The following is an 87,984-nucleotide window of genomic DNA, read 5'->3' as shown; positions in this document are numbered from 1 at the left end:
CCCCGCCCCGCCCCGCCCCCGCCGGGCCGGAGGGGCCCCACCCCCCCCGCCGGGGGCGGGGGGCGGCGCCGCGGCTGCGCTCGCACCCGGCCATCGTCACCGTGCACGACGTCGTCCTGGACGGCGGCCGGCCGTGGATCGTCATGGAGCTGGTGCGCGGCCGTTCCCTCGACCGGGCGGTACGCGAGCACGGCCCGCTCCCGCCCCAGCAGGTCGCCAGGATCGGCGCGCGCGTCCTGGAGGCGCTCGCGGCCGCGCACGCCTCGGGAATCCTGCACCGCGACGTCAAGCCCGCCAATGTCATGCTCACCGACGACGGACGGGTGCTGCTGACCGACTTCGGCATCGCGAGCGTCGCCGGTGACGCCGTGCTCACCCAGACCGGGCTGCTGACCGGCTCGCCCGGCTACATCGCCCCCGAGCGCCTGCGCGGCGAGGCCGACGGCCCGCTCGCCGACCTGTGGTCGCTCGGCGCCACCCTCTTCGCCGCGGTGGAGGGCACGGCGCCGTTCGCCCGCCAGAACCCGGCCGCCTCCATGGCCGCCGTGCTCATGCAGGAACCACCGCCCGCGCGCCGAGCGGGTCCGCTGGCCCCGGTGCTGGCCGTGCTCCTGGAGAAGGACCCGGCCCGCCGATGCTCGCCCGCCCAGGCCGCCGAGTGGCTGAACGCCGCCGCCCAGGGCGCGCCCACGACCGGCGCGGGACGCCGCCGGGCCAAGCCCGCGCGCCGCCGCAAACCCGTCATCCTGGGCGCCGCGCTGGCGGTGGCGCTGGCGGGCACGGCCACGACGGTGATCCTGACGCGGAACCTGCCCGGCCTCACCACCACGACCGCCGGTCCGGCCAGGACCGCCGGCTCGGCCACGACCGGCAGCCCGCCCGCGACCTCGGCTCCGTCCCCGAAACTGTTCACCCGCGACGTCGATTCCTGCGAGCTGCTGAACACCGCCGAGATCCGGGAGCTGCTCGGGCAGGGCGCCAAGCGCCGGTTCGTGAACGCGATCTCCTGTGCCTGGGAGCGTCCGGACGGCACGTACCTGGGCGTCACGGTGGTCCGGTACAAGAAGCTCGCCTTAGCCCGCGACCATCAGACGCAGACGGTCGAATCCATGAAGGACACGCCGAAACACACGCCGGGGACCAAACTCCACAGCCGGCCGAAGGTCGGCGAGGGGTCCTTCATGTTCACTCAGTACTCGACCACCGGCGCGTCCGGGCCCTACCGCTCGCAGTTCGCCTTCCGGCTGGCGAACGTCGTGGTCCTGGTCGTGCACCACAGCACGCGCAGGACCGGGCAGGCGACGACCGTGCGCGCGGCCAAGATCCTCGCGACGAACCTGCGCGAGGGACGCTGATCCGCGGCTCGCCCGCCCCGGGTCACCGCACGGCGCCGGACCTGGTCAGAAGATCCTGGTACCACGCGGCGTCCGGGTGGTCCGTCGCCGGATAGCTGGCCAGCGGCGTGGTCGCGTTGCCCGCCGCGTTGAAGCCCCACCCGCGCACCAGCCGCCCGGCCTGCCGGGAGGAGATCATGAACGAGGAGGCGCTCGCGGGCGCCGCGTAGAACAGCGCGTCCTGCTGGAGTTCGGCGCTGTTGCCCTGCTGGAACTCGATGAAGGCGGTCTGCTGGTAGCGGATGCGCGCGCCGGTGTGCCGGTCGGTGTCCACGCGCAGGGTCTGGGCGGGAGTCGGGCCGTCGGCGCCGGTCCACACGCGCACGCGGGCGGAGCCGCTGACCGAGGTGCTCTTGTCGTAGCGGGGGTCGGAGGTCCTGGCGTTGGCGCTCCAGGCGACCGATCGGGCCGCGGCATCGAAGGCGCCGTTCCACGTCCAGTTCTGGCTGTTCGCCTGGCTGCGGTGGATCTCGCGCAACCGGGTGCCCGCCGGGTCGGTGAACCTGACCGTCGGCAGGACGCCGTTGTCGTAGCGGTTCGAGGCCGACCAGGTGATCTCGCCGTCGGCGGCGAGGCGGCCCACGCGGTACCAGAGCGTGGTCGCGTTCTGCGACTGGTGGACCTCGACCAGGTCGCCGTTGTCGTTCAGGGTGACGGCCGGGGTCACACCGGTGTCGTACTTGCCGTGGCGCAGCCAGGTGACGCGGCCGTCGGCGCCGTACACGCCGGACCAGTACCAGAGGTCGCCGGAGCCCGAGTCGTGCACCTCGACGACCTGCCCGCGGCCGTTGATCGCGACGGCCGGGTTGTGGCCGACGTCCCGCTTGTATTGTGCCCGGGTCCCGCCGTCGCCGGAGATCACCGGGATGACCCGGCCGCGCAGCGCGTCGACCGTGGGCGGCTGCGCGGGGTAGTCCTTGGCCTGCAGCAGCCGCGCGCCGAAGACGGAGGTGAGCTCGTCGTTGAGCGCGGCCAGGTTGCCGGCGGCGTAGGAGCCGTTGTCCGTCAGGTTGTCCTTGACGTCCAGGGCGACGACGATCGGCGCGGCGTCCGGGTGCCGCGCGGACCAGTTGTTGATCACGGCGAGCCAGTCGCGCAGGTTGTTGGAGCCGGGGTTGCCCGCCTGGTGGTCGACCTCGTCGCCGGGGGAGTCGTGGCCGACGGCGTAGTCGCGGGAGGTGGCGTAGCCGTTGTCGTGGATGTCGAGTTCGATGAAGCGTATGCCGCGGTCGAGCTGGTGGGGGATCGACTTCCTGGCGCCGCCGATGTCGCCCGAGTAGCTGTTGTGCGTGGCGCGGAAGATCGCCGAGGGTAACGGCTGGTCGGTCTCGGCTTGGGCGGGCCCGCCGTACAGGATGGGCGCGACGAGGGCGAATAAGGCCAGGACGGTGCGTGGTCGGGGCATCCGAAGATCCTCACGTCGGGAATCTCTCCCGACAATACGATCACCGGCTCCGGCCAGCCACCCCCGACTACTTTAGATGACTGACTCAGTCAGCTATTGTGCGAGGTATGGACGACAGAGCGGTGAACCTCGTCGGCGCTCTGGTCGTCGGGCTCGCCGACGAACTGGACGAGGCCACGCGGCGCGTCACCGCCCAGGGCGCCACCGGGGCCTCGGCCCTGGCCACGATCCTGGCCGTGCCGGGCGCGCACGTCGACGAGCTGAGCCGGGTGCTCGGCATCACCGGCTCGGGGACGGTCCGCCTGGTCGACCGGCTGGCCGCCGAAGGCCTGATCGAACGGCGTCCGGGGCGTGACCGGCGCAGCGTGTCGCTGTGGCTGACCGAACGCGGCACCGAGATGGCCACGGAGATCGTGGCCGGGCGGCGGGCCGTACTGCGAAGGGCGCTCGGCACGCTCACCGGCGAGCAGGCCCGGCAGCTGACCGGCATCGTCGAACAGGTGCTGACCACCCTGGCCGTCGGCCGCGAGCGCGCGGACCGCATCTGCCGCCTCTGCGACTACGCCGCCTGCCCGCAAGACGACTGCCCCGTCGAACGGTCACTGTCCTGAACCGCCTGCGCCGCGCTGTGGCTGGTCCACGGGGCCTGACCTTCACCACGGCCATCGAGTCCGCCTGCGTCCTGGAGGCGCGCGTCCGCGGCAGGACCGTGCCGACCGTGGACGTGCTCACGGGTGACGACCTGCCCGTTCGCCTACGCCACGGCGCTCGTGGAACCGTGGATGAGCGGCCGGGAGCCGCTGCCCGCCGACGTGGCCGCGCTCCACAACCACGCGATCAGGCACCTTCCCGCCGGCACGGCAGGTGTGCTCCTCCACATGGTCGTGGGCCGAGGGGGACAAACGAGCCGGGGCCCGCATCCATCGGATGCGAGCCCCGGCCTTCACGCGTACAGACTAGGCGGGAACGATGTTCTCCGCCTGCGGGCCCTTCTGGCCCTGGGTGATGTCGAACGACACCTTCTGGCCCTCACGCAGCTCGCGGAAGCCGCCCTGAGAGACGATCTGCGAGTAGTGCGCGAAGACGTCCGGACCGCCCTCGTGCTCGATGAAGCCGAAGCCCTTGTCCGCGTTGAACCACTTGACAGTTCCGACGGCCATGTCTGTCTCCCTTTGATAGGTGTGCAGAACCGGCATCCGTACCTACGGATTCCGAGTTGCCGCGATGTGCCCATCCGGAGATGACCGGCAACAAAAAACGCACCTGACCAATCACGATCGCCAGGTGCGCCAAAAGTTTGTATGGGGTACCACAACTGCAACTGCCAACGACTGTATCAGGCCCTTGGACTGCCTGCGGTAAAAAGCGGTTAACGGGGGCCCCTGGCCGGGAGTCAGGCTTCGAGTTCGTCCACGGCCTCCCGCAGGCTGTCCCGCAGCTCGGCCCGGTCCGTGAGGCCGTGCCGTTCGATGGCCCGCGAGACCGGCGGGCCGGCGGCCGCGACGATCAGGCGGATGTCCCGGCGCGCCGCGTGCTTCATGGCGGCGATGATCGCCCCCATGCCGTGGACGTCGCAGGCCGGAACCTGTGCGAGGTCGAGGATGGCGGTGGGCGTCTCCCGCTCGTCGACGGCCGCGATCGCCTCCCTCAGCCGCATCGCCGAGCCGCTGCTCAGCGGCCCGGACAGGTGGATGACGACGCCGCGCGTGAAGGCCGTCACGGAGACGCCGAGCTCGTTCGTCATGGGAACACCCCTTACCAGCCGACCTGGTCGCCGAGCCGCAACCGCAGCCACAGCACCAGGCGTTCGTCCGGGTCGGCGAGATCGAAGCCGAAGATCTCCTCGGCGCGGGAAAGCCGGTAGCGGATCGTGTTCGGGTGCACCGACAACCGCTGGGAGGCGGCGGCGAAATCGCCGTCGGCGTCCAGGTAGGCGAGCAGGGTGTCGGCGTAGGTGGTGCCGTGCTCGAGATCGTGGGCGCGGACCGCCGGACCGAGGCTGCGGGGCAGCGCGTCGTGCGCGGCCAGGATCTGGGCCAGCGCCGACAGCGTCGCGCCCGCCCACACCTCGTCGATCGTGGCGACCTGGCACGGCTGAGGCTCGCCCGGCCGGTCGGTCAGAGCGCGCAGGACGAGATCGGCGTCGGCGCGTGAGCTCGCGATCGAGCGCAGCCCCGGCACGAGCGAGCCGAGCCCGGCCTGGATCGGCACCCGCAACGCGCCATGGGCCCGCCGGGCGATGTCGGCGACGAGTTCGTGGTGCGCCTTCGGCGACGGCCCGCTCGGCAGCAGCGCGTAGACGGTGCCGTCGATCAGGGCGCAGCCGTGCCTGCCGTAGTGGGCCTCGCAGTGCAGGCTGACCAGGTCGGCGAGCCGGGTGGCCGCGTGCGCCGCGAGAACGTCGTCGGGCTTGCTCGACACGACGGCGAACGCGGCCACCGCGACCGGCAGGTTCGGGTCCAGGCCGAGCTGTGGCGCGACCGCGGTGACGCTGCTCGGGTCGGCCAGCAGCCGCCGCAGCAGGTCCGCGCGCCTGCGCCGCACGGCGTCGTCGGCGGTACGCGCCGCGAGCAGGTGCAGCGAGACGATGTCGGCCACATCGGAGAGCGCTTGTTCGGCGGCGGCGTCCAGACAGCCCTCCGCGTCGACGACCCAGATCGAGCCCAGTTCCTCGCTGCCCGCGCGGACCACGACACCGAGACGGGGAAGCCCGCCGCGAAACGCCGGGAACCGGCAGGTACGCCCCGCCTTGACCAGCGCGCGGTACACCTCGTCGTAGTCCGGGCCGTCCGGCACCTGCAGGCCGAGGATGCCCTGGCGGCGGCCCTCGTCGATGGCCTGTCCCGGCAGGGTCGAGTACGCGAGGATGCGCCGGTGCGGATCCTCGATCACGGTGGCGCCGCCGACCATCCCCGCGATCGCGTTGGCCAGGGCGAACAGATCGCCGACCGCCGGCGCTCCCGCGGCCTGCTCGAACCGGACGGTGGAGGCGAGGGCGGTGGAGATCATGGCGTCCAGGTGATGCCAGGCGACCGCCTCGTCGGCGGCGAGCAGGACGATTCCCGACCGCCGCGCGGCCTCGGCCAGTCCGGCGGTCGGTTCGCCGAAGCTCTTCACCACCAGGCAGGCGTAGCCGACGCCGGCCGCCGCGTCCACGAGTTCCTTCGCCCGCGTTCCGGCGGTGCCCACGCCGACGGCCAGCAGGATCGCGTCCCTGACGGACGGCAGCGGGGCGCGCGGCTCGAAGATGAGGACGCCGGAGACCGGTACCGGCCCTTCCGGCAGCACGGTCAGCGGGCGCAGCAGCGACGGGCCCAGCGCGTCCAGGACTTGGGCGAGATCGGGTACTCCGGTGTCGAGCATCCTCACCTCTTTGGCCGGCCGTACAAAGCATGCACGGAATGTCTGGACGGGCACCGAATGCGGACGGTCAGGTCAGCGGCGACGCTGTCAGCATGCACGTGCCGTGGGTATCCGCCTACGCAGGAATATCGTCAAAGGAGACAATATGCGAGGTGTTCTCGTGGCCTTCGTGGTCACGGCCGCTCTGGTGGTCACGCCGTCCGCCGCGTCGGCCGGGACGCCACGGTGCGACACCCGGCCCATCCGGACGGCGCTGAAGGCGCTGGAGAAGGTCGGGGCGGGGATCGCGGTGACGGTGAAGAGCCCGCGCTGCGGCGTCTGGACCGGCGGCGTCGGCCTCGCCGACCGCAGGACGGGCCGCAAGGTCACCGGCGACGAGCACAGCCGTATCGGCAGCGACACCAAGACCTGGACGGCGACGGTCGTGCTACAGCTCGTGGGCGAGGGCAGGCTCAAGCTGGACGACACCGTCGACCGATATCTGCCCGGCCTCATCGACACCAAGGACTACGACGGCCGCGAGATCACGATCCGCCAGCTCCTGCAGCACACCAGCGGCCTGCCCGACTACCTGGCCGCGCCGTTCTGGGAGGACGAGGAAGCGCACCGCTGGGACCACATCGAGCCGCTGCAGACGGTGGAGCAGGCGCTGCCCCTGCCCCCGCCCGAGAGGACCCCGTCGGGCTTCGCCTACTCCAACACCAACTACAACCTGGCCGGGCTGATCGTCACGAAGATCACCGGCCGGGGCGTCGGCGATGAGATCAACCGGCGCATCATCAAGCCGCTCCGGCTGCGCGGAACCTCCTGGCCCGGCGACCGGACCACCCTCCCCAAGCCCGACCTGCGGGGCTACATCAAGGAGGGCGGGAGGCTGGTGGACAAGACGGAATGGAACACCTCGGAGGCCGACGCGTCGGGCGCGCTGATCTCGACCGGCGCCGACACGACCGCCTTCTGGACCGCGCTGATGACCGGCAGGCTGCTGGCCCCGGCCCAGCTCGCCGAGATGAAGAAGACCATCAAGGATGACTTCGGCCAGGACTACGGCCTGGGCGTCGAGGGTTACCGGTTCGCCCCCGGCCTGGTCACGTGGGGACACAGCGGCAGCATGGCCAGCGGGCACAAGTTCAGGAACGCCGTCACGGACGACGGGCGGCGGGCCGTCACCCTGCTGATCGGCTCGGACTCGTTCAACTCGGACAAGGTCGAATCCATCATCGGCACCCTCATCCGCGACCTCCGCTGACCCGGGAACGGCGACGCCCCGCCCGCGTCGCCGCACGCCGGCGGCCGAGAACCGTCGCCAGACGCCGGTGGCGCGGACCGCCATGTCGGTGACCCCGGACTGGGCCCGGCCGTCACCTCTCGGCGCGGAGGCCGCACGAGCTGTTCGAGGGGCGGCCGGAGACCGGGAGCGCCGGCGCGCGCTTCAGGCGCGTTCAGGTTCGCTTCAGCTTGTACTGGCGACAGTGAAGTCCCATGACCAACTCCCGAGTGCCGCTCATGATTGCTGCGGCCCTGCTGGCGGCCCTTGCCGGATGCTCCACCTCCGGTGAGACCGGGGCGGCCGCCTCACCCTCCGCGGATCCCGCCAACAAGCAACGCGAGCACCAGGCCCAGCTGGCCTCCTGTATGAAGGGCAAGGGGTTCACCTATCACCCCGTCGTGTCCATGCCGAAGCTCCCGGACGCCATCAAGCAGGAAATGTCCGGCGACTACCAAGGCATGCGGAAATATCGTGAAAAGTACGGGTTCGGCTTCGCCGCCTCCTTCGTCTACCCCAACGACGGCGTCGGCCGGATGGCGTGGCGGACGCAGGAGACCGACGGAAGCGGCGACGACCCCAACGGCAAGGTCGTCGCCGGGCTGCCGGAGGCCCAGCGGAAGGCGTACTTCGACGCGATGGGCGCCTGCACGCTGGTGATGATCAACAAGGTCACCGGCAAGAACATGAAGTCGATGGAGGAGGTCTCCAAGGCCCAGGGCGAGATGCTGAAGCAGATCATCGCCCGCGAGATCGACGGCGATCCCAAGCTGGTGGAGCTGGCAGGCGCGTTCGGCGACTGCCTGAAGGGCAAGGGCTACCGGGTCTCCTCGCAACGTCCCTCGGACATCGCGCGCAGCACCGAGGACCCGTTCATGCAGGAGTTCGGCAAGCTCGGCCAGGGAGGCAAGCCGCCCACCGCCGACCAGGCGCGGCCCCTTCTGCAGCGCGAGATCAAGGCCTCCCTGGAGGACCTGGAGTGCGGCAAGGACTTCTACGCCGCCTACCGGCCCAAGGCGAACGACGTCTACGAGAAGGCCCAGTTCCTGCCCGGTGTGGGCATGATGATGGCGACGGTTGCGAGCTAGCGTGCGCAGATCGAGAGTGCTCGCCCTGGTCGTGGCGGGGGTGCTGGTGATCGCCGCGGCCGGCTGGGTCGTCGGCTCCCGGCTGCGGTCGCCGGCCGAGGAGGCCGCCTCGCGCCGCCCGCCCAAACCCTCCCTGGTCACCGCGGCGGTCGAGCGCCGTAAGCTCACGAGCACGGTGACGGTCAGCGGCACGCTGACGTACGGCTCGCCGCTGCCGATCACCCTGGCCGGGATGGTCGGCGGCAACAGCGGCGGCGCCGGGGCCGGTCCGGGCGGCGGGGCGAACGGCGCCGCCCAGCGCGTCACCACGGCGCCCAAACCCGGCCCGATCCGCGCGGGCCAGACGCTGATGCAGGTCAACGGCCGGCCGGTGTTCGCGCTGCAGGGCAAGAAGCCGATGTACCGTCCGCTCGTGCCCGGCACCGAGGGCGACGACGTCAAACAGCTCCAGCGCGCGCTGCGGGTCCGGGCCAGCGGCGTCTTCGACGCGGCCACGGTGGCGGCGGTGAAACGCTGGTACGCCAAACGCGGCTACAAGGCCCAGGAACCCGACCTGGAGGCGCGCAAGAGCCTGCAGCAGCTCCGCCAAGCCGTCCAGACCGCGCAGGAGACCCTGGCCGCCGACCGCAAGGCGCTGGAGGAGGGCCTGGACGTACGGCCGCTGCGGCTGCGCCACGACAACGCCCGCCGGGACCTGAAGTCGGCGCAGAAGGCGCTGGCCGAGGCGCCGGAGGTCACACCGGAGCAGGAGACCCAGCTGGCCACGCTGCGCCGTGCCGTACGCGCTGCCGAGGAGCAGGTGCTCGCGGCCGAGCAGGCGCTCGCGGAGGCCAGGAAGCCGGCGCCCACGCCGACCGCGACACCGGCGCCCACGCCCAGCGCGGTGGACACGAGCCTGCTGGAGATGAAGCTGGACAACGCCCGGCAGGACCTCGACGAGGCCCACCGGGCGGTGGCCGCCTACGAGGAACAGGTACGCGCCGACCGGGACAAGCGGCTGGAGGAACTGCGCAAGGCGGTGCGCACGGCGAAGGAGGCCGAGGCCACCGCCGACCAGGCGCTGAAGCGGGCCAGGAAGGTCTCGCCGCTGCGGGCGAAGGTCACCCACAGCGTCGCGAACCTGGCCGACGCCCAGACCCTGCTGGCCGAGTTCCGCAAGACCTACGGGGTCAGCGTCCCGGCCGGTGAGATCGTCTTCCTGCCGAAGCTGCCCGCCCGCATCGACAAGGCCGAGGTCAAGCCGGGCGACACCATCGAGGGCAAGGTCGCGACCGTGACCAGCTCGGCCTTCGCGGTCACCGGGTCGGTCGAGGCCAAGGAGGCCAAGCTGCTGCGCCCCGGCCAGGAGGCCTCGATGGAGACCATGGACGGAACGCAGCTGCCCGCCACGCTGAGCGCGGTGGGGGAGGACGCCAAGGCGGGAGCGGACAAGCCGAAGGGCGAGGAGGCGGAGACCGGTTCGGTGCCCGTCCTGCTCTCGCCCGGCTCGGCCAAGAAGCTCAAGTCGCTGGTCGGCTCGCCCATGACCGTGCGGATCTCGGTCGGCTCGACCGAGGGCGAGGTGCTGGCCGTCCCCGTGGCCGCCGTCATCACCTCCGCCGACGGCCGGCCCCGGGTCAGGGTCGCCGTGGACGGCGACCGTGCCCGCGAGGTCGAGGTGCGGACGGGCCTGACCGCCGACGGCGTGGTGAAGGTGACGCCGGTGCGCGCGGGCGAGCTGAAGGAGGGCGATCGGGTCGTGGTGAGCGATGCTTGAGCCCGTCATCGAGCTGGCCGGCGTCTGCCGGGACTTCCCGTCCGACCCGCCGGTACGCGCGCTGGCCGACGTGGACCTGCGCGTCGAGCAGGGGGACTACATGGCCATCGTCGGGCCGTCCGGGTCCGGCAAGTCCACCCTGCTCAACATCCTCGGCCTGCTCGACCGGCCGAGCGCCGGCACGTACCGGCTGGACGGGGTCGAGACCACGGCGCTGCGCGACGGCGGGCGGACCCGGCTGCGGGGCACCCGCATCGGCTTCGTCTTCCAGTCCTTCCACCTGCTGTCCCACCGGACGGTCGTGGAGAACGTGATGCTCGCCGAGGTGTACGGCCCGCACCCCCGCTCCGGCCGCCGGGCCCGCGCGGAACAGGCGCTGGAGCAGGTGGGCATGAGCCATCGCATCCGCTTCCTGCCCGATCGCCTGTCGGGCGGCGAGCGCCAGCGCGTGGCCATCGCCCGCGCCCTGATGGCCAAGCCCGCCCTGCTGCTGTGCGACGAGCCGACCGGCAACCTCGACAGCCGCAACACCGAGGCCATCCTCGACCTGTTCGACGGCCTGCGCGCCGACGGCCTGACGATCCTGGTGATCACGCACGAGGACGGGGTGAGCGCACGCGCCAAACGCCGGGTCCGTATCGCGGACGGGGTGCTCAGTGAAGCTCCGTGACCTGTGGGCCGAGTCGATGGCGGGGATGCTCGCCCGCCCGGTGCGATCGGCCCTGACCACCCTCGGCACCGTCCTGGGCATCGGCACGCTGGTGGTCACGCTGGGCATCGCCGCCACCGCGGGCAACCAGATCGTCGGCCGGTTCGACGAACTGCTGGCCACCAGCGTCACGGTCGAGGTGCCCCGCGGCGGCCACAACCCCATCGTGACCTGGGACGCGGCCAAGGAGCTTCGCCTCCTGCGCGGTGTGACCTCGGCGACGGCGCTGGCGCAGAGCGACAAGAGCTCCAACCTCGTCGTGACCGCCAACAACCTGCTCGACCCCACCCGGGTGTCCGGGCAGACGCTCGCGGTGGTCGCGGCCACCCCCGACCTGCCGCAGACCACCCTCGGCCGGATGCTGGCCGGGCGCTACTACGACGCCGGCCACGTCACCCGCCGCGACCGGGTCGTAGTGCTGGGGGAGCAGGCCGCCGCCATGCTCGGCATCACCAGCCTGGAGCACGCGCCGGCCGTGTTCATCAAGGACCGCTCCTACACCGTCATCGGCATCATCGGCGGCCTGCGGCGCGAGCAGATCCTGGCCAGCGCGGTCCTCGTCCCGCCCACGCTGGGCCCCGACATCGGGCTCAAGGACGTCACCCGCGTCCTGGTCGCCACCCAGCTGGGCGCCGCCGAGCTCATCGCCCGCCAGGCGCCGCTCGCGCTGAGCCCCAACCGCAGCGCCGAGTTGCAGGTGATCGCGCCGCCGAGTCCCAAACGGGCGCGCGACGGCGCCCAGGACGACGTCAACGGCCTCTTCCTCATCCTCGGCCTGGTCTCCCTGGTCGTCGGCGCGGTCGGCATCGCCAACGTCACGCTGGTCACCGTCATGGAACGGGTCGCCGAGATCGGCCTGCGCCGCGCACTGGGAGCGGCCCGCCGCCACATCGCCGCCCAGTTCCTGATGGAGTCCAGCCTGATCGGCCTGACCGGCGGGGTGATCGGGGCAAGCGTGGGCATGGTGACCGTCGTCGCGGTGGCCGCCGTGCGCCAGTGGACCCCGGTCCTCGACGTACGGCTGGCGCTGGCCGCACCCGTGGCCGGCGCGCTGGTGGGACTGCTGGCGGGCCTGTATCCGGCGCTGCGCGCGGCCCGCATGGAACCGGCGGAGGCGCTGCGGTGAAAAGCCTTTGAGCCGCAGGGAGCGCGCTGGCTAGCCTGCCGTCCGTGATCTCACTCGCTCGACGCCGCCTGACCCCTGCCGAGACCGGCCCGGCGCTTCACGCCCTGTCGGCGTGGACGCCGCCCGACGCCCCGGCCGGCGGCCTCCATCCCGGAGACGTGGGCTGGTACCTGCGGCTGGACGACGCGGCCGTCTTCCTCTGGACGGACGGGGCGGCGCCGGTGGCGGCCGGATTCCTCGACGGCCCCGTGCTGCGGGTGAGCGCCGCGCCCGGGGCCGATCTCGGCGCGCTCGCGGCCGACGCCGGGGACCTGCTCGAACCCGGCAACGACTGGTCCGACGGGCTGCCCGTGCCCGGGTGGGAACGCGAGCAGGCCGGCTGGGTCGTCATGTCGTGGACCCCGCGGCCGGTGCGCATCCGCGCCCGGCCGGTCGCGGACGCCGACGCGGCCGACCGGGTGCTGGTGCAGCGCTCCGCGTTCACGGGATCCACGTTCACCATCGAGAAGTGGCACGCGATGAAACGCTCGCCGGCGGGCGGGCTGGCCGTGGAGACGCTGGTGCGCACGCCCGCGGGGGAGCCCGCGGCCGCCGCGACCGGATGGTTCGCGGGCGTGGGCAGGTGCGGGCTGCTCGAACCGGTCGGCACCGCTCCCGGCCATCGCGGGCACGGCTACGGGCGCGACGCCGTGCTGGGCACGTGCGCGGCCCTCGTCCAGCGGGGCGCGAGCGCGGTCGCCGTGCTGACGCCGTCCTCGAACCACGCTGCGGTGGCGCTCTACCGATCGGCCGGATTCACGGTCCTGCGCGAGAACCACGACTGGGTCCGCCCCGGCCGGGACTCCGCCCACGCTTCGGTCTGATTCTTCGCGAAAACGGGTACGTTTCTAGCCATCCCCCTCGCCGGTGACAGCGTCGTGACCAGGGAGGCGAGACGATGGCTTCGTTCGGAGGCGGCTCGGGAGTGTTCCGGCGCAAGCCGGTGGAGCAGATCGCCAGCGAGCACGAAGGGGAACTGACGCGGGTGCTCGGCCTGTGGCAGCTCACCGCGATCGGCATCGGCGGCATCATCGGCGCGGGGATCTTCGCCCTCGCCGGCGCGGTCGCCAACCAGACCGCCGGGCCCGCCGTGCTCATCTCCTTCCTCATCGCCGGTGTGGCCAGCGCGGCCGCGGCGTTCTCCTACGCGGAGTTCGCCGGGCTCATCCCGAAAGCGGGCTCCGCCTACACCTACGGTTACGCCGTCCTGGGTGAGCTGGCCGGGTGGCTGATCGGCTGGGACCTGCTGCTGGAGTACACCGCGATCGTCGCGGTCGTGGGGATCGGCATCTCGGGCTACTTCGGGTTCCTCGTCGGCAACCTCGGCCTCGATCTGCCCGCCTGGATGCTGGGCGCGCCGGGGACCGGGCCCGGCCGGGTCGTCGACCTGTTCGCGGTGGTGTTGTGCCTGCTCATCGCGTTCCTGCTGAACCTCGGGATCAGGGCCGCGGCGCGGTTCGAGACCTTCGTCGTCGTGGTGAAGGTCGCCGTCGTGCTGATGGTGATCGTGGTCGGCTTCTTCTTCATCAACCCGGCCAACTACACCCCCTTCTTCCCGTTCGGCGTGACCGGCGCGATCACCGGCGCGGCGACCGTCTTCTTCGCCGTCTTCGGCTACGACGCGATGAGCACGGCCGCCGAGGAGTCCAAGGACGCCCAGCGCCACATGCCCAAGGCGATCATCTACTCGCTGGCCATCTCGATGGTGCTGTACGTCCTGGCCACGCTGGTCCTGACCGGCATGCAGAACTACCGGGACATCGACCCCGAGAGCGGGTTCTCCTCGGCCTTCGCCGCGGTCGGGCTGTCCAAGCTCGCCGGCGTCATCGCGGCCGGAGCGATCATCGGCATCCTCACCGTCATGTTCACCTTCATGCTCGGCGTCACCCGCGTGTGGTTCGCGATGAGCCGGGACGGGTTGCTGCCGCGCTGGTTCGCCAAGGTTCACCCGGTGCGGCGGGTGCCGAGCCGGATCACCTGGATCGTCGGCGTGGTCTCCGCCCTCATCGCCGGGTTCCTGCCGATTCGCGAGGCGGCCGAGCTGACCAACATCGGCATCCTGCTGGCCTTCGTCGTGGTGTGCGTGGCCGTCATCGTCCTGCGGTACCGGCAGCCGGACCTGCCGCGTACCTTCCGGACACCGGGCATGCCGGTGGTTCCGGCCATCGGCGTCATCTTCTCAGTGTGGCTGATCACCTTCCTGAGCCCGGCGACCTGGCTGCGCTTCGCGATCTGGTTCGCGATCGGCCTGATCATCTACGCCGCCTACAGTTACCGCCACTCCGCGCTGAACCGCCCGCGGGAGTGACGGCGCCCCGGGTTCAGATGCCTTCGACGAGGATCACCTCGCCTTTCAGGTGGTCCGTGCGGAGGTGGAGGATCTCCTGGTAGGCGGCCGAGTCGTAGAAGTCGCGGGCGTGCTTCATCGACGGGAACTCCACCAGGATCACGTCGCCCGGCCATTCGCCCTCCCGGACGTCGACCTCGCCGCCGCGCACGATGAACCGGCCGGAGAAGGGGTCCAGGGTGGCCTGGACCCGGTCCTTGTACTCCAGGACGTCGGAATGGATCTCTTCGGGCTTGCGCAGGTGGGCGAGCAGGTAAGCGGTCATGATTCCTCCAGGGTCAGATGGCGGTCGGGAACTCAGGCTCCGGCCGGAACCTTGTCGAGAAAGCCGAGCACCCGGGCGATCCGGCCGTCCTCGCCGATGACGGCGACGTCGAAACCGATGGCCAGCGGCTCGCCGCCCTCCGGGCCCAGGTGCCAGGTGAACCGGGCGATGTCGTGGTGGGCGTCCACGGGCCCGCCGAGGCTGAACACCAGCCCGCCGAACTGGCCCCGCACGGCGGCGATCGTCGCGTCGAGACCGTCGCGGCCCCGGACCGACACCAGCGGGTCGGTGTACACGGCGTCGTCGGCGAAGACCTCCGCCAGTTCCGCCCGGCGGGCCTCGGCGTCGGTCCGGTTCCAGGCGGCGAGGTAGCGCTTGACCAGCTCGTTGATGTCGCTCATGTGCCTTCTCCTCAGATCGTCCGTTCGTCTTGCCCCCAACGTTAGATAAACGCCGGGCACGGCGAATCTGTCGCACTTAGGTACTTTGCTCGCGCAGTTCGCTCAGCCGTTCCCCGGCGAACGAGCGGATCTCCTCGTCCCCGGCCCCGGCCGCGTGCTCCAGGAGGCCCATGTCGTCGGGGCCGGACAGGCTGGTGGCGGCCGCGGCGGCGAACAGCCTGGTCACCGGGTCGCCGTCCGCCAGCCGGGTGATGATGCCGGAGGCGTCGGGCTCCTCGTCCTCCTGCAGGACCAGCCACTCGGTCAGGTCCCTGAGCCGGCCGGGAGGCAGGCACGACGCCCCCGCCTCGAGTTGCTCGACGGAGGCCTCGGTCAGGAACTCGAGGACCTTCCAGCGGATGGCGCTCTCCGGATCCCGGCTCAGGGCGAGGACCTGGGCGATGACGGGTCCGTGGCGTTCGCCGGCGTTCTCCAGGACGACCGCGATCGCGTAGTAGCCGACGATGCGGTTCCGGTGGGAGAGCAGGGCCGGGATCTCGTCCATCATCGGGGCGGCGAGCTCGGCCAGCTCCGCCAGCAACCAGGCGCCCGTCCCGGCGACCGCCTCGTCCTCGCCGTGCAGAAGCCTGCCGAGGTTCTCGACCGGGTAACCCGCGCGCAGCTCGCCGAGCAGGTCGCCGGCCGCCGGGCCCACGATGTCGTCGTCGGCCGGATGCGTGCGGATCAGCTCGATCAGAGCGTCGCCTGTGCGCGCTTCCATCGCTCCCTTTCGCGCCGCCCCGGGCGGCGGCCTCCCGCCCGTGCGCGGCCGGGGTCCGCGATGGATTCGCCCGTACGGCATGCGGCCCGTCGCGGCGTGGTGGTCGAGTCGTGATCTGCCTCTGAGGCGATCTCCCCTCCTGTCATGCCCAAGCACGATATCGCTACTTATCGCGATATTGAGGGTCCGTGTAGGAGATCTATCGCGCCGCGCGGAGGTACAGCGCGAGCGGCACGACGGCGGCCGAGGAGACGGCGATGGCCGACAGGGCGGCGGGCAGCCCGACGTGCTCGGCCATGAAGCCGATCAACGGCGGCCCGCCGAGCATCCCCGCGTGGCCGATGCTGGAGGCCAGGCTCACACCCGCCGGTCCGCCGAGCGCCCCCGCCTGGGCGATGGCCAGCGGGAAGACGTTGGCCAGCCCGCACCCCACCACCACGAACCCGGCGAACGCCACCGCCACCGAACCCGTCCACGACGCGGCCAGGCCGCCGCACACCGCCAGCACGGCGCCGGTCACGAGCACGGTGCTCTGCCCGAACCGCGCCACCAGGCGGCTGCCCGCCAGCCGGGTGATCGCGATCGCCACCGAGTAGGCCGAGAAGCCGTACGCGGCCAGGTCGGCCTCAGCGTGCAGGTCGTCGCGCAGGTGCAACACGCTCCAGTCGGCCACCGCGCCCTCGCCGAACGCCGCGCACACGGCCAGCACGCCGCACAGCGCCACGGCCAGGCGGAACGTCCGCGGCCCGCCCTTGGCGGGGGCGCTCGCGGTGGCGGGGACCGTCCCGCGCAGGAGCGGCCTGGCCAGGACGGCCGTGCTGAGGAGGGTGAGGGCGGACACCAGCAGGAAGTGCTGCGTGGTGGTCAGCGAGCCGAGGAGAAGGCCGCCGAGCAGCGCCCCCGCGAGGCCGCCGGCGCTCCACAGTCCGTGCAGCACCGACATGACCGGCCGTTGGGTGGCCCGCTCGACCTCGACGGCCGCGCTGTTCAGGCCGATGTTGAGGGTGCCGTAGCACAGCCCGGTCACGGCGAGCGTCAGGCACAGCGCCACCATCGTGTCCGCGAGCGAGATCACCGGCAGGGCCAGGCTGAGCAGGGAGATGGCGGCGAGGATGACGCGGCGCGTGCCGTAGCGCAGGCAGAGCCGTCCGCTCACGGTCATGGCGAGGCCGGTGCCGATCGCCATGCACATGAGCGCCACGCCGAGACCGCCGGTGGAGACGCCGAGGTGGTCCTTGACCGAGGGGATGCGAACCACCCAGGTGGCGAAAACCACGCCATCCAGGAGGAAGAACAGCGAGAGGGGCATAGCTGGCAAACTAACAGGACGGTATCCAGAAAGAAAAGGTGTGCGGCCGCATCGTCTCCGCATAGCGGATGTATCAACCCGCTCAGGCACCTTTGCCTTACAGCGACCACGACGAAGGAGCACACGATGACCAGCACCGCCACCACCGCGTACGAGGGGTTCACGGCCGAGGAGCGCGCCGCGATGAAGGACCACGCCAAGGAGCTGAAGAGGACGGCCCGCCGCAGCGAGGCCGACAAGGCCGCGGAGGCGGTGCGGGACGTGCTCGCCAAGATCGCCGAGATGAACGACGCGGACCGCGTCCTGGCCGAGCGCGTCCACGCCATCGTCACCGCCAGTGCCCCGGCCCTCGCCCCGAAGCTCTGGTACGGCATGCCCGCCTACGCGCTCGACGGCAAGCTCGTCTGCCACTTCCAGCCCGCGGAGAAGTTCAAGGGACGCTACGCCACGCTCGGCTTCAGCGACCCGGCCAAGCTGGACGACGGCGCGATGTGGCCGGTCTCCCACGCCCTGATCGAGGTCACTCCCGAGGTGGAGGCCCGCATCAGCGCGCTGGTGAAGCGGGCCGTGAGCTGACTCATCCCTTGAGCCCGGTGCGCGCCAGTCCCTCGGCGAACTGGCGCCGGGCCGGCACGAGCAAGATCGGCACCGCGGTCGTCGAGGCTGCGGTGAGCTGGATGTGGCAGCGGGTTCAGGTCTGGGTGGCGGGCGGGCGGCGCTTGCGCGGGGCGGCCGAGCGGGGCGGCAGTGAGCGCATGTGGTCCCGGACTCCCACCATGATGTCGCCGAGCCGGCTGAGGTCCTCGTCGGCCAGAGGGTCGAACAGCATGCCGCGGACGACCTGGATGTGCCCCGGCATCACGCGTCCCAGAAGCGCGAGCCCGTCCTCGGTGATGGTGACCAGGGTGGTGCGCTCGTCGTCGGGGGAGGGGCCGCGGGTGATGAGGCCGGTCTTCTCCAGCAGCCCGGCCTGGTAGGTGAGGCCGCTGCGGCTGTAGACGACGCCGTCGGCCAGTTCGGTCATGGTGAGCCGCCCCTGCGCGTTCGCGAGCCGGGCCAGGAGCTGGAACTGCACGTAGCTGAGCCCGCCCACGGCCTGGAGTTGCTGCTCGACGTGGTGCTGAAGCAGGCTGACGGCCTCCATCAGCGCGAAGTAGGCCCCCAGCTGCCGGGGGTCGAGCCCCGGAACGCCGTCGTCGGTCATCCGCACATCCTATATGTTTCGAACTCAAAGCATTGTGACCAGGATCACCTCCGCATCGGGTATTGCTTCGAACTCAAAGCAAGCTACTGTCATCACACGCTTCAACTTCGAAGCAATTCTCTGAGGAGAGATCATGAAGGCAGTGCGCTACCACTCCTACGGCGACACCGGCGTCCTGGTCCACGAGGACGCCGACCTGCCCGCCGCGGGACCCGGCCAGGTGGTGGTGAAGGTGGCCGCCACCTCGTTCAACCCGGTGGACGTCGCGATCCGCGCCGGCTACGTGCGGGAGGTGTTCCCGCTGACCCTCCCGCACATCCCGAACTTCGACCTGTCCGGCGTCATCACCGCGGCCGGTGAGGGGGCGGAGGGCTGGAGCGAAGGCGACGCGGTGATCGGCTTCCTCCCGATGACCGCCCCCGGAGCGGCGGCCGAGTACACTGTCGCCCCCGCCGGCATCCTGGCGGCCGCCCCGCGGACCGTGGACCTCGCCGACGCCGCCGCCCTGCCCGCCGTGGGCCTCACGGCCTGGCAGGCACTGTACGAGCACGCCGCCCTGCGGGCAGGCCAGCACATCCTGATCAACGGCGCCGGCGGCGCGGTGGGCGGATACGCCACCCAACTGGCCAAGGAGACCGGCGCCGTGGTGACCGCCACCGCGAGCCCGCGCAGCGCCGGCCGTATCCGCTCCTACGCTGCCGACCACCTCGTGGACCACACCGAGACCCCCGTCACGCGGGCGCTGGAGGGCCGCCGGTTCGACGTGGTGCTGAACCTGGTCCGGACGACCCCGGAGGAGACCGCCGAGCTGACGAACCTGGTCGCCGACGGCGGCGCCTTCGTCAGCACCACCACCGCCGCCGAGGACGCCGGCCGCGGCGTGCGCGTCGCACAGGTCTTCGCCCGCGGCGACGCCGCCCAGCTCGCCGAGCTGGTCGCCCGCGTGGACGCGGGAACCCTGAAGATCGACGTGGCCGCCCGCCGGCCGCTGGGCGATCTGGCCGACGTCCACGAGGAGGCCGTCGCCGGTCGCCTGCCCGGCAAGACGATCCTCATCCCCTGATCACCGGCCTCAGGGGGTCGCTTCCGGGGGGTCGGCGCGGTAGCGGAACCCGGGGGAGACGGGCGGGTCGCCGCGGTACAGGAACTGGCAGACGTCCAGCCAGAGCTCCCGTTCGGCCGCGAGGCCGGACGGAGGCTCCAGGCCCAGCTCGCGCAGGACCAGCCGCCGGTGCAGGTCGAAGGCGGACTTGAGCTGGTCGGAGAAGGCCAGCGCCGCCTCTCTGGCCCCGGCGTGGACCACCATGGCCAGGACGAGCACCGCCGCCACCAGCACGAGCCCGGCGGCGACGCGCAGCACCGGGACGAGGGCCGGGGGAGCGGCCAGGAAGAAGAGCACCGCCGGCAACGACAGCAGCGCCGCCGCCAGGGCCGCCACGACGAGGGGGTGGCGCAGCCGTACCAGAGCGGCGATGACGACGAGCGCCGCGGCCAGGCAGCTCCACGCGAGCGCGCCCGGCCCCAGCGGCGCGCCGGCCGCGGCGAGGACCGCGACCGGGACACCCACGACGACCAGGTACGCGGCCAGCGTGAGCATGAGGTCCAGCGACGCCTTCGCGTCCTTGAGCGCGGCGGCGAAGGGGTCGGGCAACAGCGGCTGCAGCCGGGACCAGATCACGACCGGATCCAGGCCGTACCGCAGCCGGGGATGTTGCTCGGCGGCCAGCAGGATGTTGCCGATCGCGGTCGGCACGACGTCGACCGGGTCGTCGGGATAGAGCACGAACAGCCGCTGCTGGACGGCGGCCCGGCGGGAACGCACATCCTGCAGGAACCGCCCGGCCAGCCGCGTCGCCGTGGCCACCAGCCGGGCGAAGCGCGGGTCGTCCAGCTCCGGAGCGCCGGTCGAGGCCAGGGCGGCGAGCCGGGCGCTCAGTCCGGGCAGGATCGCCGAGGCCCGCTCGGACGGCAGCGCGTCCGCGTCCGCCCAGGCCCGCTCGACCGCCTCCAGCTCGGCGGCCGGATCGCCGCCGAAGGGCACGCCGGGCTCGCCGGGCCTGGGCAGCGACTCGACCGCCTGCAGGAGCGCGGCTTCGTGGAGCTCCAGGCGCTCGTCGGCCCTGAGATCGCGGGCCCGCGCGTCGCGGTGGCGGGCCGTACGCCGGCGGGCCAGCGCCGTGAGGGGCGCCGACTCGCCCCAGCGCCCCTGGAAGACCTGGTCGGCCACCGGCCGCAGGTTCACCAGCGCGAACGACCACAACGCGACCACGACCAGGAACCCCACGATGAGCAGCGCCTGGACCAGTCCGGGCAGCGCCGCCCACAGCCGCACGGCCACCCGGGGGTCCATCGCGGACCACACCACGGCCACGACCAGGACGCCCGCCGCCACCAGCGTCGGCAGAAAGGACGACAGCAGGGCTCTGCGGTCGAAGTAGCCGGTGATCTCTTTCAGGACGGTGGCGAACACCGGGCCGTCAGCCTCCTTCGAGCTCCATCGGGCCGTGGGACCACACGCGCGAACACGCCGGGGGACCGTTCGTGGCCGAGCGGGGCAACCTGCGCGAGGGCGGCTCGCACTTGCGGCAGACGTAGCGCCGCGAGGGCAGGCCGGGCGCGTTGCCGAGCCGCTGCGACCCCTCTTCGAGCAGCTCCAGCGGGAGCGCCGCGGCCACGTCCGCGCGGGCCACGATCCCGTACGGCCGGCCGTCCCGCTCCACGAGCACCCCCGGCACCTCGGTGAGCAGCCCGAGCAGGTCGGCCAGGTCGAGCAGGACCGTCTCCTCGACCCGGTCGCCGTCCAGCTCCACGACGACCAGCGGCGGATAGGGCCCGCCGCCGTCCACGACCGCGACCACCCGCTCGTCGTGCGTGAGCGCCGCGAGACCGGGGCCGCGAGGCGGCGCGGGCCCGATGGGGGCCTGGTCCGGGAAGGTCCTGACGCGCACAGCGATCATCCGGTTCGCCAATCTCCCACGAGCGTGAAGGCTGCCCAATGGTAGGGGTCGGCGAACGGCCTGCGCCCGTAGTCGACGGGCTCCGGCGCCTCCGCCTTCAGCCGCAACCGGCGCAGCTGACGTCGTACCAGCTCGGCGGGCACGTCATCGCCGCCGGCCAGCAGTTCCTCGTACAGGGCGATGGCCGCTGCGAGGTCGCCGGCGCGTACCCGCAGCCGGGCCACGTCGAGCCGGGCGTCGGCGCCGGACTCGATCCGCCGGATCGCCTGCGCGCAGGTCATGTCCCTGACCGCGAGCTGGGCGGCGGCGAGCGCCTGCGCGGGTCCTTCGCCGTGGCCGCGCCAGCGTGCGTAGAACTCGCGCATGAGGAGCCCGGTGGACAGGTCGTCGACCGGCCACAGGCTCACCAGCAGCGAGGCCGCCCCGGCGTACATGAACGCCCGGACCAGCCCCATCAGCTCGTCGCCCGGCCGGTTCTCGCCCAGCCCGCTCTCGCAGGCGCTGAGCACGACCAGGCTGGCGTTGAGCCGCAGGTCGTAGACGTCCTCGACGGTGAGGCGGGCGCCGCTCAGCAGGATTCCCGACTGCTCGGGGTGCTCGGCGTCGAAGGCGGCGTGGCAGGCCAGGTGGATCACGTCGTAGGCGTCGGCGCCGTCGGCGAGCAGGTCCCCGGCCGCGTCCCGGCCGAGGTGGGCGCGGGCGCCGAGCAGCCCGGCGACGGCCACGGCCTCGGCCCTGGCATGGCGCAGGTCGCCGCGGGAGTCGCCCAGCACCAAGGCCGAGAACGGCCGCCGCCGCGCTCCCCGGCGGGCCCGGCACAGCGCCAGCACCGAGGCGCTGGGCAGGTAGCAGACGGGGTTGCGGGCGATCAGCGGCGCGCCGTTCACGAGCGTCGCGTGCAGCGGCAGGTGGTGCAGGGGACCGGAGGGCACCAGGCAGATCAGCTCGCCCGGTTCGGTGGCCCGCTGCAGATGCCCGGCGAGGGGGCCGGGCTCCTCGTCCGGCCAGGACGACCAGGCCGTGCCGTACCGGCCGGCCAGAAGCAGGCCGATGCCGGTGGGGCCGGTGGCGGCGAACTCGGCGAGGAGCACGGCCGGCTCGCCCGGACCCGTCGTCAGCAGATCGCGTACCTCCGCTGCGGAGCTGATCTGCCCCGCGACCGATTCGCGGGCCCCGAGCGTGGCCCGCAGCAGGCGTTGCTCCAGCCGCCGCAGGGCCGGGCCCTCGCGGGAGATCTCCGTGGCGAGCCGCTCGCCGAACCCTTCGTCGCGCTCGCCCAGGTCGACGCCGAGCGCCCGCAACGGGCCGAGGTCCGCGCCGGGGTCGGCGGCCACCTCCAGCAGCAGGCGGCGGCGCTCGCGGGCGGCGGCGACGGAGGCGGCCAGCCCGGCGGTCTCGGGTCCGCGCAGGGGCGGGCCGAGCGTGAGCCCGTCCACGAAGGCCCTGGCACGGCCGCGTTCGACCAGTTCCAGGGCGGTGTCCAGGCGGGCGGCCGCGACCGCCGCCCACAGCGCCTCGGTCAGGACGGAAAGGTTGCCCGCCTGCCAGCTGATGCGGTCGTCCTCGGCCCGGAAACCGCCTCTGACCCGGTCGTTGAGGTCGAGCGCGACGAGCAGGCCGGACAGCGCGGCCGCCGGCCTGCCCATCGAGCTGAGGATCTTGCCGCGGCCGTAGTGCCAGCCAGCCCTGGCCGACGACGGGGCGGCCGGGTCGGGCCGGTGCTCGTCCAGGGTGCGCAGCGCGGCGCGCGGGTTGCCGCCCACGCGCTGGGCGTCGGCCAGGTTCCCCGCGATGATCACCTGTTCGTGCGCGTCGAGGTCGTCGCGGTCGAGGGTACGCCGCAGGATGCGGGCCGCCTCGGCGTGTTCGCCGCTCAGCCGGTGGATCGTGGCGAGCACGTTCGCCGCCTGGAGATCGTCGCCTACCTCGCCCAGGACTTCCAGCGCCTCGTCGAAGCGCCCGCTGTCGCGCAGGACCCGGGCCTTCAGCAGCCGCCTCGACCTGACCAGGTAGTCCGGGCCGCTGTCGGACGAGGGCCGGCTCAGCCGCTCCAGCGCGGCCGGCAAGTCGCCGAGCCGTACCGCGATGTCGGCGTGGACGAGGTCGATGTAGCCCTGCAGGAAGCCGAGCGCGGTCACCATCACCTCCTGGTGGTCGAGGTCGAACACCATGGCCGAGTGGCCGCGCTGCTCGGCGTCGGCCTGCCGGGCGGCCAGGTCGGCGTGGCCCCAGCTCGGCAGGAACTCCGCGTTCGGGATCACCCCGAGGAAGGCGATGACCGCCTCGGCCGCGGCCAGGTGGTCCATCGCGCGCTGCACGTCGGAAAGGCGCAGCAGGACGTCGGCGTGGAGCAGGTCGATCTGGGCGGCGAGCTGCGGCAGCCCGGCGGCGACCGCGTACTCGCGGGCCGTGGCCAGCGCGAATGCGCTGTCGTCGTGCGCCTGGCTCGGATTGAGCGCGAAGGTGAAGGCGACGAGCATCTCCACGACCGTCTCCAGCCCGGGAATCGCCTCCAGGATCCGGTCGCACGGCTCCGCCTTCTTGCCCAGCAGGATCATCAGGGCTTCGCGCAGATCGGGGATCGCCAGCGCGTACTGCAGCAGCCAGCGCAGCGCGTTCATCGGCCTGGCCTCGCCGGGCGGCGCCGCGCCCGCCGCGTCGATCAGGCACTCCAGGGCGTCCATGACGTTGGCGCCGTTCCACCCGGGTTCGCCTTCGGCGTGCGTGACGTGGGCCATGCCGCGCAGCAGCAGCCCGTACCAGTCGCCCGGCGCCTCCTCCAGCAGCACGTCCAGGTGCGCCAGCGCCGCCATCGGCCGCCAGCGCGTGATGAGGACGTCGGCGAGGATCCGCCGGACGCCGGGATGGCGCGGATGCCGGGCTGCTAGCAGTTCGAGCAGCCCGCCCATCGCCTCGAACGACTCCATGTCGTACGGCCGCAGCCGCATCTCCTCCAGGACGACCAGCGCCCGCTCGACCTCGTCCAGCACGATCAGGCAGCGAGCCCTGGCCAGCCGCGACGGCGCGTCGTCGGGCAGCAGTTCCATGATGGCAGCGGGACTCTCCACCGCCTCGGCCAGCTCCTCCAGCATGCCCTGGAGCCGGGCGAAGCCGCGCAGCCGAGGGTCGGCGAGCGCCTCGGCCACGCAGAGCGCGGCGTCGCCGTCCCGCTCGCCGTCCGTCAGCAGCGACAGCCGGAAGGCCACCACCTGCTCGGCCAGCGCCTCGGTGGGCAGGGTGTCCAGATAGGGCAGGTTCGCCGTGGGATCGGCGGCCAGCACCTCGGCCTCGGCGCTGGTCTGCGCGACGCAGACGGTCAGGTCGACCAGGGCCTCGTCCATCAGCCCGGCCTCGACCAGGAACTCGGCCCTGACGAGCCGGTGGCGGGGCTGGCCCGGCTCGCCGTACACGGCCGAGCCCATCGCCTCGATCGCCTCGGGCAGCCGGTCCAGCCTCGCCAGCACCCTCGCCCGGCCCTCGTGGGAGCCGTACCGGGCCGGGTCGGCGGCGATGAGCCGGTCGAAGTAGGCCAGGGACTCCTCCAGCCGGCCCTGCCGGGCGGTGCCGTACGCGGCGGCGAACAGCGCGGAGCGTTCGTTCTCGTCGAGGGTGAGCGCGAACTGGGTGAGGACGGTGGCATGGGTCTGATCCCCGTGGTGGTGGGCCGCCCGCGCGGCCTTCCCGAGCGAGGAGGCCGCCTCGGCCACGCCCTCGTCGGCCACCCCGGGCTCGCCCCACTCCCATTCCCCCCATAACCGGACCAGCTCCAGCCCCGCGCCGGCGGCGGCCTCGAAGTCGTCCATGACCGCCTCCAGGACCACGAGCTTGCCCAGCGCGAGCAGTTCGCCGCGCGGCAGGTCCGCCGCCCGGCAACTGGCGCGCAGCCGGGTGAACAACCGGCGCAGGGCGTCCATGTCGCCGAGCGCGCCGTGGACGCCTTCGAGCAGTTCGGCGAAGAGGGCGAAGGCCGTCAGCCGCCCGTCGGTCCACTCCCCGCCGCCGTCCACCCGGTCGAGTCCGCGCTGGAGCAGCTCCGCGGCCTCGGGCAGCCGGCCTTCGCCGGCGAGCGCCTCCGCCTGGCCGGCCCACTCCTGCGCCCAGTCGTACGAGATGGCCATACGCGCTCCTCGTCAACCGCGCCCCCGGCGCGAACCCAGCCGAGCATATGCCCGCCCACTCGCGCCTGCCTACGCCCTTCTACCCGGGGTAAAACGGTGCTCGCCCTAGACTTCCCCCATGATGGTGGGACGTTCCGCCGAACGCTCCCGGCTGGTCCGTCTCGTCGCCGACGCGAAGGCCGGACGGAGCCGGTCGCTGGTCGTGCGCGGCGAGGCGGGCATCGGCAAGACCGCCCTGCTGGAGTACGCGGCGGGCGTCGCCGGCGGCATGCGGATCCTGCGAGTGGTCGGGATCGAGTCCGAGGCCGAGATCCCGTTCGCGGCGCTCCAACTGATGCTGGCCCGCGACGTCGGGCGCTTCGACGCGCTGCCCGCGCCGCACGCGCAGGCGCTGCGGGCGGCGTTCGGGACGGGCCCGGCCTCCGGCGACCGGCTCATGGTCGGCGCCGCCACGCTGACACTGCTGTCGGAGCTGGCCGGTGAAAGGCCGCTGCTGTGCCTGTTCGACGACGTGCAGTGGTTCGATCGCTCCTCCGTGGACGCGCTGCTGTTCGCGGTCCGGCGGCTCCACACCGACCCGGTGGGGGCGGTCTTCGCGGTGCGCGACGGCGAGCGGCCCTTCCCCGCCTCCGGCATCGACGACATCAGGCTGCCGCGGCTCGGCGCGCGTGACTCCGCCGAGCTGCTGGCCACGGTCGGCCCGCTCCCGCAGCCGGTCGCCGACCGGGTACTCGTGGAGTCGGGCGGCAACCCGCTGGCGATCGTGGAGCTGGCCAGGTCCGGCACCGGCACCCTCCCGTCACCCGTCGCGCCCCTGGCCGCGGTCGGCCGGCTGGAGGAGCACTACCGCCTGCAGGTGCGCGCACTGCCCTCGCGCACGCGGCTGGCCCTGCTGCTCGTGGCCGCCGACCACGGGTGCGAGCTGTGGTCGTTCCTGGCCGCGGCGGGGCGGCTCGGGTTGCACGCCGACGACCTGGAGCCCGCCGAGCACGTGGGGCTCGTGCGGGTGACCTCCGACGCGGTGGAGTTCCGGCATCCGCTGATCCGGGCGGCGGCGTACCAGGAGGCGCCGTTCGCGCGCCGGCTCGCGGCGCACCGGGCGCTCGCCGACGTCCTGTCCGACCCGCGCGACGCCGACCGGCGCGCCTGGCACGCCGCGACCGCCGCGGGCGGGACCGACGACGGGGTGGCCGACGAGCTGGAACGGGCCGCGGAGCGCGCTCTCGCCCGCGGCGCGCCGGCGGCCGCGTCCCGGGCGCTGGAACGGGCGGTGAAACTGAGCGGCGACGCCGCCGTCCAGGCCCGCCGCCTGGTCGCGGCGGCCCGCGCGGCCTACGACGCCGGTCTGCTGGACCACGCGGCCACCTTGGCGGCGGGGGTCACCGCGATGACCGGCCCCGCCACCACCGGCCCCGCCACCACCGACTCCGCCACCACCGACCCCGCACCGGCAGGCGCCGAAGCGGACGGACATACCGCCGACGGCGGCCCGCCAGCCGAAAGGGCCGTCGAAGACGGGGCGATGGCTGCGAGTGTGGTCGAGGGTGACGCCACGACCGGGAGCGTCGTCGAGGGTGAGGCGACGGACGCGAGTGTGGCGTGGGTTCAGGCTGAGGCGGCGTGGATCCGGGCGCAGGTCGCCTACGAGCGGGACTCGCCCGCGCGGGCCTGCGCTCTCGCTCTCGACGCCGCCACCCCCGTCCTCACCGCCGATCCGGCCCGCGCGATCTCCGTGCTCACCGAGGCGGTGTGGTGCGCCCGCGACGCCGCCGACGAAGGGCTGCTCGCCCGATGCGGCGAGCGACTGGGGCGGGTACGCGGAGGCCCGCCCGAGGTCGCGGGCGCGCTGGCCGGTTTCGTCGGCCTGCTGAGCGGCCGGACCGAGGAGGCGGTGCCGCCGATGCGCGACCTGCTCCTCGCGGCCCGCGACGGCGCCATGGACGCCACCCTCGAAGGGCTCACCGCCGGCTTCCTGGGCGTCCTGATCGGCGCCGACGACCTCGCCCTGAAGGTGCTCGACCGGCAGGTCGCCACCATGCGTGCCCAAGGCGCCCTGGGCTGGCTGCCGTACGTCCAGGAGCCGCTCGCGCTCGCCCAGCTCGTCACCGGCGGGTTCCGCGACGCGGAGGCGAACGTCGCCGAAGCCATCTCCCTGGCCGAAGAACTGGGCCAGGACCTCCAGGTGATCGTGCTCACCGCGATCTCGTCCTGGCTCGCCGCCGTCCGCGGCGAGGTGACCACCGCCAGGCAGGGGGCCGGACTGGTGCTCAAGCACGCCGGCCGCCACGGCATGGCCGCGGCCCAGGCCCGATGGGGGCTGGCGCTGATCGACCTCATGGCCGGCGACCCCCACGCCGCCCTCGACCGGCTCGACGAGGTCTGCGCGGGCCCGCCCGGCAGGGACGTGACCGTCCGCGCCATCGCCGACCACGTCGAGGCCGGGGTACGCGCCGGCGACCAGGACCGGGCACGCCGCCACCTGGCGCGGCTCGAGAGCTGGGCGGAGCACACCGCGAGCCCGGCGGCCGAGGCGCTCCTGCTGCGCTGCGCCGCCCTCCTCGACGAGAGCCGCGAGGCGCGGCAGCGCTTCGAGGCCTCGCTGGCCGTCGACGGCTGCGGCCCCTACGACCGTGCCCGCACCCAGCTGGCCTACGGCGAATGGCTGCGCCGCCACCGCCGCCCCACCTCGGCCCGGACCCTGCTGTCACAGGCGCTGGCGACGTTCGACCAGATCGGCGCCCACGGCTGGCACGCCCGCGTGCGGACCGAGCTCGTCGCCCTCGGCGGCCCCGTCCCGCCCCCCGACACCGCGGCCGCCGAACAGCTCACCGCGCAGGAACTGCAGGTCGTCCGGCGTGCCGCCCTCGGCCTCAGCAACCGTGAGATCGCCGCCCAGCTGTTCCTCAGCCCGCGCACCGTGGGCCACCACCTGTACAAGGCCTACCCGAAGCTCGGCGTCAGCAGGCGAGCCGAACTGGGCCGGCTCGACCTGTAGGCAGGCCGCCGGTTCAGCGCCAGTAGTTCGACCGATGCGGCCGGCCGGCCCCGGCGCCTAGCGTGCCTGGGTAACCGTCGAAAGGCCGGCCATGGGAAAGCTCATCGTGCACAACATGATCACCGTCAACGGCGTGTTCGACTCGCCCGCCCCCGACACCTGGCTGGAGGCGGACAACGACAGCGGCGACGCCTCGCTCGAACAACTCCTGCTGGCCGACGCGCTGGTGCTCGGCCGCAAGACCTACGAGGGCCTGGCCGCCGTCTGGCCCCACCTCGGCGGCGATCCCGCACTCGGCCGCTACGCCAAGCGCATCAACGGCATGCCCAAGTACGTCGCCTCCCGGACCAGGCCGGGCCCTTTGGAGTGGAACGCCACCCTGATCAAGGGCGAGCTCGACGAGGTCGTGCCCGAGCTGAAGGACACCCACGGCGGCAACCTGGTCGTCTCCGGCTGCGGCGAGCTCGCGCACACGCTGGCCAGGCGCGGGTTCGTCGACGAGTTCTGGTTCTGGGTCAACCCCTGCCTCTGGTCGGCGGGCCCGCGCGTCTTCGACGGCGTCGGGCCGATCCGGCTTCGGCTGGTGGCCGCGACGCCGTACCGGTCGGGCGTGTTGTGGCTGCGCTACCGTCCGGCGGGCCCGCTCACATGATCGCCAGCTGGCCGCCGTCGATGACGAGCTCGGTGCCGTGGACGAAGGCGGCGTCGTCGGAGGCCAGGAAGGCGTACGCGGCGGCGACCTCCTCGGCCAGCCCCGCCCGGCCGAGCGGGATGTGGTCGCGGGCGTAGGCGGAGACGAAGTCATCGGCCAGACCGGAGGAGATGGCGGAGTTCAGCGGCGTCTGGATGTAGCCGGGGCACAGCGCGTTGACCCGGATGCCGTGTTTGCCGAGCTCCACCGCCATCGTCCTGGTCAGCAGGAGCACGCCGCCCTTGGAGGCGTTGTAGTGGGCGTAGTCGGCCTCGCCGCCCAGGCCGTTGGTGGAGGACATGTTGAGGATCACCCCGCCGGTGCCGCGCTCCACCAGGTGCTGGGCGACCGCCTGGGCGACCAGGAACATGCCGCGCAGGTTCACCGAGATGATCCGGTCCCAGTGCCCCGGGGTGATCTCCAGGAACGGCTCGCGCCAGGCCGTACCGGCGTTGTTGACCAGGACGTCGATCCCGCCCAGCGCCGCGATCGCGCCGTCGACCAGGCGGGCCACGTCGGCCTCCGCGCTGACGTCGCCGGCCAGCCCGCTCACCTCGCCGAGCGCCGCGAGCCCGGTCACCGCCGCGTCCACCTCGGCCTCGTCGAGGCCGCCGAGCACGACCCTGGCGCCCTCTTCGAGAAACCTGCGGGCGGTGGCGGCGCCGATGCCGCTGCTACCCCCGCTGATCAGCACCCGCTTGCCGGCCAGGCCGCGCATGCTGCCTCCTTTCAGCGCACGGCCCCGCGGGCGGCGACGCGCAGTTCGGTGATGACTTCCCCGTCCTCGACGCCGTAGGCGATGTCGAAGAGGTTGACGACAGAGCAAGCATGGCTGGGAATCAGCCCCATCCGCGAGCCGACGGGCAGCTCACCGTGGTGGCCGGGCTCCAGACGGGCCACGCCGTGCTCCTCGTTCAAGAACTCCATCCGCAGGTACGGCAGGCCCACGGCGCGGATCCAGCCCGGCGTGCCGTACCCGTCGGAGGTGAGGCACTTGGTGCCCGCGTCGCACACGACTCGTTCCGGCACCGGCCGGCCGATCACCGTGGTCAGGATTCTGGCCGCGGTGTTCTCCTCGGAGGCGACGCCGAGGCGCATCATGGCGGTGTCGTTGAAGATGTAGGTGCCCGGCCGGATCTCGGTCACGCCGGCGACCCCGGCCACGTGGCGGGCGGTGGGGGTCGAGCCGACGCTGATCTCGCGCAGCGCGATGCCGTCGCGGGCGCACATCTCGGCGGTCGCCACCAGGTCCTCGCCTTCGCGGCGGGCGGTCTCGGCGAGCTCGGCCGGGGTGCGGCAGTGGTAGGCGTGCCCGGCGAGGGTGAGCAGGCCGGCGACCTCCACGCCGGGGACCGCGGCGATCTCGGCGACCAGGTCGGCGGTGGGCCGGCCCGGCGGCCGGCCCAGGCGGTGCTGGCCGGTGTCGACCTCGACCAGCACCTCCACCGGCGGCCCGCCGAGGCGGCCGAGCTCGGCGGCGACCTCGGGGGAGTCGAGGCTGACGCGCACCCTGGCCCGCTCGCGCAGAGCGGCGAGGCGGCGCAGCTTGGGCCGGCCCCAGATCGGAAACGCGAGCAGGATGTCGTCGATGCCGGCCTGCGCCATCACCTCGGCCTCGCCGAGCTTCGCGCAGGTGATGCCGCTCGCCCCGGCCTCGAGCTGCATCCTGGCCAGCTCGGGCATCTTGTGGGTCTTGACGTGCGGCCGGAGCCGGACGCCGTTGGCGGAGGCCACCTTCGCCATCTCGCTCACGTTGGCCCTGACCACGTCGAGGTCGATGACCAGGGCAGGGGTGTCGATTTCTGGATACATCTATGGATCACGCCCCCTCGGGTCTATGCCAGCGAACGTAACACAGCCATTCCGTCTGACGCATCAGTCTTCCGCTATACGGAATGCTGGACAGTTCCAGGTAACTCTTGACAGGTGCCCCCGCCACTGCTGTCCTTTTCGCGTAGTCGGAATGGCATTCTGCATCACGGAACGGGAGCTCGCATGAGAGTCGGCACGGTCCGGGTCGGACGGACCCGCATGGCCGCGGAGGAACGCGACGGACGCTGGTACGCCCTCGACGTGCCCCCGGGCACCCCGCTGGAGGCCGTGCTGGCCGGCGGGCTCGGCACGGTGCGCACCGCCGGGCCGCTCGACGCCGCGGTGCCCGTCCGGCCCCTGCGGCCAGGCAAGATCGTGGCGATCGGGCTCAACTACCTCGACCACATCCGCGAGGCCGGGATGGACGAGCCGCGGCGGCCGCTGATGTTCGCCAAGTTCCCCTCCAGCGTGATCGGGCCGGGCGAGCCCATCGTCATCGACACCGGGCTGACCGAGCGCGTGGACTGGGAGGTCGAGCTGGCCGCGGTCATCGGCACGCCGCTCAGGAACGTGACCGGGGACGAGGCGCTCGCGGGCGTGGCCGGCTACACCGTGGCCAACGACGTCTCCGCCCGTGACCTGCAGTTCGCCGACGGCCAGTGGACCCGCGGCAAGAGCCTGGACACCTTCTGCCCGCTCGGCCCGGTCATCGTGACGCCCGACGAGCTCGGCGACCCGCAGGACCTGAAGTTGTGGACCCGCGTCAACGGCGAGACCGTCCAGGACTCCAGCACCGCCGAGATGCTCTTCGGCGTGGCCGAGCTGCTCGCCTTCTGCTCGCGCGCCTTCACCCTCGAACCCGGCGACGTGGTGCTGACCGGCACCCCGTGGGGCTGCGGCGAGTTCATGACCCCGCGGCGCTCCCTGCGCCCCGGCGACACCGTCGAGACCGGCGTCGAGGGCATCGGCGTCCTGGTCAACCCCGTCACGGACGGCACGCGATGAGGGCCCTGGTGTTCACCGGACCCGGCGCCATGGAGGTCCGCGACGTGCCGGAACCCGAGGTCGGCGCCGGTGAGGAGCTGGTGCACGTGGTGACCTCCGGCATCTGCGGCAGCGAGCTGCACGGGGTCAGGACCCCCGGGTTCCGGGTGCCGCCGCTGGTGATGGGGCACGAGTTCGCCGGCCGTACCGGCGACGGCAGGTTTGTCGTCGTGAACCCGATCCTGTCGTGCGGCGCCTGCGACCTGTGCGCGCTCGGGCTGCGCAACGTGTGCAGGAAGCGGCAGATCGTCGGGGTGCACCGGCCCGGCGGTTTCGCCGAGCGGGTCGCGGTGCCCTCGGGCACGCTGACCGAGCTGCCGGAAGGGCTCGGCTGGACGGCGGCCGCGATCGTGGAGCCCGCGGCCAACGCGGTGCACGCCTGGTCGCTGGCCGGCGCGCCCGCCGGCGCCCGCGTGGGCGTCATCGGGGCCGGCGCCATCGGCCTGGCCTGCCTGCTGGTCGCCATCTCCGGCGGCGCGGCGCGGGTCGAGGTCGCCGACCGGTCCCCGCACCGCCGCGAGATCGCCGGCCGGCTCGGCGCCGGCGCGGCCGTGACGGAGCTGGCCGGAGAGTACGACGTGATCTTCGACGCGGTGGGCGCCGCCGCCACCCACGAGCAGTCGCTGGCCCGGCTGCGCCCCGGCGGCACCGCCGTCTGGCTCGGCCTGGCCGACCCGACCGCCGGGTTCGACGCCGCCGCGCTGGTCCGCGGGGAGAAGCAGGTGGCCGGCTCCTTCGCCTACCGCGACGCCGACTTCGCCGCCGCCGTCGGCCTGGTCGCCGGCTGGGACCTCAGCTGGGTGGCCACCTACCCGATCGGCGAGGGCGCGGAGATCTTCACCACGCTGATGAACGGGCGCACCACCCCCGTCAAAGCCCTGCTGACCTTCTGAATCGAGGCGTCCATGTCCGTGCGCACCCCGCTGTCCGACTACCGCCCGATCTCGCAGCTCAAGGTCCCCGTCCACCTCGTGGAGAGGGCCCGGCTGCCGGTCGTGGACGCCCACACCCACCTCGGCCGCTGGCTCAGCGAGGACGGCGACTGGATGGTCAAGGACGTGCCCGCGCTGCTGGCCGAGATGGACACGCTCAACGTGCGCGCCATGGTCAACCTCGACGGCCGCTGGGGCGCGGAGCTGGCCGCCAACCTCGAACGCTACGACGCCGCCCACCCCGGCAGGTTCGCCACCTTCTGCCACGTCGACTGGTCGCGGACCGCCGAACCCCGCTTCGGCGAGCGCCTGGCCGCGCAGCTGCGCGCCTCGGTCGCCGAGGGCGCCGCGGGGCTGAAGGTCTGGAAGGACGTCGGCCTGCGTGTGCGCGACCACCGCGGCGAGCTGGTCATGCTCGACGACGTACGGCTCGGCCCGCTGTGGGCCGCGGCGGGGGAGCTGGGCATCCCGATCGCCCTGCACACCGCCGACCCGGTGGCGTTCTTCGAGCCGGTCGACGAGCGCAACGAACGGCTCGAACAGCTCGCCGCCCACCCCGGCTGGGTGTTCTCCGGCCCGGAGTTCCCGCCGTTCGAGCGGCTGATCGAGGCCATGGAGACCATGATCGGCACGCATCCGGCCACCACTGTGATCGGCGTGCATGCCGGCTGCTGGCCGGAGAACCTGGCCTGGGTCGGCGCGATGCTCGACGAGCACCCCAACTTCCACATCGACATCGCCGCGCGCCTCGCCGAGCTGGGCAGGGCGCCGCGGGCCGCGCGCGAGCTGATCATGCGCCATCCGGGCCGCGTGCTGTTCGGCACCGACGACCTCCCGCCGGACCCGGAGACCTACCGGATCCACTTCCGCTTCCTGGAGACCGCCGACGAGGCGTTCGCCCACTCCACCGAGGACCCTCCGCTGATGGGCCGGTGGACCATCAGCGGGCTGGACCTGCCTAACGATGTGCTGGCCAAGGTCTATGCGGAGAATGTCCGCGCGCTCGTGCCGAGGCTGGCGTGAACGGGCGGCCCCGCCCCCGGCGGGACCGCCCCTGGCCCTCACCTACACGGCTTGTACGGCTTGTCGTAGAGCGAGTAGTCCGTCGCCTTCTTGATGGAGTTGAACTTCAGCGCGGCGGCCTTGGAGCAGAAGCCGCCCGGCGAGGTCTTGTACTCCACCTGGAAGACCGGCTTGCCCGCCTTGACGAACGCGGACAGGACCTCGCACTCCTTCCACTGGAAGCACTCCTCGTTGACCGCGTAGTCGAAGTGGGAGACCAGCTCGTCCACCTGGCTGAGGTCGTTCTTCAGCGCGACGGACAGGCCCTTCCTGTGGGCCATGGCGGCCAGCGCCTTGTTGTAGGTCAGCTGGGTCTGCGCGCTGATGTTCCAGCCGGTGACCTTCTGGCCCTCCTCGTGCGCGTGGACGACGTCGAACTCGACCCCGTCGAACCCGGCCCTGACGCACTTGTCGACGCGGGCCTCCATCATCTTCAGCAGGAAGTCCCGCTGACCCTTGTCGTTGTTGATGTTGGCCCAGCGCTCGTTCGGGAACTCGTCGCTGAACGGCTTGCCCAGCAGCGACCTGCCGTGGCTGTCGTGCCACGCGACGAAGGCCGGGTAGTCGGGACGGAAGTCCTCGATCGAGCCGGCGTCGATGTAGCAGATGGCCTTGGCGCCCTTGGCGTGGATGGCGTCGACGCCCGCGGTGTTGAGCGTGGTGTTGTTGCCCGCGACCTCGGCGTCGACGTACAGGTCGATGTCGAAGACGCTCGGCCGTACGCAGGCGCCGCCGGACTGCGGCACCTCGCAGATGCCGACGTTGATGCCGCCGGTGGCGGCATGGGCCTTGCTGCCCTGGAGCTGGTACTGCCAGCGGCTCTGCACCGGCGGCCGCCAGATCGCCGCGCCGCCCGTCTCGCCGCCCGTGGCGTCGGCCGTCGCACCGGCGGTGAAGGCCAGTGCCGGCACGAACGCCAGCGCCGCGGCCAGGGCCAGGCGGGATATGCGATGGATCAACAAACCTACCCTCCGTTCCGTATTGCGGAATCATGTTCCGCAGATAAGGAAACCGAGGAAGATCGGAGGTTGTCAACCTTCTCTCGATGTCGAGAATTCCGTGCTGACGATCATTCCACAGTATGGAATTCTGGTCTGTATTACGGATAGCTGGTTATACTGCCGCACGTAGCGGAGACCCACGCCCGCTTCGTGCTCTGTGGAGGGAAAGTGGCCCATGGCACGCATCGTGTTCGTCGGCGCGGGCAGCGTCGAATTCACCAAGAACGTTCTCTCTGACATTCTGACATTTCCGGAACTGGGGGATTCCACCACCCTCGTCCTGCACGACATCGACGCGGAACGCCTGGCCACCGCGGAGGCCATGGCCGCCTGGATGGTCGCCAAGCTGGGCCTGGGCGCCAAGGTCGAGGCCCACCTCGACCGGCGCCGGGCCGTCGAGGGCGCCGACTACGTGATCAACGAGATCGCGGTCGGCGGGTACGCCGCCACGCGTACCGACTTCGAGATCCCGCGCCGCTACGGCCTGCGCCAGACGATCGCCGACACCCTCGGCATCGGCGGCATCTTCCGCGCGCTGCGCACGATCCCGGTCATGGTCGGGCTGGGCCACGACCTGGCCGAACTGGCGCCGGACGCGCTCCTGCTCAACTACACCAACCCGATGGCGATGATCCCGCGCGCGGTCTACCAGGGTACGCCGTTCACGAACGTGGTGGGTCTGTGCCACTCGGTGCGCGACACCCAGGCCCGCCTGGCCTCGCTGGTCGGCGTGCCGGAGGAGGAGGTCTCCTTCGTCACGGCCGGGGCCAACCACCAGGCGTTCGTCCTGAGGTTCGAGCACCGGGGGCGCGACCTCTACCCGGAGCTCGACGAGGTCATCGCCGCCGACCCCGAACTGCGCAGGACCGTCCGGGTGGAGATGTACCGCCGCTTCGGTCACTTCCCGACCGAGTCCAGTGAACACGGCTCGGAGTACCTGCCGTGGTTCCTCCATCATGACGACCAGGTCGCGCACTTCCGCATCCCCGTGGAGATCTACCTGCGCTGGTCGGAGGAGAACCTCGGCACCTATGAGGAGACCAGGCGGCGGCTGGCCGCGGGGGAGGGCGTGGAGATCGAGCCCGCCATGGAGCTCGCCTCCGAGGTCATCCACTCCATCGAGACCGGTACGCCACGGGTGATCCACGGCAACGTGCGCAACGACGGCCTGATCGCCAACCTGCCCGCCGGCGCCTGCGTCGAGGTGCCGTGCCTGGTGGACCGGGCCGGGGTGCGCCCGACGAAGATCGGGGCGCTGCCGCCGCAGCTCGCCGCCCTGAACACGACGTTCCTCAACGTGGGCGAGCTGACCGTGCTGGCCGCGCTCGAAGGGCGCCGCGAGCACGTCTACCACGCGGCCATGCTCGACCCCAACGCCGCGGCCACCCTCACGCTGCAGCAGATCCACGACCTCGTGGACGAGATGATCGCCGCCCACGGCGACCTGATGCCGGAGGGCGTGCGATGAGGCGGGCCCTGGCCGCCGCCGCGGTCCTCGCGCTGGCCGTGACCGGCTGCGGGGCGGGCGGGAAGGAACCGGCGGCGAACGGCCCCGTGGAGATCACCATCTGGCACGGCCAGGAGGACGCCTCCGCCAAGTCGATCGAGAAGCTGGTCGCCGAGTTCAACCGGAGCCACCCGGACATCAAGGTCGACACCGAGTCCGGCGGAGCCACCGCGGACGGCATGCTGCCCAAGATCACCGCCGCGCTCACCTCCGACGCCTACCCCGACATCGCCTACCTCTACGGCTCCTGGGCGCCCAACATCGCCAGAAACCCCAAGACGGCCGACCTCACCGAGTTCGTCAAGGACCCGGCCGTCAAGTGGCAGGACTTCTGGGCCAGCGAACGCGAGGCCGTCACCGTCAACGGCAAGGTCATCGGCTTCCCCGCGGTCGTCGACAACATGGTGGTCCTCTACAACAAGAAGGTCCTGGCCGAGGCGGGGCTCAAGCCGCCGGGACCGGACTGGACCTGGGACGACTTCCGCACGATGGCCAAGCAGTCGACCGACGCCAAGGCCGGCGTCTTCGGCGCCACCTGGCCGATCAGCGGCGGCGAGGAGGCGGTCTGGGGCCTGTGGCCGATGCTCTGGCAGGCGGGTGGCGACATCCTCACGCCCGACCACAAGAAGGCCGCCTTCAACTCCGCCCAGGGCCAGCAGGCGCTCGACCGGCTGCGCGCCATGGCCGTCGACGACAAGTCGCTCTACCTCGACTCCAGCCCGGCCGAGAAGGGGCAGAAGCTGTTCGAGTCCGGACGGCTGGCCATGTTCATGTCCGGGCCGTGGGTGCTGCCCGACCTGCAGGCGGCCAAGGTCGACTACGGCGTCTCGCCGCTGCCCGGTACGAACGGCAACCACGAGACCATCTCCGGGCCGGACAACTGGGTGGTCTTCCAGCACGACGAGCGCCGGGTCAAGGCGGCGGCGACCTTCCTGGCCTGGCTGACCGCGGCCGAGCGGCAGCTCGTGTGGATGAGCGACACCGGGTCGCTGCCGATCCGCGAGTCGATCACCAAGCTGCCCGGTTACCAGGACTATCTCAAGAAATATCCGGGCATCGACGTGATCTCCGCCAACCTGGCCAACGCCAAACGGGTCCGGCCGCCGACCACACGGTACCCGCGGGTCTCGGCGTTCGTCGCCGAGGGCATCGCCCAGGCCCTGCTCGGCAAGAGCGACGCCAAGACGGCCCTGGACGAGGCGGCCAGGAAGGCCGACGCGGCGCTGGCCGTACCGGGATCATGAGCGCGACCGCGCTCGGCGCCACCGCCAGCCAGCACCGGCGCCAGAAGGACCGCAGGAGGCTCGGCGACAACATCGCCGGCTGGTCCTTCGCCGGGCCGGCGACCCTGGTCATCCTGGGGTTCTCGCTGATCCCCATGGCCTGGGCGCTGGCGCTGTCGTTCACCGACTCCGACCTGATGTCGCCGGGCCGCAACGTCGGGCTGGACAACTACCGGGCGCTGCTGGCCGACCCGGTGTTCTTCCAGGCGCTGCGCAACACCGGGCTGCTCCTTGTGCTGTACATCCCGTCCTCGCTCATCGCCGGGCTGCTCGTGGCGGTGCTGCTGAACAGGAAGGTACGCGGCATCGGGTTCTACCGGACCTGCTTCCTCGTGCCCTACGTCGTGTCGGCCACCGCGACGGGCCTGCTCATGGGCTTCGTCTTCGACCGCGACTTCGGCCTGGTGAACGGGCTGCTGGCCAAGCTCGGGCTGCCGTTGCAAGGCCTGCTCAGCAGCCCCTCGCAGGCGATGCTCGTGCTGACGGCGATCTTCTTCTGGACCCGCTTCGGGTTCGCCGTGGTGATCTACCTGGCGGCCATCCAGGAGATCAGCAAGGAGGTGCTGGACGCCGCCGCGATCGACGGCGCCGGCGCCTGGGCCAGGTTCCGTCACATCATCGTGCCGTCGGTGCGGCCGATGACGATCTTCCTGACGGTGTGGGGCGTGATCGACGCGCTGCAGTTCTTCGACCTGGTCATGACCACGACGAAGGGCGGCCCCGCCAACGCGACCGTGACCATCGTCTACTACGTGTGGCAGCTCGCCTTCAGCTTCTCCACCGCCGGGTACGGCGCGGCCGTCGCCTACGCCCTGTTCGCCGGAACCCTGGTGCTGATCGTCGCCGGCCTGCTGCTCGCCCGGCGCAAGGGGGTGACGACATGAGGCGCTGGTCCGGCAGGTGGCATCTGCTCCTGGTGCCGATGTCGGCGGTGGTCGTGCTGCCGTTCGTGTGGCTGCTGCTCAGCTCGGTGATGACCCAGGCCGAGCTGAACAGGTTCCCCCCGGCGATCTGGCCGGAGAGCATCGACCTGGGCGGCTACCGCACGGTCGTGGAGCGCTCGAACTTCCTGCGCTGGTTCGTCAACAGCATCATCGTCTCGGGCGCGATCGTGGTGGCCCAGGTGGTGCTTTGCAGCATGGCCGGCTACGCGTTCGCCAGGATCAGGTTCGCCGGCTCCAAGCTGGTGCTGATCCTGGTCATCGCCACCGCGCTGATCCCGTTCCAGCTCACGGTCATCCCGACCTTCCTGATCTTCAACAAGGCCGGGCTGACCGACACGCTGGGCGCGCTCATCGTGCCGCAGCTCGCCTCGGCCGTGGGCATCTTCCTGATGACCTCCTTCTTCCAGTCCTTCCCGAAGGAACTGGAGGAGGCGGCGCGCATCGACGGCTGCTCGCGGGTGGCGACGTTCTACCGGGTGGTGCTGCCGGTGGCCAGGCCCGCCCTGGCGGCGCTGGCCGTCATCACGTTCATCACGGCGTGGAACGACCTGTTCTGGCCGCTGGTGGCGATCAACTCGGAGGACAACTACACGGTCCAGGTGGGCCTGACCACCTTCCAGGGCCAGCACCGCGCGGACTGGCCGGCCATCATGGCGGGCACCGTGCTGACCACGCTGCCGGTGCTCGCGGTGTTCCTGTTCGGCCAGCGCCGGTTCGTCCAGGCGCTGACCGGCGCGGTCAAGGGCTGAGGTCGCGGTAGGGGTTGGCGGGGAGACCCGTGTAGGGAGTACGGCAGCGCCACAGCTCCCCGCCCGCCCTGCCGTCCCACGCCGTGGTGATGTACAGCTCGCCGAGACCGGGGCCGCCGAACGCGCAGCTCGTCACGTTGGCGGCGGGCACCTCCACGGCCAGGTCGAGCCGCCCGTCGGGCCGCAGGCGCAGGACCGCGCCGCCCTCCCACAGGGCGACCCACACATGCCCGCCGGCGTCGACGGTGATCCCGTCGGGATAGCCGCGCGGGATCTCGGCGAACACCCGCCGGCCGGCCATCCGCCCGCTCGCCGGGTCGTAGTCGAAGACGTCCACCCGGCCCGTCGGCGTGTCCACGTAGTAGAGCAGCCGCTCGTCGGGGCTCCAGGCGATGCCGTTGGAGATCGAGACTCCTTCCAGCACCCGCTCGCAGCGGCCGTCGGGGTCGAGCCGGTAGAGCGCGCCCGCGCCCGGCGTGTCGTCCTCGGCCTTGGTCCCGGCGAAGAAGCGCCCGGCGCGGTCGCAGGCGCCGTCGTTCATCCGGTTGCCCGGCCGCTCGTCCGCCGTGACCGCCGCGACCACCTCCAGCCCGCGCCCGTCGCGGACCCCGCGCCCGTCGCGCGGCCCGCCCCCGTCCCGCAGTACGGCGAAGCCGTCCCGCACGGCCAGCGCCAGCCCGCCGCCGGTCCTGGGCACCGCCACGCCCACCGGCCGGCCGACCTCGGTCACCTCGTGCGAGCCGTCGGCCGGGTCGAGCCGGTGCACGAGCCCGGCCGGGATGTCGACCCACAGGAGCGTGCCCGTGTGCCCGTCCCAGCGCGGACCCTCACCCAGGCTCGCCCGCGGCACGGGTACGACCTCCGGCTCCATGACTCTTCCTCTCTCTTTCCGCAATGCAGAATCTCATTCCACGCCCCACTCACACCATCACCCCGGAATCGGGCTGTCAACCGTCAGCCCTGCTCGGCGATCGCCTTGCGCAGGCTGTGCCCCAGCTCCTCCATCCGCGCCGGGGGCATCCTGTCCTTGATCGCGGTCACGCTCACCGCGGCGACCGGGGCGGTCCTGCCCAGGAACAGGGGGGCCGCCACACACCGCACGCCCGGCTCGTTCTCCTCCAGGTCGAGCGCGTAACCGCGGCGCCGTACCTGGTCGAGGTGGGTGGCGAGCTTCGCCGGGTTCGTGATCGTGTTGCGGGTCCTGGTCGCCAGCGGGCCGAAGCGCTCGGCCCAGGCCTTGATCGCCTCGTCGCTCGGGTAGGTCCAGGCCAGCAGCGCCTTGCCCACGCCCGTGCAGTGCGCGGCGTTGCGCCCGCCCACCACCGAGGTCATCGTGATCGACCGCACCGCCTCGACCTTGTCCAGGTAGACCACCTCGATGCCGTCGAGCGTCGCCATGTGCACGGTCTCGGCGAACTCCTCGCTGAGCCGCAGCAGCAGGGGCCGCACGAGCGTGCGCAGATCCATGCTCTCGTAGAACCTGAACGCGGTCGCGAGCATCTCGGTGCCCAGGAAGTACGGCCCGCTCGGCTCGGGCTGCGCGGCGAACCCCCGGTGCTTCAACGCGCCGAGCAGCCGATGCAGCGAACTCTTGGGCAGCCCGAGCCGCGTGGCCAGTTCGTCGAGCGTGACTCCGCGGCTGTGCCTGCCGATCTCCTGCAGGATCAGCAGGGCACGGTCCACGCTGCCCACCGGTGACTGGGTCTCCGCCATAACGCCTCCCTCGCTTATTCCGGATAATGGAATGCTAGAGCGTTATGCGGAAGATCCGTAATCGGTGTGTCGTTCAGTCCTTCTCCTCGCCGGGGTCGTGGAGGGTCCAGGTGCCGCGCCGCCGTACGACGGTGAGATAGACGACCGTGCCCGCGACCAGGATGGCGGCGGTGACGATCAGGCTGGGGCGGCCGATGACGGGGTCGATGGCACTGGTGTAGATCACGTACGCCAGCGCGGCCAGGGCCGCGACGGGCGCCAGCGGGTACAGCGGCATCCGGTAGACGCCGTGGGCGGTGCTGCCGTTGCGCCGGCCGCCGATGACGGCGACGCAGAGGGCGGCGTAGATCACCACCAGGGAGGTGCCGGTGACGACCAGGAGGTAGCGCTCGGGCACGAAGCAGAGCGCCGCGCTGACCGCGCCGGCGGCGATCGTCGCGGTCCAGGGGGTGCCGAACCGCGGGTGGATGTGGCCGAAGAGGGCGTTGACCCGCGCCGGCCAGGTCGCGTCGCGGGCGCTGCTGAAGATCAGGCGCGCGGTGAGCAGCATGATGGCGATCACCGCGTTGGCGATGGCCAGGGCGACGCCCAGGCTGATCAGCGTGTTCAGGGTGCCGCCGCCGTGCTCGGCGACCACCTGCTGGACGACGTTGCCGCCGTCGAGCGTGCCGGCCGACAGCAGGACGGCGGTGATCGGGATGAGCTCGGCGGCCACGGTGATGGCCAGCGCCCACAGGATGACCCGGGCGATGTTGCGCCGGGCGCCGTGGGTCTCCTCGCCGAAGTAGACGGCGGAGCCGTACCCGTTGTAGGAGAAGATCGCCACGGCGGTGGCGAGCGCGATCAGCCCGAGTGTGGCGGGGGAGCCGTCGGGCGCGACCGGGTTCACCAGCAGGTCGGTGAAGGGACGCTCGACGTTGAGCACGCCGATGGCCGACAGCGCGAGCAGGGCCAGCATCTCCAGGGCCAGGAAGACGCCGGTCACCACGGCGTTGAAGCGGATGTCGAAGACCGCCACCGCGGCGGCGAGGGCGACGGTGACCGCGCCCGCGAGGGGACCGTGCAGGCCGGGGAACAGCACGCCCAGGTACGTGCCGACGCCCAGGGCGATCACCGCGAGGATCAGCAGCTGCGTGACCAGGACCAGTACCAGCGCCAGGAAACCGGGCAGCCGGCCGAGCGTCCTGCCGATGATCGTGTACTCGCCGCCGGTCAGCGGGTAGGCCGATGACAGCTCGGCGTAGACGAAGGCCATGAAGACGCCCACGACCGCGGCGAGGACGTAGCTCCAGAACGCGCCCGTCCCGGCCTGCCGGACCACGCCCGGGCCGATGATGAAGACGGACGAGGCGGGAGTGATGGCCGACAGGACGATCAGGAGAGTTCCGAACGCGCGCAGCCCGCGCTTGAGACGGGCACCGGGACGGGTCTGTGACGTGCTCATCCGCGCCTCCATACTTTTAACAAGCATCAAAGAACTCCGCTCAACCGCAGTCAATAGCGGCCGACTAAAGTTTGAGATGCCTTCAAAGAATGCGAGGTGCCATGGCACGACCCAGCCGCGCCCACGAGCGGCGCGCCCATCTCATCGCCGCGGCCAGGCGCAGCGTCGTCGAGCGGGGACTCCTGGGCCTGCGCCTGCGCGACGTGTCGCAGGAGGCGGGCATGTCCTCAGGATCGGTGCTCTACTACTTCCCCGGCCTCACCGAACTGCTCCGAGAGGTGCACCGCGAGGCGGTCGAGCGGTTCTGCGACGAGCGCGAGGCCGTCGTGCGCGACGAGAGCGACCCGCGGCTCAAGCTGTCGGCGATGATCTCCAGCGGCCTGCCCGGCGACCCGCGCGACGAGCTGTGCGTCCTGCTGTACGAGCTGGGCGCGATCGCCAGGCGCGACGCCGCCTGCGCCGCCGCCTACATCAAGCTCTACGAGCGGCAGGTCGGCATCTACGCGGCCATCCTGCAGGCGGGCGCCGCCTGCGGCGCGTTCACGCTGACCGACGATCCGCTGGCGATCGCGCGTAACCTCGTGACGCTGGAGGACGGCTACGGCCTGCACATCACGATGGCCGTGCCCACGCTCTCGCCCGCGCTGGCCGAGCGCCACCTGCGCGCGTACGCCGCCGGGGCCACAGGCGTGGACCTGTGACCCCGAGGACGCCCTAAGAGCTCGTGAGGATGACGAGCTGCTGGGTCGCCCTGGTCATCGCGACATACCGGTCGACGGCCCCTTCGATGCCCTCGCCGAACCTGTCCGGGTCGACGAGGACGACGAGGTCGAACTCCAGACCCTTCGACAGCTCCGGCGTCAGCGAGCGCACCCGCGGCGTCGCCCGGAAGGCAGGGTCGCCGATGACGCAGGCGATCCCGTCCGCGCTCCCGGCGAGCCACGCGTCGAGGATCGGCTGAAGGTCGGAGACCGGTCCGCGCACCACGGGGAGGTCGCCGCGGCGGATGGACGTCGGCACGTTGGCGTCGGGCAGCGCGGCCCGGATGACCGGCTCGGCCTCGGCCATCACCTGCTCCGGCGTACGGTAGTTGACGCTCAGGGAGGCCAGGGTGATCCGGTCGAGCCCGATCCGCTTCAGCCGTTCCTCCCACGACTCGGTGAACCCGTGCCTGGCCTGCGCCCGGTCCCCGACGATGGTGAAGCTGCGCGAGGGGTTCCTGAGCAGCAGCATCTGCCACTCGGCGTCGGTCAGCTCCTGCGCCTCGTCCACGACGACGTGCGCGAACGGCCCGGCCAGCACATCCAGGTCGGTGGGCGGCGGCGCGCCCTCGTCGACCAGCGCGTCCTGAAGGTCCTTTCCGTGCAACATCGTCACCGCGCCCTCGCCGTCGTCATCGGCCTCCAGCAGGCGGTCGATGGCCTCGGCCATGTGGGCGCGCTCGGATTCGGCGGCGGCCTTGCGCCGGCGCTGACGCTTGGCGGCCTCCGGGTCGCCGAGCCGCTGCCGGGCCGCGTCCAGGAGCGGCAGGTCGGACACCGTCCAGGCCTGGGCGTCCTGGCGCCGCAGCGTGCGGATCTCCTCGACGCTGAGCCAGGGCGCGCACAGGCGCAGGTAGGCGGGCACCGTCCACAGGTCTCCCACGAGGTCGGCCGCTTCGAGCAGCGGCCAGGCGCGGTTGAAGACCTCGCGCAGCTCCCTGTTCTGCGTCAGGGACTTGCGCAGCAGGTGCTCGGGGGCATCGCCGTCGTGCCGGTCCACCAGGATCGTGAGCAGTTCCTGCCAGATCTGCTCGCGCGCGTCGTTGTGCGGCGTACCGGGGTCCGGCGCCTCGAACGCCTCGGCCCAGTCCTCGGCGCTCAGCCGGATGTCGGACCAGGGGGTGGTGACCGTCATCGGCTTGGCGGGCGGGTTCTCGTAGAACCTGACGGCCGGCTCGATCGCCGTCACCATCTCGGCCGACGACTTCAGCCGGGCCACTTCCGGGTCGGTCTCGGCCGTCGCCCCCGCCCCTTCGGCGACGAGGTCGCGCAGGGTGCAGGTCTGCACGCCCTCCTCGCCGAGACTCGGCAGTACGTCGGCGACGTACGCCAGATAGGGCTGGTGCGGACCGACGAACAGCACGCCGCCACGGTGGTGGCCGAGACGGGGGTCGGAGTAGAGGAGATAGGCCGAGCGGTGCAGGGCGACGACGGTCTTGCCGGTGCCGGGACCGCCGTCGACGACCAGGGCGCCGCGCGAGCCGGCGCGGATGATGGCGTCCTGGTCGGCCTGGATGGTGCCGAGCACGTCGCGCATCCGCGGCGAGCGGCTGCTGCCCAGGCTGGCGATGAAGGCGGACTGGTCGTCGAGCGCGGCGTGCCCCTCGAATCCGTCCGAGGTGAAGACCTCGTCCCAGTAGTCGCTGATCCGGCCGCGGGTCCAGCGGTACCTGCGCCGGCTGGCCAGCCCCATCGGGTTGCCGTGGGTGGCGCCGAAGAACGGCTCGGCCGCGGGGGAGCGCCAGTCGAGCAGCAACCGGCGGCCGTCGCTGTCGGTCAGGCCGAGGCGGCCGACGTACACGGGCTCGGCGCCGTCCGCGCTCACCATGTGCCCGAGGCACAGGTCCAGGCCGAAGCGGCGCAGCGCGCGCAGGCGGGCCGAGATCCGGTGGATCTCCAGGTCCCGGTCCAGCGCCTGCCGGCCCTTGCCGCCAGGCGACCTGCGCTCGGCGTCCAGGCGGCCGGAAAGCTCGGCGATCGACTGCTCAAGGCTGCGCGCGATGGCCGCGAAGTGCCGCTCGTCGGCGGCGATCAGCGCCGGGCCGGCCTTGGGGGCGAGGTGGGCGGGTAGGTCGAACGCGCTGGTGTTCAGGTGGTTCACGTCCTTCGGTTGCGAATGTGGGCTGGATGGTCGCGCGCGGCTCACGCGGACACGGGCGGCCGTTCCCGGCTCAGCGTGTCGAGCAGGAGTTTGGCGGCCACCTCCGCCCCGTCGGTGCGGATGGTCGCGGCCAGGGCGCCCGCCCGCGCGGCGGTCGCGGGGGCCAGTGCCGTTTCGAGCGCGGCCGTCAGGGAGGAGACGGTGGGTTCGGAGCCGTCGTGCGCGGCGCCGACGCCCAGGGCGGCGACCCGGGCGGCCCAGTGGACCTGGTCGCCCGCCTGGGGGACCACCACCTGGGGCGCGCCGGCCAGGGCGGCGGTCGTCGTGGTGCCGGCGCCGCCGTGGTGCACGACGGCGGCCACCCGCCTGAACAGCGCCTGCTGGTTGACCTCGCCGACGGCGAGGCAGTCGCCCCGGTCGTCGATCGGGGCCAGGCCCGCCCAGCCGCGCCCGATCAGCACACGGCGGCCCAGCGCGCGGATCGCCTCGACGGCCACCCGGGCGGTGCCGGCCCGTACGCCGCGCATGCTGCCGAACCCGACGTACACCGCGGGCGGGCCGGACTCCAGGAACGCCACCAGCTCCGCCGGCAGCGGGCGCTCGTCCGGCAGGATCCACGCGCCGGTGTGCACGACGCCGAGCTCCTCGGTCTCCCGCCATGGGTCGAGGACCGGGTCGGCGGCCAGCCACGGGTGGCCGGTGAAGATGAACGCGCGCACGTCGTCCACCGGCGGCAGGCCGACCGAAGCACGGTGGGCGTTGATTGCCGGGCCGTGCACCGTGTCGAAGCTCTCGGCGTTCAGCTTCCACAGCGCCCGGTTGTCGCTCACGCCCGGCGGGAGCTTCTGGCCGGGCAGCACCTGCGCGGGCGGCGCATGGTGCGGCGTCGGCAGCAGGTACGAGCAGAAGGTCGCGTACCGGTAGGGGATGCCCAGCTTCTCGGCCACCGACCGGGAGGCGAAGTGCGCGAGCCCGGTGGCCACCAGGGCGTCGCTGCCCTCGGCCGCCGCGATGACCGTGTCGTACAGTCCGGCCAGCTGGGACACGCGCCGGGCGGCGTCGGCGGCGGTCGACGGCCGCGTCATCGTGCCCATCGCCGGTCCCAGCGGGATCAGCGGCACGCCGGCACCGGCCAGCAGCTTCGCGAACTCCTCGTCCGGGGGCGCGCACATGCGCACCTCCGCGCCGAGTTCCCGCAGCCGCACGGCGAGTCCCAGCATGGGTTCGACGTCGCCGCGCGAGCCGTACGTCGTCAACAGTACCCGCATTCTGTCCCCCGTTTCCGCAGGTTCTGGCCTCGGCCAGCGAGTATGCGGCATGACGGGGGTCTTGCCGCAAGCCCCCCGGTGCGCTATACGTTGAGAGTGGAAAGGCGCGGGTCTCCCCCTTTCCCTCTCGTCCGCTCCGTCGGACCACCTACTCTTGCCTCACACGGCGCCGCCTCTCGTGGACGAATTTTTCGAATTGACGAGGCCCTTCGAGGCGTGTAATACTGAAGATGCGTTGAGGTTGACAAGCAAAGTAGTTGTGGACTTTCGTTTGCGTTTTAGGGTATGCTGCCGTTTCGCACGACCCTTTGGTGCCCCGCTTTCGCTTAGCGATTGACGGGGCGTCCGGCATGCGTGCGCTCGGATCCATCCGCGCCGCCTCGGAAGGACAACTGTTGGCAGCTTCACGCACCGCTCCACCTCGCCTCTCCTTCGCCCGCATCCAGGAGACCCTCGAAGTCCCCGACCTGCTGGCCATGCAGACCGAATCCTTCGACTGGCTGCTGGGCAACGACAACTGGCGGGCGCGCAAGGACATCACGCCCCAGTCCGGCCTGGAAGAGATCTTCGAAGAGATCAGCCCGATCGAGGACTTCTCGGGGACCATGTCCCTGTCGTTCCGCGACCACCGGTTCGAGCCGCCCAAGCACTCGGTCGAGGAGTGCAAGGACAAGGACATGACGTTCACCGCCCCGCTCTTCGTGACGGCGGAGTTCATCAACAACGCCACCGGCGAGATCAAGAGCCAGACGGTGTTCATGGGCGACTTCCCGCTCATGACGCCGAAGGGCACGTTCATCGTGAACGGCACCGAGCGGGTCATCATCTCCCAGCTCGTCCGTTCTCCCGGCGTCTACTTCCACCGCAGCCTCGACAAGACCTCGGACAAGGACCTGTTCAGCTGCCAGGTGATCCCCTCGCGGGGCGCCTGGCTGGAGTTCGAGATCGACAAGCGCGACAGCGTCGGTGTGCGCATCGACCGCAAGCGCAAGCAGCCCGTCACCGTGCTGCTGAAGGCGCTCGGATGGACCACCGAGCAGATCCTCGAGCGCTTCGGCCAGTACGAGTCGATGCGGGCCACCCTGGAGAAGGACCACACCGCCGGCCAGGATGACGCCCTGCTCGACATCTACCGCAAGCTCCGTCCGGGCGAGCCGCCGACCAAGGAGTCGGCCAAGACCCTGCTGGAGAACCTCTACTTCAACCCCAAGCGCTACGACCTCGCCAAGGTCGGCCGCTACAAGATCAACAAAAAGCTGGGCGTGGACGCGGAGATCACGCAGACCACGCTCACCGAGGACGACCTCGTCGCCACGATCGACTATCTGCTTCGCCTTCACGCGGGGGTTGAAGGCGCGGAGATCGACGACATCGACCACTTCGGCAACCGTCGTCTGCGCACCGTCGGGGAGCTCATCCAGAACCAGGTCCGCCTGGGCCTGGCCCGGATGGAGCGCGTCGTGCGCGAGCGGATGACCACGCAGGACGTCGAGGCGATCACGCCGCAGACCCTGATCAACATCCGCCCGGTCGTGGCCTCGATCAGGGAGTTCTTCGGCACCTCGCAGATGTCGCAGTTCATGGACCAGACCAACCCCCTGGCCGGTCTGGCCAACAGGCGCCGCATGTCCGCGCTGGGCCCCGGCGGCCTGTCGCGGGAGCGGGCGGGTGTGGAGATGCGTGACGTGCATCCCTCCCACTACGGCAGGATGTGCCCGATCGAGACGCCGGAAGGCCCGAACATCGGCCTCATCGGGTACCTGGCGTGCTTCGGCCGGATCAACGCCTTCGGCTTCGTCGAGACGCCCTACCGCAAGGTCGTCGACGGCAAGGTCACCGACCAGATCGACTACCTGACCGCCGACGTGGAGGACCGCTTCGTCAAGGCGCAGGCCAACACGGCGCTCAACGCGGACGGCACCTTCGCCGAGTCGCGGGTCATGGTGCGCACCAAGGGCGGCGAGACCGAACTCGCCCGTGCCGAGGAAGTCGACTACATGGACGTGTCGCCGCACCAGACGGTGTCGGTGGGCACGTCGATGATCCCCTTCCTGGAGCACGACGACGCCAACCGCGCCCTGATGGGGGCGGGGATGCAGCGGCAGGCCGTACCCCTGCTCAGGAGTGAGGCGCCGCTGGTCGGGACCGGCATGGAGTACCGTGCCGCGACCGACAGCGGTGACATGATCACCGCCGCGAAGGCCGGTGTGGTGGAGGAGGTCTCCGCCGACTACGTCACCGTGATGAACGACGACGGCACCCGCACCACCTCCCGGGTGGCCAAGTTCAAGCGTTCCAACCAGGGCACCTCGTTCAACCAGAAGCCCATCGTGGTCGAAGGCGACCGGGTCGAGGTCAACCAGGTGATCGCCGACGGTCCCTGCACCGACCAGGGCGAGATGGCTCTGGGCAAGAACCTGCTCGTGGCGTTCATGCCGTGGGAGGGCCACAACTACGAAGACGCGATCATCCTGTCGCAGCGGCTGGTGCAGGACGACGTCCTGTCCTCGATTCACATCGAGGAGCACGAGGTCGACGCCCGTGACACCAAGCTGGGCCCCGAGGAGATCACCCGGGACATCCCGAACGTCTCCGAGGAGATCCTGGCCGACCTCGACGAGCGCGGCATCATCCGCATCGGCGCCGAGGTCGAGCCCGGCGACATCCTCGTCGGCAAGGTCACGCCGAAGGGCGAGACCGAGCTGACCCCCGAGGAGCGGCTGCTGCGCGCGATCTTCGGCGAGAAGGCCCGCGAGGTGCGCGACACCTCGCTGAAGGTGCCGCACGGCAAGTCCGGCAAGGTCATCGAGGTGCGGGTGTTCTCCCGTGACGAGGGTGACGAGCTTCCCCCCGGTGTCAACGAGCTGGTCCGCGTGTACGTGGCCCAGAAGCGTAAGATCACCGACGGTGACAAGCTCGCCGGCCGCCACGGCAACAAGGGCGTCATCTCCAAGATCCTGCCCGTCGAGGACATGCCGTTCCTCGAGGACGGCACGCCGGTCGACATCATCCTCAACCCGCTGGGCGTGCCCGGCCGGATGAACATCGGGCAGGTCCTGGAGAACCATCTGGGGTGGATCGCCGCCCGCGGCTGGGACATCTCCGGGGTGCGGGAGGCCTGGGCGCAGCGCCTCAGGGAGAAGGGCTTCGAGCGGGTCGAGCCGCGTACCAACGTGGCGACACCGGTCTTCGACGGCGCGAACGAGGAGGAGATCGTCGGCCTGCTCGGGCACACGCTGGAGACCCGTGACGGCGACCGGCTGGTGCGCGAGAGCGGCAAGGCGGTGCTGTTCGACGGCCGTTCGGGGGAGCCGTTCCCCTATCCGATCGCCGTCGGGTACATGTACATCCTGAAGCTGCTGCACCTGGTGGACGACAAGATCCACGCCCGGTCCACCGGCCCGTACTCCATGATCACCCAGCAGCCGCTCGGCGGTAAGGCCCAGTTCGGCGGCCAGCGCTTCGGTGAGATGGAGGTGTGGGCGCTGGAGGCCTACGGCGCGGCGTACGCCCTGCAGGAGCTCCTGACCATCAAGTCCGACGACGTCCTCGGCCGGGTCAAGGTCTACGAGGCCATCGTCAAGGGCGAGAACGTCCCCGAGCCCGGCATTCCGGAGTCCTTCAAGGTGCTCATCAAGGAAATGCAGTCGCTGTGCCTGAACGTCGAGGTGCTCTCCAGCGACGGCATGTCCATCGAGTTGCGCGACACCGACGAGGATGTCTTCCGCGCGGCGGAGGAACTCGGCATCGACCTGGCCCGGCGCCCGAACGAGGGTGCGATGTCGGTCGACGAGATCTGACCCCGGCGTGCCGGTGCCCGCCGCACCGCGGGCACCGGCACGGGTCACGCGGAGATGGTCTCGTGCAGGCGGCGGGCCTCGTACAGGACGAGGCTCGAGCCCTTGCGCGCGGCCATCTCGGCCAGTCCGGTGATCTCGGCCCGCGTGCCCGCGAGCGCGGCCGCCCGTACGCCGACGCCCAGCAGTTCGCCCAGCCCGGCGCGCGGTCGTTCGCCGGGGCCGGGCAGCAGCGGCGGGAGGGCCACGGCGAGCGTGTGCCACACCTCGGTGTGCGCGCCGGTCTCGGTCAGTTCGCCGAGCGAGCCGGTGATCCGCTTGAGCGGGACGAGCCGGTGCCGGAGCAGCTTCGCCAGAGCCCAGCCCAGGTCGCGGGCGGGGAGCTGCCCGCGGGCGGCCAGCGTGCGGGCCGCGCCGAGCGCCGCCGCGCGTCCCGTGTCGCGCCGGTGCCCGAGACCGGCGGCGATCGCGAGGGCGGTGGCCTGGCCCACCGGGCCTTCGCCATGGGCCAGGGTCGCCAGGGCGTCCATCCTGACGTCGTTGGCCTCGGAGAGAAGGGGCATGCAGCGCACGAGGGCGGTGGCCACGATCTCGCGGTGCGACGGCATGATCATCGGCCACCACGCGGCGTCGGGCGGGTAGGAGAGGTAGACGTGGCCGGGCTTGAGCAGCCACGACTCCGCCAGCCATCCGGGCAGGCGCGCGGGCGGTGTGATCGTGGGGCGTAGCCGGCCGGTCCAGGTGTGATCCTCGTGCAGTTGCCAGGTCACGGCGGGGTCCGGCCACCCGCCCGCACGCAGCCAGGTGGCGAGTGTCCGCCCCGCCTCCGTCGGCAGCTTCTCCGCTCGCGTCAGCGACTCGGGGCCGGTGTGGCGGGGCAGCCGCAGCAGCGCCTGCTCGAAGTCGGCGGGCAACGGCTCGCCGTTCCCGAGCGCCTCCATCCGCTCCACCAGGGTCGCGGCGGCGACGTGGCCGGTGGGTTCGGTCGGGGTGGCGAGCAGCGCGGGAACACTCCGCCCGCGTTCGAAGAGCGCGATCACCTCCTCCAGGCGGCGGCGCAGGAGGATCTGGGGCGGCCAGGCGTGGTCGGCGTGGTAGCCGCCCGGCTCGGCCGCCGCCGCGCTCACCTTCCGGCTCCGCTCCGGATCGACCAGCGCCAGCGCGCATCGGGTCAGCAGCGTGTGCACCCCGCGGTGGTGAGTGAGGAAGTGGTCGAACACATCGGGGCCGGAGCCGGACACCACCGGCAGATGCCGCCACCACGCCGGCCGCAGGGCCGCCGCCAGCGCGTCGCGGTCACGGTGGGCCAGCTCGACCAGCCCGGCCAGCACCCGCTCGCACGCGTGCGGCTCCTCCGGCCGGCGGAGCTCCCGCAACGCCACGACCACCTCGCCCGGTGCGTCGATCGGCGGCGCGAGGGCGGGCAGCTCACTCTCGCACGGGACGGCGGCGACGGGTGGCGACTCGCTCGTGCGCGGCTCGGAGGCGAGTCGTGGCTCGGGCTCCGCGCCGGGGCTCGTGCCATAGGCGGCGCTCACCTGCTCGCGCAGGTCGGGGGGCAGCAGGGCGGCGGCCGCGCGGATCGCCTCCCCGGCGGTGTCGTCGGCGTGCGGGGCCAGCGTGAGCGCGAGCCGTACCGCGCGCTCACGCAGCGCTGGGGTGTTCACCTCGAACACCGGAGCCAGCGCCCGCACCCCGCCGCCGCCCCTCGGCGCGGGCGTGCGCGCCAGCCACCGCACGGCGGCCAGCACGAACTTCTTCTCCTGCCGGTACGCCAGCGCCCCCACGGCTTCGGCGAACAGGTCGTCGTCCAGCAGCCCCGCGTCCTCCGCCCGCCCGAGCTCCTCCAGCGCGAGCTGCGCCAGCGGCGGCGACGCCCGCGGCAGCAGGCGGACGAAGTCGACAACGGGCAGCTCGTCCGGCTCCGGTGCCAGCAACCGCCAGAGCCGGACGAACGGGGCGATCTCCTCGGCCGGCCCATCGGCCAGGAACCGTCCCGCGCAGCCGCCGACCAGCGCCGCACGCGCCACCTTGCCCTCGTCGGCCAGTACGGCCAGCTCGGCCAGAATGCTCAGCCCCGAGTTCCACCGCTCGTCCAGCGCCAGCGGACCGGCCACGCCCTGCGCCGTGAACAGGCGCGGCACCATGGAAACGAGCAGCGGATCGCCGTCGAGTCCGCCACGGTTCCAGCGCCGCCGCAGCACCAGCCGCCACACCCAGCCGGCCACGAAGGCGTCGCCGTCCGGCGGCTCGATGCCCGTGTCGGCCACCAGGGCGGCGGTCAGATCCCAGCCGGGCATCCCGTCGTCGTCCCGCCGTGACCTGCCGGTCTGCGGGCGCAGCCCGTCCGCCAGCCGTAAGGCCAGCTCACGACGCCACTCCACGCCACGGCCGCGTAGCACGGACATGATGCGGCGCGCGTCGCGCTCGGCGTTGACGGGGCGGCGCAGTTCCCTGCGGTTCAGCCAGGTGGCCACCTGCCGGGCGCCGGTGAAGCAGGCCGCGCCCGCCAGCCGGTACCCGGGCGCCAGGCCCTCGATCTCCCAGCGCGCCTCCACCCCGCCGCGCAGCTCCTCGGCCAGGTGGGCGGGCAGCTGCACGGCGACCGCGCGCCGCCCCAGGTCGTTCAGCCCGTCCAGGAACCTCGCCAGCTCCTCGTCCTCGCCCGCCTCGATGCGGTCGAGGACCTCCCGCCAGGGGTTCATGCGGGCGCCCCGTCCGCCGGGGCGTTGCGGGCCGTCACCGCGGCCCGTCCCAAACAAGCGATCATGGCCGGGACCCTAACCGCCGTCCCCGACAATCCTCGCTCTACGGCACGTCGATCCAGGCGCCGTCGCGCATGATGTCGCGCTCGGCCAGCTCGTTCACCTCGCGCCAGGCCTGCACCTGGAGCGGGACGATGCGGTAGTAGGGGTAGGAGGCGCCCTGCTTGCGCGGGTCGAAACCGGCCTTGGCGGCGAACGCGTCGCCGACCTCGGCCGGCAGCTCGGCGGACGGGATCACCTCGCGGAGCTCGCCGTGGATCAGGACGACGTCGCGCGTGGTCCCGAGCGCCACCCTGACCCTGCCGGTGGCCTCCATGTACCTGGCCGTCGGGTTCGTCCTGGCCGTGGAGACGAGCATCGCCTCGCCGTCCCACAGGAACGACAGCGGCATCAGGTACGGCAGGCCGGCCGCATCGGCGGTCGCGAACCAGGCGTCGACGTCGCGGTCGAGCCGGTCCAGGGTGTCGCGGATGCGCCGGCCGGGGTCACGGGCTGGAGGATTCACAGAGGTCAGGGTAGCGCGGGCGCACGTGACCGCGTTCTGCACGAGCCGGGCGCACGTACCCGCGCACTCCACGACCCGGGCACGTACGCGTGCCCTTCACGAGTTCGTCAGAGTGCCGGAGTAGGGTCCGATGAGTTACCGACGCGGAAGGGGTCTACATCGTCATGACCACGCACACGCTCACGACTCCCGAGGTCGACCTCGTCTACGACGTCCACGGCCCGCTGCCCACTGCCGACGGACGCCCGCCGCTGTTCCTGATCGGCCAGCCCATGGACGCCAGCGGCTTCAGCTCGCTGGCGGAGCACTCGGCCGAGCGCACGGTGATCACCTACGACCCGCGCGGGCTCGGCCGCAGCACCCGCAAGGACGGCCGGGACGACCACACGCCCACCACGCAGGCCGCCGACGTGCACGCCATCATCGAGGCCCTCGGCGCGGGCCCGGTCGACATGTTCGGCAGCAGCGGCGGCGCGGTGACCGCGCTCGCGCTCGTGGCCGCCTACCCCGGCGACGTCGTCACGCTGGTGGCGCACGAGCCGCCGCTCATCCCGGTGCTGCCCGACGCCGAGGCGGCCGAGCGCGCCAGGGCCGGCGTGCGCGAGGCGTACGAGAAGAACGGCTGGGGCGCCGGGATGGCGGCCTTCATGGTGATGACCGGGTGGAAGGGCGAGTTCACCGACGACTACTTCGCCCAGCCCGCGCCGGATCCGGCCGCGTTCGGGATGCCGGCCGGGGACGACGGCACGCGCGACGACCCGCTGCTGTCCGACCGGTCCTGGGCGGTCAGCAGCTACCGGCCCGACACCGGCGCGCTCGCCGCGGCCCCGACGCGAATCGTGGTCGCCGTGGGGGAGGAGTCGGCGGACGTCTTCACCGGACGCACCGCGGTGGCGACGGCCGAACTGCTCGGCCAGGAGGTCACGGTCTTCCCCAGCCACCACGGCGGCTTCCTCGGCGGCGAGTTCGGCTACGCCGGGCAGCCGGAGGCCTTCGCCCGCAAGCTGCGCGAGGTCCTCAACGGCTGAGCGTCGAGCCGGCGGGGGCGATTGTCCGACACCTGCTGATATCGGCGCCCGAGGCCGGGCGCCTACAGTCGGCCGGTATGGAGGATCATCCCATGACGCCGCGGGTGAGCTACGGCACGTTCGACTTCGGCCTGACCGCCGAGCAGGAGGAGCGTGCCGCCCGCCTGCACCGCGACAGCATCATCTGCGACCTGCTGTACCAAGGGCCGTACTCGCCGGACGCCTGGACCCGGGAGATGATCGACGACATCGACGCCCAGGGCTCGGACGACCTGTGGCAGGCGTTCCGCTACATCGCCGACCGCATCACCTCCGGCACGCTGCCCGGCTTCCGTGAGCTGGTCGGACAGTCGGGGATCATCAACAACATGGGCGGCTGCCTGCTGAAGGACAAGGAGTCGCTGCGGGACTACGGCGACTTCCTCGACCGGCAGTTGGAGACGTTCCCGTGGATACGGCGGGCGCGGACGGCCGGCGACATCCGGGCGGCCAAGCGGGACGGCGGGCAGGTCGTCTGGGGCATCTGCCAGATCACCCAGCTGCGGCCAGGCGACCTCGACGTCATCGACCTGGCCCACGACATGGGCGTGCTGCACATCGCCGACTGCGCGTACAACGTGATGACCTACATCGGGACGGGGTGCACCGAGCGTTACGACGCCGGGCTGAGCCGGTTCGGCCTGGAGTTCGTGCGCCGCTGCAACGAGGTCGGCGTCATCGTCGACACCGCCCACTCCGGCAGGCAGACGACACTGGACGCCTGCGCGGCCTCGGCCGCACCGGTGATCGCCTCGCACACCTCGGCGGCGGCGCTCTTCCCGCACGATCGCGCCAAGAGCGATGAGGAGATCCGGGCGATCGCCGCCTCCGGCGGGGTGATCGGCGTGTACGTCGTGCCGTTCTTCCTCGCGCCGCCCGGCGACACCGGCGCCTCGATCGAGCTGGTGCTCGACCACATGGACTACGTGGCCGAGCTGGTGGGCTGGCAGCACGTGGCGATCGGCACGGACTGGCCGATGGCGCTTCCGCACCACGTCCAGCACCGCGCGTTCTCCGGCAAGCTGGAGGAGTTCGGCTTCCGTGAGGAGCACGCGATCGACGTGACGCAGACCCTGGCCGGGTTCCGCGACTACCGGGACATGGTCAACATCACGCGCGGGCTGGTCTCGCGCGGCTACGGGGACGAGCAGATCCGCGGCATCCTGGGCGAGAACTTCCTGCGGGTGTTCGAAGCGGTGAACGGCTGAGCCCTTGCCTAGAATCGGAGGCCGCTCACCGATTCGAGGAGGCCGGGATGGTGGAGGCGGACTGGCACGAGCATCGCCCCGCGATCTTCGGGGCGGCCTACCGGATCCTCGGCACCGTCGCCGAGGCCGAGGACGTGACGCAGGAGGTCTGGCTGCGCGCCGCCGCCGCGGACCTGTCCGAGGTGCGGGATCTGCGGGCCTGGCTGGTGACCGTGTCCGCCAGGACGTCGTACAACGTGTTGAAGTCGGCGCGGGTCCGGCGCGAGTCCTACGTGGGCCCCTGGCTGCCGGAACCGCTGCTCACCGGCCCCGACGCCGCCGCCCAGGTGCTGGTCGACGAGTCGGTGGGCACCGCGATGCTGGTGGTCATGGAGACGCTCACGCCGGCCGAACGGGTCGCGCTGGTGCTGCACGACGTCTTCGACTTCCCCTTCGACCAGGTCGCCGGGGTGCTCGGGAACACGGCCGCCGCCAGCCGTAAGCTCGCCTCCCGCGCCAGGGCGCGGGTCGCCGCGGCCGAGGAGCCGCCCCGGGCGTCCAAGGCCGAGGTCGAGCGGGTGCTCAAGGCGTTCAAGGCGGCCGCCGACGCGGGGGACATGGCCGGGCTCATCGAACTGCTGGACCCCGAGGCCGTCTACGTCGGCGACGGCGGCGGCAAGGTGACCGCGGCCCGCCGGCCGCTCCAGGGCGCCGAGCTCATCGCCATGCTGGCCGTGCGCACGATCGAGATCCTGCGCCCCGACGCGTACCGGATCATCGAGGTGAACGGCGGGCCGGCCATGGCCACCTACGTGGGCGGGAAACTGGTCTGGGTCGACACCGTGGAGGTCGCCGGCGGGCGGATCACGGCGTTCAGGAGACTGGCCAATCCCGAAAAACTCGCCCACCTCGGTCACATCTGAACCCGCTGTCTTGTCTCCCTGCCGAAACCCCCGTTCCCGGGGGTGAAAGCTGAGAGAGGACGGGACGATGGCGCACGTTGTGATCATCGGAGGTGGCTTCGCGGGCGTGTGGAGCGCGGCGGGAGCGGCGCTGGCCCGCGCGGACGCGGACCTGCGCATCACGCTCATCGCGCCGAACGAGCACCTGGTGCTGCGGCCGCGCCTGTACGAGCCGGAGCCGGACCTGGCCAAGGTGGAGCTGAGCAGGGTTCTCGGGCCGATCGGGGTCGAGCACGTGCGGGCCACGGTGCGCACGATCGACACCGGCCGCCGCGTCGTGGTGGCCGACGGCGTGGAGATCGGCTACGACCGCCTGGTGCTGGCGGCGGGCAGCAAGCTCGTGCGGCCCCGGGACCTACCGGGCGCGGAACGGCTCTTCGACATCGACACCCTGGACGGCGCCCGGCGGCTGACCGATCATCTGCGGGGGATCGAGGACTACTCGGTCGTGGTCGCCGGCGCCGGTTTCGTCGGGCTGGAGGCGGCGACCGCGCTGGCCGCGCGCGGCAGGGTGCTGCTGGTGGACCGGTCGGAGGTGGTCGGGCACCAGCTCGGCCCCGGCCCGCGCGCGCACATCGAGGCGGCGCTGGACGAACTGGGCGTGGAACGCCGGCTCGCGACCACGGTGACGGAGGTCGGCGACGGGTACGCGCTGCTGTCCGACGGGACCAAGGTCGCGGCGGACGCGGTGGTCTGGTCCGTCGGGCTGCGCGCCAGCGAGCTCACCCGGCAGGTCTCCGGCGAACTCGACCACCTCGGCCGGGTGCCGGTGGACCGCGAGCTGCGCGCGCTGCCCGAGGTGTTCGCCGCCGGTGACACGGCCGCGGCGCCGTTCGACGCCGGGCACACGGTCATGCAGGCCTGCCAGCACGCCGTCCCGCTCGGCAAGGTCGCCGGGTACAACGCGGCGGCCGACCTGCTCGGCCGGCCGCCGCGCGACTTCACGCCGGCTCCCTATGTCACGTGCCTGGCCCTGGGCGGGGCCGGCGGGGTGTTCACCCGGGGCTGGGACCGCAAGGTGATGGCCTCGGGCGCCGCGGGCGCGGAGGTCAAGCGGCGGATCAACGAGTACATCCACCCGCCGGTCGACGACGCCGGGCTGATCCTCGCCGCCGCCGACCAGGTCTACGAGGCCCTCCCCTTCTTCCCCCGGGAGGAGGAGGCCGCCTGACCTTCCACCCCGGTGCGGCGGCCCGCCGCACCGGGGTTTATGGGGTGCCCGAGCGGCAGGTGGGCGTGGTGTGGAACTGGACGGACGCGCCGGAACCGTCGGAGATCACGGCGCGGATGTCGTACCGGAACGTGGGCTGGCAGCCGATGCCCACGAAGGAGCGGTTGTCGAAGGACGGGATGGCGTTGCCGTTGACGAACCAGCGGATGGCGACCGGCGCGACCGCGCCGCTGAAGTGGACCTCGCAGAGGAAGCGCCGGGCGATGGCCTCGCAGCCGGCGCTGTCGAGGGTCAGGGCCATCGCGCTCGCCGACTGAGTCGTCGAGGCGGAAGTGGCGGAAGCGGCGGAGGCGGCGGAGGTGAGCGCGCCCGGCGCCGTGAGCAGGCCGGCCGCCAGCAGGGCCGGTAGTGCGATTTTGTACGACTTACGCATTCCAATCTCCTTTTGGGTGATCGGTTCTCGTGTGGCGACGGGATGGCCCGTCCAACCCCTTGCTTCGCTGGGTCGGGGGTCGCGGATGAAGGGGCGGCCTCAGTGTAGAGATCCAGAGGGGCCGCCGGGTGGTTTCCCGCTGCGCGTACGGGACGCCGGCCGTACGCGATCTGAACTGGATGGCCAGAGCTTCCCCGAGCAGTCCGGCGCCGATGGACAGCGGCATGCACGTGGCCTCGGCGTGCATCCCCGCCGCCACGGCCACCATGCTCCCCGCCAGGCTGACGGCCAGGCGCATCCCGTGGCCGACCGGCGGCTGGCGCTGGCCGTGCCCACTGGGAGTACCACCTGCTGAGAGAGGGCCTCCCGTGGACCACCTACCTGGACGACGAGGAAGCGTTGAGCGGCGAGCTGATCGCGCGGTTGCGGGCTTCCGGCGCGCCCGAGCATCTGTCGCACGTGGTGCGTCTGATCGGCCTGCCCTGGCAGGAACGTGCGCTGGACCCGTACTGGGCTGACCGGGGGTTCTGACCGGCGGCTCGGGTGTGTGGCACGAGGGGACGGCGGAGTTTCGTCGGGTGGCACGAAGATGCGGCGGCGGGCAGGTACCACTGTTCGTGCATGAAGAAAGCAGCGGTGCTCGCCGCCCTGGCTCTGGTCACGGCCGCGTGCGGTGGCGGGGGCACGCAGGCCCCCGCCGGTGGTCCGGTCGCGGGCGGCACGTTCACCTACGCCCTGTCCGCCGACCCCGGTGTGCTCGATCCGGCCACCGGCGTGCTCGGCGCCACGAACCTGGTGCTGTCGGTCGCCTACGACACCCTCGTCGCCAGCACCGACGACGGGACCATCGTGCCCGGTCTCGCGGAGAAGTGGGAGGTCAAGCCGGACTCGGTGACCTTCACCCTGCGCAAGGACGTCACCTGCTCCGACGGCTCCAAGCTCACCCCGGCCGACGTCGCGCAGAACGTCAACCACATCGCCGACCCGGCCACCAAGTCGCCCATCTACGGCGTCCTGCTGCCGGTCGGGATGAAGGCCGTGGCCGACGACGCCGCCGGGACGGTGACGTTGTCGACGCCCAAGCCGTTCTCCTTCATCCTGCAGAGCGCCGAGAGCCTGTTCATCGTCTGCGGCAAGGGTGTGAAGGACCGCGCGTCCATCGCCCGTGCCACCTCCGGTACGGGCCCGTACGTGCTGAAGTCGGCCGCGCCCGGCGACTCCTACACCTTCGAGGTCCGCAAGGACTACGCCTGGGGCCCGAACGGGGCCACGTCGAAGGGGCTGCCGGACAAGGTGGTGCTGAAGGTCGTGCCCAACGAGCAGACCGCGGCGAACCTGCTGCTGGCCGGGAGCATCAACGGGGCCACGTTCTACGGCGCCGACCGTACGCGCCTGGAGGCGGCGCCCGGCATCGGCAAGATGCTGCCGTCGGCCGGTCAGCACCAGTTCTTCTACCACCAGGGCGACGACCGGCCCACCAAGGACCCGGCCGTGCGCAAGGCGCTGACCCAGGCCGTCAACCTGAAGGAACTGGGCGGCATCGCCACCAGCGGCACCGGCAGGCCGGCCACTGGCATGGTCGCCGAGCCCAGGCCGTGCAAGGGCGACAGCGTGGCCGGTCACGTGCCCGCCTTCGACGTCGCCGCCTCCGCCGCGGGACTGGACGCCGCCGGATGGAAGGCGGGCCCCGACGGGATCCGGGTCAAGGACGGCAAGCGGCTGTCGCTGCGCTACCTCTACGTCACCACGAGGGGCGCGGGCATCCAGGCGGCCGCCGAGTACCTGGCCGCCACGTGGAAGAAGCTGGGCGTCGAGATCAAGCTCAACGGCGTCCTGGACACCAAGCTGGCCGAGTCGCTCAACGCCACCCAGGACTGGGACGTGGCCTGGTTGCCGATCGGCGTCACCCTGCCCTCGCAGCTCGTCGGCTTCCTGAGCGGGCCCGCGGCGCCCAAGGGGGCCAACTTCGCCCACCTGGCCAACGAGCGCTACACCAAGCTGGTCGAGGAGGCCACCCTGAAGCCCGGCGAGGAGGGCTGCAAACTGTGGCTGGAGGCCGAGTCGGCGCTGTTCGAGAACGGCGACCTGGTTCCCGTCGCCGACACCACCGTGCTGGTGGCCACCAAGAACGCCACGTTCAGCCTGATCCTCGGGCTGTTCGACCCCACCTCGATCCGGCTCACGCAGGGCGGCTGAGGTGGAAGAAGCGGCCGTAAAGCCGCTGGAACACCGGGTAGGGGAGTAAGGCGCGCAGCCACGGCAGCATGCGGGCCTGCGCCCCGACCCGGTAGACGGGGCGCATCCGGCGCGACTCGACGGCCCGGACGATGCCGCCGGCCACCGGCGCCGGTGACGGGCCGTCGAGCTGCAGCCGCCGGAAGCGTTCGATGACCCGGGTGCGTGCCGGTTCGTAGCCGGGGATCGGGTCGCTCTCGCGCATCGCGGCCGCCGCCCCGGTACGCACGCTGGTGGCCTCGACGCAGGCCACCCGCACCCCGAACGGCGCGACCTCGTAGCGCAGCGCCTCGGCGTAGTGGTTCAGGGCGGCCTTGCTGGCGGAGTAGATCGCGTGGAACGGGATGGCGGCGACGGCCGCGGTGGAGCTCATCAGCACCAGCCTGCCCGCGCCCCGCTCGCGCATGGCGGGCAGCACCGCGCGGACCAGGTGATGGGCGCCCAGCAGGTACGCCTCCAGCTGGGCCAGGGCCAGTTCGTCCGAGGTCTCCTCCACCGCCCCGGCGACGTAGAAGCCCACGCTGTACACCAGCGCGTCGAGCCGCCCGTGCCGGGCGAGGACGTGGTCGACACACGCGCGGACGGAGCCTTCGTCGCCGACCTCCAGGGCGAGCGGGCTCACGCCCGGGATGTCCACGCGGTCCGCCGCGCGGCTGGTGCCGTACACCTGATGACCGCGACGGGCCAGCGCCCGCGCGGCCTCCAGCCCGACGCCCGACGAGGCGCCCGCCACGAGGACCACAGAGATCATGGCCCCGACGCTAGGTGAGTGAGTACAAAAAATCAACCCACCTGGTCATGCCGGGTTCAGGGTGGGATTGCCGGGTTCGATGACGAAGGAGCCCGAGGTGTGGGCGGGGGCGTCAGGCCGGGTGACGTAGGGCAGCGAGCGGAAATCGACCCGCATCTCGCTCGTGGTGACCTTGGCGCGCACGTAGCCGCGCCGGCCGTTGAAGAACTTGACGTGCGGGTTCTCCGCCAGGAGTTGCTTGGTGTTGGGGTACTCGTCCAGGCCGTCGCCCGCCGAGGTCACCGAGGTGGTGACCAGCTCGACCGCCACCGGCCTGGACTCGCGCCTGATCTCGCCCGCCCAGTGGGAGTGCACGTCGCCGGTGAGCACGACGCCGTTGCGCCGGTTGTCCTCGATGGCGGCGGCCAGCCGGTCCCGCGAGGCGACGTAGCCGTCCCAGCCCTCGTTGGACCAGCCCTTGGCCTCGCCGTTCACCCAGTCCATCTCCATCATGAAGACCTGCTGGCCCAGCAGGTCCCAGGTGGCGCGGGAACGGCGCAGCTCGCCCTGCAGCCAGGCCTCCTGCCGGGGGCCGAGTATGGTGCGCTCCGGCGCGAACCGCTCCGCGCACTCCGGGCCGACGGTCCCGGACCGGCCGGTGCAGGCGTACAGGTCGCGGTACTGGCGGGTGTCGAGCAGGTGCAGGTTGGCCACCGCGCCCCAGCGGATGCTGCGGTACAGCCGCAGCGCCGGGCCGTCGGGGCGCTGGGCGCGGCGCAGCGGCATGTTCTCGTAGTAGGCCTGGAAGGCCGCGGCCCGGCGCGGCAGGAACGGCGGCTCCGGCTGTTCGGGGACGTCGCCCGCCCAGCCGTTGTCCACCTCGTGGTCGTCCCAGACCACGGTCCAGGGCGCGATCGCGTGCGCCGCCCGCAGGTCGGGGTCGGCGCGGTGCTGCGCCAGCCGCAGGCGGTATCCGGCCAGGTCGAGGCACTCGCCGCCGGCCTGGTCGCGCACCGGGGCGCGGTAGTCGCCGTACTCGTAGAAGTAGTCGCCGAGGAAGGCGATGAGGTCGGGATGGTCCTCGGCCATGCGCTTGTAGGGGGTGAACCAGCCCGTCTGGTAGTCGGCGCAGGAGGTGAAGGAGAGGTTCAGCGCCCGGCTACGGGTGCCCGGGGCGGGCGCGGTGACCGTCCGGCCGGCCGGCGAGATCTCGGAGCCGGCCCGGAAGCGGTAGAAGTAGTCGGCGCCGGGGTCGAGCCCGTGTAACTCGACGTGGACGCTGTGCGCCGCCTCCGGGCGGGCCACCGCGGCTCCCGCGCGCACCACCCGCCGGAAGTTCTCGTCCTTGGCGACCTGCCACAACACCGGCACCGGCCGGTTCGGCATGCCGCCCAGACCGTCGAGCGCGAGCGGATCCATGGCCAGGCGGGTCCACAGGACCACGCCGTCGGGCGCGGGCTCGCCCGAGGCGACGCCCAGCCGGAAGACATCGGATAAGGGGGCGCGCCGGGCCGCCGCGCGCACCGGGGAGTCCCCCAGTGCGGCGGTCAGGCCCACGCCGGCGCCCCCGGCGAACAACGATCGCCGGGTGATCATGGGGGCTCCTACTTGATGGTCGCGTTGCCGTCCGTGACGGCCTGGTCGAGGCCCTGCTTCACCGGGAGCCGGCCCAGGTAGATCTCGTTGAAGATGGAGTTCAGCTTCTGCTCGAAGCCGGTCCAGCCGGTCACGATCGGCATGTTGAACGTCGTGCCCTTGGACTCCTCCAGGTACGGCGTGACGTCGATCTTCTTCGTGTTCTTCCAGAAGTCGACGTAACCCTGCGCCAGCGCGTCACCCTTGAGCGCGGGGAAGGCGAAGCCCTGGTCGGCCATCGACTTCTGCGCCTCCTCGGTGCCCAGGTAGGCGGCGAGCTTCTTGGCCTCCTCCAGGTGCTTCGACTTGGCGTACACCGCCTCGCCCAGGCCGTTGATGTTGGCCGAGCGGCCCTTGGGGCCCTCCGGCATCATCGCGACGCCGATCTCGAACGCCGCCTCGGGCGCCACGAACGGCAGCAGCGCATTGTTGGCCGGGTACATGGCGACCTGGCCGCCCTTGAACATGTCGGCGGCCGTGCCGGTGGGCGGGTTCGTCTGGCTCGCGGGCGGCGAGACCTGGTGCTTGTTCACCAGGTCCACGCCGAACTGCACCGCCTGGACCGAGGCGTCGTCGTTGAAGGTGTACTTGCCGAACGGCTTGTCGATGAGCTTGCCGCCGTTGGACTCGATCCAGTTCATCCACTGGGTCTGCGAGTGGTTGGCCGAGGCGAAGCCGTACACCTTGGTCTTGGCCGCGTTGAAGCCGCTCTCGCCGGGGTGCTTGCCGGCCTCGTCCACCGTCAGCTTCCTGGCCAGCTCCAGCAGCGTGCCGGAGCCGTCGGGGGCCCAGGTGAGCTTGTCCGGCATCTCCACGCCGGCCTTCTTGAACAGGTCCTTGTTGTACAGGACGCCGGGCATGCCCCAGTCCTTGGGCACGCCGTACAGCTTGCCCTCATAGGTGTTGGAGGCGACGACGTTGGGGTGGTACTTCGCGGTGTCCAGCCCGAGCGAGCCGAGGTCGGCGAGCACGCCCTTGGTGGCGAACTCGGGGAAGTAGGTGACCTGCATCCAGAACACGTCCGGACCGCTGCCCGCGACCGCGTCGGCGGTGAGCTTGGTCCAGTAGTCGTCCCAGGGCAGGACCTCGATCTTGACCTTGATGTTCGGGTTGGCCTTCTCGAAGGCGGCCATGACCTTGTCGTAGCCGACCTTCTGCTGCTCGTCCCAGATGCGGTAGGTGAGCGTCACCGGTCCGCCGGCGTCGGAGGATCCTCCGGAGCCGCAGGCGGCGATCGGGAGCAGGGTCAGCGCCGCCAGGGCGAGGCGGAGACGGGGGGATTTCATGGGGGGTACGCCTTTCACTTCAGCCCGGTCAACACGACCGACCGGACGATGTAACGCTGGAAGAAGATGAAGATCACGACCATGGGGACCAGCGCGATCAGCCCGCCGGACATGATCGCCGTGTAGTCGACCCCGATGCCCACCTTGAGCGCCGCCAGGGCGACGGTGATGACCTTGGTCTCGTCGCCGCTGGTGATGATCAGCGGCCACATGAAGCTGTTCCACGAGGAGATCACGGTGATGATCGCCAGCGTGCCCAGCGCGGGCTTGCACAGCGGCAGCAGTACCCGCAGCAGGATCGTCAGAGGCCCCGCGCCGTCGATGCGCGCGGCCTCCTCCAGCCCCGCGGGCAGGCCGCGGAAGAACTGCCGCATGAGGAAGATCCCGTACGGCGTGCCGAGGATGTACGGCACCAGCAGCCCGCCCCAGGTGTTGATGAGGTCGAGCTGACGCATGATGAGGAACAGCGGGATGACCGTCACCGCGACCGGCACCATCATGGTCGCGACGAACATCCAGAACAGCACCTCCCTGCCGCGGAAGCGGAGCCTGGCGAACGCGTAGGCGGCGAACGTGGTGAACACCAGTTGCCCGGCCGTCAGCGCGAGCGTCATGAGCAGCGTGTTCAGGATGAAGGAGGGGAAGTCGCCGCCCAGCAGCTTCTCCAGGTTGGCCGTCGTCATCGGGTCGCCGGGCAGCCACGGCGCGGTGGTGTGGAGCTGGGCGCGCTCCTTGAAGGCGGTCAGCACGACCAGCAGATAGGGGAAGACGGAGACGAACGCGCCGATGACGAGGACGGCGTAGAGGAGGAATCGCTTCACGGTCTGCCTCAGCTCAGGTCGTAGGTGGTGCGCTTGCTGAAGAACCGGATCTGCGCCGTCGTCACCAGCAGAATGATCAGGAAGAGCAGGATCGACAGCGTGGCCGCGTAGCCGAAGTCGAACTCCCTGAACGCGGTGTGGAAGATCTTGTAGTTGAAGACCGTCGTGGACTCGCTGGGCCCGCCCGCCGTCATCGAGTAGATCGTGTCGAAGGCCTGGAAGGCGCCGATCATGTTGGTCACCATGACGAAGAACATCGTGGGGTTGAGCAACGGCAGCGTCACCCGGAAGAAGCGCTGGCGCGGCGTGGCCCCGTCGACGGAGGACGCGTCGTGCAGTTCCTGCGGGATCCCCTGCAGCCCGGCGAGGAAGAACAGCATGTTGTAGCCGGTGTTCTGCCAGACGCTCACCAGGGCGACCGCCGGCAGCGCCAGCGACGTCTCCGACAGCCAGGCGGGCCCGGTGACGCCGAACACCTCCAGGAACCGGTTGATCGCGCCGTCCCTCGGGTCGAAGATCCAGCTCCAGACCAGGCCGAGCACCATCGGGGTCGCGATCCAGGGGATCACGAACAGCGCGCGGAAGAACTTGATCCCCTTGAGCTTCTGGTTCACCAGCATCGCCAGCGCCAGCGCGAGCACCGTCTGCAGCGGGATGCACAGCAGGACGTACAGGACGGTGACGCCGAGCGAGCTCCAGACCGTGCCGTCGGCCGCCATCGCGACGTAGTTGTCCAGGCCGACGAAGACCGGATCCGACAGCAGTTCCCAGTCGAACAGGCTGAGGCCGAAGACGATGAGGACGGGCAGCAGGAGGAAGGCGACGACGCCGAACAGGCTCGGCGCGACGAACACGTAGGGGTGCAGGGAGTGCCAGCGGCGGCGGGCCTTCCCGCGGCGCCGCCGGCCGGTCGCCGCCGACAGGGGCCGCGCGTCGGCCGTCACGACGGATCCGTCCTGGTCGGGACCAGCAGGCGTCTGGTCGTCTCCAGCCCCCACGCGTCGAGGGCGGCGATCGGGTCGCTGGAGCCGCGCAGCCCGCCGGTGGCCGCGATGTGGGCGGCCCAGTCCTCGCGGGCCTCCATCTCGGGCCTGGCGAGGAGGCAGTCGGGGTCGTTGACCCACCAGCGGGCGTGCAGGAACTCCCTGGCCGCCCCGGCCAGGCGGGCGCCGAGCTGCGACGGCTGGCTGATGTCGCCGGACCTCGGCAGCAGCGTGGGGGCGATGTCGGGGCTGACCCGCATGATGTCGACCAGGCCGAGGCTGGGCAGCATCGGGGCGCCGCAGCCGTGGATGGTGGCGCCGGGTCCCGCGCCCTCGCGGATCAGCTCCAGGCCCCTGCGGTAGGCGGCGATCGGGTCCACGTCCTGGTGGCGGCGGCCGGGGAGCGCGCCGGCGTAGATGTAGTCGAGCTTGAAGTGGGTCAGGCCGATCGCGGCCAGCCGCTCGAAGACGTGGACCAGGTGGGCGGCGGCGTCGGGGTGGGTGACGTCGAGGACGGCGAGGTCCTGGTCCCACATGTGCCCGGCCGACACCCCGGGGATCAGCCAGTCGGGGTGCTCGCGGAAGATCCGGCTGCGGTGGCCGGCCAGGAAGGGGGCGACCCAGATCCCGGCCCGCTTGCCGGCGTCGGTGATCGCGCCGACCGCGCGCTCCAGCGAGCCGAACTCCGGTCGTAAGTCCAGCCAGTCGCCGATTCCGGCCTCGTAGCCGTCGTCGATGAGGAACATGTCGGCGTCCACGCGGTGCCGCCGGGCCAGCTCCAGGTTCTCCAGGACGTCGGCCTCGGTGACCTTGTCCCAGTAGCCGTACCAGGTGCACCACATGGGCGGCACCGCGGGGAACGACTCGGGGGCGTGCCCGATGGCGATCGTGCCTGCCCAGTCGCGCAGCGCCTGGGCCAAGGGCTTTGCGGTACGGCTGTGCCGTACCGGGCCGTCGGCGGAGACGACCAGCCGGTCGTGCTCGCGCCGGGCCCGGATCGAGGGCACCTGCAGAGGGCCGGGCGCGGACCACAACTCGACGGGACCACCGTCGCCGGGGTCGATCGCGAGCAGGCCCTCGCCCTGGAACACGCCGGCGGGCGCGGGCGTCTCGGGGCGGTAGCAGAGGGTCTGGATCGTGGGGTCGGCCGCACGGGGCGGCCGGTCGTCCAGGCGGTAGGCGCCTGTCGGGCTCCACGACTGCCAGCCGTGTTCGAAGACCAGCGCGTTCCGGGGGTCGCAGCTGACCTCGCCGACGTCTGCGAACGGCATCAGGCTTGTTTCCTCTCGCTACTTACGAAGGAGTGCTTCATTACTAGCACCGTGGCAATCAGCCGGTCAATGCCGATTTCGTAGCGAAAACCAAGGAAAACGAGCCGAAGTGCGCACTGGCATACTGCTCACATAACCAGGAAAGCTCCATTAGGGAGGACGATGACGAACCTTCGCGGCGGTGACCTGTCCCGGCTGAGACAGCTCAACTCGCTGTCGGCCCTGCGCGAGCTGCGCGGGGCCGGGCCGCTCACGCTCTCGGCCCTGGCCGAGCGGACCGGCCTGTCCAGACCCTCCACCAAAGACGTCGTCGACGAGCTCATCGAACTCGGCTGGGTCGTCGAGGTCCCGCCGACCGCGGGCAGCATGGGCCGCCCCGCCCGGCGCTACCGCTTCCGCGCCGACAGCGGCTACCTGGTGGGCATCGACATAGGCGCGCACAACGTCCGCGCCGCGCTGGCCGACCTCGACGGCGAGGTCCTGGCCGAGACCCGGCAGCCCGTCCTGCCCGAAGCCCCGCTCGCCGACCGGCTGGCCGCCATAGAGCGCGCGGTGGACGGCTGCCTCGCGCTGAGCGGCAAGCGCATGACCGACCTCTGGACCGTGGCCGTCGGCACCAACGGCGTCGTCACCCCCGAGGGCCGCGTCGTCTTCTCCGCCGCCATCCCCGCCTGGCGCGGCCTGGACCTGGCGGCCGAGCTGCGCCGCATGTTCCCGTGCGAGGTGCTGATCGAGAACGACAGCAGGCTGGCCGTACTCGCCGAGTCCAAGCGCGGGGCCGCGCGCGGTGCCGGCGACGTCGTCTTCCTGCACATCGGGCGGCGCATGGGATCGGCCCTGATCATCGACGGCAAACTCCACCGTGGCTACGGCGCCGCCGCCGGCGAGATCGCCATGCTGCCCGAGGCGCGCTGGTACGACGCCCCGGAACACCTGCACGCCTGCCCCGCCGTACCCGCCGACGTGCCGCCCGAGGACGCGGCGGGACACACGCTCGCGGCCGCCAGGGACGGCGACCCCGTCGCCCTGGACTGCGTCGGACGCTTCGTCGACGACCTGGCCGTCGGCACCGCCGCCATGGTGCTGCTGCTCGACCCGGAGGTCGTCGTGCTCGGCGGCGGCTTCTCCCGCTCGGCCGACGTCCTGCTGCCGCCGCTGCGCGAGCGCCTCGAACGCGTGTGCATGCGCATGCCCGAGGTCCGAGCCTCGACGCTGGGGGAGGAGTGCGTGGTCTTCGGCGCCATCGAGTACGCCGTCGCCCACCACGACCGCCACCTGTTCTCCGACGACGTGGACCCCGGCGCTCAGCGGTCGCCGGGCTCGGCCGGGCAGGGGTCGCCGACGTGGACGCGCGGCACAGGGTAGAGCACGCTGCGCCGCCGCTCCGGCAACTCCTTCAGCCAGGCGTCGTCGTAGGCGTAGCCGTAGCGGCTGCCGGCCCAGACGGGCCCGTAGCGGTAGATGAGGACGCGGCGCTCACCCGGGTTCGTCCGGGTGGAGCCGCCGTGCATCAGCCCGTCGACGAAGAGCAGCGCGTCGCCCTTGTTGAGGTAGGCCGGGATCGCGCCGGGCAGGGTGTCCATCCGGTCGCCGCGCGCGTAGTCGCCGGCCAGCGGATGCCTGAAGTTCGACTTGTGCGAGCCGGGCACCACCATCGTCGCGCCGTCGCCCGGCCCGATGTCGGTGAGCGCGAGGATGATGTTGACCTGGCCGCAGCGGAAGACGCCGTGGTCGTAGCGGTAGCCGCAGCGCAGCGCCGTACGGTAGCCGCCGGAGTGCACGGGATGGTGCCCGCCCGACTCCCTGATCGAGGCGATCGTCTCGTCGATGAAGACGCCGGGGATGTAGCTGTCCTCCTCGCCCGCGTAGTGCTTGACCAGCTCGAACCAGCTCGGATGGTCGATCAGCTCCTCGAACGGCCGCCCCGCCGCCACCGCCTGGTGCAGCTCGAACCCGGTCTCCGGGGTGTAGTCGCGCCGCTGCCCGCCCCGGTACCACTCGCCGCGGGCCAGATCGCGCGGAAAGGCGTCGAACTCGGCGTTGAGCCGCGCCAGCAGGTCCTGATCGACCGCGTTCTCCAGGATCAGGTAGCCGTTGAGGTCGAACATGAAGTCGTCGAGCTCGGACATGGTGCCTACCTCCGCATCAAGGGGTGTGGTCTCCACCCTCCTGCGCCGCACCCCCGCCGGGCATCCACGCGACATCGGCAAGGAGTCGCGTATTCTCAAGGTCGTGCCCCTCGCCCAGGTGATCGGCCTGCGGGCCTTCCACGTGACCTCGGGACCGATGCCGCGTTCCCACATCCACCCCGAGCTGGAGTTCAACCTCGTCCTGTCCGGCACCGCCCGCTACACCACCGCGGCGGGCGCGGTGGACCTGCCGCGCGGCAGGCTCGCCGTCTTCTGGGGCGGCTACCCGCACCGGCTGGTGTCCGAGCGCGACGTCGACTTCCTCTGGGTGACCGTCCCGCTGAGCGCCGTCATCGGCCAGCCCGCCCTGCAGAGCGCCCTCGACCGCCTCCTGCAGGGCCATTTCCTGTACGGCACCGCCCGCGAATCCGCCCACGACCGCTTCCTCATGCGCCGCTGGGAGGAGGAGCTGCGCCTGGGCCGCCGCCCGGTGGCCGGCGAGGCCGAGATCTGCCTGCTGGAGCTCCACGCCAGGCTCGCCCGCCTGGCGACCGGCAGGCGAGCGGCCACCGGCGCCGTGGAGGCCCGCTCGGCCGAACGCATGCTCGCCGTCATCGCCCGCGGCTACACCGGCGACCTCACCGTGGAGGAGATCGCGCAGGCGGCCGGAGTCCACCCCACCTACGCGGCCCTGGCCTTCAAGCAGGCGCTCGGCATGCCCGTCTGGCAGTACGTCACCCAGCTCCGCCTCGCCCACGCCCGCCGCCTGCTGTCCGGCACCGACTGGGGCGTGGACCGGATCGCGCACGCCAGCGGCTTCCAGACCCGCTCCAGCTTCTACCGCGCCTTCCGCCAGGCCCACGACCAGACCCCCACCGAGTACCGGTCGGCCGGCGGGACGTAAGGTCGTCGCATGAGAACGGGCGACCTCGTCGAGGACTTCGAGCTTCCCGACGAGACGGGCCGGCCGCGCCGGCTGTCGGACCTGCTGGCGGACGGTCCCGTGGTGCTTTTCTTCTTCCCCGCGGCGATGACCGCGGGCTGCACGCGCGAGGCGTGCCATTTCCGCGACCTGGCGGCCGAGTTCGCGCAGGTGTCGGCGCGGCCGGTCGGCGTGAGCACCGACGAGGTGGCGCGGCAGCGGGAGTTCACCGACACGCACCGGCTCGGCTACCCGCTCCTGTCCGACCCGGACGGGACGGTCACCGGCAGGTTCGGCGTCCGGCGGGGGCTGGCCCTGGCGCCCACCAGACGCCAGACCTTCGTGATCGGCACCGACTTCCGCGTGCTGGCGGTGATCAAGTCGGAGATCCGCATGTCCGTCCACGCCGACAAGGCCCTGGAAGCGCTAAGAGCCTGAACGGGTGGCGGACAGGTAGATCCGCCTGGTGGGGATCTCGTCCTCGTACGCCTCGCGGACGGTGACGTCGTCCACGAGGAAACCGGCCGCCTCGGCCGCGGCACGCAGCTCGGGCGCGGTGTACTCGGCCCAGTAGACCCGCAGCTCGCCGCCGAGCGGATCGGCGATGACGCCGTCGCCGTACCCCTCCTTGGCGACGACGAGGAGCTGGCCGCCCGGACGGATCGCCGCGGCCCACGCGCCGAGTGCGCTCGGCAGTTCCCGCTTGGGCTGGTCGTGCAGGGAGTAGTACGACACCAGGCCGTCGAGCGCCGGCGGGACGGCTCGCTGGTCCATCACCTCGAACCGGCATCCGGGCTGCTCGCCTCCGGCCAGCTCCACGCAACGCGGCGACAGATCGATGCCGAAGGCGTCCAGACCGTGCGCGGCCAGCAGCGCGGTCACGTGACCGCAGGGCCCGCAGCCCGCGTCGCACACCCTGCCCCCGTCGCCGACCCGCTGGGCGAACGCGTCCAGGACCTCCAGGTCGAAGGGCTTGCCCGCCAGCTCGTGGCGGAACAGGCGCAGATAGTGGTCGGCGCGCGCGTCCCAGACCCGCACGACGTCCGAAGGGCCCCAATTCATGGCGACATCCGTCCCGGCCCTGAGGCCCCGCTACCCTTGCTCCGCCAGCCGATCGGCCTCCTCGATATGGTCGGTGAGGCCGAGCGTCTCCCACCGCTGGAGCGACAGCGGCACGTTGCCCTCCAGCCAGAGCCGGTCGTGGAAGGCGCCGAGATCGAACGCCGCGCCCCGGCTGCGGCGGGTGACGGCCAGCAGGTCGAGCACCTGCAGCTTGCCGATCTGATAGCTCAGCCCCTGCCCGGGGTTGCCCGCGAAGAACACGGCCTCCTCCCACGCCGTGGCCCTGTCCATCGGCACCGCGTCGGCCAGGACGTCGGCGGCCTGGTCCAGCGTGAGATCTCCGAGCGCCAGCGCGACGTCCACCTCCACCCGCAGCGCCCGCAGCCGCATGGCGTTGGCCACGAACACGGCGCTGTGCGGGGAGCCGTCGAACAGCCCCGCCTGCAGCATGAGCTCCTCGTGGTAGAAGGCGATGCCCTCGTTGGGCGCCGAGTCGTAGTAGCGGCGGCGTACCGGATCGGGGTGGTGCCACGACAGCGCCAGTTGCTGGGCGTGGACGCCCTCGTGGGCGAGCTGGACGCGCGGGTCGCGGGCGGCGGCCAGCTCGAAGTACGGCAGGTCCGGCCGGGGCGGCTCGACGTATCTGATCGCGTCGGCGCCGGGACGCGACTCGACGCCGATCTCGTGCGGTACGCCGAGCCACGACAGCGGTGCCAGGTAGGCGGGCATTTCGGCGAAGAGGTAGCGGCGCAGGGTGGCGGGCTGGCTCAGCAGGCCCGAGTCCGTGTAAAAGGCCCGCAACGCCAGCTCGTCCGCCGCCTCCGTCTCGGCCAGGGCGGCGGTGCCGGCGGGCAGGGCGGGGCCGGGGACCTCGCGGTGACGGTGCTGGAGCGCGGCCTCCAGCGCCTCGGCCCGGTCCCATTCCTGGCGCCCCATGGCCCGCACCTGCCGCGCGCCGTACGGCAGGAGCGCGACCTCGTGCAGGAAGAAGGCCAGCGCGCCGGGCCCGACGGCGGTGCGGTCGTGGAAGGCGGGCAGGTGCTCGCGCAGCCAGGCGGCGAAGTCGTCGAGCGCGCGCACGGCCGCCCGCGTCGTCTCGCTCAGCCGCGCGCCGTCCGGCAGGAGCGGTGCGAGGGCGGACATCGCGGTGCTCAGGGACGGGCCCGCGTTCTCCAGCAGCGTCAGCGCCGAGCGGGCGAACGGCGCCGCGGCGTGGCCCGCCAGGTTCTCCCGGCCCTGGGCCAGCACCGAGGGGACGGCGTCCAGCGCGGCGAGGATGGAGGCGGCCCGCGTCACGGTGAACGGCGGCGCCGGCAGGAGCTGGTTGTAGACGGCCACCAACGCCTGGTCCAGGTAGAAGCAGGGGTTGCGCTGCCAGGCCCGCAGGACGTCCAGCTCCCATCTCACCCGGGCCAGCGCCGACCCCAGCAGCCGGGCGTCGACCCCGACCGCGACGGGCGCCCCGTCGAGGTCGAGCGCGCGCAGCTCCGCGTCGAAGGAACGCCACGTGTCCCGCCGGGCCGCCACGGCCGCCGCCGACCAGTCCGGCACCCAGCCGGGCGGACGCTCGACCCTCGTGATGTCGTCGCCGGAGTCGGGAGCGGCCGCGACCCGCCACCCCCAGAAACGTTCCGCCAGATCCCCGAGCTTCTCCGCCGTCATCTCATACCGACCTTCCGTGCGTCCGGCCCCCGGACCCCGAGGCTATCGGGCTCGCGAACCCTTTATTCCAGGCTCGCTCTGGCGGCCACGCGGCAGGCCAGTTGCAGCAGGAGGCGGTGGTCGGCGTTGTCGCCGTCCATGTCGAGCAGGTCGAGCAGCCTCTTGACCCGGTTGGCGACGGTGTTGCGGTGCACGCCGAGCGCCGCCGCCGCGTCGCGGGGTGAGCCCGGGTGGTCGAGGAAGGCCTGGAGCGTGCGGATGGCCTCGTCCTTGCGCCGCGGGCCGAGCTCGTCGAGCGGGGCCAGCAGGCGGTCGACGACGACGCGCGAGCTGTTCATGGCGTACCACTGCAGCAGCACGCGCCGGAACCCGAGGTCGCGGAAGGCGAGCGGACGGTCCTGGTGGCGGGCGGTACGCGCGGCCGCCCCGCCGGCGCGGGCCTCGGTCGCGGAGGTCTGCAGGCCTTCGAGCCCCTGGTAGGAGCCGCCGACGCCGCAGTACAGGCGCAGGCCGGCGAACTGCTCCTTGAGCCTGGCGAGGACGGCGCTCGCGGTGCGGGCGAGCGCCTTCGGCTGGGTGGCGGCGGGTTCGGACCGGTCGGTCCGCACCAGCGTGAGCGCGCTGCCGGCGTCGGCGCGCTGCCAGTCCGCGCCGTCGTTCAAGGCGGCCTGCAGCGCCAGGCGGCGGGCCTCGACCGTGAGTTCGTGGCGCGCCGCCTCGCCGCCGGTGAGGCTGTCGAGGTTGTCCAGCTCGATGTGGATCACGGTGTGCCAGCCGTCGACGACGAAGCCCGCCCGCCGCGTTCTGGCCAGCAGCGGCCCGGCGTCCTCGGGCGCGCTCAGCAGCAGCTCCGCCAGCAGTGCCGCCCGCGACGCGGCCGGTCCTTCCGAGGTACGGCGGGCCTGCTCGATCGTGTGCCCGGCCAGCGAGGCGGCCCGGTGCAGCACGAGCTGGACGACCGCGTCGGAGGCGTCCCCGGCCGGCGCGCACCGCAGCCGCGCCCGCACCGCCCCGGCGACCGTCACCGGCGCCCCCTCGCCGTCGGGGCGCTGCTCGACGGTGACGGGCAGGCCGAGTTCGCGCCCGGCCAGCGCGGCCAGTTCGCCGATCGGGTCCGGCCCGGGTTCGGCGCGGTCCAGGGCGGTCAGCGCGGCGGCCGCCCGGGAGATCGTGCGCATCGGCCCGAGGGTGAGCTCCTGCTCGATCGCGATCACGAGCCGCGCCAGGTCCGTGCCCCGCTCCACCGACAGCAGCGTGAGCTCGCGCCGCTCGGCCAGCCTGCTGACCGTCAGCGGCAGCGGCCGGTCGGGGGGCAGCCCGACCAGGGCGAGCGCGGCCACGTTCGCGCCGGCGGCGAAGCGCACCGCGACGTCCAGCAGGTCGGGGTTGATCTCGTCGGAGACCCTGCCGGTGCAGACCCCGGCCTGGCCGTGGCGGGCGGGCGGGATGGCGCGCATGTCCTCGATGAGCGTGACCTGCGCGATGTCGCGGGAGTGCCCGGCGTCGCAGAGCACCGTGACGGCCCGGCCGATGTCGGGCCTGAGCAGGAGTTCGCGGACCACCGTCATCAGCCGCACGGTAGTCCCCGATGTGCGATGTGCACAAGATGCGTATTTGAGATGTGCTATCGCACATATCCCTTTTGTCCGGCCCGGCTTAGGGTCAGGCACAACCTTCCCGAACCCCCCAGGGAGCGCACATGATCGATGCCAAGCCACTCGACGTCGCCGACGGCATGCGGCGCCGCCGTATGCACCGGATCTTCGAGGACCGCCCGGTGCCCGCCGAGGTCCTGGGCCGGATGGCCTGGGCGGCGGCCCGCGCCCAGCAGGCCCGCTCGGGCGTACGCCACGTGGTCGTCGCCGACGATCCGGCGCTGCTGGCCACCGCGCGGCAGGTGCTGCCGGGGTTCCTGAACAACGCCCCGGCCATGCTCGCTCTGTGCACCGACCTCGACCAGGCCGGCACGACCGGCGGCCCGCGCATGGTCGAGCACGTCAGCCGCCTGGACTCCGGCGCGGCCTGCGCGCACCTCGCGCTCATGGCGCAGACGCTGGACCTGGGCATCTGCACCGTCACCAGCTGGGCGGACGAGGCGGTCCGCGCCCTGTTCGGACTGCCCGCGCACATCCGCCCCGATGTGACGGTCGCCGTCGGCTACGTCACAAAGGAGACGGCCTCGCCCGCGGTGCGCGGATTCAGCTCGGGGCTGCATCACAACGCCTTCGGCGCCGCGTTCGAGGACGGCACGCGATGACCGCGGCCGGCGAGGAGCTGGACCGCGCCCTCTACGAGACCGTCACGGTGCTGGTCTGCAGCGCGCCGCTCGCCCTGGACGAGACCAGGCTGCTGTCGGCGTTCCGCATGCTCGACGCGGCCGACCGGCTCATGGGGATCATGGCCGATCACGACGACGACTTCCTGCGGCGGGCGCGGGCCGACTTCGCCGCCCACCGCATGCTGGCCATGACGGACCAGGCCGCCTTCACCGGCTGGATGTCGCGGTACGTGGCCGAGTTCGCCGAGCAGGCGCTGCGCCGTACCCGCGCGCAGGGGGTGTGAGCGGGATGGGCGTCGAGGAACGCATCAGGGAACTCGGCCTCGTCCTGCCCGCGCCGCTCATCCCGCCGGACGGGCTGCGGCTGCCCTTCCCGTCGGTGCGGGTGCGGGGGAACCGGGCCTATCTGTCCGGCCACGGGCCGCTGCTGCCCGACTGGTCGGTGGACGGCCCGGCCGGGCGGGTCGGCGCCGAGGTGAGCGTCGAGGAGGGCTACGCGGCGGCCAGGGCGACCGGGCTGCACATGGTCACCAGCCTGCGCGCGGCCCTCGGCGACCTGGACAGGGTGACGGCCTGGCTGCGGGTGTTCGGCATGGTCAACGCGGCACCGGGCTTCACCCGCATGCCCGCGGTGATCAACGGCTTCTCCGACCTGGTTCACCAGCTGTGGCCGGAGGAGAGCGCGTCGCACGCGCGCTCGGCCGTGGGAGTCGCTTCGCTCCCGTTCGGCATTCCCGTGGAGATCGAAGCCGAAGTGGAGATCGACGGATGAACCATCAGGAGGTGGGTTCGTGAACAGCATCACGCTCGACGACGTCGAGGACCTCGCGCTTGGCGCGGTCGTCCTGGGCACCGGCGGAGGCGGTGACCCCTACATCGCGAAGATCATGCTGCGCGAGGCCATCGCCAAGCACGGCCCCATCGAGATCGTCAACGCCGCCGACCTCGACCCGGACGGCCTGCTCCTGCCGATCTGCATGGTCGGGGCGCCCACGGTGGTCGTGGAGAAGTTCCCGAACGGCAACGAGGCCGGCCGGGTCCTCAGAGCCCTGGAAAGCCACCTCGGCCGCACGGGCGTGGCGGTGTTACCGCTGGAGAACGGCGGCCTGAACTCGTTGTTCCCGCTCGTGGTCGCCGCCGAGCTGGGGCTGCCCTGCGTGGACGCCGACGCGATCAGGCGCGCGTTCCCGCAGATCGAGATGAGCCTGTTCACCCTCGCCGGGCTCTCCTCCACGCCGATGACCATGGCCGACTCCATGGGCAACTACGTGTTCTTCGACTCCGTCGACAACGCCACCGGCGAGAAGCTGGCCCGCTCGTGCGTGGCGCAGATGGGGATGCTCGCGGTGGTCAGCGCCTATGCCGTCACCGCCGGCGAGTGCGCGCGGTTCGGTGCGAACGGCTCGCTGACCTACTGCCTGGAGATCGGGCGCAGGATCCGGGCGATCCAGGAGGGCAGGGCGGGGGCGTACGCGGAGTTTCTGCGGTTCTGCGAGGCCGAGATCCTGTTCACCGGCAAGGTGGCCGACATCGAACGCCGCACCACCGGCGGCTGGGCCCGCGGCACGATCACGCTGACCCACCTCGACGACCCCGGCCGCGCCATGCGCGTGGAGGTGCAGAACGAGAATCTGATCGCCTTCGAGGACGGCGAGCCGAAGGCCATGGTTCCCGACCTCATCACGCTGCTCGACACCGAGACCGGCACCGCCATGACCACCGAGGCGGTCGCCTACGGCCAGCGGCTGCACGTGATCGCGATGCCGGCGCTGCCGCAGTGGCACACGCCGGAGGGGCTTGCGCTGGCCGGGCCGCGCGCGTTCGGCTACGACCTCGACTTCGTGCCCATCGGAGGGACCCGATGACGACCATCCGCATCGGCATCGACGTCGGCGGCACCAACACCGACGTCGTCGCCATCGACCCCGCCGGGCAGGTCGTGACGTGGCACAAGACCCCGACGACCGCGACGCTCTTCGACGGCATCGGGACGGGCCTTTCCGCCGTGCTCGCCCGGGTACGGCCCGCCGACGTCAGCCACGTGATGCTCGGCACCACCCACCCGGTCAACGCGCTCATCGCCAGAAACAACCTGGCCAGGGTCGGCGTGCTGCGCATCGGCGCCCCGGCCACGATGTCGATCTCGCCGCTGGCGGACTGGCCGCGGGACCTGGCCGAGCTGGTGTGCGCGTACAGCGCGGTCGTGCGCGGGGGCCACGAGTTCGACGGCAGCCCGATGGGCCCCCTCGACGAGGACGCCGTGCGCGCCTTCGCCAAGGCCTGCGGCACCACCGTAGACGCCATCGCGCTGACCGGCGTGCACTCCCCGGCCAACCCCGAGCACGAGATCCGCGCCGGGCAGATCCTCGCAGAAGAACTCGGCCAGAACTTCCCCGTCACCCTGGGACACCAGATCGGCGGCCTCGGCCTGCTCGAACGCGAGAACTCCGCGACGCTCAACGCGGCGCTGCGCTTCGTCGGCGCGGAGGTGGTGACCGGCCTCGAACAGGCGCTGTCCGCGCACCGCCTGCGGGCGGAGATCTACATGACGCAGAACGACGGCACGCTGCTGAGCGCGGCGGAGGCGGCACGCCGGCCGGTCATGACGATCGGGTCCGGCCCGACGAACTCCATGCGCGGCGCCGCCCACCTGTCCGGGCTGGCCGACGCGATCATCATGGACGTCGGCGGCACCTCCACCGACGTCGGCATGCTCGTCAACGGCTTCCCGCGCGAGTCGGCCCTCCCGGTCGAGATCGGCGGCGTACGGACGAACTACCGCATGCCCGACCTCATCTCCGTCGGCCTCGGCGGCGGAACGGTGGTCTACGCGGACGAGGACCTGCGGATCGGGCCGGACAGCGTCGCGCACCGGCTGACCGAACGCGCCCGCGTCTTCGGCGGCGACACGCTCACCCTCACCGACGTGTCGGTCCTGGCCGGACGCCTGACGGCGGGCGAGCCGGGCCGCGCCGCCGACGTGTCCCGCCCGCTCGTCGACCAGGCCCTGTCCTGGGTGGACGAGCGGATCGGCAGGCTGGCCGACCGCATCAAGGTGGCCCGCTCCGACCTGCCGCTGGTCGCCGTCGGCGGCGGCGCGCACCTGATCCCGGACGAGATCCCGGGCGTCAGCGTCGTGCACCGCCACGAGTACGCGGCGGTCGCCAACGCCATCGGCGCCGCCATCGCCGAGGCGTCCGGGACGCTGGACCGGACCTACCAGTTCTCCGACGGCGGCCGCGAGGCCTGCCTCGAAGCCGCGAGGCGCGCCGCCGTCGACGCCGCGGTACGCGCCGGAGCCGACCCCGCCGGCACGCGCATCACCGCCATCACCGAGATCCCCATCTCCTACCTGCCCGGCGACAGCGTCCGCGTCCAGGTGAAGGCGACCGGCCCGCTGACCTGACCGTGGTCATGAGCCGGCGAAACGGGCGGCCGCGGCTCCGGACAGCCGCCCGGCGGGCAGTTTCCTGCCGGTGACGGCCAGCAGGATGTCCTGGGCCTGGCCGCTGACCAGGTCGCCCGTGCCGGCGCTCCAGTCGAGGTCGTCGGCGGCGAAGCGGACCCCGTCGAGGTCGGCGCCGAAGAACGCGACGCTCTTGGCCGTCAGGTCGGCGGGCATCGCCGGCAGGAGGCGATCCGGCGGGACCTTCCTGTCCAGCCCGAGCGGGAGCGTGATGTCGAGCCCGTGGATCACGTCATGGCGCAGCGCCTCCGCGGGCCCGCCGCCCGGCGGGGTCCAGGGGTGCCCGGCGTTGTCGCTCAGGGCCGCCACGAGTCGCCCGGTGTCCATGGCCGCGGCGTCGCGCCTGGCCAGACGGTCGCAGGCCCGGTGGAAGTCGCCGCGGGCACGCAGGATGGACAGGACGACTCGTGGCGTGGAATACCTGAAGGCCATCGACAGGTGGGCGGCGACCTCGCGTACCCGCCAGCCCGCGCACAGCGAGGGCGTCTGCCACTGCTCGGGGGTCAGCCCGGCGAGGAGGGCGGCCAGGTCGCGGCGCTCGGCGGCGATGGCCGCCTGGATGTCGGTCATGGTTCTGCCTTTCTCCGATGCGTGCTCACGCCTCATGACGCGTGAGCACCCGGAGAATCGACAGCCCCTCAGCGGTCAGATGGGATCGCACACCGGGACGGTCTCGTAGTCTTCCCCCGCCACCGGGCGGATGTCCTGCCAGTGCACCCAGCGCACGTGGCCGCTGTGCCGTACGCCCTCGTGGGTGTCGAGCGTCTGCGGCCGCCACAGCAGATAGCCCCAGCGCTCGCCGTCGCGGTCGTCGCCCCAGGCGAGCAGGTAGCGCGCCTCGCCGCTGTCGGCCACCGGAAACATCGCCTCCGCGTACTCCACGATCGGCGGACGCCACAGATCGGGCAAACCCTTCGGTTTCAGCTCCATGCGATCATTATATAGGAACAGGTGTTCGACATGGGGCGGATTGGACCGAGTTCTCGGACTCTCGCCGGGCGCCGGTCGATGTCGCCGGCCAGGCATTCGGCTGCCTAGGCCGGTCGGTAGCCCACCTGGCGGAGCAGTGCGAGGAAGTAGGCCTTGACGGCCTCGGGGGGCTGGGTGTCGGGGTAGGCGCCGAGGTGGTGGAGTATCGCTCCGTTGAGCATCTCCAGGACGACCGGGACGTCCCGCTCGGGCGGCAGCCGCCCGAGTTCGCGGGTGCGCAGCAGTGCCGCGTGCTCGGCCGCCGCGCGCCGCCCGCCGTGTGAGTTCCGGTACGCCAGCAGCAGCTCGGGGTAGTCGTCCACCGCGCCATAGAGCCGGCGCAGCATGCGGCGGTTGCGGGGCTCGCTCAGGTAGCGCGCCCAGTCGTCGAGCATGTGCTCGGTGTCCGGCCACTCCAGCGCCTCGGGATCGTGGTCCTGGTGCGCGGACTCGATGGCCTGGATCAGCAGCGTCGTCTTGTCGGGGAATCTGCGGTAGACGGTGGCCCGCGTCACCCCGGCGCGCTGGGCGACCCGCTCGATGCTGGTGTCGGCGGCGCCGCGCTCGATCAGCAGGTCGAGGGCGGCCGCGAGCACGTCCGCGTCCACCTTCTGGCTGCGGGGCCGCCCGGGGGAGCGCGAGGTGTGCGCGGTGTCGGTCATGTCCAGGTACCTCCTCGGGCGGGAGCATAGTGCCTAGTTACAATACAGAGCTGTACTGTATCGTAACAGGCTATCCCGAGAGAGACAGGAAACGGTCATGAGTGCTTACGTGCTCGGCTTCCACGACATCGACAAGACCCGGATCGGCCTGGCCGGAGGCAAGGGCGCCAACCTCGGCGAGCTGTCGTCCGTCCCCGGGGTCCGCGTGCCGGACGGCTTCTGCGTCACCACCGACGCCTACCTGGACGTCGTGGAGCGCGAGCCGTCGATCGGCGCGCTGATCGACGCGCTGTCCGGGCTGCGCGCCGACGACCGCGAGGGCCTCGCCGCCGCGTGCGCCCGCCTGCGCGCCGCCATCGAGCACCTGCCCGTCCCCGAGCGGATCCGGTACGACATCGTCGCCCGCCTCGGCCGGATGGGTGGCGAGAACGTGCCCTGCGCGGTGCGTTCCAGCGCCACGGCCGAGGACCTGCCGTCCAGTTCCTTCGCCGGCCAGCAGGACACCTACCTGAACGTGCGCGGCGCCGACGCGGTGATCGACGCCGTCCGGCGGTGCTGGGCGTCGCTGTTCACCGACCGCGCGAGCGCGTACCGCGTCAGGAACGGCTTCGACCACCGGGCGGTCCGCCTGGCGGTGGTCGTCCAGGAGATGGTCTTCCCCGAGGCGGCGGGCATCATGTTCACCGCCGACCCGGTCTCCGCCAACCGCGCGGTCGTCTCGATCGACGCCGGGTTCGGGCTGGGGGAGGCGTTCGTCTCCGGGCTGGTCAACGCCGACAACTACCGGGTCAGATCCGGCCGGATCATCGACACGAAGATCGCCGTGCAGACGAAGGAACTGCGCGCCCGGCCCGACGGCGGCACGGAGGAACGCCCGGTCGAACCCGCCAGGCAGCACGCGCAGACGCTCGACGACGCGCGGATCCTGCGGCTCGAAGCCCTGGGGCGGACGATCGAGGCGCACTTCGGCGCGCCCCAGGACATCGAGTGGGCGCTGCGCGACGGTGAGTTCCACATCCTGCAGAGCCGGCCGATCACCACGCTCTACCCCGTGCCGCCCGCCGCCGACGGCAAGAACCACGTCTACATCTCCTACGGGCACCGGCAGATGATGACCGACGCCTTCGCGCCGCTGGGGCTGTCGTTCTTCGCGCTGCTGCACGACAAGCTGGGCCGTACGGCGGGTGTCGTGGCCGGCAACCGCTTCTACAAGGACGTCTCAGCCGAGCTCACCTCGTTCTGGGCCAGGCCCGCGACGCTCAAGAGCCTGGACCAGGTCGACGTGCTGATGGCCGACGCCCTGCGCGCCGTGCTGAAGCGCAAGGACTTCGCCGCCTCACTGGCGCGCGGCAGGACCTCCATGCTGGACTTCGGCGCGGGCGGCCCGCTGCCGATCGTCAGGCAGTACCTCAAGCTGGCCCGCGAGGACGATCCCGGCGTCGTGCCCGCGCTCATCGCGCACACCGAGGAGACGGTGGAGCGGCTGCGGCGCGAGATCGACGGGGCGTCGGGCGAGGACCTGTTCGCCCGCATCGAAGCCGACCACGAGGTGCTGGCCGAGCTGACCTTCGACCCGCGCAGCGTGGCGGCGGCCTTCCTCGGCATCCAGTCGGTGAACTGGGTCAACAAGCACATGAAGGCCTGGCTGGGCGTGTCCAACGCCGCCGACGCCGTCGCCCAGTCCGCCGACCACAACGTGGTGGCCGCCATGGGACTGGACCTGCTGGACGTCGCCGACGTGGTGCGCGGGCACCCGGACATCGTGCGCTACCTGGAGACGGCCGGGCGCGAGACGTTCTTCGACGGGCTGGCCGCCTTCGCGGGCGGCTCCGCCGTACAGGCCGCGATCAAGGACTATCTGCGCAGGTACGGCATGCACTGCGCGGGCGACATCGACCTCACCAGGACCCGCTGGAGCGAGGACCCGACGCTGCTCGTCCCGCTCCTGCTCAGCGGCGTCAGGAACTTCCCGCCCGGCGAGCGCCGCCGCAAGGCGGAGCGGGGCCGCGCCGAGGCGGAACGCGCCATGACCGACCTGCTCGACCGCCTGCGGAAGCTGCCCGGCGGCGCGCGCAAGGCGAGGAAGGCGGCCAGGAAGATGAGCCTGATCCGGCACTTCATCGGCTACCGCGAATACTCCAAGCACTCGCTGCTGCTGCGCTACGAGATCTACAAGCGGGCGCTCATGGACGAGGCGGCCAAGCTGGTCGCGCGTGGGGTCATCAGGGCGCCCGAGGACGTGTACTACCTGTCCATCGAGGAGTTCAGGGACGCCGTCCGCACCGGCGGCCTCGACCCGGCCCTCATCGAGCGGCGGCGGGAAGAGCACGAGACGTTCGGGAAGCTCACGCCGCCGAGGGTGATCACCTCCGAGGGCGAGGTGATCAGCGGCGAGTACGACGCGGGCGGCCTGCCGGACGGGGCGCTGGCGGGCATCGCCGTGTCGTCGGGCGTCGTCGAGGGCCGGGCGCGGGTCATCCTGAACATCGCCGAGGCCGACGTGCGCGAGGGGGACATCCTCGTCACGGTGTTCACCGACCCGAGCTGGTCCCCGCTGTTCGTCTCGGTCAAGGGCGTCGTCATGGAGGTCGGCGGGGTGATGACGCACGGCGCGGTGGTGGCCCGCGAGTACGGGCTGCCCGCGGTCGCCGGTGTCGAGGGGGCCACCAGCCGGATCAAGGACGGGCAGCTCATCCGGGTGAACGGCGCCGAGGGCTACGTCGAGATCCTCCCTGACCCATCGGCAGATGTCGCGGACGGCGTCGCCGACCCGCGCAGGATCGGCCGGGCCGCCGGCTACTGACCGATCAGGGCCTGGGCGGTGGCGGCGGCCTGGGCGGCGACCGCCGGGATGCTCGACGTCACGAACGTCCCGCCCGCCGCCAGATCGCCGACGACGTGCAGCGGAGTGCCGGCCGGCGTTTCCAGCCCGCCCCCGGGGCCCGTGGCCGCCAGGTCCTCGGCCAGCAGCGAGGCGACCAGGGACGCGGCCGCCTCGGGCACCGCGTGCGGCGGCGGGTTGACCGCGTTGACCACGATGTCGGCATGCCGGTCGGCGCCGGTGGTCGTGATGTGGAAGCCCGGGTGCGACGGCACGATCGCGCGGGGGCCGCGGGCGAGCGTGAGCTGCCCGGCCGCCAGCAAGCGGTCGAGCCGGACGGCGTTCACCGGCACCATCGGCGAGCTGACGCTGACGGCCGTGCGGTGGTGCGCACCGGTCAGCCGGTCGCGGTCCTCCAGAACGCTCCAGGCCAGCGGGCCGAGCGTGTGCGCCGCCTGCTGCACGATCCGGCGGCCCAGCTCCGGGGCGTCGATCGCGGCGAGCTGGCGGCGCAGCCGTACGACCGGATCGTCGAGCGGGGTGGCCAGCAGGTCGGCGGCGAAGGCGTCGAAGTCCTCGCCCAGCTCGTCCAGCTCCGCGCGGACCAGCCGGGCCACGTCGCCGGTCGTGCGGACCTCGCGCAGACGGTCCGCCGTCAGGTGCCGCGGCTCGTGGCGGACCGGCCGCTGCCACACGTGGGGCAGGACGCCGCTGCGCGACATCAGGGTGATGGGGCCCGCGTGGCCCGCCGACGCGAGCGCGACCACCACGTCGACCGCGGTCAGCCCGCTGCCGATCACCGCGACCGCGCCGTCGCGTGGCACCTCCCGCACGGTGCGGGCGAGCGGGTAGGGATCGGGGACGTAGCCGGGCGTGCCCGCCAGGCCGAAGAGATCGTGCGGAGTCCCGCTGCCGACGCACAGCACCATCCGGTCCACCGCCCGCTCGTGGCCGCCGGACGTGCGCACCACCAGCTCCGCGCCGCGCCGCGAGACGCCGGTCACCCGGTCGCGGCGGACGTCCACCGGCAGCCGCGCCGCCGCCGCGGTGGCGACCTCGTGGAGGTACTCGCCGTACAGGGCGCGCGGTACCAGCGGCGCGCCGAGCCGCTCGTCCAGGTGCGCCGCCGCCCGCTCGCCGAGCCAGCGCGCGTAGTGCCCCTGGTCGCCGTGGCGGATCGACATGATCACGGGCGGCGCGTTCACCCGCACGGCGTCGAGGTCGGGCCCGTACGCCCGCCCGCTCCACAGCCGCGCCGACGGCTCGAACACGGTGACGGAGGCGGGCCGCGCGTCGAGCCGGGCGAGGGAGTCGAGCAGGGCGACCGCGGCGGCCCCGCCTCCGACGATGGCGATTCTCATGGGGGAGATGCTGGCCGCCGCCCCGCCCCCGGGCCCATCCCTCATCTGGGGGATGCGCACCTCCGCCCGTGAACGGGCAGGGTGGGGGCGTGGGTTCTCCTTCCGCGGTACGGCGGCGCCGTACCGACATGCTGGCTCGCGCGGAACGGGCGGAACACGCCGACGAGCTGTTCGCCGTCACCTCGGCGCGGCTACGGCGGGTCGTGGCCTTCGACGCCGCGGTGTGGTCGGCGACCGACCCCGAGACCGGGCTGGTCACCGCCCCGATGCGGGTGGAGAACCTCGGCGGCGGCGAGCACTGCGCGGCCTACTGGGAGAGCGAGATCCTGGAGGAGAGCCCCTTCGCCTTCCGCGACCTGGCCCGCGCCGAGGTGGCCGTGGCCAGCCGGCGGCACGGGAGCAGCCGCCCCTGGCAGGCGCAGAACGAGGAACTGCGCGCGGTCCTGCGCGCCGGCCGGCGGACGTGGGGCGTGGTGAGCCTGTTCCGCGACAGGGGGCGGGCGCCGTTCGGGCCGGAGGAGCTGGAGTTCGTGGCGGGCCTGTCGGCGCCGCTGGCCGCGCGGCTGCGCTCCTTCGCCCGGCCCGCGGACGTACGGCCGGCGCCGGACGCGCCCGGACCTGGGCTGGTGCTGTTCGACGCGTCGGGCCGGGCCACGTCGGTCAACGAGGAGGCCCGCCACTACCTGGCCAGGCTCCCCGCCGGCCCGTCGGCGAGCAGCGAGCTGGGCGTGCGCCTGCCCATCTGGATCGTCACCGCCGCCCTGCAGGCCCGCGCCTGCGTGCCCGGTCAGTCCGCCCGCGTGCGCATCCGCACCGCCGACGGGCACTGGCTGGTGTGCCACGCCTCCGCCATGAGCGGCCCCGGCGGTGCGGCGGGCCCGATCGTCCTGGTCATCGAGCCCGCCGCCGCCTCCGACATGGCGGTCATCGTGGCCGAGGCGTACGAGCTGTCGCCCCGCGAGCTGGAGATCACCCAGCTCATCGCGCTCGGCCTGACCACCGGGGAGATCGCCGGCCGTCTGTTCATCTCCCCGCACACGGTCCGCGACCACGTCAAGGCGGTCTTCGGCAAGGTCCGGGTGTCCAGCAGGGGCGAGCTGGTGGCGCGCCTGTTCGCCGAGAACTTCTGGCCGCGCCGGGTCAGGACTTCTCCGGACGTACCCAGATATCGCGATCGTGCATGAGCTCGATCTGCCGGAGGATGACCTCGGAGCGGAACTCCGCGTGGGTGTACGGCTTGCGCGTCAGGTACATGTTCTTGGGATAGATGGGCTGGTCGTAGATGACCCGGTACTGCTCGGTCTTCAGGTCCTTGATCCAGTTGTCCCACTGGGCGGTGGACCGGAAGTGGCGCAGGGCGCCGATGTCGATCGTGCCCGCGACCCAGGACGAGCCGCCGCTGTAGTCGTGCCGGCCGGCCACCTGCCCCTTGTAGTCGACGATCATCGACTGGCCGCCGAAGGTGTCGATCGGGTGCTCGGAGTCGGCGTCGAGGTAGTAGGTGCCGAGGTTGCAGGCGATGAGGTAGGCGTTGTTGTCGAGGGCTCTGGCGCGGTTCTGGACCTCGTAGATGCCGTTGCCGGCGTGCGGGTGGGGATAGGGGCCGCGGTAGATGATCTCGGCGCCGTTCATGGCCAGGCCGCGGGCGTTCTCCGGGTAGGAGCCCTCGTTGGCCATGAGGATGCCGATGCGGCCGATCTCGGTGTCGGCGACCGGGTAGAAGCTGTCGAGCGTCTCGCCGTAGAGCTCCACCCAGCGGTCCCACACGTCGTGGGGCGTCACCGAGTGCTCCACGGGCAGCAGCGGCACCGTCTTGTAGTGCCTGAGCACGATGTCGCCCCGCGGGTCGATGACGAAGCCGAGGTTGAAGAACAGGCCGGGGAACTCCGGGTGGCGGGCCTTGGCCTGGGCGATGAGGTAGGCGTCCCACTGGACGGCCAGCTCCGCCAGCCGGGCGGTCTCCGGGCCGGGCACGTCGATGGCGCAGTTGGCGGCGAAGTCCTCGTGGTCGAGGTCGAGGACCTCGTCGTTGAAGCCCTGGAGCGCGCCTTCCGGGATCGCGATCAGCCGTACCGGGAGGTCCAGGCTGGACAGCCAGGAGGCGGCCTTGATCAGGTGGCCGATGTGGTCGATGTTGTGGTTGATGTCCTCGCGGTCGCGGATGCCGCGCATGGTGGGCACGAGTCCCACCGCCTGGTAGGGAGCGATCATGAGGCACCTCCGGCCAGCATCGGTGTGACGTCGAACTTCTGCTTCAGGTAACCGAACTCGAGCATCAGGTCCGCCACCCGCTGAAGTCGCGCGGCGTCGACGGAGGTGGAGTAGCCGCCGAGCTTCATCTCGCCCGCCGTGGCACGGTCGATCTTCGTGTACTTCTCCAGGGCGGGGGCGATCTCGGCGGGGCTGGCGACGGCCAGGTCGGCGGCCTTGCGTACGGCCCGCTGGAAGCCGGCCACGGCCTTCGGGTTGGCCCGCGCGAAAACCTCCGTGGTGAGGTAGCCGGAGATCGGGAAGTCGGCGGTGGGCCCGGTGAAGATGTCGCTCAGCACGACCGCCCCCTTCCTGGCCGCCGCCTGGTGGAACGGCTCGGGCAGGAAGGCCACGTCCACCTGGTCGCCCTCCAGCGCCGCGACCATCTCGGGGAAGGGCCGCTCGACGAACCTGACGTCGGCCGGGGTCAGCCCGGCGGGCTTCAGCAGGGCGCTCACGGACAGCGTGGCCACGTTGTTCAGGGTGTTGACGCCGATCGTCGCCCCCTTGAGCCCGGCGACCGTGGTGATCGGCGAGCCCTTCTTCGTCATGAGGACGAAGTTGCCGGGCTTGGCCACGTAGGCATCACCAATGATCTTGGTCTTCACCACACCGCCGGCGGAGGCGGCCAGGGCGGAGACGTAGTTGCTGTGCAGGACGTCGAGCTTGCCGGAGACCAGGTCGGGCAGCGCCGCCGCGCCGCCCGCGATCACCTCGACCTCGACCGTGAGTCCCTCGG

The 87,984-nt window shown here is 71.9% G+C and carries 77 protein-coding genes (1 of these 77 running past the window's edge); 38 read left to right on the top strand and 39 right to left on the bottom strand.

The window, feature by feature from the left end; translation table 11 throughout:
- The coding region (locus ACFWY5_RS15875; protein ID WP_379632548.1) for a serine/threonine-protein kinase at positions 1 to 1,355 on the top strand (1,355 nt) is incomplete at its 5' end.
- A 22-nt stretch (positions 1,356 to 1,377) separates the two neighbouring features.
- Here ACFWY5_RS15875 and ACFWY5_RS15870 read toward each other — a convergent pair.
- Entirely contained in the window at positions 1,378 to 2,799 is a 1,422-nt protein-coding gene (locus tag ACFWY5_RS15870; protein WP_379632546.1) for a hypothetical protein, read from the bottom strand.
- A 107-nt stretch (positions 2,800 to 2,906) separates the two neighbouring features.
- Here ACFWY5_RS15870 and ACFWY5_RS15865 point away from each other — a divergent pair, with 107 nt between their 5' ends.
- A complete protein-coding gene (locus ACFWY5_RS15865) occupies positions 2,907 to 3,410 on the top strand; it encodes a MarR family winged helix-turn-helix transcriptional regulator (RefSeq protein ID WP_379627772.1) in 504 nt (167 codons plus the stop codon).
- Between the two features lie 345 nt (positions 3,411 to 3,755).
- Here the strand turns inward: ACFWY5_RS15865 and ACFWY5_RS15860 are convergent, their stop codons facing one another.
- The 3 genes from ACFWY5_RS15860 to ACFWY5_RS15850 form a co-directional block, all read right to left on the bottom strand.
- Positions 3,756 to 3,959, bottom strand: a complete 204-nt coding sequence (locus tag ACFWY5_RS15860; protein ID WP_184963150.1) for a cold-shock protein — start codon at positions 3,957 to 3,959, stop codon at positions 3,756 to 3,758.
- A gap of 233 nt (positions 3,960 to 4,192) precedes the next feature.
- Positions 4,193 to 4,543 (bottom strand): STAS domain-containing protein, encoded by a 351-nt coding sequence (locus ACFWY5_RS15855; RefSeq protein WP_379632544.1) that lies wholly within the window; start codon positions 4,541 to 4,543, stop codon positions 4,193 to 4,195.
- 11 nt (positions 4,544 to 4,554) lie between these two features.
- A complete protein-coding gene (locus tag ACFWY5_RS15850; protein WP_379632542.1) occupies positions 4,555 to 6,162 on the bottom strand; it encodes a PucR family transcriptional regulator in 1,608 nt (535 codons plus the stop codon).
- Between the two features lie 145 nt (positions 6,163 to 6,307).
- Between ACFWY5_RS15850 and ACFWY5_RS15845 the strand changes: the two genes are divergently transcribed.
- The 7 genes from ACFWY5_RS15845 to ACFWY5_RS15815 all read left to right on the top strand — a co-directional run bounded on the left by ACFWY5_RS15845 (position 6,308) and on the right by ACFWY5_RS15815 (position 14,455).
- The gene (locus ACFWY5_RS15845; protein ID WP_379632540.1) at positions 6,308 to 7,411 is read left to right on the top strand and encodes a serine hydrolase domain-containing protein; all 1,104 of its coding nucleotides are present in this window, start codon (positions 6,308 to 6,310) and stop codon (positions 7,409 to 7,411) included.
- Between the two features lie 233 nt (positions 7,412 to 7,644).
- A complete protein-coding gene (locus tag ACFWY5_RS15840; protein WP_379632538.1) occupies positions 7,645 to 8,517 on the top strand; it encodes a hypothetical protein in 873 nt (290 codons plus the stop codon).
- A gap of 1 nt (position 8,518) precedes the next feature.
- Positions 8,519 to 10,273 carry a peptidoglycan-binding protein gene (locus tag ACFWY5_RS15835; RefSeq protein ID WP_379627783.1) on the top strand — a complete coding sequence of 585 codons (1,755 nt, stop codon included), beginning with the start codon at positions 8,519 to 8,521 and terminating at the stop codon, positions 10,271 to 10,273.
- Positions 10,266 to 10,943, top strand: a complete 678-nt coding sequence (locus ACFWY5_RS15830) for an ABC transporter ATP-binding protein (RefSeq protein WP_379627785.1) — start codon at positions 10,266 to 10,268, stop codon at positions 10,941 to 10,943. Before ACFWY5_RS15835 ends, ACFWY5_RS15830 begins: the two co-directional genes overlap by 8 nt.
- The gene (locus tag ACFWY5_RS15825; protein ID WP_379627788.1) at positions 10,930 to 12,108 is read left to right on the top strand and encodes an ABC transporter permease; all 1,179 of its coding nucleotides are present in this window, start codon (positions 10,930 to 10,932) and stop codon (positions 12,106 to 12,108) included. Before ACFWY5_RS15830 ends, ACFWY5_RS15825 begins: the two co-directional genes overlap by 14 nt.
- 44 nt (positions 12,109 to 12,152) lie before the next feature.
- Positions 12,153 to 12,971: a GNAT family N-acetyltransferase gene (locus ACFWY5_RS15820; protein ID WP_379632536.1), complete on the top strand. Its 819-nt coding sequence runs from the start codon at positions 12,153 to 12,155 to the stop codon at positions 12,969 to 12,971.
- Between the two features lie 74 nt (positions 12,972 to 13,045).
- Positions 13,046 to 14,455 (top strand): amino acid permease, encoded by a 1,410-nt coding sequence (locus ACFWY5_RS15815; protein WP_379627560.1) that lies wholly within the window; start codon positions 13,046 to 13,048, stop codon positions 14,453 to 14,455.
- Positions 14,456 to 14,468: 13 nt separating this feature from the next.
- Here ACFWY5_RS15815 and ACFWY5_RS15810 read toward each other — a convergent pair whose 3' ends face one another.
- From ACFWY5_RS15810 to ACFWY5_RS15795, 4 genes are all read right to left on the bottom strand, one after another.
- Positions 14,469 to 14,759, bottom strand: a complete 291-nt coding sequence (locus ACFWY5_RS15810) for a DUF1330 domain-containing protein (RefSeq protein WP_379632534.1) — start codon at positions 14,757 to 14,759, stop codon at positions 14,469 to 14,471.
- 32 nt (positions 14,760 to 14,791) lie between these two features.
- On the bottom strand, positions 14,792 to 15,160 hold the full coding sequence (locus ACFWY5_RS15805) for a nuclear transport factor 2 family protein (protein ID WP_379632532.1): 369 nt from the start codon (positions 15,158 to 15,160) through the stop codon (positions 14,792 to 14,794).
- A gap of 76 nt (positions 15,161 to 15,236) precedes the next feature.
- On the bottom strand, positions 15,237 to 15,920 hold the full coding sequence (locus ACFWY5_RS15800) for a hypothetical protein (protein WP_379632529.1): 684 nt from the start codon (positions 15,918 to 15,920) through the stop codon (positions 15,237 to 15,239).
- A gap of 199 nt (positions 15,921 to 16,119) precedes the next feature.
- Positions 16,120 to 17,229 (bottom strand): MFS transporter, encoded by a 1,110-nt coding sequence (locus tag ACFWY5_RS15795; protein WP_379632527.1) that lies wholly within the window; start codon positions 17,227 to 17,229, stop codon positions 16,120 to 16,122.
- 126 nt (positions 17,230 to 17,355) lie between these two features.
- On the opposite strand from ACFWY5_RS15795, the gene ACFWY5_RS15790 reads away from it, so the two are divergent.
- Positions 17,356 to 17,805: an iron chaperone gene (locus ACFWY5_RS15790; RefSeq protein ID WP_379632525.1), complete on the top strand. Its 450-nt coding sequence runs from the start codon at positions 17,356 to 17,358 to the stop codon at positions 17,803 to 17,805.
- A 115-nt stretch (positions 17,806 to 17,920) separates the two neighbouring features.
- Here ACFWY5_RS15790 and ACFWY5_RS15785 read toward each other — a convergent pair whose 3' ends face one another.
- Positions 17,921 to 18,433, bottom strand: a complete 513-nt coding sequence (locus ACFWY5_RS15785; protein WP_379627546.1) for a MarR family winged helix-turn-helix transcriptional regulator — start codon at positions 18,431 to 18,433, stop codon at positions 17,921 to 17,923.
- A gap of 133 nt (positions 18,434 to 18,566) precedes the next feature.
- Between ACFWY5_RS15785 and ACFWY5_RS15780 the strand changes: the two genes are divergently transcribed.
- Entirely contained in the window at positions 18,567 to 19,496 is a 930-nt protein-coding gene (locus ACFWY5_RS15780; RefSeq protein WP_379632523.1) for an NADP-dependent oxidoreductase, read from the top strand.
- Between the two features lie 9 nt (positions 19,497 to 19,505).
- Here the strand turns inward: ACFWY5_RS15780 and ACFWY5_RS15775 are convergent, their stop codons facing one another.
- Genes ACFWY5_RS15775 through ACFWY5_RS15765 form a run of 3 tightly spaced genes read right to left on the bottom strand, consistent with a single transcriptional unit; the run spans position 19,506 to position 25,508 of the window.
- Positions 19,506 to 20,903, bottom strand: a complete 1,398-nt coding sequence (locus ACFWY5_RS15775; protein WP_379632521.1) for a hypothetical protein — start codon at positions 20,901 to 20,903, stop codon at positions 19,506 to 19,508.
- 7 nt (positions 20,904 to 20,910) lie between these two features.
- Complete coding sequence (locus tag ACFWY5_RS15770; protein ID WP_379632519.1) at positions 20,911 to 21,390, bottom strand: hypothetical protein; 480 nt, start codon at positions 21,388 to 21,390, stop codon at positions 20,911 to 20,913.
- Positions 21,387 to 25,508 carry a CHAT domain-containing protein gene (locus ACFWY5_RS15765; RefSeq protein WP_379632517.1) on the bottom strand — a complete coding sequence of 1,374 codons (4,122 nt, stop codon included), beginning with the start codon at positions 25,506 to 25,508 and terminating at the stop codon, positions 21,387 to 21,389. Before ACFWY5_RS15765 ends, ACFWY5_RS15770 begins: the two co-directional genes overlap by 4 nt.
- Before the next feature lie 118 nt (positions 25,509 to 25,626).
- Between ACFWY5_RS15765 and ACFWY5_RS15760 the strand changes: the two genes are divergently transcribed.
- Together ACFWY5_RS15760 and ACFWY5_RS15755 are read left to right on the top strand one after the other, a co-directional pair.
- Positions 25,627 to 28,503 (top strand): AAA family ATPase, encoded by a 2,877-nt coding sequence (locus ACFWY5_RS15760; protein ID WP_379632515.1) that lies wholly within the window; start codon positions 25,627 to 25,629, stop codon positions 28,501 to 28,503.
- A 91-nt stretch (positions 28,504 to 28,594) separates the two neighbouring features.
- Entirely contained in the window at positions 28,595 to 29,155 is a 561-nt protein-coding gene (locus ACFWY5_RS15755) for a dihydrofolate reductase family protein (protein ID WP_379627179.1), read from the top strand.
- Here the strand turns inward: ACFWY5_RS15755 and ACFWY5_RS15750 are convergent.
- Together ACFWY5_RS15750 and ACFWY5_RS15745 are read right to left on the bottom strand one after the other, a co-directional pair.
- Positions 29,148 to 29,912 (bottom strand): SDR family NAD(P)-dependent oxidoreductase, encoded by a 765-nt coding sequence (locus tag ACFWY5_RS15750; protein ID WP_379632513.1) that lies wholly within the window; start codon positions 29,910 to 29,912, stop codon positions 29,148 to 29,150. The two genes, ACFWY5_RS15755 and ACFWY5_RS15750, sit on opposite strands and share 8 nt — an antisense overlap.
- Positions 29,913 to 29,923: 11 nt before the next feature.
- Positions 29,924 to 31,006: an alanine racemase gene (locus ACFWY5_RS15745; RefSeq protein ID WP_379632511.1), complete on the bottom strand. Its 1,083-nt coding sequence runs from the start codon at positions 31,004 to 31,006 to the stop codon at positions 29,924 to 29,926.
- Between the two features lie 183 nt (positions 31,007 to 31,189).
- Between ACFWY5_RS15745 and ACFWY5_RS15740 the strand changes: the two genes are divergently transcribed.
- Genes ACFWY5_RS15740 through ACFWY5_RS15730 form a run of 3 tightly spaced genes read left to right on the top strand, consistent with a single transcriptional unit; the run spans position 31,190 to position 34,005 of the window.
- On the top strand, positions 31,190 to 32,011 hold the full coding sequence (locus ACFWY5_RS15740; RefSeq protein WP_379632509.1) for a fumarylacetoacetate hydrolase family protein: 822 nt from the start codon (positions 31,190 to 31,192) through the stop codon (positions 32,009 to 32,011).
- The gene (locus ACFWY5_RS15735) at positions 32,008 to 32,943 is read left to right on the top strand and encodes a zinc-binding dehydrogenase (protein WP_379632507.1); all 936 of its coding nucleotides are present in this window, start codon (positions 32,008 to 32,010) and stop codon (positions 32,941 to 32,943) included. The genes ACFWY5_RS15740 and ACFWY5_RS15735 overlap by 4 nt, the downstream gene beginning before the upstream one ends.
- A gap of 12 nt (positions 32,944 to 32,955) precedes the next feature.
- Positions 32,956 to 34,005 carry an amidohydrolase family protein gene (locus ACFWY5_RS15730; protein ID WP_379632504.1) on the top strand — a complete coding sequence of 350 codons (1,050 nt, stop codon included), beginning with the start codon at positions 32,956 to 32,958 and terminating at the stop codon, positions 34,003 to 34,005.
- A gap of 38 nt (positions 34,006 to 34,043) precedes the next feature.
- Here the strand turns inward: ACFWY5_RS15730 and ACFWY5_RS15725 are convergent, their stop codons facing one another.
- Complete coding sequence (locus ACFWY5_RS15725; RefSeq protein WP_379632502.1) at positions 34,044 to 35,003, bottom strand: endo alpha-1,4 polygalactosaminidase; 960 nt, start codon at positions 35,001 to 35,003, stop codon at positions 34,044 to 34,046.
- A gap of 217 nt (positions 35,004 to 35,220) precedes the next feature.
- Between ACFWY5_RS15725 and ACFWY5_RS15720 the strand changes: the two genes are divergently transcribed.
- From ACFWY5_RS15720 to ACFWY5_RS15705, 4 genes are read left to right on the top strand one after another with little or no spacing between them, the layout of a single operon-like run.
- On the top strand, positions 35,221 to 36,513 hold the full coding sequence (locus tag ACFWY5_RS15720) for an alpha-glucosidase/alpha-galactosidase (protein WP_379627193.1): 1,293 nt from the start codon (positions 35,221 to 35,223) through the stop codon (positions 36,511 to 36,513).
- Positions 36,510 to 37,796 carry an ABC transporter substrate-binding protein gene (locus ACFWY5_RS15715; RefSeq protein WP_379632500.1) on the top strand — a complete coding sequence of 429 codons (1,287 nt, stop codon included), beginning with the start codon at positions 36,510 to 36,512 and terminating at the stop codon, positions 37,794 to 37,796. Before ACFWY5_RS15720 ends, ACFWY5_RS15715 begins: the two co-directional genes overlap by 4 nt.
- Complete coding sequence (locus tag ACFWY5_RS15710; protein WP_379627198.1) at positions 37,793 to 38,719, top strand: carbohydrate ABC transporter permease; 927 nt, start codon at positions 37,793 to 37,795, stop codon at positions 38,717 to 38,719. Before ACFWY5_RS15715 ends, ACFWY5_RS15710 begins: the two co-directional genes overlap by 4 nt.
- Positions 38,716 to 39,528, top strand: coding sequence for a carbohydrate ABC transporter permease (locus tag ACFWY5_RS15705; RefSeq protein WP_379627200.1), 813 nt, complete (start codon positions 38,716 to 38,718; stop codon positions 39,526 to 39,528). The genes ACFWY5_RS15710 and ACFWY5_RS15705 overlap by 4 nt, the downstream gene beginning before the upstream one ends.
- Here ACFWY5_RS15705 and ACFWY5_RS15700 read toward each other — a convergent pair.
- The 3 genes from ACFWY5_RS15700 to ACFWY5_RS15690 all read right to left on the bottom strand — a co-directional run bounded on the left by ACFWY5_RS15700 (position 39,518) and on the right by ACFWY5_RS15690 (position 42,685).
- Positions 39,518 to 40,399: an SMP-30/gluconolactonase/LRE family protein gene (locus tag ACFWY5_RS15700; protein ID WP_379627202.1), complete on the bottom strand. Its 882-nt coding sequence runs from the start codon at positions 40,397 to 40,399 to the stop codon at positions 39,518 to 39,520. The genes ACFWY5_RS15705 and ACFWY5_RS15700 overlap by 11 nt on opposite strands.
- A gap of 83 nt (positions 40,400 to 40,482) precedes the next feature.
- Positions 40,483 to 41,241, bottom strand: coding sequence for an IclR family transcriptional regulator (locus tag ACFWY5_RS15695; protein ID WP_379627204.1), 759 nt, complete (start codon positions 41,239 to 41,241; stop codon positions 40,483 to 40,485).
- Between the two features lie 73 nt (positions 41,242 to 41,314).
- Positions 41,315 to 42,685 carry an APC family permease gene (locus ACFWY5_RS15690; RefSeq protein ID WP_379627206.1) on the bottom strand — a complete coding sequence of 457 codons (1,371 nt, stop codon included), beginning with the start codon at positions 42,683 to 42,685 and terminating at the stop codon, positions 41,315 to 41,317.
- A 101-nt stretch (positions 42,686 to 42,786) separates the two neighbouring features.
- On the opposite strand from ACFWY5_RS15690, the gene ACFWY5_RS15685 reads away from it, so the two are divergent.
- Positions 42,787 to 43,386 (top strand): TetR/AcrR family transcriptional regulator, encoded by a 600-nt coding sequence (locus tag ACFWY5_RS15685; RefSeq protein WP_379627208.1) that lies wholly within the window; start codon positions 42,787 to 42,789, stop codon positions 43,384 to 43,386.
- 13 nt (positions 43,387 to 43,399) lie between these two features.
- On the opposite strand, the gene helR is transcribed toward ACFWY5_RS15685, so the two are convergent.
- Both helR and ACFWY5_RS15675 read right to left on the bottom strand, forming a co-directional pair.
- A complete protein-coding gene (helR, locus tag ACFWY5_RS15680) occupies positions 43,400 to 45,547 on the bottom strand; it encodes an RNA polymerase recycling motor ATPase HelR (protein WP_379632498.1) in 2,148 nt (715 codons plus the stop codon).
- Positions 45,548 to 45,588: 41 nt separating this feature from the next.
- Positions 45,589 to 46,815, bottom strand: coding sequence for a glycosyltransferase (locus tag ACFWY5_RS15675; protein ID WP_379632496.1), 1,227 nt, complete (start codon positions 46,813 to 46,815; stop codon positions 45,589 to 45,591).
- A 476-nt stretch (positions 46,816 to 47,291) separates the two neighbouring features.
- On the opposite strand from ACFWY5_RS15675, the gene ACFWY5_RS15670 reads away from it, so the two are divergent.
- Positions 47,292 to 50,615, top strand: coding sequence for a DNA-directed RNA polymerase subunit beta (locus ACFWY5_RS15670; protein ID WP_379632657.1), 3,324 nt, complete (start codon positions 47,292 to 47,294; stop codon positions 50,613 to 50,615).
- A gap of 44 nt (positions 50,616 to 50,659) precedes the next feature.
- On the opposite strand, the gene ACFWY5_RS15665 is transcribed toward ACFWY5_RS15670, so the two are convergent.
- Together ACFWY5_RS15665 and ACFWY5_RS15660 are read right to left on the bottom strand one after the other, a co-directional pair.
- The gene (locus ACFWY5_RS15665; RefSeq protein WP_379632494.1) at positions 50,660 to 53,317 is read right to left on the bottom strand and encodes a DUF6493 family protein; all 2,658 of its coding nucleotides are present in this window, start codon (positions 53,315 to 53,317) and stop codon (positions 50,660 to 50,662) included.
- Positions 53,318 to 53,420: 103 nt separating this feature from the next.
- The gene (locus tag ACFWY5_RS15660) at positions 53,421 to 53,882 is read right to left on the bottom strand and encodes a pyridoxamine 5'-phosphate oxidase family protein (protein WP_379619865.1); all 462 of its coding nucleotides are present in this window, start codon (positions 53,880 to 53,882) and stop codon (positions 53,421 to 53,423) included.
- 164 nt (positions 53,883 to 54,046) lie between these two features.
- Here ACFWY5_RS15660 and ACFWY5_RS15655 point away from each other — a divergent pair, with 164 nt between their 5' ends.
- The 4 genes from ACFWY5_RS15655 (at position 54,047) to ACFWY5_RS15640 (ending at position 58,269) form a co-directional block, all read left to right on the top strand.
- Complete coding sequence (locus ACFWY5_RS15655) at positions 54,047 to 54,910, top strand: alpha/beta fold hydrolase (RefSeq protein WP_379632492.1); 864 nt, start codon at positions 54,047 to 54,049, stop codon at positions 54,908 to 54,910.
- Between the two features lie 77 nt (positions 54,911 to 54,987).
- On the top strand, positions 54,988 to 56,157 hold the full coding sequence (locus tag ACFWY5_RS15650; RefSeq protein WP_379632490.1) for a dipeptidase: 1,170 nt from the start codon (positions 54,988 to 54,990) through the stop codon (positions 56,155 to 56,157).
- Positions 56,158 to 56,204: 47 nt separating this feature from the next.
- Positions 56,205 to 57,059, top strand: a complete 855-nt coding sequence (sigJ, locus tag ACFWY5_RS15645) for an RNA polymerase sigma factor SigJ (RefSeq protein ID WP_379619861.1) — start codon at positions 56,205 to 56,207, stop codon at positions 57,057 to 57,059.
- A gap of 67 nt (positions 57,060 to 57,126) precedes the next feature.
- Positions 57,127 to 58,269: an NAD(P)/FAD-dependent oxidoreductase gene (locus ACFWY5_RS15640; protein ID WP_379632488.1), complete on the top strand. Its 1,143-nt coding sequence runs from the start codon at positions 57,127 to 57,129 to the stop codon at positions 58,267 to 58,269.
- A 37-nt stretch (positions 58,270 to 58,306) separates the two neighbouring features.
- On the opposite strand, the gene ACFWY5_RS15635 is transcribed toward ACFWY5_RS15640, so the two are convergent.
- A complete protein-coding gene (locus tag ACFWY5_RS15635; protein WP_379632486.1) occupies positions 58,307 to 58,702 on the bottom strand; it encodes a hypothetical protein in 396 nt (131 codons plus the stop codon).
- A 399-nt stretch (positions 58,703 to 59,101) separates the two neighbouring features.
- On the opposite strand from ACFWY5_RS15635, the gene ACFWY5_RS15630 reads away from it, so the two are divergent.
- On the top strand, positions 59,102 to 59,233 hold the full coding sequence (locus ACFWY5_RS15630) for a hypothetical protein (protein WP_379632484.1): 132 nt from the start codon (positions 59,102 to 59,104) through the stop codon (positions 59,231 to 59,233).
- Between the two features lie 90 nt (positions 59,234 to 59,323).
- Positions 59,324 to 60,898 carry an ABC transporter substrate-binding protein gene (locus ACFWY5_RS15625; RefSeq protein ID WP_379632482.1) on the top strand — a complete coding sequence of 525 codons (1,575 nt, stop codon included), beginning with the start codon at positions 59,324 to 59,326 and terminating at the stop codon, positions 60,896 to 60,898.
- Here the strand turns inward: ACFWY5_RS15625 and ACFWY5_RS15620 are convergent.
- From ACFWY5_RS15620 to ACFWY5_RS15595, 6 genes are read right to left on the bottom strand one after another with little or no spacing between them, the layout of a single operon-like run.
- Entirely contained in the window at positions 60,882 to 61,688 is an 807-nt protein-coding gene (locus tag ACFWY5_RS15620; RefSeq protein WP_379632479.1) for an SDR family NAD(P)-dependent oxidoreductase, read from the bottom strand. The genes ACFWY5_RS15625 and ACFWY5_RS15620 overlap by 17 nt on opposite strands.
- A gap of 45 nt (positions 61,689 to 61,733) precedes the next feature.
- Entirely contained in the window at positions 61,734 to 63,263 is a 1,530-nt protein-coding gene (locus ACFWY5_RS15615) for an alkaline phosphatase D family protein (RefSeq protein WP_379632477.1), read from the bottom strand.
- Between the two features lie 8 nt (positions 63,264 to 63,271).
- Complete coding sequence (locus tag ACFWY5_RS15610; protein WP_379619846.1) at positions 63,272 to 64,588, bottom strand: ABC transporter substrate-binding protein; 1,317 nt, start codon at positions 64,586 to 64,588, stop codon at positions 63,272 to 63,274.
- A 14-nt stretch (positions 64,589 to 64,602) separates the two neighbouring features.
- Positions 64,603 to 65,409: a carbohydrate ABC transporter permease gene (locus ACFWY5_RS15605; protein WP_379619844.1), complete on the bottom strand. Its 807-nt coding sequence runs from the start codon at positions 65,407 to 65,409 to the stop codon at positions 64,603 to 64,605.
- Positions 65,410 to 65,417: 8 nt separating this feature from the next.
- Complete coding sequence (locus ACFWY5_RS15600) at positions 65,418 to 66,353, bottom strand: carbohydrate ABC transporter permease (RefSeq protein ID WP_379632475.1); 936 nt, start codon at positions 66,351 to 66,353, stop codon at positions 65,418 to 65,420.
- Complete coding sequence (locus ACFWY5_RS15595; RefSeq protein WP_379632473.1) at positions 66,350 to 67,663, bottom strand: glycoside hydrolase family 36 protein; 1,314 nt, start codon at positions 67,661 to 67,663, stop codon at positions 66,350 to 66,352. The genes ACFWY5_RS15600 and ACFWY5_RS15595 overlap by 4 nt, the downstream gene beginning before the upstream one ends.
- A 162-nt stretch (positions 67,664 to 67,825) precedes the next feature.
- On the opposite strand from ACFWY5_RS15595, the gene ACFWY5_RS15590 reads away from it, so the two are divergent.
- Positions 67,826 to 69,028, top strand: a complete 1,203-nt coding sequence (locus ACFWY5_RS15590) for an ROK family transcriptional regulator (RefSeq protein ID WP_379632471.1) — start codon at positions 67,826 to 67,828, stop codon at positions 69,026 to 69,028.
- On the opposite strand, the gene ACFWY5_RS15585 is transcribed toward ACFWY5_RS15590, so the two are convergent.
- Complete coding sequence (locus tag ACFWY5_RS15585; protein WP_379619836.1) at positions 68,968 to 69,792, bottom strand: phytanoyl-CoA dioxygenase family protein; 825 nt, start codon at positions 69,790 to 69,792, stop codon at positions 68,968 to 68,970. The two genes, ACFWY5_RS15590 and ACFWY5_RS15585, sit on opposite strands and share 61 nt — an antisense overlap.
- 25 nt (positions 69,793 to 69,817) lie before the next feature.
- On the opposite strand from ACFWY5_RS15585, the gene ACFWY5_RS15580 reads away from it, so the two are divergent.
- Both ACFWY5_RS15580 and ACFWY5_RS15575 read left to right on the top strand, forming a co-directional pair.
- On the top strand, positions 69,818 to 70,696 hold the full coding sequence (locus ACFWY5_RS15580) for a helix-turn-helix domain-containing protein (protein ID WP_379632469.1): 879 nt from the start codon (positions 69,818 to 69,820) through the stop codon (positions 70,694 to 70,696).
- A gap of 9 nt (positions 70,697 to 70,705) precedes the next feature.
- Positions 70,706 to 71,152: a peroxiredoxin gene (locus ACFWY5_RS15575; protein WP_379619831.1), complete on the top strand. Its 447-nt coding sequence runs from the start codon at positions 70,706 to 70,708 to the stop codon at positions 71,150 to 71,152.
- Here the strand turns inward: ACFWY5_RS15575 and ACFWY5_RS15570 are convergent.
- The 3 genes from ACFWY5_RS15570 to ACFWY5_RS15560 all read right to left on the bottom strand — a co-directional run bounded on the left by ACFWY5_RS15570 (position 71,141) and on the right by ACFWY5_RS15560 (position 75,006).
- The gene (locus tag ACFWY5_RS15570; protein ID WP_379619829.1) at positions 71,141 to 71,776 is read right to left on the bottom strand and encodes a class I SAM-dependent methyltransferase; all 636 of its coding nucleotides are present in this window, start codon (positions 71,774 to 71,776) and stop codon (positions 71,141 to 71,143) included. The genes ACFWY5_RS15575 and ACFWY5_RS15570 overlap by 12 nt on opposite strands.
- Before the next feature lie 30 nt (positions 71,777 to 71,806).
- Entirely contained in the window at positions 71,807 to 73,438 is a 1,632-nt protein-coding gene (locus ACFWY5_RS15565; protein WP_379632467.1) for a DUF885 family protein, read from the bottom strand.
- A gap of 62 nt (positions 73,439 to 73,500) precedes the next feature.
- A complete protein-coding gene (locus ACFWY5_RS15560; RefSeq protein WP_379632465.1) occupies positions 73,501 to 75,006 on the bottom strand; it encodes a PucR family transcriptional regulator in 1,506 nt (501 codons plus the stop codon).
- A gap of 131 nt (positions 75,007 to 75,137) precedes the next feature.
- Between ACFWY5_RS15560 and ACFWY5_RS15555 the strand changes: the two genes are divergently transcribed.
- Genes ACFWY5_RS15555 through ACFWY5_RS15535 form a run of 5 tightly spaced genes read left to right on the top strand, consistent with a single transcriptional unit; the run spans position 75,138 to position 79,122 of the window.
- Positions 75,138 to 75,695 (top strand): nitroreductase family protein, encoded by a 558-nt coding sequence (locus ACFWY5_RS15555; protein ID WP_379632463.1) that lies wholly within the window; start codon positions 75,138 to 75,140, stop codon positions 75,693 to 75,695.
- On the top strand, positions 75,692 to 76,000 hold the full coding sequence (locus ACFWY5_RS15550) for a DUF6092 family protein (protein WP_379619821.1): 309 nt from the start codon (positions 75,692 to 75,694) through the stop codon (positions 75,998 to 76,000). The genes ACFWY5_RS15555 and ACFWY5_RS15550 overlap by 4 nt, the downstream gene beginning before the upstream one ends.
- Before the next feature lie 5 nt (positions 76,001 to 76,005).
- On the top strand, positions 76,006 to 76,488 hold the full coding sequence (locus tag ACFWY5_RS15545; protein ID WP_379632461.1) for a RidA family protein: 483 nt from the start codon (positions 76,006 to 76,008) through the stop codon (positions 76,486 to 76,488).
- A gap of 19 nt (positions 76,489 to 76,507) precedes the next feature.
- Positions 76,508 to 77,581 carry a DUF917 domain-containing protein gene (locus tag ACFWY5_RS15540; protein ID WP_379619817.1) on the top strand — a complete coding sequence of 358 codons (1,074 nt, stop codon included), beginning with the start codon at positions 76,508 to 76,510 and terminating at the stop codon, positions 77,579 to 77,581.
- On the top strand, positions 77,578 to 79,122 hold the full coding sequence (locus ACFWY5_RS15535; RefSeq protein WP_379632459.1) for a hydantoinase/oxoprolinase N-terminal domain-containing protein: 1,545 nt from the start codon (positions 77,578 to 77,580) through the stop codon (positions 79,120 to 79,122). Before ACFWY5_RS15540 ends, ACFWY5_RS15535 begins: the two co-directional genes overlap by 4 nt.
- Before the next feature lie 6 nt (positions 79,123 to 79,128).
- On the opposite strand, the gene ACFWY5_RS15530 is transcribed toward ACFWY5_RS15535, so the two are convergent.
- The 3 genes from ACFWY5_RS15530 to ACFWY5_RS15520 form a co-directional block, all read right to left on the bottom strand.
- On the bottom strand, positions 79,129 to 79,752 hold the full coding sequence (locus ACFWY5_RS15530; RefSeq protein WP_379632457.1) for a maleylpyruvate isomerase family mycothiol-dependent enzyme: 624 nt from the start codon (positions 79,750 to 79,752) through the stop codon (positions 79,129 to 79,131).
- A 75-nt stretch (positions 79,753 to 79,827) separates the two neighbouring features.
- Positions 79,828 to 80,112: a hypothetical protein gene (locus tag ACFWY5_RS15525; RefSeq protein WP_379619812.1), complete on the bottom strand. Its 285-nt coding sequence runs from the start codon at positions 80,110 to 80,112 to the stop codon at positions 79,828 to 79,830.
- Positions 80,113 to 80,216: 104 nt separating this feature from the next.
- Entirely contained in the window at positions 80,217 to 80,813 is a 597-nt protein-coding gene (locus tag ACFWY5_RS15520; RefSeq protein ID WP_379632455.1) for a TetR/AcrR family transcriptional regulator, read from the bottom strand.
- A gap of 97 nt (positions 80,814 to 80,910) precedes the next feature.
- Between ACFWY5_RS15520 and rph the strand changes: the two genes are divergently transcribed.
- Positions 80,911 to 83,616, top strand: a complete 2,706-nt coding sequence (gene rph, locus ACFWY5_RS15515; protein WP_379619808.1) for a rifamycin-inactivating phosphotransferase — start codon at positions 80,911 to 80,913, stop codon at positions 83,614 to 83,616.
- On the opposite strand, the gene ACFWY5_RS15510 is transcribed toward rph, so the two are convergent.
- Positions 83,610 to 84,995, bottom strand: a complete 1,386-nt coding sequence (locus ACFWY5_RS15510) for an FAD/NAD(P)-binding protein (protein ID WP_379632452.1) — start codon at positions 84,993 to 84,995, stop codon at positions 83,610 to 83,612. The two genes, rph and ACFWY5_RS15510, sit on opposite strands and share 7 nt — an antisense overlap.
- Before the next feature lie 89 nt (positions 84,996 to 85,084).
- Here ACFWY5_RS15510 and ACFWY5_RS15505 point away from each other — a divergent pair, with 89 nt between their 5' ends.
- The gene (locus ACFWY5_RS15505; RefSeq protein WP_379632450.1) at positions 85,085 to 86,179 is read left to right on the top strand and encodes a response regulator transcription factor; all 1,095 of its coding nucleotides are present in this window, start codon (positions 85,085 to 85,087) and stop codon (positions 86,177 to 86,179) included.
- Here the strand turns inward: ACFWY5_RS15505 and ACFWY5_RS15500 are convergent.
- Together ACFWY5_RS15500 and ACFWY5_RS15495 are read right to left on the bottom strand one after the other, a co-directional pair.
- Positions 86,136 to 87,206, bottom strand: coding sequence for a nitrilase-related carbon-nitrogen hydrolase (locus tag ACFWY5_RS15500; protein ID WP_379632448.1), 1,071 nt, complete (start codon positions 87,204 to 87,206; stop codon positions 86,136 to 86,138). The two genes, ACFWY5_RS15505 and ACFWY5_RS15500, sit on opposite strands and share 44 nt — an antisense overlap.
- Positions 87,203 to 87,984, bottom strand: partial view of an ABC transporter substrate-binding protein gene (locus ACFWY5_RS15495; protein WP_379632446.1) — the 3' portion only. The gene runs 178 nt beyond the window's last position; the window shows 782 of its 960 coding nt (coding positions 179-960); its start codon lies off the right edge, out of view — the gene reads right to left on this strand; its stop codon occupies positions 87,203 to 87,205. The genes ACFWY5_RS15500 and ACFWY5_RS15495 overlap by 4 nt, the downstream gene beginning before the upstream one ends.

It is taken from the genome of Nonomuraea sp. NPDC059007, assembly GCF_042740555.1.
Taxonomy (GTDB): Bacteria; Actinomycetota; Actinomycetes; order Streptosporangiales; family Streptosporangiaceae; genus Nonomuraea.
Note: the sequence above shows the minus strand (reverse complement) of the source record. Positions and strands in the feature narration are given on the sequence as shown.

Bases quoted from the DNA above. Each gene is read 5' to 3' on its own strand.
- ACFWY5_RS15845 (WP_379632540.1), top strand. From the start codon at position 6,308: ATGCGAGGTGTTCTCGTGGCCTTCGTGGTCACGGCCGCTCTGGTGGTC.
- ACFWY5_RS15860 (WP_184963150.1), bottom strand. From the start codon at position 3,959: ATGGCCGTCGGAACTGTCAAGTGGTTCAACGCGGACAAGGGCTTCGGC.
- ACFWY5_RS15780 (WP_379632523.1), top strand. From the start codon at position 18,567: ATGAAGGCAGTGCGCTACCACTCCTACGGCGACACCGGCGTCCTGGTC.
- ACFWY5_RS15675 (WP_379632496.1), bottom strand. From the start codon at position 46,815: ATGCGGGTACTGTTGACGACGTACGGCTCGCGCGGCGACGTCGAACCC.
- ACFWY5_RS15640 (WP_379632488.1), top strand. From the start codon at position 57,127: ATGGCGCACGTTGTGATCATCGGAGGTGGCTTCGCGGGCGTGTGGAGC.
- ACFWY5_RS15525 (WP_379619812.1), bottom strand. From the start codon at position 80,112: ATGGAGCTGAAACCGAAGGGTTTGCCCGATCTGTGGCGTCCGCCGATC.
- ACFWY5_RS15690 (WP_379627206.1), bottom strand. From the start codon at position 42,685: ATGAGCACGTCACAGACCCGTCCCGGTGCCCGTCTCAAGCGCGGGCTG.
- ACFWY5_RS15665 (WP_379632494.1), bottom strand. From the start codon at position 53,317: ATGAACCCCTGGCGGGAGGTCCTCGACCGCATCGAGGCGGGCGAGGAC.
- ACFWY5_RS15620 (WP_379632479.1), bottom strand. From the start codon at position 61,688: ATGATCTCTGTGGTCCTCGTGGCGGGCGCCTCGTCGGGCGTCGGGCTG.
- ACFWY5_RS15555 (WP_379632463.1), top strand. From the start codon at position 75,138: ATGATCGATGCCAAGCCACTCGACGTCGCCGACGGCATGCGGCGCCGC.
- ACFWY5_RS15730 (WP_379632504.1), top strand. From the start codon at position 32,956: ATGTCCGTGCGCACCCCGCTGTCCGACTACCGCCCGATCTCGCAGCTC.
- ACFWY5_RS15585 (WP_379619836.1), bottom strand. From the start codon at position 69,792: ATGTCCGAGCTCGACGACTTCATGTTCGACCTCAACGGCTACCTGATC.
- ACFWY5_RS15870 (WP_379632546.1), bottom strand. From the start codon at position 2,799: ATGCCCCGACCACGCACCGTCCTGGCCTTATTCGCCCTCGTCGCGCCC.
- ACFWY5_RS15810 (WP_379632534.1), bottom strand. From the start codon at position 14,759: ATGACCGCTTACCTGCTCGCCCACCTGCGCAAGCCCGAAGAGATCCAT.
- ACFWY5_RS15795 (WP_379632527.1), bottom strand. From the start codon at position 17,229: ATGCCCCTCTCGCTGTTCTTCCTCCTGGATGGCGTGGTTTTCGCCACC.
- ACFWY5_RS15590 (WP_379632471.1), top strand. From the start codon at position 67,826: ATGACGAACCTTCGCGGCGGTGACCTGTCCCGGCTGAGACAGCTCAAC.
- ACFWY5_RS15565 (WP_379632467.1), bottom strand. From the start codon at position 73,438: ATGACGGCGGAGAAGCTCGGGGATCTGGCGGAACGTTTCTGGGGGTGG.
- ACFWY5_RS15745 (WP_379632511.1), bottom strand. From the start codon at position 31,006: ATGTATCCAGAAATCGACACCCCTGCCCTGGTCATCGACCTCGACGTG.
- ACFWY5_RS15740 (WP_379632509.1), top strand. From the start codon at position 31,190: ATGAGAGTCGGCACGGTCCGGGTCGGACGGACCCGCATGGCCGCGGAG.
- ACFWY5_RS15800 (WP_379632529.1), bottom strand. From the start codon at position 15,920: ATGGAAGCGCGCACAGGCGACGCTCTGATCGAGCTGATCCGCACGCAT.
- ACFWY5_RS15535 (WP_379632459.1), top strand. From the start codon at position 77,578: ATGACGACCATCCGCATCGGCATCGACGTCGGCGGCACCAACACCGAC.
- ACFWY5_RS15625 (WP_379632482.1), top strand. From the start codon at position 59,324: ATGAAGAAAGCAGCGGTGCTCGCCGCCCTGGCTCTGGTCACGGCCGCG.
- ACFWY5_RS15735 (WP_379632507.1), top strand. From the start codon at position 32,008: ATGAGGGCCCTGGTGTTCACCGGACCCGGCGCCATGGAGGTCCGCGAC.
- ACFWY5_RS15865 (WP_379627772.1), top strand. From the start codon at position 2,907: ATGGACGACAGAGCGGTGAACCTCGTCGGCGCTCTGGTCGTCGGGCTC.
- ACFWY5_RS15770 (WP_379632519.1), bottom strand. From the start codon at position 21,390: ATGATCGCTGTGCGCGTCAGGACCTTCCCGGACCAGGCCCCCATCGGG.
- ACFWY5_RS15750 (WP_379632513.1), bottom strand. From the start codon at position 29,912: ATGCGCGGCCTGGCCGGCAAGCGGGTGCTGATCAGCGGGGGTAGCAGC.
- ACFWY5_RS15850 (WP_379632542.1), bottom strand. From the start codon at position 6,162: ATGCTCGACACCGGAGTACCCGATCTCGCCCAAGTCCTGGACGCGCTG.
- ACFWY5_RS15715 (WP_379632500.1), top strand. From the start codon at position 36,510: ATGAGGCGGGCCCTGGCCGCCGCCGCGGTCCTCGCGCTGGCCGTGACC.
- ACFWY5_RS15765 (WP_379632517.1), bottom strand. From the start codon at position 25,508: ATGGCCATCTCGTACGACTGGGCGCAGGAGTGGGCCGGCCAGGCGGAG.
- ACFWY5_RS15655 (WP_379632492.1), top strand. From the start codon at position 54,047: ATGACCACGCACACGCTCACGACTCCCGAGGTCGACCTCGTCTACGAC.
- ACFWY5_RS15695 (WP_379627204.1), bottom strand. From the start codon at position 41,241: ATGGCGGAGACCCAGTCACCGGTGGGCAGCGTGGACCGTGCCCTGCTG.
- ACFWY5_RS15755 (WP_379627179.1), top strand. From the start codon at position 28,595: ATGGGAAAGCTCATCGTGCACAACATGATCACCGTCAACGGCGTGTTC.
- ACFWY5_RS15720 (WP_379627193.1), top strand. From the start codon at position 35,221: ATGGCACGCATCGTGTTCGTCGGCGCGGGCAGCGTCGAATTCACCAAG.
- ACFWY5_RS15560 (WP_379632465.1), bottom strand. From the start codon at position 75,006: ATGACGGTGGTCCGCGAACTCCTGCTCAGGCCCGACATCGGCCGGGCC.
- ACFWY5_RS15545 (WP_379632461.1), top strand. From the start codon at position 76,006: ATGGGCGTCGAGGAACGCATCAGGGAACTCGGCCTCGTCCTGCCCGCG.
- ACFWY5_RS15830 (WP_379627785.1), top strand. From the start codon at position 10,266: ATGCTTGAGCCCGTCATCGAGCTGGCCGGCGTCTGCCGGGACTTCCCG.
- ACFWY5_RS15685 (WP_379627208.1), top strand. From the start codon at position 42,787: ATGGCACGACCCAGCCGCGCCCACGAGCGGCGCGCCCATCTCATCGCC.
- ACFWY5_RS15760 (WP_379632515.1), top strand. From the start codon at position 25,627: ATGATGGTGGGACGTTCCGCCGAACGCTCCCGGCTGGTCCGTCTCGTC.
- ACFWY5_RS15785 (WP_379627546.1), bottom strand. From the start codon at position 18,433: ATGACCGACGACGGCGTTCCGGGGCTCGACCCCCGGCAGCTGGGGGCC.
- ACFWY5_RS15550 (WP_379619821.1), top strand. From the start codon at position 75,692: ATGACCGCGGCCGGCGAGGAGCTGGACCGCGCCCTCTACGAGACCGTC.
- ACFWY5_RS15500 (WP_379632448.1), bottom strand. From the start codon at position 87,206: ATGATCGCTCCCTACCAGGCGGTGGGACTCGTGCCCACCATGCGCGGC.
- ACFWY5_RS15650 (WP_379632490.1), top strand. From the start codon at position 54,988: ATGGAGGATCATCCCATGACGCCGCGGGTGAGCTACGGCACGTTCGAC.
- rph (WP_379619808.1), top strand. From the start codon at position 80,911: ATGAGTGCTTACGTGCTCGGCTTCCACGACATCGACAAGACCCGGATC.
- ACFWY5_RS15815 (WP_379627560.1), top strand. From the start codon at position 13,046: ATGGCTTCGTTCGGAGGCGGCTCGGGAGTGTTCCGGCGCAAGCCGGTG.
- ACFWY5_RS15700 (WP_379627202.1), bottom strand. From the start codon at position 40,399: ATGGAGCCGGAGGTCGTACCCGTGCCGCGGGCGAGCCTGGGTGAGGGT.
- ACFWY5_RS15570 (WP_379619829.1), bottom strand. From the start codon at position 71,776: ATGAATTGGGGCCCTTCGGACGTCGTGCGGGTCTGGGACGCGCGCGCC.
- ACFWY5_RS15530 (WP_379632457.1), bottom strand. From the start codon at position 79,752: ATGACCGACATCCAGGCGGCCATCGCCGCCGAGCGCCGCGACCTGGCC.
- ACFWY5_RS15635 (WP_379632486.1), bottom strand. From the start codon at position 58,702: ATGCGTAAGTCGTACAAAATCGCACTACCGGCCCTGCTGGCGGCCGGC.
- ACFWY5_RS15705 (WP_379627200.1), top strand. From the start codon at position 38,716: ATGAGGCGCTGGTCCGGCAGGTGGCATCTGCTCCTGGTGCCGATGTCG.
- sigJ (WP_379619861.1), top strand. From the start codon at position 56,205: ATGGTGGAGGCGGACTGGCACGAGCATCGCCCCGCGATCTTCGGGGCG.
- ACFWY5_RS15575 (WP_379619831.1), top strand. From the start codon at position 70,706: ATGAGAACGGGCGACCTCGTCGAGGACTTCGAGCTTCCCGACGAGACG.
- ACFWY5_RS15610 (WP_379619846.1), bottom strand. From the start codon at position 64,588: ATGAAATCCCCCCGTCTCCGCCTCGCCCTGGCGGCGCTGACCCTGCTC.
- ACFWY5_RS15520 (WP_379632455.1), bottom strand. From the start codon at position 80,813: ATGACCGACACCGCGCACACCTCGCGCTCCCCCGGGCGGCCCCGCAGC.
- ACFWY5_RS15615 (WP_379632477.1), bottom strand. From the start codon at position 63,263: ATGATCACCCGGCGATCGTTGTTCGCCGGGGGCGCCGGCGTGGGCCTG.
- ACFWY5_RS15855 (WP_379632544.1), bottom strand. From the start codon at position 4,543: ATGACGAACGAGCTCGGCGTCTCCGTGACGGCCTTCACGCGCGGCGTC.
- ACFWY5_RS15710 (WP_379627198.1), top strand. From the start codon at position 37,793: ATGAGCGCGACCGCGCTCGGCGCCACCGCCAGCCAGCACCGGCGCCAG.
- ACFWY5_RS15670 (WP_379632657.1), top strand. From the start codon at position 47,292: ATGCAGACCGAATCCTTCGACTGGCTGCTGGGCAACGACAACTGGCGG.
- ACFWY5_RS15510 (WP_379632452.1), bottom strand. From the start codon at position 84,995: ATGAGAATCGCCATCGTCGGAGGCGGGGCCGCCGCGGTCGCCCTGCTC.
- ACFWY5_RS15805 (WP_379632532.1), bottom strand. From the start codon at position 15,160: ATGAGCGACATCAACGAGCTGGTCAAGCGCTACCTCGCCGCCTGGAAC.
- ACFWY5_RS15595 (WP_379632473.1), bottom strand. From the start codon at position 67,663: ATGCCGTTCGCAGACGTCGGCGAGGTCAGCTGCGACCCCCGGAACGCG.
- ACFWY5_RS15790 (WP_379632525.1), top strand. From the start codon at position 17,356: ATGACCAGCACCGCCACCACCGCGTACGAGGGGTTCACGGCCGAGGAG.
- ACFWY5_RS15840 (WP_379632538.1), top strand. From the start codon at position 7,645: ATGACCAACTCCCGAGTGCCGCTCATGATTGCTGCGGCCCTGCTGGCG.